At 63.7% G+C, this 115,343-nt stretch carries 96 protein-coding genes, 1 other RNA gene and 1 pseudogene (1 of these 98 cut by a window edge); 47 read left to right on the forward strand and 51 right to left on the reverse strand.

What is annotated here, in order from left to right; genetic code table 11:
* From rpsA to gyrA, 8 genes are all read right to left on the reverse strand, one after another.
* A protein-coding gene (rpsA, locus tag NCR34_RS10295; protein WP_284502950.1) for a 30S ribosomal protein S1 crosses the window boundary here: on the reverse strand, positions 1–908 show its 5' portion. Its footprint begins 808 nt before the window's first position; the window shows 908 of its 1,716 coding nt (coding positions 1–908); it begins with the start codon at positions 906–908; the stop codon falls past the left edge of the window.
* Positions 909–1,078: 170 nt separating this feature from the next.
* The gene (gene cmk / locus NCR34_RS10300) at positions 1,079–1,759 is read right to left on the reverse strand and encodes a (d)CMP kinase (protein WP_175944621.1); all 681 of its coding nucleotides are present in this window, start codon (positions 1,757–1,759) and stop codon (positions 1,079–1,081) included.
* A gap of 58 nt (positions 1,760–1,817) precedes the next feature.
* Complete coding sequence (gene aroA, locus NCR34_RS10305) at positions 1,818–3,122, reverse strand: 3-phosphoshikimate 1-carboxyvinyltransferase (protein ID WP_248320301.1); 1,305 nt, start codon at positions 3,120–3,122, stop codon at positions 1,818–1,820.
* Positions 3,123–3,140: 18 nt separating this feature from the next.
* A complete protein-coding gene (locus NCR34_RS10310; RefSeq protein WP_248320302.1) occupies positions 3,141–4,067 on the reverse strand; it encodes a prephenate dehydrogenase in 927 nt (308 codons plus the stop codon).
* 60 nt (positions 4,068–4,127) lie between these two features.
* Positions 4,128–5,210, reverse strand: coding sequence for a prephenate dehydratase (gene pheA, locus NCR34_RS10315; protein ID WP_248320303.1), 1,083 nt, complete (start codon positions 5,208–5,210; stop codon positions 4,128–4,130).
* Between the two features lie 44 nt (positions 5,211–5,254).
* On the reverse strand, positions 5,255–6,337 hold the full coding sequence (serC, locus tag NCR34_RS10320) for a 3-phosphoserine/phosphohydroxythreonine transaminase (RefSeq protein ID WP_248320304.1): 1,083 nt from the start codon (positions 6,335–6,337) through the stop codon (positions 5,255–5,257).
* Positions 6,338–6,521: 184 nt separating this feature from the next.
* Positions 6,522–7,130 (reverse strand): DUF2059 domain-containing protein, encoded by a 609-nt coding sequence (locus tag NCR34_RS10325; protein WP_159838093.1) that lies wholly within the window; start codon positions 7,128–7,130, stop codon positions 6,522–6,524.
* Positions 7,131–7,307: 177 nt separating this feature from the next.
* On the reverse strand, positions 7,308–9,971 hold the full coding sequence (gyrA, locus tag NCR34_RS10330; protein ID WP_250499789.1) for a DNA gyrase subunit A: 2,664 nt from the start codon (positions 9,969–9,971) through the stop codon (positions 7,308–7,310).
* Positions 9,972–10,633: 662 nt separating this feature from the next.
* Between gyrA and ompA the strand changes: the two genes are divergently transcribed.
* From ompA to NCR34_RS10355, 5 genes are all read left to right on the forward strand, one after another.
* The gene (ompA, locus tag NCR34_RS10335) at positions 10,634–11,299 is read left to right on the forward strand and encodes an outer membrane protein OmpA (protein WP_248320306.1); all 666 of its coding nucleotides are present in this window, start codon (positions 10,634–10,636) and stop codon (positions 11,297–11,299) included.
* A gap of 183 nt (positions 11,300–11,482) precedes the next feature.
* Positions 11,483–12,181 carry a bifunctional 2-polyprenyl-6-hydroxyphenol methylase/3-demethylubiquinol 3-O-methyltransferase UbiG gene (gene ubiG / locus NCR34_RS10340; protein WP_175944635.1) on the forward strand — a complete coding sequence of 233 codons (699 nt, stop codon included), beginning with the start codon at positions 11,483–11,485 and terminating at the stop codon, positions 12,179–12,181.
* Between the two features lie 4 nt (positions 12,182–12,185).
* Positions 12,186–12,950 (forward strand): phosphoglycolate phosphatase, encoded by a 765-nt coding sequence (gene gph, locus NCR34_RS10345; protein ID WP_248320307.1) that lies wholly within the window; start codon positions 12,186–12,188, stop codon positions 12,948–12,950.
* An 87-nt stretch (positions 12,951–13,037) separates the two neighbouring features.
* Positions 13,038–13,395: a transfer-messenger RNA gene (gene ssrA, locus NCR34_RS10350) on the forward strand.
* Positions 13,396–13,954: 559 nt separating this feature from the next.
* The gene (locus NCR34_RS10355; RefSeq protein ID WP_250499790.1) at positions 13,955–16,369 is read left to right on the forward strand and encodes an FG-GAP-like repeat-containing protein; all 2,415 of its coding nucleotides are present in this window, start codon (positions 13,955–13,957) and stop codon (positions 16,367–16,369) included.
* A 780-nt stretch (positions 16,370–17,149) separates the two neighbouring features.
* Here NCR34_RS10355 and NCR34_RS10360 read toward each other — a convergent pair.
* The 3 genes from NCR34_RS10360 to NCR34_RS10370 form a co-directional block, all read right to left on the reverse strand.
* Entirely contained in the window at positions 17,150–18,226 is a 1,077-nt protein-coding gene (locus NCR34_RS10360; RefSeq protein WP_248320309.1) for a glycosyltransferase family 4 protein, read from the reverse strand.
* A 370-nt stretch (positions 18,227–18,596) separates the two neighbouring features.
* Entirely contained in the window at positions 18,597–18,866 is a 270-nt protein-coding gene (locus NCR34_RS10365) for a hypothetical protein (RefSeq protein WP_248320310.1), read from the reverse strand.
* A 148-nt stretch (positions 18,867–19,014) separates the two neighbouring features.
* Entirely contained in the window at positions 19,015–20,085 is a 1,071-nt protein-coding gene (locus tag NCR34_RS10370) for a substrate-binding domain-containing protein (protein ID WP_248320311.1), read from the reverse strand.
* Between the two features lie 126 nt (positions 20,086–20,211).
* Between NCR34_RS10370 and NCR34_RS10375 the strand changes: the two genes are divergently transcribed.
* Genes NCR34_RS10375 through NCR34_RS10390 form a run of 4 tightly spaced genes read left to right on the forward strand, consistent with a single transcriptional unit; the run spans position 20,212 to position 25,446 of the window.
* Entirely contained in the window at positions 20,212–20,697 is a 486-nt protein-coding gene (locus NCR34_RS10375; RefSeq protein WP_248320312.1) for an NAD(P)H-dependent oxidoreductase subunit E, read from the forward strand.
* Positions 20,694–22,250, forward strand: coding sequence for a formate dehydrogenase beta subunit (locus NCR34_RS10380; protein WP_248320313.1), 1,557 nt, complete (start codon positions 20,694–20,696; stop codon positions 22,248–22,250). The genes NCR34_RS10375 and NCR34_RS10380 overlap by 4 nt, the downstream gene beginning before the upstream one ends.
* Before the next feature lie 19 nt (positions 22,251–22,269).
* Positions 22,270–25,197 (forward strand): formate dehydrogenase subunit alpha, encoded by a 2,928-nt coding sequence (gene fdhF / locus NCR34_RS10385; RefSeq protein ID WP_248320314.1) that lies wholly within the window; start codon positions 22,270–22,272, stop codon positions 25,195–25,197.
* A 3-nt stretch (positions 25,198–25,200) separates the two neighbouring features.
* A complete protein-coding gene (locus tag NCR34_RS10390; RefSeq protein ID WP_248320315.1) occupies positions 25,201–25,446 on the forward strand; it encodes a formate dehydrogenase subunit delta in 246 nt (81 codons plus the stop codon).
* Between the two features lie 85 nt (positions 25,447–25,531).
* Here NCR34_RS10390 and NCR34_RS10395 read toward each other — a convergent pair whose 3' ends face one another.
* From NCR34_RS10395 to NCR34_RS10405, 3 genes are all read right to left on the reverse strand, one after another.
* Positions 25,532–27,292: an FAD-dependent monooxygenase gene (locus NCR34_RS10395; protein WP_250499791.1), complete on the reverse strand. Its 1,761-nt coding sequence runs from the start codon at positions 27,290–27,292 to the stop codon at positions 25,532–25,534.
* 87 nt (positions 27,293–27,379) lie between these two features.
* Positions 27,380–28,378, reverse strand: coding sequence for a cation diffusion facilitator family transporter (locus NCR34_RS10400; protein WP_248320317.1), 999 nt, complete (start codon positions 28,376–28,378; stop codon positions 27,380–27,382).
* A 25-nt stretch (positions 28,379–28,403) separates the two neighbouring features.
* Positions 28,404–28,754 carry an ArsR/SmtB family transcription factor gene (locus NCR34_RS10405; protein ID WP_248320318.1) on the reverse strand — a complete coding sequence of 117 codons (351 nt, stop codon included), beginning with the start codon at positions 28,752–28,754 and terminating at the stop codon, positions 28,404–28,406.
* Between the two features lie 116 nt (positions 28,755–28,870).
* On the opposite strand from NCR34_RS10405, the gene NCR34_RS10410 reads away from it, so the two are divergent.
* Entirely contained in the window at positions 28,871–30,721 is a 1,851-nt protein-coding gene (locus tag NCR34_RS10410) for a tetratricopeptide repeat protein (protein WP_248320319.1), read from the forward strand.
* A 75-nt stretch (positions 30,722–30,796) separates the two neighbouring features.
* Here NCR34_RS10410 and NCR34_RS10415 read toward each other — a convergent pair whose 3' ends face one another.
* Positions 30,797–32,092 (reverse strand): MFS transporter, encoded by a 1,296-nt coding sequence (locus NCR34_RS10415; RefSeq protein WP_248320320.1) that lies wholly within the window; start codon positions 32,090–32,092, stop codon positions 30,797–30,799.
* Positions 32,093–32,279: 187 nt separating this feature from the next.
* Between NCR34_RS10415 and NCR34_RS10420 the strand changes: the two genes are divergently transcribed.
* The 3 genes from NCR34_RS10420 (at position 32,280) to NCR34_RS10430 (ending at position 34,783) form a co-directional block, all read left to right on the forward strand.
* The gene (locus NCR34_RS10420) at positions 32,280–32,798 is read left to right on the forward strand and encodes a GNAT family N-acetyltransferase (protein WP_250499792.1); all 519 of its coding nucleotides are present in this window, start codon (positions 32,280–32,282) and stop codon (positions 32,796–32,798) included.
* 233 nt (positions 32,799–33,031) lie between these two features.
* Positions 33,032–34,042: a hypothetical protein gene (locus NCR34_RS10425; RefSeq protein WP_250499793.1), complete on the forward strand. Its 1,011-nt coding sequence runs from the start codon at positions 33,032–33,034 to the stop codon at positions 34,040–34,042.
* Between the two features lie 48 nt (positions 34,043–34,090).
* Complete coding sequence (locus NCR34_RS10430; RefSeq protein WP_248320323.1) at positions 34,091–34,783, forward strand: DUF2968 domain-containing protein; 693 nt, start codon at positions 34,091–34,093, stop codon at positions 34,781–34,783.
* A 72-nt stretch (positions 34,784–34,855) separates the two neighbouring features.
* Here the strand turns inward: NCR34_RS10430 and NCR34_RS10435 are convergent, their stop codons facing one another.
* From NCR34_RS10435 to NCR34_RS10455, 5 genes are all read right to left on the reverse strand, one after another.
* Positions 34,856–36,295, reverse strand: coding sequence for a gamma-glutamyl-gamma-aminobutyrate hydrolase family protein (locus NCR34_RS10435; protein ID WP_248320324.1), 1,440 nt, complete (start codon positions 36,293–36,295; stop codon positions 34,856–34,858).
* A 149-nt stretch (positions 36,296–36,444) separates the two neighbouring features.
* Positions 36,445–38,202 carry a cation:proton antiporter gene (locus tag NCR34_RS10440; protein WP_248320325.1) on the reverse strand — a complete coding sequence of 586 codons (1,758 nt, stop codon included), beginning with the start codon at positions 38,200–38,202 and terminating at the stop codon, positions 36,445–36,447.
* Between the two features lie 116 nt (positions 38,203–38,318).
* Positions 38,319–38,657, reverse strand: coding sequence for a P-II family nitrogen regulator (glnK, locus tag NCR34_RS10445; RefSeq protein WP_008342452.1), 339 nt, complete (start codon positions 38,655–38,657; stop codon positions 38,319–38,321).
* A 130-nt stretch (positions 38,658–38,787) separates the two neighbouring features.
* Entirely contained in the window at positions 38,788–40,842 is a 2,055-nt protein-coding gene (locus NCR34_RS10450; protein ID WP_250499794.1) for an NAD(+) synthase, read from the reverse strand.
* A gap of 70 nt (positions 40,843–40,912) precedes the next feature.
* The gene (locus NCR34_RS10455) at positions 40,913–42,055 is read right to left on the reverse strand and encodes a GNAT family N-acetyltransferase (protein WP_250499795.1); all 1,143 of its coding nucleotides are present in this window, start codon (positions 42,053–42,055) and stop codon (positions 40,913–40,915) included.
* Between the two features lie 148 nt (positions 42,056–42,203).
* Here NCR34_RS10455 and NCR34_RS10460 point away from each other — a divergent pair, with 148 nt between their 5' ends.
* Complete coding sequence (locus NCR34_RS10460; protein ID WP_250499796.1) at positions 42,204–42,503, forward strand: GIY-YIG nuclease family protein; 300 nt, start codon at positions 42,204–42,206, stop codon at positions 42,501–42,503.
* An 87-nt stretch (positions 42,504–42,590) separates the two neighbouring features.
* Here NCR34_RS10460 and ppa read toward each other — a convergent pair whose 3' ends face one another.
* Positions 42,591–43,118, reverse strand: coding sequence for an inorganic diphosphatase (ppa, locus tag NCR34_RS10465; RefSeq protein WP_175944678.1), 528 nt, complete (start codon positions 43,116–43,118; stop codon positions 42,591–42,593).
* Positions 43,119–43,307: 189 nt separating this feature from the next.
* Between ppa and NCR34_RS10470 the strand changes: the two genes are divergently transcribed.
* The 8 genes from NCR34_RS10470 (at position 43,308) to NCR34_RS10505 (ending at position 52,603) form a co-directional block, all read left to right on the forward strand.
* Complete coding sequence (locus tag NCR34_RS10470) at positions 43,308–44,747, forward strand: aldehyde dehydrogenase family protein (protein ID WP_250499838.1); 1,440 nt, start codon at positions 43,308–43,310, stop codon at positions 44,745–44,747.
* Positions 44,748–44,757: 10 nt separating this feature from the next.
* Entirely contained in the window at positions 44,758–45,534 is a 777-nt protein-coding gene (locus tag NCR34_RS10475) for an SDR family oxidoreductase (protein WP_206466777.1), read from the forward strand.
* A 393-nt stretch (positions 45,535–45,927) separates the two neighbouring features.
* On the forward strand, positions 45,928–47,235 hold the full coding sequence (gene urtA / locus NCR34_RS10480; protein ID WP_248320331.1) for an urea ABC transporter substrate-binding protein: 1,308 nt from the start codon (positions 45,928–45,930) through the stop codon (positions 47,233–47,235).
* Between the two features lie 78 nt (positions 47,236–47,313).
* A complete protein-coding gene (gene urtB, locus NCR34_RS10485) occupies positions 47,314–48,930 on the forward strand; it encodes an urea ABC transporter permease subunit UrtB (RefSeq protein ID WP_250499797.1) in 1,617 nt (538 codons plus the stop codon).
* A gap of 3 nt (positions 48,931–48,933) precedes the next feature.
* Positions 48,934–50,124 carry an urea ABC transporter permease subunit UrtC gene (gene urtC, locus NCR34_RS10490; protein ID WP_250499798.1) on the forward strand — a complete coding sequence of 397 codons (1,191 nt, stop codon included), beginning with the start codon at positions 48,934–48,936 and terminating at the stop codon, positions 50,122–50,124.
* Positions 50,121–51,005, forward strand: a complete 885-nt coding sequence (gene urtD / locus NCR34_RS10495; RefSeq protein ID WP_250499799.1) for an urea ABC transporter ATP-binding protein UrtD — start codon at positions 50,121–50,123, stop codon at positions 51,003–51,005. The genes urtC and urtD overlap by 4 nt, the downstream gene beginning before the upstream one ends.
* A 15-nt stretch (positions 51,006–51,020) precedes the next feature.
* Positions 51,021–51,713, forward strand: a complete 693-nt coding sequence (gene urtE, locus NCR34_RS10500) for an urea ABC transporter ATP-binding subunit UrtE (RefSeq protein WP_250499800.1) — start codon at positions 51,021–51,023, stop codon at positions 51,711–51,713.
* A gap of 29 nt (positions 51,714–51,742) precedes the next feature.
* Positions 51,743–52,603, forward strand: a complete 861-nt coding sequence (locus NCR34_RS10505) for an urease accessory protein UreD (protein WP_250499801.1) — start codon at positions 51,743–51,745, stop codon at positions 52,601–52,603.
* A 152-nt stretch (positions 52,604–52,755) separates the two neighbouring features.
* On the opposite strand, the pseudogene NCR34_RS28335 reads toward NCR34_RS10505, so the two are convergent.
* Positions 52,756–52,806 (reverse strand): annotated as a pseudogene (locus NCR34_RS28335) (hypothetical protein); the annotation flags it as partial.
* Between the two features lie 14 nt (positions 52,807–52,820).
* Here NCR34_RS28335 and NCR34_RS10510 point away from each other — a divergent pair.
* The 10 genes from NCR34_RS10510 to ureG all read left to right on the forward strand — a co-directional run bounded on the left by NCR34_RS10510 (position 52,821) and on the right by ureG (position 60,015).
* Positions 52,821–53,576: a transporter substrate-binding domain-containing protein gene (locus NCR34_RS10510; RefSeq protein ID WP_502800069.1), complete on the forward strand. Its 756-nt coding sequence runs from the start codon at positions 52,821–52,823 to the stop codon at positions 53,574–53,576.
* Positions 53,577–53,594: 18 nt separating this feature from the next.
* Positions 53,595–54,284: an amino acid ABC transporter permease gene (locus NCR34_RS10515; protein ID WP_250499803.1), complete on the forward strand. Its 690-nt coding sequence runs from the start codon at positions 53,595–53,597 to the stop codon at positions 54,282–54,284.
* Positions 54,281–54,931, forward strand: a complete 651-nt coding sequence (locus tag NCR34_RS10520) for an amino acid ABC transporter permease (RefSeq protein ID WP_250499804.1) — start codon at positions 54,281–54,283, stop codon at positions 54,929–54,931. Before NCR34_RS10515 ends, NCR34_RS10520 begins: the two co-directional genes overlap by 4 nt.
* Positions 54,918–55,637, forward strand: coding sequence for an amino acid ABC transporter ATP-binding protein (locus NCR34_RS10525; protein ID WP_250472859.1), 720 nt, complete (start codon positions 54,918–54,920; stop codon positions 55,635–55,637). The genes NCR34_RS10520 and NCR34_RS10525 overlap by 14 nt, the downstream gene beginning before the upstream one ends.
* Before the next feature lie 89 nt (positions 55,638–55,726).
* The gene (locus NCR34_RS10530) at positions 55,727–56,029 is read left to right on the forward strand and encodes an urease subunit gamma (RefSeq protein ID WP_008342482.1); all 303 of its coding nucleotides are present in this window, start codon (positions 55,727–55,729) and stop codon (positions 56,027–56,029) included.
* A 10-nt stretch (positions 56,030–56,039) separates the two neighbouring features.
* Positions 56,040–56,345, forward strand: coding sequence for an urease subunit beta (locus tag NCR34_RS10535; RefSeq protein WP_250499805.1), 306 nt, complete (start codon positions 56,040–56,042; stop codon positions 56,343–56,345).
* A gap of 16 nt (positions 56,346–56,361) precedes the next feature.
* Positions 56,362–58,068 (forward strand): urease subunit alpha, encoded by a 1,707-nt coding sequence (ureC, locus tag NCR34_RS10540; protein WP_250499806.1) that lies wholly within the window; start codon positions 56,362–56,364, stop codon positions 58,066–58,068.
* Between the two features lie 7 nt (positions 58,069–58,075).
* Positions 58,076–58,672: an urease accessory protein UreE gene (gene ureE / locus NCR34_RS10545; RefSeq protein WP_248320341.1), complete on the forward strand. Its 597-nt coding sequence runs from the start codon at positions 58,076–58,078 to the stop codon at positions 58,670–58,672.
* Positions 58,659–59,339 (forward strand): urease accessory protein UreF, encoded by a 681-nt coding sequence (locus tag NCR34_RS10550; protein WP_250499839.1) that lies wholly within the window; start codon positions 58,659–58,661, stop codon positions 59,337–59,339. Before ureE ends, NCR34_RS10550 begins: the two co-directional genes overlap by 14 nt.
* A gap of 25 nt (positions 59,340–59,364) precedes the next feature.
* A complete protein-coding gene (ureG, locus tag NCR34_RS10555; RefSeq protein WP_206466787.1) occupies positions 59,365–60,015 on the forward strand; it encodes an urease accessory protein UreG in 651 nt (216 codons plus the stop codon).
* Positions 60,016–60,091: 76 nt separating this feature from the next.
* Here the strand turns inward: ureG and NCR34_RS10560 are convergent, their stop codons facing one another.
* The 4 genes from NCR34_RS10560 to waaC form a co-directional block, all read right to left on the reverse strand.
* Positions 60,092–60,274 carry a hypothetical protein gene (locus NCR34_RS10560; protein ID WP_250499807.1) on the reverse strand — a complete coding sequence of 61 codons (183 nt, stop codon included), beginning with the start codon at positions 60,272–60,274 and terminating at the stop codon, positions 60,092–60,094.
* A 129-nt stretch (positions 60,275–60,403) separates the two neighbouring features.
* A complete protein-coding gene (gene waaA, locus NCR34_RS10565) occupies positions 60,404–61,753 on the reverse strand; it encodes a lipid IV(A) 3-deoxy-D-manno-octulosonic acid transferase (protein WP_250499840.1) in 1,350 nt (449 codons plus the stop codon).
* Between the two features lie 50 nt (positions 61,754–61,803).
* Entirely contained in the window at positions 61,804–62,688 is an 885-nt protein-coding gene (kdoO, locus tag NCR34_RS10570) for a Kdo hydroxylase KdoO (protein ID WP_250499808.1), read from the reverse strand.
* 56 nt (positions 62,689–62,744) lie between these two features.
* A complete protein-coding gene (gene waaC / locus NCR34_RS10575; protein ID WP_250499809.1) occupies positions 62,745–63,740 on the reverse strand; it encodes a lipopolysaccharide heptosyltransferase I in 996 nt (331 codons plus the stop codon).
* Between the two features lie 184 nt (positions 63,741–63,924).
* Between waaC and NCR34_RS10580 the strand changes: the two genes are divergently transcribed.
* Positions 63,925–64,356, forward strand: a complete 432-nt coding sequence (locus tag NCR34_RS10580) for a DUF29 domain-containing protein (protein WP_175945273.1) — start codon at positions 63,925–63,927, stop codon at positions 64,354–64,356.
* A 53-nt stretch (positions 64,357–64,409) separates the two neighbouring features.
* On the opposite strand, the gene NCR34_RS10585 is transcribed toward NCR34_RS10580, so the two are convergent.
* Positions 64,410–65,810, reverse strand: coding sequence for a phosphomannomutase/phosphoglucomutase (locus tag NCR34_RS10585; protein WP_250499810.1), 1,401 nt, complete (start codon positions 65,808–65,810; stop codon positions 64,410–64,412).
* Positions 65,811–66,265: 455 nt separating this feature from the next.
* Between NCR34_RS10585 and NCR34_RS10590 the strand changes: the two genes are divergently transcribed.
* The 5 genes from NCR34_RS10590 (at position 66,266) to NCR34_RS10610 (ending at position 71,764) form a co-directional block, all read left to right on the forward strand.
* Entirely contained in the window at positions 66,266–67,528 is a 1,263-nt protein-coding gene (locus NCR34_RS10590; protein WP_250499811.1) for an oligosaccharide flippase family protein, read from the forward strand.
* Positions 67,525–68,331: a glycosyltransferase gene (locus NCR34_RS10595; RefSeq protein ID WP_250499812.1), complete on the forward strand. Its 807-nt coding sequence runs from the start codon at positions 67,525–67,527 to the stop codon at positions 68,329–68,331. Before NCR34_RS10590 ends, NCR34_RS10595 begins: the two co-directional genes overlap by 4 nt.
* Positions 68,332–68,368: 37 nt before the next feature.
* Positions 68,369–69,508, forward strand: coding sequence for a glycosyltransferase family 4 protein (locus NCR34_RS10600; protein WP_250499813.1), 1,140 nt, complete (start codon positions 68,369–68,371; stop codon positions 69,506–69,508).
* Between the two features lie 21 nt (positions 69,509–69,529).
* Positions 69,530–70,588: a UDP-glucose 4-epimerase GalE gene (gene galE, locus NCR34_RS10605; protein WP_250499814.1), complete on the forward strand. Its 1,059-nt coding sequence runs from the start codon at positions 69,530–69,532 to the stop codon at positions 70,586–70,588.
* 66 nt (positions 70,589–70,654) lie between these two features.
* Positions 70,655–71,764, forward strand: coding sequence for an MraY family glycosyltransferase (locus NCR34_RS10610; RefSeq protein WP_250499815.1), 1,110 nt, complete (start codon positions 70,655–70,657; stop codon positions 71,762–71,764).
* Positions 71,765–71,821: 57 nt separating this feature from the next.
* On the opposite strand, the gene NCR34_RS10615 is transcribed toward NCR34_RS10610, so the two are convergent.
* The 3 genes from NCR34_RS10615 to NCR34_RS10625 all read right to left on the reverse strand — a co-directional run bounded on the left by NCR34_RS10615 (position 71,822) and on the right by NCR34_RS10625 (position 74,965).
* Positions 71,822–72,517 (reverse strand): dienelactone hydrolase family protein, encoded by a 696-nt coding sequence (locus tag NCR34_RS10615; protein WP_250499816.1) that lies wholly within the window; start codon positions 72,515–72,517, stop codon positions 71,822–71,824.
* A gap of 116 nt (positions 72,518–72,633) precedes the next feature.
* Positions 72,634–73,716, reverse strand: coding sequence for a glycosyltransferase (locus NCR34_RS10620; protein ID WP_250499817.1), 1,083 nt, complete (start codon positions 73,714–73,716; stop codon positions 72,634–72,636).
* A gap of 1 nt (position 73,717) precedes the next feature.
* On the reverse strand, positions 73,718–74,965 hold the full coding sequence (locus tag NCR34_RS10625; protein ID WP_248320353.1) for an oligosaccharide flippase family protein: 1,248 nt from the start codon (positions 74,963–74,965) through the stop codon (positions 73,718–73,720).
* Between the two features lie 370 nt (positions 74,966–75,335).
* On the opposite strand from NCR34_RS10625, the gene NCR34_RS10630 reads away from it, so the two are divergent.
* Positions 75,336–76,517 (forward strand): glycosyltransferase, encoded by a 1,182-nt coding sequence (locus NCR34_RS10630; RefSeq protein WP_250499818.1) that lies wholly within the window; start codon positions 75,336–75,338, stop codon positions 76,515–76,517.
* Between the two features lie 57 nt (positions 76,518–76,574).
* Here NCR34_RS10630 and NCR34_RS10635 read toward each other — a convergent pair whose 3' ends face one another.
* Positions 76,575–77,729, reverse strand: a complete 1,155-nt coding sequence (locus tag NCR34_RS10635; protein WP_250499819.1) for an acyltransferase family protein — start codon at positions 77,727–77,729, stop codon at positions 76,575–76,577.
* A 513-nt stretch (positions 77,730–78,242) separates the two neighbouring features.
* Between NCR34_RS10635 and NCR34_RS10640 the strand changes: the two genes are divergently transcribed.
* Both NCR34_RS10640 and NCR34_RS10645 read left to right on the forward strand, forming a co-directional pair.
* Positions 78,243–79,721 carry a hypothetical protein gene (locus NCR34_RS10640; RefSeq protein ID WP_248320356.1) on the forward strand — a complete coding sequence of 493 codons (1,479 nt, stop codon included), beginning with the start codon at positions 78,243–78,245 and terminating at the stop codon, positions 79,719–79,721.
* 55 nt (positions 79,722–79,776) lie between these two features.
* Positions 79,777–80,985 carry a glycosyltransferase gene (locus NCR34_RS10645; RefSeq protein WP_248320357.1) on the forward strand — a complete coding sequence of 403 codons (1,209 nt, stop codon included), beginning with the start codon at positions 79,777–79,779 and terminating at the stop codon, positions 80,983–80,985.
* Here the strand turns inward: NCR34_RS10645 and NCR34_RS10650 are convergent.
* The 3 genes from NCR34_RS10650 to NCR34_RS10660 form a co-directional block, all read right to left on the reverse strand.
* Positions 80,979–81,428 carry a hypothetical protein gene (locus NCR34_RS10650; protein ID WP_248320358.1) on the reverse strand — a complete coding sequence of 150 codons (450 nt, stop codon included), beginning with the start codon at positions 81,426–81,428 and terminating at the stop codon, positions 80,979–80,981. The two genes, NCR34_RS10645 and NCR34_RS10650, sit on opposite strands and share 7 nt — an antisense overlap.
* A 114-nt stretch (positions 81,429–81,542) precedes the next feature.
* Positions 81,543–83,264: an FAD-dependent oxidoreductase gene (locus NCR34_RS10655; protein WP_250499820.1), complete on the reverse strand. Its 1,722-nt coding sequence runs from the start codon at positions 83,262–83,264 to the stop codon at positions 81,543–81,545.
* A 101-nt stretch (positions 83,265–83,365) separates the two neighbouring features.
* Entirely contained in the window at positions 83,366–83,998 is a 633-nt protein-coding gene (locus NCR34_RS10660; protein ID WP_248320360.1) for a DapH/DapD/GlmU-related protein, read from the reverse strand.
* 327 nt (positions 83,999–84,325) lie between these two features.
* Here NCR34_RS10660 and NCR34_RS10665 point away from each other — a divergent pair, with 327 nt between their 5' ends.
* The gene (locus NCR34_RS10665; RefSeq protein ID WP_248320361.1) at positions 84,326–84,796 is read left to right on the forward strand and encodes a hypothetical protein; all 471 of its coding nucleotides are present in this window, start codon (positions 84,326–84,328) and stop codon (positions 84,794–84,796) included.
* A gap of 62 nt (positions 84,797–84,858) precedes the next feature.
* Here the strand turns inward: NCR34_RS10665 and NCR34_RS10670 are convergent, their stop codons facing one another.
* The 9 genes from NCR34_RS10670 to NCR34_RS10710 all read right to left on the reverse strand — a co-directional run bounded on the left by NCR34_RS10670 (position 84,859) and on the right by NCR34_RS10710 (position 97,432).
* Positions 84,859–86,175, reverse strand: coding sequence for a glycosyltransferase WbuB (locus NCR34_RS10670; protein WP_175944729.1), 1,317 nt, complete (start codon positions 86,173–86,175; stop codon positions 84,859–84,861).
* A 171-nt stretch (positions 86,176–86,346) separates the two neighbouring features.
* Positions 86,347–87,486, reverse strand: a complete 1,140-nt coding sequence (locus NCR34_RS10675; protein WP_250499821.1) for a glycosyltransferase family 4 protein — start codon at positions 87,484–87,486, stop codon at positions 86,347–86,349.
* Between the two features lie 33 nt (positions 87,487–87,519).
* Positions 87,520–88,476, reverse strand: a complete 957-nt coding sequence (locus NCR34_RS10680) for a GDP-L-fucose synthase family protein (RefSeq protein ID WP_206466804.1) — start codon at positions 88,474–88,476, stop codon at positions 87,520–87,522.
* Between the two features lie 3 nt (positions 88,477–88,479).
* On the reverse strand, positions 88,480–89,598 hold the full coding sequence (gmd, locus tag NCR34_RS10685) for a GDP-mannose 4,6-dehydratase (protein WP_244847060.1): 1,119 nt from the start codon (positions 89,596–89,598) through the stop codon (positions 88,480–88,482).
* Between the two features lie 76 nt (positions 89,599–89,674).
* Positions 89,675–91,903: a polysaccharide biosynthesis tyrosine autokinase gene (locus NCR34_RS10690; RefSeq protein ID WP_248320363.1), complete on the reverse strand. Its 2,229-nt coding sequence runs from the start codon at positions 91,901–91,903 to the stop codon at positions 89,675–89,677.
* A gap of 102 nt (positions 91,904–92,005) precedes the next feature.
* Positions 92,006–93,160, reverse strand: coding sequence for a polysaccharide biosynthesis/export family protein (locus NCR34_RS10695; protein ID WP_250499841.1), 1,155 nt, complete (start codon positions 93,158–93,160; stop codon positions 92,006–92,008).
* 50 nt (positions 93,161–93,210) lie between these two features.
* A complete protein-coding gene (locus tag NCR34_RS10700; RefSeq protein ID WP_248320364.1) occupies positions 93,211–94,590 on the reverse strand; it encodes an undecaprenyl-phosphate glucose phosphotransferase in 1,380 nt (459 codons plus the stop codon).
* A gap of 119 nt (positions 94,591–94,709) precedes the next feature.
* Complete coding sequence (locus NCR34_RS10705; RefSeq protein ID WP_241269796.1) at positions 94,710–96,170, reverse strand: mannose-1-phosphate guanylyltransferase/mannose-6-phosphate isomerase; 1,461 nt, start codon at positions 96,168–96,170, stop codon at positions 94,710–94,712.
* 263 nt (positions 96,171–96,433) lie between these two features.
* Entirely contained in the window at positions 96,434–97,432 is a 999-nt protein-coding gene (locus tag NCR34_RS10710) for a GlxA family transcriptional regulator (protein ID WP_175944737.1), read from the reverse strand.
* Between the two features lie 1,161 nt (positions 97,433–98,593).
* Between NCR34_RS10710 and NCR34_RS10715 the strand changes: the two genes are divergently transcribed.
* Entirely contained in the window at positions 98,594–100,531 is a 1,938-nt protein-coding gene (locus NCR34_RS10715; RefSeq protein WP_371747417.1) for a hypothetical protein, read from the forward strand.
* Positions 100,532–100,693: 162 nt separating this feature from the next.
* A complete protein-coding gene (locus NCR34_RS10720; protein ID WP_248322336.1) occupies positions 100,694–101,146 on the forward strand; it encodes a GDP-mannose mannosyl hydrolase in 453 nt (150 codons plus the stop codon).
* Positions 101,147–101,236: 90 nt separating this feature from the next.
* Here NCR34_RS10720 and galU read toward each other — a convergent pair whose 3' ends face one another.
* Positions 101,237–102,193 (reverse strand): UTP--glucose-1-phosphate uridylyltransferase GalU, encoded by a 957-nt coding sequence (gene galU / locus NCR34_RS10725; protein WP_248320365.1) that lies wholly within the window; start codon positions 102,191–102,193, stop codon positions 101,237–101,239.
* A 281-nt stretch (positions 102,194–102,474) separates the two neighbouring features.
* Between galU and NCR34_RS10730 the strand changes: the two genes are divergently transcribed.
* From NCR34_RS10730 to NCR34_RS10740, 3 genes are all read left to right on the forward strand, one after another.
* Positions 102,475–103,557, forward strand: coding sequence for a GlxA family transcriptional regulator (locus NCR34_RS10730; RefSeq protein WP_248320366.1), 1,083 nt, complete (start codon positions 102,475–102,477; stop codon positions 103,555–103,557).
* A 39-nt stretch (positions 103,558–103,596) separates the two neighbouring features.
* A complete protein-coding gene (locus NCR34_RS10735; RefSeq protein ID WP_248320367.1) occupies positions 103,597–104,184 on the forward strand; it encodes a phosphatase PAP2 family protein in 588 nt (195 codons plus the stop codon).
* 103 nt (positions 104,185–104,287) lie between these two features.
* Positions 104,288–105,211, forward strand: a complete 924-nt coding sequence (locus NCR34_RS10740; protein WP_248320368.1) for a LysR family transcriptional regulator — start codon at positions 104,288–104,290, stop codon at positions 105,209–105,211.
* A 14-nt stretch (positions 105,212–105,225) separates the two neighbouring features.
* On the opposite strand, the gene NCR34_RS10745 is transcribed toward NCR34_RS10740, so the two are convergent.
* The 7 genes from NCR34_RS10745 to NCR34_RS10775 all read right to left on the reverse strand — a co-directional run bounded on the left by NCR34_RS10745 (position 105,226) and on the right by NCR34_RS10775 (position 114,766).
* The gene (locus tag NCR34_RS10745; RefSeq protein WP_248320369.1) at positions 105,226–107,127 is read right to left on the reverse strand and encodes a polysaccharide biosynthesis protein; all 1,902 of its coding nucleotides are present in this window, start codon (positions 107,125–107,127) and stop codon (positions 105,226–105,228) included.
* Entirely contained in the window at positions 107,124–108,173 is a 1,050-nt protein-coding gene (locus tag NCR34_RS10750; RefSeq protein WP_248320370.1) for an MraY family glycosyltransferase, read from the reverse strand. The genes NCR34_RS10745 and NCR34_RS10750 overlap by 4 nt, the downstream gene beginning before the upstream one ends.
* Positions 108,174–108,296: 123 nt before the next feature.
* A complete protein-coding gene (locus tag NCR34_RS10755; RefSeq protein ID WP_248320371.1) occupies positions 108,297–109,247 on the reverse strand; it encodes a UDP-glucose 4-epimerase family protein in 951 nt (316 codons plus the stop codon).
* Positions 109,244–110,092: a glycosyltransferase family 2 protein gene (locus tag NCR34_RS10760; protein ID WP_248320372.1), complete on the reverse strand. Its 849-nt coding sequence runs from the start codon at positions 110,090–110,092 to the stop codon at positions 109,244–109,246. The genes NCR34_RS10755 and NCR34_RS10760 overlap by 4 nt, the downstream gene beginning before the upstream one ends.
* A 1,121-nt stretch (positions 110,093–111,213) precedes the next feature.
* Positions 111,214–111,954: a hypothetical protein gene (locus NCR34_RS10765; protein ID WP_248320373.1), complete on the reverse strand. Its 741-nt coding sequence runs from the start codon at positions 111,952–111,954 to the stop codon at positions 111,214–111,216.
* 982 nt (positions 111,955–112,936) lie between these two features.
* On the reverse strand, positions 112,937–113,410 hold the full coding sequence (locus NCR34_RS10770; RefSeq protein WP_250499822.1) for a hypothetical protein: 474 nt from the start codon (positions 113,408–113,410) through the stop codon (positions 112,937–112,939).
* Positions 113,411–114,100: 690 nt separating this feature from the next.
* Positions 114,101–114,766 carry a nuclease-related domain-containing protein gene (locus tag NCR34_RS10775; RefSeq protein ID WP_250499823.1) on the reverse strand — a complete coding sequence of 222 codons (666 nt, stop codon included), beginning with the start codon at positions 114,764–114,766 and terminating at the stop codon, positions 114,101–114,103.
* Positions 114,767–115,343 lie beyond the last annotated feature (577 nt).

A 115,343-nucleotide genomic window follows, 5' to 3' on the forward strand; every position in this document is an offset into this window, starting at 1 on the left:
ACGAATGCGCCGTAGTCGGTGATGTTCGTGACCTTACCGAACAGACGCGTGCCCGACGGGTAACGGCGCGAGATGCCTTCCCACGGATCGTCGCCCAGTTGCTTGATACCGAGCGAAACGCGGTTCTTCTCTTGGTCGAACTTGAGGATCTTCGCGGTGACTTCCTGGCCGACCGACAGCACTTCCGACGGGTGACGCACGCGACGCCATGCGATGTCGGTGATGTGCAGCAGGCCGTCGATGCCGCCGAGGTCCACGAACGCGCCGTAGTCGGTGATGTTCTTGACCACGCCTTCCACGATCGCGCCTTCCTTCAGCGTTTCGAGCAGCTTTGCGCGCTCTTCGCCTTGGGTAGCTTCGATCACGGCACGGCGCGACAGCACGACGTTGTTACGCTTGCGGTCGAGCTTGATGACGCGGAATTCGAGCGTCTTGCCTTCGTACGGGGTCGTGTCCTTGACCGGACGCGTGTCCACGAGCGAACCCGGCAGGAACGCGCGGATGCCGTTGACCATCACGGTCATGCCGCCCTTCACCTTGCCGGTGATGGTGCCGGTGACGAGTTCGTTGTTGTCCAGCGCTTTTTCCAGCGACAGCCACGAAGCCAGACGCTTCGCCTTGTCGCGCGACAGGATAGTGTCGCCATAGCCGTTTTCCAGCGCGTCGATCGCGACGGAAACGAAGTCGCCCGCCTGCACTTCCACTTCACCCGCGTCGTTCAGGAACTCTTCGAGCGGAATATAGGCTTCGGACTTCAGACCAGCATTCACGACCACGAAGTTGTGGTCGACACGCACGACTTCGGCGGAGATCACTTCGCCAGCGCGCATGTCCTGCTTGGTCAGCGACTCTTCGAACAGAGCCGCAAAAGATTCGTTATTCGGGGTGGAGGTTTGCAGGTCGGACATAAAAATCAATATTTGCACAGCTTTGCGCTAATGGCCGAAAAGGGCCGACGATGCGCGAAGCCGTACGGGGTTAAGGGGTTTAACACACGCTCGGCCACATGACGGAGCACCCAACTATCCGGCAGCCGACCACAGCGGCGGGCGAACCGGCACATCTACTACGTTTTCAGCTACACGCGCACTTCGCTGTACCAGCCGATGATTTGTTCGACCGCTTGATCGATCGACAAACCGGAGGTGTCCAGCGTCTTCGCGTCCGCCGCGGGCTTGAGCGGCGCGGCTGCCCGGTTCATGTCGCGGGCGTCGCGTTCGCGCAAATCGCGCAGCAAGTCATCCATATTAGCAGAAAAGCCTTTTTGCATCAATTGCTTATGGCGTCTCGCCGCGCGGGCCTCGACGCTCGCGGTCAGAAACACCTTCAGCGTGGCGTCGGGGAAGATGACCGTGCCCATGTCGCGGCCGTCGGCGACGAGCCCCGGGCGCTTGCGAAACGCCCGCTGCCGGGCGACGAGCGCCTGCCGCACTTCGGGATGCACTGCGATCGCGGACGCGCGATTGCCGATTTCCTCGGCGCGGATTTCGGTCGATACATCGACGCCGTCCAGTTGCGCGCACCCTTCGCGAAAGGTGATATGGAGGTCGCCGACGAGGTTTGCAAGCGCGGGGGCGTCGCCCTTGTCGATGCCGTAGCGGACGCTCGCGAGCGCCGCGAGCCGGTACAGCGCGCCGCTGTCGAGCAGGTGAAACCCGAGCGTGGCCGCGACGACCGCCGCGACCGTGCCCTTGCCGGACGCCGTCGGCCCGTCGATGGTGATGACTGGAGTGGGGTCGAATGGACGGCTCGGTTTCATTGCGTATGGCCGTTGCGGCCCGTTGTTGCTGTTTTCGTGATGGAAGGCATGGCGCGGCTCAGGTTCTGACGAGCGTCGCGAAACGGTCGAAATAGTCGGGGAAAGTCTTGTTCACGCACTTCGGATCGTTGATGCGCACGGGCACGCCGCCCAGACTCACGAGCGAGAAGCACATGGCCATGCGGTGATCGTCGTAGGTGTCGATCGCGGCGTTCGCGGTGAGCTTCGCCGGCGGCGTGACGACCAGATAATCCGCGCCCTCCTCGACCGTCGCGCCGACCTTGCGCAATTCGGTCGCCATCGCGGCGATGCGGTCGGTTTCCTTCACGCGCCAGCTTGCGATGTTGCGCAGCGTCGTCGTGCCGTTCGCGAAAAGCGCGGCCACGGCAATGGTCATCGCGGCGTCGGGAATCAGGTTGAAGTCCATGTCGATGGGCGCGAGCTTGCCGTCGTCGGACTCGACGCCGCGCACCTCGATCCAGTCGTCGCCCATCATCACGTTCGCGCCCATGCGATTGAGCGCATCCGCGAAGCCGACGTCGCCCTGAATGCTCGACCGTCCGACGCCTTCCACGCGCACCGGCCCGTGGCCGATGGCGCCCGCCGCCAGAAAATACGACGCGGACGACGCGTCGCCTTCCACCATGATCGCGCCGGGAGACTGGTACGACGCGCCCGCGGGCACGGTGAACCGCGCCCAGCCGTCGCGCTCGACGGTGACGCCGAAGCGTTCCATCAACCGCACCGTGATTTCGATATAGGGCTTCGAAATGAGCTCGCCTTCGACTTCGATCGTCACCGGGCCGCTGCGGCCCTCGATGACCGGCAGGCTCATCAGGAGCGCGGTGAGAAACTGGCTCGACACGTCGCCCCGCACGCGAATGGGCTTGTCCACGGCGATCTTCGACGCGTGAATCCTGAGCGGCGGGAAGCCGTCGTTCTGCTCGTAGTCGATGTTCGCGCCGATCTGACGCAAGCCGTCGACGAGATCGCCGATCGGCCGCTCGTGCATGCGCGGCACGCCGTGCACGCGGTATTCGCCGCCGTTGACCGCGAGCGCCGCCGTCAGCGGACGCACCGCCGTTCCCGCGTTGCCGAGAAAAAGCTCCGCCGACTTGGACGGAAACGCGCCGCCCGTGCCCGTGACGGTCACGCGCTCGCCATCGCGTTGGAGCGATACGCCGAGCGTTTCCAGCGCGGTCAGCATCACGCGCGTGTCGTCGGAATCGAGCAGATTGGTGATCGCCGTTTCGCCGGTCGAAAGCGCGGCGAGCAGCAGCACGCGGTTCGAGATGCTCTTCGAGCCGGGCAGCCGCACCGTGCCGGACGCGCGCGCGAAGGGTCCGAGGTCGAGATGTTCCATGCTGTTTCCTGGTGTGTCTTATTTCGCGGCGGGATCGCCGGAAATCTTCTTGCCGCCGCGTTCCTGCCACTCCGTGCGCGCCACGCGCGAGCGCGCGAACGCGGCTTCGAGCGCGGCGCCGTCCGACGCGTCGATGGCCGCGCGAAACCGCGCCAGCACGTCGGTGTAGGCGTCGAGTTCGGCGAGCAGCGCCGCGCGGTTCGCCAGACAGACGTCGCGCCACATTTCCGGGCTCGACGCCGCAATGCGCGTGAAATCGCGAAAGCCACCCGCAGCGAACGAGAACTTCAGTTGCGCGTCCGGCGCTTCGAGAATCTGCTCGACGAGCGCGAACGAGAGCACATGCGGCAGATGACTCACCGACGCGAACACGCGATCGTGCTGCGCCTCGCTCATCGTGTGCAACGCCGCGCCGGTCGCCCGCCACATCGCGGCAATGCGCTCGACGGCTTCGGGCGCGTTCTCGGCAAGCGGACACAGCACGACATTGCGATCGACATAAAGATCAGGCAACGCGGCATTGACGCCGCTCGACTCGCGCCCGGCAATCGGATGTCCCGGCACGAACTGCGCGACGCGTTCGCCGAGTGCCGCCCGTGCCGCTGCGACAACGTCGCTCTTCGTGCTGCCGGCATCCGTCACGATGGCGTGCGCGTCCAGAAACGGCGCGATGCGCGCGAGCAACGGCTGCGTCTGCGCGACCGGCGCGGCGAGCAGCACGATATCGGCGCCCTGCAAAGCGCGAGCGAGCGCGGCGTCGTCATCCAGCGCGGCGGCTTCGTCGATGACGCCGAGCTCGACCGCGCGCGCCACCGACTGCGCCGAACGCCCGACGCCGACCACGCGCCCGGCGAGCCCGGCGCGTTCGCGCAACGCGCGCGCGAGCGATCCGCCGATCAGGCCGACGCCGAAAATAACCAGTTTATTGAAAGTGAACGCGGCCACGGGACATCGCAAAAAGCGCGTCGAAAGACGCGGAAGACGGAACGGCTGAAAGCGCGAATTTTACCGGGCGCGCGGATACGACCCGAGAATCTTGAGAAACGCGGCCTTCTGCCCGAGTTCTTCCAGCGCGGCGGCCACCGACGCATCGTTGCGATGGCCTTCGAGATCGATATAGAAGTAGTACTCCCACGTCCCGACGCGCGCGGGCCGCGATTCGAAGCGCGTCATCGAGACGCCGTGCTTCGCGAGCGGCTCCAGCAGCTTGAACACCGCGCCCGGCTCGTTCGCGACCGACACGATGAGCGAAGTCTGGTCGTGGCCGCTCGCGTCCGACGGCTGCTTGCCGATGATCACGAAGCGCGTGCGGTTGTGCGGATCGTCCTGGATCAGCGAATACACGACGCCCAGGCCGTAGTGCGTCGCCGCGCGGTCGCCGGCGATTGCAGCCACGGTCGGATCCGCCACGGCCATGCGCGCGGCTTCGGCATTGCTCGACACCGCCTGCCGCTCCAGATGCGGCGCGTTCGCGGAAAGCCACCGCTGGCACTGCGCGAGCGCCTGCGGGTGCGCGCAGACGCGCGTCACGCCTTCCAGCGAGCCGGACGCCGTCAGCAGATTGTGATGAATCGGCAACGCAAGCTCGCCGCCGATCACGAGTTGCGTTTGCAGCAGCAGATCCAGCGTGCGCGACACCGCGCCTTCCGCCGAATTCTCGACGGGCACGACGCCGTACTGCGCCGCGCCGGCTTCGACCGAGCGGAACACTTCGTCGATGGACGGGCACGGCAGGCCTTCGATCGAGTGTCCGAAGTATTCGAACATCGCCTGTTCGCTGTAGGTGCCGACCGGCCCGAGGAACGCGGCGCGCAGCGTCTGTTCGAGCGCGCGGCTCGCGGCCATGATCTCGCGCCAGATCGCGCTGATGTGGTCGGCGGCGAGCGGGCCGTCGCTCATGGCCTGCAAGCGCGCGATGACCTGCATCTCACGCTCCGGACGAAACACCGGCGCGTTGAAGTGCTTCTTCACCTCGCCCACTTCGAGCGCCACGGAAGCGCGCTGGTTCAAGAGCGCGATGAGTTGTGCGTCGAGCGCGTCGATGCGCTCGCGCAGCGGTTTGAGCTTTGAATTGAGATCGTCGTCCATGCGGTGCGTGTTGAGCGAATGCGGTTAGAGGAGCGACGGCGCGTTCACGCGCTCGTCCGCTCGAATTCCTTCATATAGTCGACGAGCGCCCTGACGCCCTCGACCGGCACCGCGTTGTAGATCGATGCCCGCATGCCACCGACGGACTTGTGGCCCTTCAGCTGCAGTAGCCCGCGCGCTTTGGCGCCGGCCAGGAAATCGGTATTGCGCGATTCATCGGCAAGGAAGAACGGCACATTCATGCGCGAACGATTCTGCCGCTCGACCTTGTTGACGTAGAAATCGCTGGCGTCGATGGTGTCGTACAACAGCTTCGCCTTTTCGACGTTGCGCGCTTCCATCGCCTCGAGGCCGCCCTGCTTCTTGAGCCACTTGAAGACGAGACCGGCCATGTAGATGGCGTACGTGGGCGGCGTGTTGAACATCGAGTTGTTCTCGGCGACCGTCTTCCACTCGAACGCGGACGGACAAATGGACAGCGCGCGGTCCAGCAGGTCTTCGCGCACCATCACGACCGTCACGCCCGCCATGCCGATGTTCTTCTGCGCGCCCGCGAAGAGCACGCCGAACTTGGCGACGTCCATCGGACGCGACAGGATGTGCGACGATGCATCCGCGACGAGCGGAATGTCGCCGAGATCGGGAATGTCGAAGGCCTCGACGCCGTCGATGGTTTCGTTCGTGCACAGATGCACGTAGGCGGGATCGTCCGACAGCTTCCATTCGCCGATGGCCGGCACGCGCGTGAAGCCTTGCTCCGTCTTGCCCGTGGCCGCGACGTGCGGCGTACAGTACTTCTGCGCTTCCTTGTAGGACTTCGTCGACCACGAACCCGTCATGACGAAATCCGCAGTCTTCTTCGCGCCGAGCAGATTCATCGGCACGATGGCGTTTTCGCCGATGCCGCCGCCCTGCAAAAACAGGATGCGATGCGAAGCCGGCACCTTCAGCAGTTCACGCAGGTCGGTGAGCGCCGCTTCGTGGATCGACATGAATTCCGCGCCGCGGTGGCTCATTTCCATCACGCTCATGCCGCTGCCGTGCCAGTCGAGCATTTCGTCGGCGGCTTGCCTCAACACTTCTTCTGGCATCGCGGCCGGGCCGGCGGAGAAATTGAACACGCGCATGTGGAATCCCGAATGGCAGGCGCGGCGTTGGGTCGAGTCGCTGAGTTCAGCGGATGACGCGCGCCTAAAAAGGAAATGGCTGCTTGTGCGTTTGCACAAACAGCCATTATCGCACTGTCCTGAAAACCCGCCAACGCGCGGGGCAGCGCGCCTCGCCGCGGGTTTTCCGGTTGTCACGCCGTGCTTACTTGCCCGGCTTGACGCTCGCCACTTCCTGATCCGCTTGCGTGCGGGTTGCCTTGATGGCTTGCGGCATGTACTTCTGCATCAGACCGTTGACGACGTCGCGGCCGACCTGATCTTGCACTTGAATGAACTTGCGACCCGTCGGGCTCTTGTAGAAGTTCGTCAGGTCCTTGATCTCGTCGGTCGAGTAGTACTTCGCGTACGCGTCGTACTGGGCCTTCATGGCGTCCTGGCGGAAGTTATCCGTGGCGAACACCTGGCCTGCCGAGTCCACCAGCTTCGGCACTGCGTTCTTCTGCAGCGTCGGGACAGCAGCCTGCTTCTGCTTGTCGTTCAGCGACTTGTTTTCCGACAGCGCGTCCGACAGGATGGCCGGAACGAGCTGCTTCGCTTGCATCTGTGCGCTGTTGCCGATTGCGCCGACGAGCTTTTGCGCGTCGATTGCGTCGAGCAGATCCTTGATCGCAGCTTGCTTGGCCGGATCAACCGGTGCTGCTGCGGCCGGCGCCGCCGCCTGGTTCGGCGCCTGGTTCTGAAGCGACTGAGCCATCGCGAAAGTCGGCACGAAAGCGGCCAGCAACATCCACTGCTTGAAACGTCCTTGCATCATTACTCCCTGTAAAAAATATTCAGTTCAGCACTCGCGACGAGCCTTGCACGTCCGCACGAGCGGCGCTCGCGTTCTCACTCGAGAAACGCAGCGCCGGCATGAGGCTCACGTCGCGCAGCTTAACCAATTCAGGCTTTCAAAAGCGATAACGAGAAACCGGCGACACAAAAAATATCAGGCGTCTTCGCCCGCGTCGCCATTTTGAGATTCGTCGGGCGGTGCGGCGGAAGCGTCGGCATCCGCGGCGGCATCGGCTACGTCCGCTTCTTCGAGTTCAGCGTCCGCCTCGGCTTCGGCGATATGCTGCAGTCCCGACAACTTCGTGCCCTCGTCAAGGCTGATGAGTGTAACACCTTGGGTTGCGCGGCCCATTTCGCGGATCTCTGACACGCGGGTGCGAATCAGCACGCCCGACGTGGTGATCAGCATGATCTGGCTTTCCGAATCGACGAGCGTCGCGGCGACCACCTTGCCGTTGCGCTCCGATGTCTGGATCGCGATCATGCCCTTCGTGCCGCGGCCGTGGCGCGTGTACTCGTTGATCGGCGTGCGCTTGCCGAAGCCGTTCTGCGTGGCCGTCAGCACCGACTGGTTCTCGCCGCCCGCCACCAGAAGCGCGATGACCTGCTGCCCTTCTTCGAGCTGCATGCCACGCACGCCGCGGGCTTCGCGGCCCATCGCGCGGACGTCGTTTTCGTCGAAACGCACGGCCTTGCCCGAGTCCGAGAACAGCATGACGTCGTGCGCGCCGTCGGTGATGGCCGCGCCGATCAGGTAGTCGCCGTCATCCAGACCGACCGCGATGATGCCCTTCTTCAGCGGACGGCTGAACGCTTCGAGCGGCGTCTTCTTGACGGTGCCGAGCGCGGTGGCCATGAACACGTACTTGTCCGCCGAGAATTCCTTGATCGGCAGAACGACGTTGATCTTCTCGCCGTCCTGCAACGGGAACATGTTGACGATCGGCCGGCCGCGCGAGTTGCGCGAGCCTTGCGGCACTTCGTAGACCTTGACCCAGTAGACGCGGCCGCGGTTCGAGAAGCACAGCATGTGATCGTGCGTGTTCGCGATGAAGAGCGTGTCGATCCAGTCGTCTTCCTTCATCTGCGTGGCCTGCTTGCCGCGCCCGCCGCGCTTCTGCGCGCGGTATTCGGAAAGCGGCTGCGACTTCACGTAGCCGGCATGCGACATGGTCACGACCATTTCCTGCGGCGTGATCAGGTCTTCGGTATTGAGCTCGGTCGCGTTCATTTCGATGCGCGAGCGACGCTCGTCGCCGAATTCCGCGCGCACCTGGCCGAGTTCTTCCACGATCATCTGCCGGATGCGTTCCGGCCGCGCGAGAATGTCGAGCAGGTCGGCGATCTGCGCCATGACCTCGCGATACTCGCCGACGATCTTGTCCTGCTCGAGGCCCGTCAGGCGCTGCAGCCGCATCTGCAGAATTTCCTGCGCCTGCACGTCCGACAGCTTGTACAGGCCGTCTTCCTGCAGACCGTAAGCCGGATTAAGCCCTTCCGGACGATACGCGAGGCGCCCGCCCGAGGCTTCAGTCTCCGCGCGCGTCAGCATTTCGCGCACGAGCGACGAGTCCCACGGACGGTTCATCAGCTCTTGCTTCGCGATAGGCGGCGTGGGCGCAGCCTTGATGATGGCGATGAACTCGTCGATGTTCGCGAGCGCCACGGCGAGACCTTCGAGCACGTGACCGCGGTCGCGCGCCTTGCGCAGTTCGTATACAGTGCGCCGCGTCAGCACTTCCCGTCGATGCGACAGGAAGCACTCCAGCATTTCCTTCAGATTCAGCAGCTTGGGCTGACCGTCGACGAGCGCGACCAGATTCATGCCGAACGTGTCCTGAAGCTGCGTCTGCTTGTACAGGTTGTTCAGGACGACTTCGGGCACTTCCCCGCGCTTGAGCTCGATCACGACGCGCATGCCGCTCTTGTCGGATTCGTCGCGAATGTCGGAGATGCCCTCGATCTTCTTCTCGTTGACGAGTTCCGCGATGCGCTCGAGCAGCGTGCGCTTGTTCACCTGATACGGAATTTCGTCGACGATGATGGCCATGCGCTGGCCGCGGTCGATCTCCTCGAAGTGCGTGGCCGCGCGCATGACGACGCGCCCGCGCCCGGTGCGGTAGCCGTCGCGCACGCCGGCCACGCCATAGATGATGCCGGCGGTCGGGAAGTCCGGCGCGGGCACGATCTCGATGAGCTCGTCGACCGACGATTCGGGATTGTTCAGCAGATGGAGGCAGGCATCGACGATTTCGCGCAGATTGTGCGGCGGAATGTTGGTCGCCATGCCGACCGCGATGCCGGCCGAGCCGTTGATCAGCAGATTCGGGATTCGCGCCGGCAGCACGAGCGGTTCGTTTTCGCTGCCGTCGTAGTTGGGACCGAAGTCGACGGTTTCCTTGTCGATGTCGGCGAGCAGCTCGTGGCCGATCTTCGCCATGCGAATTTCGGTGTAGCGCATGGCCGCGGCGTTGTCGCCGTCGACGGAACCGAAGTTGCCCTGCCCGTCCACGAGCATGTAGCGCAGCGAGAACGGCTGCGCCATGCGGACGATGGTTTCGTACACCGAGGCGTCGCCGTGCGGATGGTACTTACCGATGACGTCCCCGACGATACGCGCCGACTTCTTGTACGCGCGATTCCAGTCGTTGTTCAGTTCATGCATCGAGTACAGCGCCCGGCGATGCACCGGCTTCAGGCCATCGCGGACATCGGGAAGCGCGCGCCCGACGATTACGCTCATCGCGTAATCGAGATACGAACGGCGCATTTCCTCCTCGAGGGAGATAGGCAGAGTCTCTTTGGCGAATTGATCCATTATCCGTGTCTTGAACTGTGCAGCAGCGACACGGCAGCGCGTTCGTGAGTTTCGCGACACCCGCCAGCCGGCCGCGCGACTTGCGCCGGCCAGGCGCGTAGCCGGCGTACGCTGCGGCGCTGCGAACGCAGCGCATCGCGAGATTCTACCATGCGGCACCTTCGCGTCCGGCGAGGTGCGTATACATAGTGTTGGTGCGCCGTCCGTGCGGCGTCGCAGGCATTCTGAACGGCGTCAGGCTGTACCAATTACTTACAAAAACTGGGGAACGATTTCCGTCAATTGGTCATCGAGCCGGGATATCATGCCGCCTCAGCGCTTCGGCAACGGCGAAGCGGCGGCGATAAAAATGCGCGGGAAACGCCGTTTAGGCACGCGATATGCGCAGGTTCGGCGCCTTTGTGGCGCGGGGCCGGCTCCTGTCCCTTTCTTGTTGCGGAGGCACCACATAAGGTTGCGGCCGAACTGGGTGCGGGGATATTTTTATCGTTGCAAGGGAACGATATGGCAAAATGCCAACGCACAAAGTTAGACACTGCTCGAAGTCTATACAAAGCGTTTTGTTCCGCAGGGGAATGTTATACTTCGAGCAATGTATGACCTGTCTTCGTCTACAAGGCTCGCAGTAAACCTGCGGTAATCTCAATTTCGAGAGGAGAAATATGAATAAACTTTCAAAGCTCGCGTTCATTGCAGCTACCGCAGTTATGGCTGCATCGGCCTCGGCGCAATCGGTGCCGGCCTCGCGACAAGCCGTCAATGACAACTGGGTGAATGGCACGGGCGAGTATGTGTGGATGAACGGCACGAACGAACTGTGCTGGCGCGACGCATTCTGGACGCCGGCCACGGCTAACGCGAAGTGCGATGGCGCACTGGTCGCGCAAGCCCCGGCTCCGGCAGTTGCTCCGCCGCCGCCGCCCGCACCGGCTATCACCAGCCAGAAGGTTACGTACCAGGCCGACGCCCTGTTCGACTTCGACAAGGCAGTCCTGAAGCCGGCCGGCAAGACCGCGCTGGACGATCTCGCATCGAAGATCGGCGCGCTGAACCTCGAAGTCGTGGTTGCAACGGGTTACACCGACCGCATCGGTTCGGACAAGTACAACGACCGTCTGTCGCTGCGCCGTGCGCAAGCTGTCAAGGCGTACCTGGTCAGCAAGGGCATCGAAGCCAACCGTATCTACACGGAAGGCAAGGGCAAGCGCGACCCGGTCACGAAGGGTTCGTGCACGCAGCGCAATCGCAAGCAACTCATCGCCTGCCTCGCACCGGATCGTCGCGTGGAAGTCGAAGTTGTCGGCACGACGCGTCAGCCGCAACAGTAAGCTCTGCCGGCTTGCCGCAGACTCGAACCCCCGCCTCGGCGGGGGTTTTTTTATGCCCAACGGCGGCGCATTCACGAAGTTTCTTGCTGCATGCCACCGCGGAACGCGCCGTGCGTTTTGCCCGGTCTGTTGACCGCCTATATACTCGACCCTACCGATTCACGTTTAGCCAAGGTCCTCCTCATGACGAATGTCGATCCCCACGAACTGCAGAAATTCAGCGATCTGGCGCATCGCTGGTGGGACCCGAACGCCGAGTTCAAGCCGCTGCACGAGCTGAATCCGGTGCGGCTCGACTGGATTGACGCGCACGCGCATCTGATGGGCAAGCGTGTCCTCGACATCGGCTGCGGAGGCGGCATCCTGTCGGAGTCGATGGCCACGCGCGGCGCAACGGTGAAAGGCATCGATCTGTCGTCGAACGCGCTCGGCGTCGCGGACCTGCATAGTCTCGAAAGCGGCGTCGAGGTGGCGTACGAGGAAATCTCGGCCGAGGCGCTCGCCGCGCGCGAGCCGGGCTCGTACGACGTCGTGACCTGCATGGAGATGCTCGAGCACGTGCCGAATCCCGCTGGCACCGTCGCCGCGTGCGCCGCGCTCGTCAAACCCGGCGGCTGGGTGTTCTTCTCTACGCTCAACCGGAACGCCAAGGCGTATCTCTTCGCCGTGATCGGCGCCGAGTACATTGCGCGGATGCTGCCGCGCGGCACGCACGATTACGCGCGCTTCATCAAGCCCTCGGAACTGGCGACGTTCGCGCGCACGGCGTCGCTCTTGCCGGTCGACATCAAGGGCATCACGTACCGGCCGATCTCACAGCACTTCGGCCTTTCCAACGACACGAGCATCAACTACATGATGGCTTGCCGTCGGGAAGCGTGACGCCATGACTCCGGAAGAACAAGACGAAACGGGCATCGTCCAGACGAAGCCCCTGCCCGACGATCCCACGCCGCAGCCGCAACGCGCGGCCGATGGCCGCTCGCTCGGGCTCTGCCAGGCGGTGCTGTTCGATCTCGACGGCACTATCGCCGATACCGCGCCGGATCTCGTGGCGGCCGTCAACAAGATGCGCCACGACCGCGGGCTCGAAATGCGTCCGCTGGAGGCGCTGCGGCCGTACGCATCGGCGGGCGCGCGCGGCTTGCTCGGCGGCGCGTTCGAAATCGGGCCGGAGCACCACGAGTTCGCCTCGATGCGCGAGGAGTTCCTCGCCAATTACGAGGCGGACCTCTGCATCGAAACGACGCTGTTCCCGGGCATCAGCGAATTGCTGGACGAGCTCGACGCGCGCGGCGTGCGCTGGGGCATCGTCACGAACAAGGTGACGCGGCTCGCCGCGCCGCTCGTCGGACTGCTCGGGCTCGATACGCGCGCCGGCTGCCTCGTTTGCGGCGACACGACGCCGCATTCGAAGCCGCATCCCGCGCCGCTTTTGCACGCTGCGGATTTGCTCGACGTCGCGCCGGAGCGCATCGTCTACGTCGGCGACGACCTGCGCGACGTTCAGGCCGGCTTCGCCGCCGGCATGATCACGGTCGCCGCCGCGTACGGCTATTGTGGCGACGACATCCCGCCGCATCGCTGGCACGCGGATCACGTCGTCGAATCAACCGAGGAGTTGCAGCTGCTGCTGCGCGAGATCCCCTGACGGCGCGAGCGCGGACGGCGCAGGCTCTTGAAAAAAGCCGCGGTTCGCCTCATACAGTATTTCGTGGGATAATCTCAGTTCCGCTTTGGGGGCGACCTGGTTTCGACAGGGGTTGTGAAGCGGTCAGGGCATACCGAGGACCCGTCACCTCGTTAATCAATGGGAAAAACGTAACTGCAAACGACGATACGTTCGCACTGGCAGCCTAAGGGCCGCCGTCCTCTCACTAATTCGCTGACGGGTTAGGGTAGCAATACCGCGAGAGGTCATATACGTCAGATAAGTCTTGGTGGCGTCACGACGCCAAGATCGAAAATTTAGTGAATCGCCGTAACGCAGCGTGTTCGTCCGCGTCGTTGCGGTTAAATCAAAAGACAGAACTAAGTATGTAGAACTGGTCGTAGAGCGCTTCTGGACGCGGGTTCGATTCCCGCCGCCTCCACCACCCCATTTCGAAACCCGCGATCGCGCAAGCGTCGCGGGTTTTTTGTTTGTGCCTTAGCGTGCGTGCTGCCTCTGTCTCATCGCACAGGCGAAAAAAAGCCCCGCGCGAGGCGGGGCAAACATCCTTGAGAGACATAGCTGCGGCAGAGACGACGCGAGCTACGGGCCACAGAATAGAGGCCGCGGTGCGCGCTTCGTATCGGAGCCGTCCGAATCTATTGCTGCGCGTCAGCCATCTGACAATCAGCGCACGCTTCCCTTTGTTCCGCTTACATGACTGACCTCGGTCAACAATCCTGGCGCGGAGACGGATGCGGAGGTCGTTCTCCGACAAATCCGATTTTTCTCCTAGCGCCGCGACATTAACCTTTTCACGCTTCTCGTTCTCGTGGACGGGAAGCCATTCCAAGTACTTTAGCCTCGCCATTCGGCGAGGCTTTTTTTCGTCGGATTGAACGCGCTTGTATCCGTCAGACGTGTTCGCTCGGCAACCGACCGTGCCGTCCGCGCGAAGGCAATCTTCTGCTTTATCCGGCGAACCGGCGCGTTGCGGGAGAAGCATGTATCGAGAAAGCGGTATCAAGAACATTCGAACGAGCGTGATGGCGCTCGTGTGGGCGATGCTCGCCCTGCTTCTTCCGATGGCCGCGCGGGCTGCGACCGCGACCGCCTCCGCCGATTGCCGCGCAGGCACGCTCGTCACCGTGGTGGCGCATCTGGATGACGACCTGCTCTTCGTCAATCCCGGCATCAGCGACAAACTCGACGCCGGCTGGTGCGTGACCACCGTTCATCTGATCGGCGGCGCGAACGGCGCCAAGTTCGACTACGTGCTGCTACGCGAGACCGGCACCAAGCTCGCCTACGCGCGAATGGCGGGCGTGCCGGACCGGTGGCAGGAATCGACCGTCATGCTTGCCGGCAAGCCCGTGCATCAACTGGTGCTTGCCGGACAGCCGCGCGTCAAGCTGCTCGAACTGCGGCTGCCGGGCGGCGGCGTGCGCGGCGGGAAAGTCCCGCTCGGGCTGCTGTGGGATCGCGGCCAGACGGTGACCACTTATCCGATGCAGTCGGACGGCACGGGGGCGACGACATACGACCGGGCCTCACTGTCCGCGACGCTGCGCGCGATTCTCACGCAGGCCACCGCCATCTACACGCTGAATCCGGACACGGTCGCGTTCATGGAGCACCCGGACCACATCTACGCGGCGCGCGTCACGCGCGTGGTCGCGCAGAGCCTCAAACGCGATCTGCCGATCGGCTATCACGTCACCTACCCAACCGGCGGCCTGCCCAAGAATCTGGACGCCGAAGAGACGCTGCGCAAGCGCGATGTCGTCGGCAGCTACTTTTCCGTCGACGGGAACGACGCCGGCCACGTCTTCGACGAATACATGTGGGACGGCAACTGGGTCGCTCGCCGCTACTGGAGCAGCGCCCGCGCGAACGACGGCGGCCCGGACTTCCAGCTGCGACCGCTGCAGCTCGTCAACGAATATTCGAGCCGATGCCTGCAATCCGGCGGCGCGGGCCAGCCGCCGCGCCTTGGCGCGTGTTCTGGCGATGCCTCGCAGAACTGGTTCTGGCAACAGTTGCCCGCGACGCCCGGCGAAAAGAACGACGCGCTGCTCGTGAACGCCGCCACCCACGCGTGCATCGCCGAACGCGACTCGGGGCTGGTCGAAGAAGCGTGCAACGCGAAGAGCGCGTCGCAGCGCTGGACGCCGTGGGACTTCGGCTTCGTCTACACGCCGCTCAATCACTGTCTGGGCGAGAAAAACGGCGCGGTCACCGCCGGGCGCTGCTCGCTGCTGACGGCGGAATATCGCTGGTCGCCGACGCCGCAGACCGTGTGGACCGATACCCGCCAGGAAGGCGCGCTCTACGGCGACGTGCGCGGCACCGGCCGCGACAGCGCCGTGTACGTGCAGCGTCGCAAGGACGGACCGGGCTTCAACGTCTGGGTCGCGGAAATGTCGCGCATGGATCAGGCCGCGCCGTGGTATCTGAACGCCGTGCCGTTCGATCCGCAGGCGAGCGCGCCGACCTGCGAGGCGGACACGCTCTGCTTCGACAGCGCGCGCTTTCTGCTCGGCGATTTCGACGGCGACGGTCGCGCCGATCTGATGGTGATCACGCCACGGAACGGCGGCACGGCGTTCTGGCTGCTCAAAAGCGCGGGCACGCGCTTCGAAGCGCCGCGACTTTGGTTCCAGACGAGCGCCGAATGGACGCCTGCCAACGCGCAGCAATACATCGCGGGCGATTTCAACGGCGACGGCCGCGCCGACGTCGCGATTGCACAGCAGCGCAAGGACGCAGGGCTGGATCTCTGGGTGCTCGCATCGAATGGAGCGACGGCGAGCCCGCCTGCGCTCTGGCTCAATGCGCCCGCGCTGTCCGCGAGCGCCCGCTTCGTGCCTGCGCGCGTCGCGGGATCGGAGCGCGCGGGACTCATCGCGATGGAGAACGTGAACGGCGCGCTCGCGCTCTCGCAACTGGCGAGCACGGGCGCTGCATTCGAAGCCAGCTACCGCACGAACGTGTACCCGCAACTGCGCGCCGCGTCCGTGAAAGTCGCGGCAGGCGATATCGATGGCGACGGCATCGACGATCTCGCGGTGCTCGCGCCACGAGGCGACTCGGCCAGCACGCGCGTCTTCGGCATCGAGGGCGGCAAGGTGTTCGGCCCGGCCGAGGAAACCGCGACGCTGGCGGGCACGTCGTACGCCGATTCCATGCCGGCGCTGATTCGTCGCAACGATCACGACAACCACGCCACGCTGATCCTGTTCAGCCGCGCGAACGCGATTCTCAAGGAGTTCTATTACACCGGCGGCGCGCCGAGCTTATCCGGCTATGACGTCGACGCATCGTTCAGGCTGGGGCCGGTGCAGATTTGGGGAGACTTGCCGGGGCTGTATTCGGAATCGCTCTGGCTGAAGACGCTCGCTTACTGGGGCGGCAAATAGAACACGCGCCGCGCTTCTGGTTTGGGCGGCGCGTGGCGTCTCTGGTCATTGGCGTTTCGCTTGCGCCCACGCGCAAATTTGGCCGAGTCTGAGCCGTTCGTACTCCGATTCGTCTTGGCTCAAGACGGTCGCTTACTAGGGTGCGAATGAAAGTGCGCCGCCCTTTTTTCATCCGGGTGGCGCGTGACTTTCAAGTCTTGCCGTGCAACTCACGCCAACGCGCACTTCAGGGCGACGTGCCGCAACTGTCTTCAAATCGCTCTGGATCGCGACGCTCGCTTAATAGCGCGGCAAACGAAGAAGCGCCCTTCTTAATTCGGGCGGCGCGTGATCTCCGGAGTCTTACCGTTCAACTGATGCCTACGCGCAGTTCAGTGCGACGTGCCGCAACTGTCTTGGAAATCATCTGGATCGAGACGCTCGCTTAAATAGCGCGGCAAACAAAAATGCGCTCTTCGATCGAGGGCGCGTGTTCTTGAAGTCTTGCCGTCCAACTGACTCCAACGCGAAGTTCAGCGCGACGTGCCGGGATTGAATTGGAATCGCTCTGGATCAAGACGCTCACATACTGCGGCGGCAAACAAAAGCGCGCCGCCCTTTCGATCGGGGCGGCGCGTGATCTTCAAGTGTTGCCGTTCAACGGACGCCAACGCTCAGTTCAGCACGACGTGTCGTAACTGTACTCGGAACGGCGCTGACCCAAGACGCCCGCAGCAAAGAGGTGGAAAAAAAACGCGCCGTCCCGTGCTGCGGTCAGCGCGCTCTTCGCCCCCTCGCCCGTCAACCAAGCCCCACGCGCAAATCCAGCACATCGCGCGCAATCGCAAGATACCGATCCGCCGTGCTTTGCAGCGTCAGTCCTTGCAGCGGGCGCGTGGCGCGCGGCTGCGAGAGCGCATCGAGAAGCGCGCGGCCGTAGGCGGCGATGTCGCTCGTATCGAGCAGTTGCACGCCCGGGAAACCGCCCGCGAACGCGAACGACGCAATGCTGTTGCCCACCACTGGAATGCCCGACGCGAGCGCCTCCAGAAAGCCGATGCTGTGCGCTTCGAAGCTCGACGGCATGGCGAACACGCTCGACGCCCGCAGAATCTGCGCGACGTTTTGCTGCGGTCCCTGAATCGACACGCGATCCTTCAGCCCCAACTGCGCGACGCGCTCGACCACCGCCGCGTGATAGTCGAGGTTTTCGACGACGCCGCATAGCAGGAGCCGCGCATCGCGATCGGCGCAGGCGACGTGCGCGAACGCTTCGACCGTCTGCAGCTGATTCTTCTCGGGAATATAGCGGCCGACCTGCACGATCTGCTTATGCGCGACGGGCACGCGCGGCCCGGCATCGTCGGCGAAGCGCGAGACATCGACGCCGTTCGGCACCACGATCATCGACGGATGCAGGCCGATCTCCTTCACATAGTCGTCGATGTTCTTCTGCGATACGCCGATCACCGCCTTCGCGCGATTCGACAGCAGGCGCTCGGCGCGCATCAGCGCGGCATTGGCGAAGTCGTTCGCGCCCGAGTGCATGACCCAGACGATCGGCACGCGCGTCGGCAACGCGCGCACGTAAAGCGCCGGAATGGTCGCGTGCGCAAAGATGATGTCGGGCTTGAACGACCGGATCGCGCGATGCAGAAAGAGCAGCCGGCCCAGCTTCGTCGGATTCTTCGCCGGGAAGACGCACGAAACGCCGTGCGCGCGCAACTCTGCGCTAATGTGCCTGAAATCGTCGTGCTCGGGCATCAGCGAGGCGATCGAGACGCTATGTCCCGCGCGCTGATGACCGATCGCGACGCCCTTGGCGAGAACTTCCGCCCCCGAAAGGCGAGGCGCCAGTATGACCTGGAGAATTCGCATGCGTGCAGTCCCTCGGTGGTCCGAAGTGCGTTCGGGGCCACGTCTGCCCACGGTTGCGTGGCGTCCGTTGCTGCTTGCCCCACGCTGTCTCGCGTGGTTCGCGCAGCCGCGCACTTCCTGTTTTTATGGTTTTTAGGTCGGAGAAAAAACGGCCGTGCGCATCGAACTATCGCTCGATGACACGTCGATCAAGGTACTCCTCGGCCCGCATGGCACATCGGCCATCTCGTAGTCTTTTTCGGTCGCTGCGGAGTTCAATGGCTGCGGTATGAGGCGGCGCGCACATGGCGCGAAGGGATACAACCGAAAAGCGAAGGAAGGAAAGACACGCTGACGGCGCGCATTGCACGCGCCGCGATTCATCCGGCTTTTAATTGCTGCCGTCTTTCGGGCACTTCAGGTTGCACCCGTCGGGGTCGCCGTTGTCGCCACGGCGGCGCATCGCGGACGTGCCGCGCTGATACTTGTCGGACGGCGCGGAGGCGGCGAACGGCATCTGCGGATGCTCGTTGATGCGGAAGTTCTCCTGCAGCACGCCGCCAGGAATGCCCGGCGAGTTTTGCGCGAATGCTGCGGGAGTGAGATAAACGGCGCCGGCGACGAGCGCGGCGGACAGTGAAGCGAGCAACGTGAATTTCATGGCGATTTCGCGCGTCGAAGGCGCGTCTGGAACGAGAAGAAAACGCTGAAACGAAAAACCGAAGCCGCTAGGTTAACGCAATTCGCCGCGGCGGGCGGTTTCGACGGGAGAGATTCGTCTTACCGTCCGTTTCGCGTCTCGAGCGAATTCAGCCGTGAAGCCCCTCCTCGACTTCCAAGAGCGTCCCGCAGCGTTGCGGATCGTAGCCGCCCAGATGCGCCACGCTATCGCTGAATGCCGCGCTGCGCAGCACGCCGAGGACACTCACGAGCCTCGCTTCGGTGAGCCGCGCACGTTCGCAGGCGAAGAAATAGTCCTCGTCGATGACCGGAATGAAATCAAGTCCGAAGTGCTGCGCCGCGGGTTTCACGCCGAAGCCCAGGTCGGCCATGCCGCTCGCGACGAACGCCGCGATTGCCGAATGCGTGAGCTCCGTCGACGCATAGCCATTGATTTCGTCCGGATCGACGCCCACGCCGCGCAGCGACAGGTCGAGCAGCATGCGCGTGCCGGACCCGGGCTGCCGGTTCACGAAACGCACGTCGTTGCGCGCCAGATCGCGCAAGCCGCTGATCTGCTTCGGGTTGCCCTTCGGCAGAAAGAGTCCCTGCGTGCGCCGCGTCAGGCGAATCAGCTGATGCTTCTTCGGATCGAGATACGGTCGATAGATCTCCGCGCACGTCGAACGGAACTTGCCGATAGGCAAGTGAAATCCGGCGAGCTCGCATTCGCTGCGCGCGAGCGCCCTCACCGCTTCCGCGCTTTCGCGGTACTTGATATCGACCGGCACGCGCCGTTCGCCGAGCGCGCGAACGAGCGTGGCGACCGCGTAGCCGTGCGATGCGTGAATGCGCAGGTTCGATACTTCGCCCGCGAGCCGGCGATTCAGTTCGTCGGCGACATCGGTGGCGACTGCCTGCAACGGCGCTTCGAGGCGATCGCCGCACAGACGCTGCGCGCGCAAAACCGACTCGCCGAGTTCCGACAGCACCGATCCGCGCCCGCGTGATTTCGTGATGAGCGCGCCACCGAGCCGCGCCTCGATTTCACGCAGCAGACCCCATGCATGGCGATAGGACAAACCCTTAGCGCTCGCCGCGTTGGCGATGCTGCCCGTCTGCGCCACGAGCTGCAACAGCGGGACAACCGCGCTGAGACTGGTTTCGCGGCCATCGGGGTCGCGCAGGATCAGTTCGGCGCGGCATTCGACGTCAACCATATGCATTGTCCTTTCCTATTGCCAAGATATATCACGACGCCTATTGTTGCTTCACGGGCTCGGCGCCCCGATTATACGACTGATATATGCACCGATAAAACATATGCCGAGCCCCGGAGGAGCCCCATGACGCAACCGCAGCTGTCCGCCGCCGAAGCAGACGAACTCGTGCGCCGTCACGCCGTGCAAGGCGCGACATTGATGACGATCCTGCACGCCATTCAGGACGAAACCGGCTTCGTGCCGGCCGAAGTCGTCGCGCCGCTCGCTCGCACGTTATCGCTTTCGCGCGCCGAAGTGCATGGCACGATCACCTACTATCATCACTTCCGTTCCGCGCCGCCCGCGCGCGTGACCGTGCAGCTATGCCGCGCGGAAGCGTGCCGCAGCATGGGGACGGAGGCGCTGAAGGATCACATCGAAGGGCACACGGGCTGCCGTTTCGACAGCGGCCATGCAGAGGACACGGAACTCGAATCCGTGTATTGCCTCGGCCAGTGCGCGCTCTCGCCCGCCATCACCATCAACGGCGAGCTTTACGCGAAGGTGACGCCGCACAAATTCGATCGCCTGTACGACGCGGCCAAGCAAAGCAGCGAGGTGACGGCATGACGCGCATCTATGTTCCCTGCGACTCGTCGGCGCTCGCGCTCGGAGCCGATCGCATCGCGAAGGCGATTGCGACCGAAGCAGCGCAACGCGGCATCGACGTGCAGATCGTGCGCAACGGCTCGCGCGGGCTCTTGTATCTGGAACCGCTCGTCGAAGTGGAGACGGCGCAAGGACGCATCGGCTACGCGAACGTCGAAGAAGACGAGATCGCGGCGCTTTTCGATGCGGGCTTCCACGAAGGCGGCGCGCACGAGAAGCACGTCGGCGTCGTCGACGAGATTCCGTATTTGAAGAAACAGCAGCGGCTGACGTTCGCGCGCATCGGCATCACGGACCCGCTCTCTATCGACGACTACGTGTCGCTCGGCGGCCTGCAAGGTCTGCGCAACGTGCTCGAGATGAACGGCGACGCGGTGTGCGAGGCGCTCGTCGATTCCGGACTGCGCGGGCGCGGCGGCGCGGCGTTCCCGGCCGGCATCAAATGGAAGACGGTGCGCGCGGCGCTGGCCGATCAGAAGTACGTCGTCTGCAATGCGGACGAAGGCGACTCCGGCACGTTCTCCGACCGGCTCGTCATGGAAAGCGATCCGTACATGCTGATCGAAGGCATGATCATCGCGGGCGTCGCGACCGGCGCTACCAAAGGTTATATCTACGTCCGCAGCGAGTATCCGCATTCGATCGCGACGCTCAATCGCGCGATCGATAACGCGCGCGAAGCCGGATGGCTCGGCGCGAGCGTGCTCGGCACGTCGCACGCGTTCGAGCTCTACGTGGCCAAAGGCGCGGGCTCGTATGTCTGCGGCGAGGAAACGGCGCTGCTCGAATCGCTCGAAGGCAAGCGCGGCGTCGTGCGCGCGAAGCCGCCGGTGCCGGCGCTCACCGGTTTGTACGGCAAGCCGACCGTCATCAACAACGTGATTACGCTCGCCACCGTGCCGATCATCTTCGCGAAAGGCGCGGCGTTCTATCGCGACTACGGCATGGGCCGCTCGCGCGGCACGCTGCCCTTCCAGCTCGCGGGCAACGTGAAGCAAGGCGGGCTCGTCGAACTCGCGTTCGGCGTGACGCTGCGCGAACTCATCCGCGATTTCGGCGGCGGCACGGCGAGCGGCCGGCCGGCGCGCGCGGTGCAAGTGGGCGGCCCGCTCGGCACGTATCTGCCGGAAAGCCAGTGGGACATTCCGCTCGACTACGAAGAGTATGCGAAGGTCGGCGCGGTGGTCGGCCACGGCGGCCTCGTGATTCACGACGACACCTCGAATCTCGCCGAACTCGCGCAATACGCGATGCGCTTCTGCGCGATCGAATCGTGCGGCAAGTGCACGCCGTGCCGCATCGGTTCGACGCGCGGCGAGGAAGTCATCGCGAAGATCCGCGAAGGCGATACGTCGGTCAAGCAGATCACGCTGTTGCGCGAACTGTGCGACACCATGATCGGCGGCTCGCTCTGCGCGATGGGCGGCATGACGCCGTTCCCGGTGCTCTCCGCGCTCGATCATTTCCCCGAAGACTTCGGCCTGCCCCGCACGCCTGCACGGAAAGCGGCATAAAAGTACGGAGACACAGAACATGTCCAACACCATCAACGGCTGCGGTTCGGGCAACTGCGCGTGCAAGAGCGCGGCATCGGTGCAACGCCGCGATCCGTTCGACGAGACCGACTACGGCACGCCGCTGCGCCACGCCGACATCGACGTGACGCTCGACATCGACGGCCAGTCGGTCACGGTGCCCGCCGGCACGTCCGTGATGCGCGCCGCGATCGAAGCGGGCGTCAACGTGCCGAAGCTCTGCGCCACCGATTCGCTGGAACCGTGGGGCTCGTGCCGGCTGTGCCTCGTCGAGATCGAAGGCAAGCGCGGCTATCCGGCGTCCTGCACGACGCCTGTCGAAGCGGGCATGAAAGTCCGCACGCAAAGCGACAAGCTGCAACTGCTGCGGCGTAACGTGATGGAGCTCTACATCTCCGATCACCCGCTCGATTGCCTCACCTGCCCCGCCAACGGCGACTGCGAATTGCAGGACATGGCGGGCGTGGTCGGCCTGCGCGAAGTGCGCTACGGCTACGAAGGCGCGAACCATCTGAAGGACAAGAAGGACGAGTCGAACCCGTACTTCACCTACGATCCGTCGAAGTGCATCGTCTGCAATCGCTGCGTGCGCGCGTGCGAGGAAACGCAGGGCACGTTCGCGCTGACCATCGCCGGACGCGGTTTCGAATCGCGCGTGGCGGCAAGCGAGAACGTGCCGTTCATGGAATCGGAATGCGTGTCGTGCGGCGCGTGCGTCGCCGCGTGCCCGACCGCGACGCTGCAGGAAAAGAGCGTCATCATGCTCGGCCAGGCGGAGCATTCGGTCGTGACGACCTGCGCGTACTGCGGCGTCGGCTGCTCGCTGAAGGCGGAGATGAAGGGCAACACCGTCGTGCGCATGACGCCGAACAAGAACGGTCAGGCGAACGAAGGCCACGCGTGCGTCAAGGGCCGCTTCGCATGGGGCTATGCGACGCACAAGGACCGCATCACGAAGCCGATGATCCGCGCGAAGATCACCGATCCGTGGCGCGAAGTGTCGTGGGACGAAGCGATCAGCTATGCGGCGAGCGAATTCCGCCGCATTCAGGACAAGTACGGACGCGATTCGATCGGCGGGATCACGTCGTCGCGCTGCACGAACGAAGAAACGTATCTCGTGCAAAAGCTCGTACGCGCCGCGTTCGGCAATAACAACGTCGATACCTGCGCGCGCGTCTGCCATTCGCCAACCGGCTACGGTCTCAAGACGACGCTCGGCGAATCCGCCGGCACGCAGACGTTCGCATCCATCGAGAAGTCGGACGTGATCGTGGTGATGGGCGCGAACCCGACCGACGGCCATCCGGTCTTCGCCTCGCGCCTGAAGCGTCGCGTGCGCGAGGGTGCGACGCTGATCGTGATCGATCCGCGCCGCATCGATATCGTCGATACGCCGCACGTGAAGGCGTCGCATCATCTGGCGCTGCGCCCGGGAACGAACGTCGCGATGGTCAACGCGCTCGCGCATGTGATCGTCACCGACGGCTTGCTCAACGAGGCGTTCATCGCGCAACGCTGCGAGCCGCGCGCGTTCCAGCAATGGCGCGACTTCGTCGCGCTCGAAGAAAACTCGCCCGAGGCGACGGAAGCGGTCACCGGCGTGCCCGCGCAGCAAGTGCGCGAAGCCGCGCGTATCTACGCGACCGGCGGCAACGCGGCGATCTACTACGGGCTCGGCGTGACCGAGCACGCGCAGGGCTCGACCACCGTGATGGGCATCGCGAACCTCGCGATGGCGACGGCCAACGTCGGCCGCGAAGGCGTCGGCGTGAATCCGCTGCGCGGCCAGAACAACGTGCAGGGCTCGTGCGACATGGGCTCGTTCCCGCACGAGTTGCCGGGCTATCGCCATATCGGCGATGCCGCGACGCGCGCGCTCTTCGAAGAAGCATGGAACGTGACGCTGCAACCGGAGCCGGGCCTGCGCATCCCGAACATGTTCGATGCCGCCACGCACGGCACCTTCATGGGGCTCTATTGCCAGGGCGAGGACATCGTTCAGTCGGACCCGAACACGCAGCATGTCGCGGGCGCGCTGTCGGCCATGGAATGCATCGTCGTGCAGGACATCTTCCTGAACGAGACCGCGAAGTACGCGCACGTGCTCTTGCCGGGCTCGACGTTCCTCGAAAAGGACGGCACCTTCACCAACGCGGAGCGTCGCATTTCGCGCGTGCGCAAGGTGATGCCGCCGCTCGCGGGCTACTCGGACTGGGAAGTGACGATTCTGCTTTCCCGCGCGCTCGGCTACGAGATGAACTACACGCATCCGTCCGAAATCATGGACGAGATCGCGCGCCTCACGCCGACCTTCCACGGCGTCTCGTACGAAAAGCTCGACGAGATGGGCAGCATTCAGTGGCCGTGCAACGAAAAAGCGCCCGACGGCACGCCGACGATGCATATCGACGAGTTCGTGCGCGGCAAGGGACGCTTCGTCATCACGAAGTTCGTGCCGACGCCGGAGAAGGTCACGCGCAAGTACCCGCTTTTGCTGACGACGGGGCGCATTCTGTCCCAGTACAACGTCGGCGCGCAGACGCGGCGCACCGAAAATTCGCGCTGGCACGACGAGGACCGTCTGGAGATTCATCCGCACGACGCCGAGGATCGTGGCATCAAGACGGGCGACTGGGTCGGCATCGAGTCCCGCGCCGGGCAGACGGTGCTGCGCGCGAAGATCACCGACCGCATGCAGCCGGGCGTCGTCTATACGACGTTCCACTTCCCGGAATCGGGCGCGAACGTCATCACCACCGAGTCGTCCGACTGGGCGACGAATTGCCCCGAGTACAAGGTCACGGCGGTGCAGGTGATGCCGGTGGAGCAGCCGTCGCAATGGCAGAAGGACTACTCGCGCTTCAACACGCAGCAGCTCGAACTGCTCAACATGCGCAGTCTCGCGACCACTTCAGGGAAATGACACATGGACGTGGATAATCTGATCGAGATGGCGAACCGCATCGGCGAGTTTTTCGACTCGATGCCGGATCACGCCGAAGCCGTCGATGGCGTGGCGGATCATATCCGCCGCTTCTGGGAACCGCGCATGCGCGTGGCGATCCTGACCGCGCTGGATAACCCGGAGGCAAGCGCCTCGATGGAGCCGATCCTGCGCGAGGCGCTCACGCTCCACAAGGCGGATCTTCAGCCGAAGGCGACGACCGCCTGACACCGCGCTTTCAGGATATTCGGGCTCTCTGTAGTGCCCATTGCGCCCCGGCAGCATCGGGGCGTTTTCTTTTGTCGATCACCGCTCAGTCTTCGGCGTACTCGCCCGCCGCGCGCTTGCCGCTTTCCGGACGCTCGGCGCCGAACCACGTTTCGCAATGACGCAGGAGCGCCTGCGTATCCGCCGGCACGCGCCCGCGCGCCGCGATATAGCCGTCCGGCCGCACGAGGTAGAACGCCGGGCGCGTGCGGCCGTAGTGATCGGTGAGCGACTGAGCGTCGTCGCCGCTCGTATCCGTGATGCGCCAGACGCGCACCGCGTCCGAAAAAATCGCCTCGATGGACTGCACGAGGCCGTCCAGATTGCTGTCGCGCATCGCATGCGCCACGGTGATGGTCGCGGGCGCCAGCGCGATGTCGTCCTCGCCCGTCGGATTGACGAGCAGGAAGAGCGAGAAGCAGCCGGGATCGTGCAGATCGTACAGACAGCCGACGCCCGGCAGACGCCCGAGCGGGCCATCGACGACATGCACGCGCGCATCCGGCGCGCGCTCGCCCGCGCGCGGGCCGCCATCCAGCGCCCGTTCGAGCGTGAGCGGGCTCTTGCGATAGTTGATCGACAGTTCGCTCACCGTGCGGCGCATCGCGTCGCGCAGCGGGCCGATAGCCGCGAGCGCGGGCATCACGTGCTCGCGCATCAGCTTCATCGGGCCGTGTCCGGCTTCCGCCAATTGCGTGAGCATGCTGGTCTGACGCAGCACGTCGCGCTCGATCGGATGCCGCTCCGCGTAGTACGTGTCGAGCAGGCGGTCGGACGCGCCGCCCGCGAGCAGCCGCGCGATCTTCCAGCCGATGTTGAACGCTTCCTGAATGCCCGTGTTCATGCCCTGCGCGCCGGCCGGGCTGTGCACGTGCGCGGCATCGCCCGCGAGAAAGATGCGTTGCACGCGCAGCCGGTCGACCATGCGGCTGTTCACGCGGAAATATGACGACCACGCGAGGTCCCACAGCTTCACGCGATGATGCACGCGCCGCTCGACGAGCGCGCGGCATTCGTCGAGATCGGGACCGCTCTTCGGCGCGTCGGCGGCGGGAGCTGGCTCGTGTGTCGCTTGGGTCGCGTGGGTCGCGTGCGTCGCGAGATCGGCGATGAGACGCGCGCGACCGCCGCCCATCGGAAAGAGCGCGGCCAGCCCTTCTTGCGACGCGAAGATGTGGAACTCGTCGTCGGGCCAGTCGTAATCGGCCTGAACGTCGGCGAGCAGGAACGTCTGGTCGAAGGTCTTGCCCTCGAAGCCCACGTCGAGCCTGTGCCGCACGATGCTATGCGCGCCGTCCGCCGCGATCATGTACGACGGGCGCAGCGTTTCTTCGCGTCCGCCGGGATGCCGCAGCGTCGCCTGAATGCCTGCCGAGCCCTGCGTGAAATCGGTCAGCGCCACGCCGCGCTCGACCTTCACGCCCGATTCGGCGAGATGCTCGGCGAGCAGCCGCTCAGTCTCGCATTGCGGCAGAAAGAGCAGATACGGATAGCGCGTTTGCAGCGGATCGAAGTCGAGCCGCGCGAGGCGCTGGCCGTTGGAATAGAGATTGGCGACGCGCGCCCGATGCCCGAGTTCGAGAAACGGCTCCACCGTGCGATGCTGCTCGAAGAGTTCGAGCGTGCGTGCCTGAATGCCGATGGCGCGCGAATACGGCGAAGGCTGCGGCGCCTGGTCGATGAGGCGCACCGGAACGTGGGCGCGCGAGAGGCTCATCGCGGCGGCGAGGCCCGTGGGTCCGGCGCCGACGATCAGCACCGGCGCGACGTCGAGCATGTCGTTCGAATTCGGCTTGCGCGTGAACATGCACGGAATCTCCGGCAGGTTTTTGGCGGGTTTTTGTCTCCGGCTAGTGTACGCCGGCTTGCCTGCGGCGGTTCGCGCTCCGACGGTTCAACGCTGGTGCAGGACGCACTCGGAGGCGCTGTCCGTCACGTCCACCTGCACGGTGGCGTGATGCATCGCGTGATCGCGCCGCAACGTGGCCACGACGCCCTGCATGAAGGCATCGCCCGGATGGCCCTGCGGCATGACGAGGTGCACGGTCAGCGCGTTTTCCGTCGTCGAGAGCGCCCAGACGTGCAGGTCGTGCACGCCGCGCACGCCCGGCAGCCCCGACAGATAGCCGCGAATGCGCGCCGTGTCGACGCCGGGCGGCACGGCCGCGAGCGCGAGACGCATCGCATCCCGGCCGAGTCCCCAGGTGCCGTACAGAATGACCGCCACCACGATGATGCTCATCACCGGGTCGAGCCAGTTCCAGCCCGTGTAGAGGATGACGAGCCCGCTCACCGCGACGGCGGCGGAGATGGCGGCATCGGCGGCCATGTGCATGAACGCGCCCCGCACGTTCAGGTCTTCCTTGCTCCCGCGCATGAAGAGCCACGCAGAAAAGCCGTTCACGACGAGCCCGACCAGCGCGACGATGAACACGTCCAGCCCCGCCACGGGCGCCGGGTTCAGAAGGCGCTGAATGGCTTCGAGGATGATCGCGCCGCACGCGAGCAAGAGCAGCGCGGCATTGGCGAGCGAAGCGAGAATCGACGAGCTGCCGAGCCCGAACGTGTAGCGCGCGCTCGGCCGGCGCGTGCCGAGCCATACCGCGCCCCACGCGAGCAACAGACCGAGCACGTCGGACAGGTTGTGGCCGGCGTCGGCGAGCAGCGCGGTCGAATGCGCGAGCAGACCGTACACCGCCTGCACGACGACGATCAGCAGGTTCAGCCCGACCGCGAGCGCGAACGTGCGCCCCTGCCCGGCCTGCGGCGCGTGATGGTGATGATGATGTCCGCCCGGCCCGTGGCTGTGGCCTTCGTGCGCGGCGTGATGGTCGTGCGCGTGGTGATCGTGGTGATCGTGGTGATCGTGTTCGTGATGCGTATGCGTGCTCATGAGCGTGACGGTGTTCGAGTCGGTGTCAGTTGATGTCGGTTGCGTCGGACTGCGGCTCGGCGACGTGTTCTAGCAGTTCCGCCAGCATGCCGCTGATGTGCCGGTCCGCGGCCACGTAGAACACCTGCTTGCCCTGCCGCTCGGCCCGCACGATCCGCGCCGCGCGCAACAAACGCAAATGGTGACTCACCAGCGACCCCGACAGGCCGAGCGATTCGGCAATGGAGCCGACCGCGCGCTTCTGCTCGACGCACGCCAGCACGATGCGCAGGCGCGTCGGGTCGCCGAGCAGACGGAACAGGTCGGCGAGCGGGACGACGCGATCATCGGAAGTCGCGCCGCCGAGCGCGAATGGAGGCGAGGCCAACGGAGTCATCAACATATGAATAGGTGTTCACATGTTAGTTACCATCGTCGCCACATGTCAACAGAAGAATCCGGAGCGGCGCTTTCCAGTGTGGGAAAATGCGGGGTTTGCAAAAATTCTCCGTCATGGACACCGTATTTGCCCGCGGCTTCGCGGCCCATCGTGACGGCCGCCTGACCGAAGCGGAACGCGACTATCAAGCCGCGCTCGCCGCCGAACCCTCCCACGTCGAAGCGTTGCACTACCTCGGCGTGCTGCGCCATCAACAGGGGCAGCACGAAGAGGCCGCGGCGCTCGTCGCGCGCGCCGTCGATCTGCGCCCGACGGACGCCGCCTTGCAGCTCAATCTCGGCAACGCGCTGAAGGCGCTCGGGCGTCTGGACGACGCCATCGAACGCTTTCGCAACGCGCTCACGCTCGCGCCCGGTTTCGCGCTCGCGCAATACAACCTCGGCAACGCGTACGCGGCGCTCGGCCGCCACGAAGACGCCGCCGATGCCTTCGAAAAAGCGCTGCGCGCGCAACCGAACGATCCGGCGGCGTGGAACAACTTCGGCAACGCGCTGGCGGCGCTGTCGCGCCACGAGGACGCCGCGCGCGCGTTTCGCCGCGCGCTCGCCCTGCGCCCCCGACACGCCGGCGCGCACAACAACCTCGGCATGGCGCTGAACGCGCTCGGCGATCCGCTCGGCGCGATCGCGCACTTTCGCGCGGCCATCGACGCCGAGCCGGACTACGTCGCCGCGCACTTCAATCTCGGCAATCTGCTCGATTCGCGCGGCCATCCCGAAGAAGCGCTGCCCTCGCTAGAGAAGACAGTGCGCTTGCAGCCGCGCTTCGCGCCGGGGCACTTCGGGCTCGGACACGCCCTCGCCAAGCTGAACCGTCACGACGAAGCCGTGCAGTGTTACGAGCGCGCGGTCGGCCTCGATCCGAAATACGCGGTCGCGTGGCTGTGTCTCGGCAATTCGCATCTCGCGCTCGCCGCGCACGCCGCCGCGATCCGCGCGTTCGATCAGGCGTTGCGGCTCGATGCCGAGATGCCCGCCGCGCATCTGAATCGCGGGCTCGCGCTCCTCTCCACCGGCGACTACGAACGCGGCCTGCCCGAATACGAATGGCGTCTGAAGACGCCCGGCAGCGAAAACGCGCCGCCGCTGCCGCGCTGGAAGGGCGAGCCGCTTCCTGGCTGCACGCTGCTCGTGCGCGCGGAGCAAGGCTTCGGCGACACGCTGCAGTTCGTGCGCTTCGCGGCGTATGCGGCGAAGCGCGTCGGCAAGCTGGTGCTGGAAGTGCAGCCCGCGCTCGTGCCGCTTCTGGCACCGGCCGCGCATGCGGCGCGCATCGAACTGAGAAGCCGCGCCGATGCCCCGTTCACATCCGCCGATGCCTTCTGCCCGCTCCTGAGCCTGCCGCTCGCGCTCGGCGTCACGTCGCCGGACGCGCTTCCCGCGCGCACGCCGTATCTCGTCATGCCCGCCGATTACCGCCGCAAATGGCGCGGCTCGCTCGGCGGTCAGGCGAAGCGCAAGATCGGCATCGCGTGGTCCGGGCGGTTGCAGCCCGGCGAGACGCGCTCGGCGCCCGTCGAGGCGCTCGCGCCGCTTTTCGCGCTGGAAGGCATCGACTGGATCGTGCTTCAGCCGTTTCTCACCGAAGACGAACGCGCGGTGCTGCTCGCGCATCCGCAAGCGAAGTCGATTCATCGCTTCGAAGGAAGGCTCGAAAACTTCGCCGATACGGGCGCGATCGTCGACCGGCTCGATGCGGTCGTCAGCGTAGATACATCGGTCGCGCATCTGGCGGGCGCGCTCGGCAAACCGGTATGGGTGATGCTGCCGTTCGCGGCCGACTGGCGCTGGGGCGTCGATGGCGAACGCAGCGCGTGGTATCCGAACGCGCGACTCGTGCGGCAGCGCGCGCCGGGCGACTGGCAAGGCGTGGTCGCGCAAGTCGCGGCCGCATTGCGCGGCTGATTTGCGTCGCGCCAATAAAAAACGCCTCGCGTCAGACGGACGCGAGGCGTTCTACGCAGAAGGTTCCGAACGAAGTCAGGCTGTCTTGTACTGGTTGCGCGCCTCGGACGAGCGATACAGCACGAGCGTCGCGATCAGTCCGCACACGGCGGCAAGCCCCATCCACAGACCCGGCGCGGCCTTGTTGCCGGTCGCGTGAATCAGATACGTCGAGATGGCGGGCGTGAAGCCGCCGATGGTCGTCGCGAGGCTGTAGGCCATCGAGAAGCCGGTGGTGCGTACTTCGACCGGCATGACTTCGGTGAGCGCCACGACCATCGCGCCGTTATAGCTGCCGTACAGGAACGAGAGCCACAGTTCGACCATCAGAAGGCGCGCGAACGACGGGTCCGCGACCAGCCACTGCACCGCCGGATACGACGTGAGAATCGTCGCGATGGTGAAGAAGAGCAGCACCGGACGGCGGCCGATGCGGTCGGACAACGCGCCCATCACCGGCAGCCATACGAGGTTCGAAAGACCGACACACACGGTGACGACGAGAGCATCGATGGCGGACAGCTTCAGCACTTCCTTGCCGAAGGTCGGCGTGTACGCGGTGATCATGTAGAACGACACCGTCGTCATGATGACCATGCCCATGCCGGCGATGACGATCGGCCAGTTCTGCATGATGGAGCGCGCGATCTGGCCCATGTCCGGGCGATGCTTTCTCGCGAGGAACTCGTCCGTCTCACGCAGCGAGCGGCGGATGATGAAGAGGAACGGCACGATCAGGCAGCCGATCAGGAACGGCACGCGCCAGCCCCACGCGCCCATTTGCTCGGGCGGCAGCGCGCGGTTCATGATGACGCCGATGAGCGCCGCGAACACGACCGCCACCTGCTGGCTGCCGGACTGCCACGAGCAATAGAATCCCTTGTTGCCCTTGGTCGCGATTTCGGACAGATACACCGACACGCCGCCCAGTTCCACGCCCGCCGAGAAGCCTTGCAGCAGCCGCCCGCCGAGCACGACGATCGGCGCGAGCGCGCCGATCGTCGCGTAGCCCGGCACGAGCGCGACGCATGCGGTGCCGATCGCCATCAGCGTCAGCGTGAGAATGAGGCCCTTGCGCCGGCCATGATGGTCGATGTACGCGCCGAGCACGATCGCGCCGACGGGGCGCATCAAGAAGCCCGCGCCGAAGACGGACAATGCAAGCATGAGCGAAGCGAAATCGCTGCCGCTCGGAAAGTACGTTTTGGCGATGGCCGAGGCGTAGTAGCCATAAACCATGAAGTCGTACATTTCAAGGAAGTTTCCGCTGACGACGCGAAAGACCGTCTTGAACTTCGATTCATTGGCGGGTGCAACGTGGGTCGTGGACATGAACTTTCTCGAATCTTGGCGAGAGCGCGGCATAAGGCCGCGAATCCCGATTTCTTAGGGTTAACCCGTTACATTATTTGTAAGAGTGGGTCTACCGGAATCTTAACGCCTGCACACGCGTTGCTGCACGAAGTTCGCGTAATTTCCGTCTATTAGCATTAATTTCGCCTTACTGTTTGCCGACTATATGCCTACACCTACTCCATTGAACCTTCGTGAAGCCGGCGTCGACGATACGGAACTGATTGCATCGATTCACACGCGAAGCTGGGCGTCGGCGTATCGCGGCATGCTTCCGGACGCTTACCTCGACGATGCATTGCCTCTCGAACGAGCGAAACAGTGGCAGACGCGAATTAAGGACATCGCGGGCGGCGCGGGATGCGTGCTGATCGCCGAGTCGAATGGCGAGCCTGCCGGCTTCGTATGCGTCGAAACGCCGGACGCAACCGGCAGCGCGCTGATCGACAATCTGCACGCGTTGCCGGCGTTTCGCGGCTGCGGCGTGGGCAGCGTCCTGCTCGATGCCGCCGCCGCGTGGGCGCGAGCGCGCGGCGCGCGTCAAATGCATCTGTCGGTGCTGGAAGCCAACACGGCCGCCATCGGCTTCTATGAATCGCGCGGCTGGACGCGCTCGGGACGCGAGGACGACAAGCTGGGCGGTGTCGATGTCGTCTGTCTTCGATACGTTCGCCCATTTGCCTGACGGCTCGCAACCACAGCCACCCTCATTCGTCAATCAGCGGTCCTATAAAAATTCGTCTTTCGGAGTAATCCTGTCGCATGGCGCGCGGGCGTTTCGTATGATCGCGGGTCATCTTCGGCTTTGCCGCAGGACGCGTCCGAAGCCCGTTCATCGCCGGGCGCGACGCACTCCGGGCCTCAACGCGGCCCGGTCCCGCGTGCTGCCGCATGCGGCCCCATGCTTCTGGAATCTCCATGACCGAACCTCTGATCGCCATCGAAGGCAAGCTGCGCCTGCCGCCGCTGCGCCCCCTCGCCGATCCGTCGCTGACGTTCGGTCGCGAGTGGTCGCCCGTGCCTACGCGTCCCGTTCGATCGGACTCCGAAGTTCCGATCAGCGCGGCGCGCTTCGAGACCGCTTATGTCGAAGCAGCGCGTTTGTCGGACGCGAGCTCGCCGTATCGCGCGGCCACCTTGTGGGGCGTGTTCTCCGAAGGCCAGATTCGCCGGAAGATGCTGCAACTGATGCAGGGTGCGGAACCGTCGGCGGCCCAGGGCAACGAAGCGCCAGCCGGCGCGGCGCCCATTCCGATCGCGGTCAGCGCGCCGGCGGTGGAGCCCAACCGCGCAGCCGCTTCGCATAAGCCGCTTCGCACGGTCATCGCCATTGCGTGCGCCGCGTTGATCGCGTGGCTGCTCTTCGGGTACCAACACCGTCCGGCAAGCGACGAACCGGCGGCGCTCGCATCGGCGGCTCCGGTTCAATCGACGCCGCCCGCAATGGTGGAAACGACGCCCATCGTCGCGCAGGCGGCCTCCGGCGTCGAGGCCAAGGTCGTTGCCGGGGATCCGGTGCCTGCGAGCGCGGTTCAGGCGGCATCGCACGTGGTTATCAGCGCCGCGCAAACCGGCGCGAGCACCATCGGGGTTCGCCACTCGGGCATGAAGTGGCGCAGCGTCGCCCGCGTCGCCTCGCCCTCGCTCTCGCCGGTCAAGGCGTCGCGTCGGCAAGCGCACACGCGCGTGATGGCGTCGGCGGCGCAGGGCAAACGATCGTTCCACGTTGCGACGGCGCAGGGCACACAGACGGTCGCGCGATCCGTTGAGCCGCGCTACGCCGCATCGGCCAGCCGGAAAAGCGTGACAAGCCCGACCAACGCCATGAACGTCGAGGCGCTCTACGCCGTGCTCCAGCACTCGCCGACGCTCGACAGCAACGCCGTGTCGCGAGCGGACCACCGTTCCGCCGACGCCCCCACGAACTAGATCAGGACGGCCCGCGCCGCCCGCCAACCTTATCGGCATCACGCCAACATGAAGCACTCACGTTTTATCCGTACCGCGACGCTCGTTGTCGCTCTGTCTGTCCTCGGCGCCTTTGCCAGCGCATTCGCCGGGTCCATCGCAAAAGCCGCGCAAGCGTCGCCCGCGCCGCTGGCCGCCGAGGACTTGTCGAACGTGAAAGCGGACGGTTCCGCGCCCACCGCCGGCAATCTGGCCGAATTGCAAGAGCTCGTGCAGGCGGGCAGCGTCACGGAATTGCGCGCCACGCGTAACGCGAGCTACGGCGCGAAGCTCTACTTCCTGCCAAAAGACATGGTTTATTACGTCGCGCTTCAGCAGGAAACGCAGTTGTGGCGCGTCGTCAAGACACAGGACGAAAGCCGCGCTGAAGCGCTCTACGCGCAGTTCGCGCGCAAGAGCTACGAACTCGCGGACGGCGAAATTCGCCGCACGCAGTTGCAGGCGCAGACGGCGCTGCTCGAACGCGTGATCGCGGTGTCGTCGAACCGGGCGAGCCGCTTGTCCGCAGACCTCGCGCTCGCGCAACAGCAGGACTCGCAGGTGTCGGAGCGTCAGCAGAAGCTGCAAGCGGAATCGGCCGCACTGCAAACCGACAAGCTCGAAGCGGAACGCAAGCTGCACGCGTTGCAGCAGCAAGTGGAGCAGCTTCAGCGCGCGACCGAGGCCGGTCTGACGTCCGCGCCGCCAACACCGCTGCGCTAATCGCAAGCAAAAAAGCACAAGGCCCGCTCAGACGCAGCGGGCCTTGTGCTTTTTGCACGCGAGAAACCGCGCCTAGAACCGCGTTTCGCGCGCCACGCGCAGGAACGTATCGAGAAGCGGCGTGCAATCGAGCAGTTCGTCGCCGCCCGCGCGATGAAACTCCGGGTGCCACTGCACGCCGACCACGAACGGCGCCTTGCGATAACGCACCGCCTCGATGATCCCGTCCGACGACGACACGGCCTCGATGTTCAGATCGCGGCCGAGCGTTCGCACGGCCTGATGGTGGATCGAATTGACGATTGCTTCGCGCTGATTCGGGAACATGTTGACGAGCGACGATCCGTCCGGAAACCGGATGGAGTGCCGATGCTGGTCGTAATGCTCGTTGACGTGGATGCCCGCGGTCGGGACGTCGGTGGCGATGTCGCCGTAGAGCGTGCCGCCGAACGCCACGTTGATCAGCTGACAGCCACGGCAGACGCCGAGCACCGGCTTGCCCGATTCGACGAACTCGTGCAGCAGTTCCAGTTCGTACATGTCGCGCACGCGGTCGCCGGGCCATTCCGGGCGCGTGGTCACTTCCTCGTACGACTGCGGCGAGACGTCCGCGCCGCCTTGCAGCAGCAAGCCGTCGAGATGTTTCGCGTAGTCACGCAGGCGGATATTGCTCGGATGCAGCATGCCCTGATGACCGACCGTCGGAATCATGAACACCAGCACGTCGCGCGACATGACCCAGTGCGCGATGGATTCCTCGAGATACTGCAACGTCTTGCCGCGCAAGCCCTTCGCGCCCGGCTCAGGATGAAAGATGCGCGCCGAGACGCCGATGCGCAGCGTGCGTTGCGTGATGCGCTGCCCGGCCCGGTCGAAGATCTGGCGCGCCCGCGCCGCGACGATGCGGCCGAACACCGACCACGCCGAATCGGACTGCTTCAAATAGGCGGGCTGAGGCGCCGTCGTCTCCGCGGTGGACTGCGGCGGAATGGGCGGCGGATTGAATTTGCCGAAATCCGGCGCGGCGTTGAATTCCGGGGGCAGGCCGGCGGCGGGCCGCGAAAGCGCGGCTTCGGCCTGGACTTCCGCCTCGGCCTCCAATGCGGCCTCGGCTTGGAGCACGGCTTCGGCCTGCGTGCTTTGCGCCTCGGCTTCGGTGGCGGCTTCGAGGTTCTGCGCGAGGCTCGTCTTGGCGTCGACACGTTCGGCGCGTGCCGGACTTGCCGGACTTGCCGCGCTCGCCGGATTTGCCGCGCGAGCCGCGGCTTCCTGCGCGGCGGTCGCGCTCGCGACGTGGGCGCGCGCATCGCGGGCGGTTTGCTGCGCCTCTTCGCGCCGCGCCGCGTTGCGGTCCACGGGCTCGACGGTGGACGCGCTCGAAGGCGCATCCGTCGATGCCCGCGCGCTCGCCTGCGCAGCGGCGGATGTGTCCGCGCCCCGCGACGCCGCCGCGTTGGAAATGTCGTTGTTGCCGGTGATGCCCGAGTCGTTCGACGTGTTCTTTTCGCTCATCCCGATTTCAGGCGCACAAAAGCGCCACTAGGAGAATGGAGAGGCTTCGATTATCCGCCCATCGAACCGGGCGAAGCAAACCAGCACACATTTGCTCACATTATCGGGAGCGATGTCACGCGCTCAGTAATCGTGCTCAGTGATCGTGCTCAGTGATCGCGCGGCTCCTGCAGCGTCTCGCGCAACGCGATCTGCATGGTCGCGTGGATCTTCACGCACCAGCGCCACAAGACGGTCAAGAGGAGCGCCACGCACAGCAGCACGCCGAGCATCAGGCCGAACGGCGGAAGAATGCCGCCCGACAGCGCGGCGACAAGCAGAAAGACGCCGAACATCGCGACGATCGGAATGAGGCCCGAAACGGCCGAGCGGATGGCGTGCGTGAAGCGCCCGGCTTTCGCCGGCTGCACGCTCACTTCGGCGAGCAGCAGCGCGAGCGATTCCAGCTTGCGATAAACCGCGACCAGAAACGGCAGGGCAATGACGAGCGCCGCGCTCCACAGCACCACGCGCTGCGCGTTGTCCGTTTCGAGCCAGCGCGCGAGATGGCTCGACGCGAACGGCGCCGCATACGATGCACCGAGAAAGATCGCGGCGACGAGCGCTAAATTCACGGCGATTTGCAACACGATGCGCCTCGTCATCGCGACGAGCGTCGCGCCCTCGGAGGCGGGCGCGAGGCTCGCGAGCCATTGCGAGTAAGCGCCGAAGGTCTGCGCGAGCGGCGCGGGCATCGCGCGGGCGAGGCGCAGCGTGAGCGGATCGGCGGCGCGCATCAGATAGGGCGTCAAGAGCGTCGTCAGCGCGGAGACGGCCACCGCGATCGGATAGAGAAAACTGCTCGTCACTTTCAGCGACAGCCCGAGGGACGCGATGATGAACGAGAACTCGCCGATCTGCGCGACGCTCATGCCGACGCGCATCGCCGTGCGTCCGTCCTTGCCCGCGAGAAAGCTGCCGAGCCCGCACGACACGATCTTGCCGAGCACCACCGCCACCGTGATGACGGCGATCGGCCACGCGTAATCGACGAGCACCGACGGATTGAGCAAGAGCCCGATGGTCACGAAGAAGATCGCGGAGAACATGTCGCGCACCGGCGCGATGAGATGCTCGATGCGCGCGAGGTGCTTCGATTCGGCCATGATCGCGCCGATCAAAAACGCGCCGAGCGCAATCGAATAATCGAGCTTGACGACCAGCAGACAGAAGCCGAAGCAGAAGCCCAGCACCGTGACGAGCAGCATCTCGTCGCTTTTCGACCGCGCCACGTAATCGAGCGCGCGCGGCACGACCACGATGCCGACCACGAGCGACACCGTCATGAAGAGCAGCAGCTTGCCGAGCGTCACCGCCGCCATGCCCGCGCTCACCGCGCCGGTCTGGGCGATGCCCGACAGCAGCACGAGCATCGCGATGGCGAGTATGTCCTCGACGATCAGAATGCCGAACACGAGTTGCGCGAAGCCCTCGCCTTTCAAGCCGAGTTCCGAGAGCGCCTTCACGATGATCGTGGTCGACGAAATGGCGAGCATCGCGCCGAGAAAGAGCGAATCCATCGCGCTCCAGCCGAACCAGCGGCCGATTTCATAGCCGATCCAGATCATCAGCACGATCTCGGACAGCGCCGCGACGAACGCCGTGGCGCCGACGCGAAAGAGTTTGCGCAGGCTGAATTCGAGCCCGAGCGAAAACATCAGGAACACGACGCCTAGTTCGCCGAGCGTCTGAATGGTGGCTTCGTCGTTGATGAGCTGAAACGGCGGCGTGTACGGCCCGATGATGACGCCCGCCACGATGTAGCCGAGCACGACCGGCTGCCGCAGGCGATGAAACAGCACCGTCACGACGCCCGCGATGGCCATGAGCACGGCGAGATCCTGAATGAAGCCGATCGCGTGGTGCATCGACTGATCCTTACAAAATGATTATAGGCAGTCGATGTTACAGCAGGAGATGCGCCTCCGTCGAAAACAAACGCCCGCTACGGTGAGCGGGCGTGGGATGCGAGAGTGCCGGACGATCAGACCGCCGCTTCGTTCTCCTCGCCGGTGCGGATGCGGATCACGCGCTCGACGTCGGCCACGAAGATCTTGCCGTCGCCGATCTTGCCGGTGCGCGCCGCGCCGATGATCGCGTCGATGACCTGATCGGTCTGATCGTTCGCGACGACGACTTCGATCTTCACCTTCGGCAGAAAGTCCACCACGTACTCCGCACCACGATAGAGCTCGGTGTGCCCTTTCTGGCGTCCGAAGCCCTTGACTTCCGTGACCGTCAAGCCCGTCAGCCCGACTTCGGCGAGCGCCTCGCGAACTTCGTCGAGCTTGAACGGTTTGATGATGGCGGTGATGCGTTTCATGGCGGACCTCGCTTCGGAAAACAGACGGTTCAGGAAAAGTGTCGTCGCTTGCGCGACCGATGCCTTCGATTCTAGCCGCCTTTCATCGAGTCATCGGCCGGGTTAACTGCGATAAGCGCGAGTTGCGCGCTCACTCGCTCTCCGGAACGCGTTCGAGATCGTTGAGCCAGACCGTTGCCTGCGAATCGCTCGGCGCGCGCCAGTCGCCGCGCGGCGAAAGCGAGCCGCCCGAGCCCACCTTCGGTGCATTCGGTATGCAGGACCGCTTGAACTGACTCGTGCGGAAGAACCGGTCGAGGAAGATGCGCAGATTCTTGCGGATATCCGCGAGCCCATACTGATTGCGCGCGACGTTCGGACCTTCCGGCCACGCGCCCGCCTCGCGGTCGCGCCATGCCGTGAACGCGAGGAACGCGACCTTCGACGGCGCGAAGCCGAAGCGGACCGTGTAGTACAGGTTGAAGTCCTGCAACTCGTACGGGCCGATCACGCTTTCCGTCTTCTGTTCGAGCGCGCCGCTCGCCTTGCCCGGAATGAGCTCGGGGCTGATGTCCGTGGCGAGGACGTTTTCGAGCACGTCGCTGCCCGCGTCGCCGATCTGGCCCGACTCCGCGACCCACCGCACCAGATGCGTGATGAGCGTCTTCGGCACGCTCGCGTTGACGTTGTAGTGCGACATGTGATCGCCGACGCCGTACGTGCACCATCCGAGCGCAAGCTCGCTCAGATCACCCGTTCCGACGACGATCGCGTTATGAAAATTCGCGAGTCTGAAGAGATGGCTCGTGCGTTCCCCAGCCTGCACGTTCTCGTACGTGATGTCGTACTGCTGGTTGTCTTCGCTGTGCGGATGGCCGATATCGGCGAGCATCTGCGTGCAGCTCGGACGAATGTCGATTTCCTCCGCCGTGCAGCCGATCACTTCCATCAACTCGCGCGCCTGCCTGAGCGTGCGCTCGCTCGTCGCGAAGCCCGGCATCGTATAGGCGAGGATGTTCGAGCGCGGCAGCCTGAGGCGGTCCATCGCTTTCGCGCAAACCAGCAGTGCATGCGTCGAGTCGAGTCCGCCGGACACGCCGATGACGACCTTCGAAATGCCCGACGAACGCAGCCGTTGCAGCAGCGCCTGCACCTGGATGTTGTAGACCTCGTTGCATCGCGCGTCGCGGCGGGCGGCATCGGCCGGCACATACGGGAAACGCTGCACGCGCCGTTCGAGCGGCAAGGTGCCGTCCACCGGCGCCGGCAGTTCGAATTCGACCACGCGGAACTGCGCGACTTCATCGGCGTGCCGCTGCGTCGATCGGCCGAACGTGGTTTGCCGCATGCGTTCGCGCGAGAGCCGTTCGAGATCGACATCGGCGAAGATGATGTGCGACTCGCCCGAGAATCGCTCGGATTCCGCGAGCATCTCGCCGTTCTCATAGATCAGGCCCTGCCCGTCCCACGCGAGATCCGTGGTCGATTCGCCCTCGCCCGCCGATGTGTAGAGATACGCGGCGATACAACGCGCGGACTGCTGCCCGACAAGCTGATGCCGATACGCCGACTTGCCCACGACGATATTCGACGCCGACAGATTCACGAGCACCGTCGCGCCCGCGAGCGCCGCGAACGACGACGGCGGAATGGGCACCCACACGTCCTCGCAAATCTCGACGTGGAAGCGGAAAAGCGGCAGGTTTTTGATCTGAAAGAGCAGCGACGCGCCGAAGGGCGCTTCCTGTCCGCACAGCGTGACCGTGTGCGTGGTCGCGGCATCGGCGGGACTGAACTGCCGTGCTTCGTAGAACTCGCCGTAGTTCGGCAGATAGCTCTTCGGCACGACGCCGCGAATGACGCCATCCGCGATCACGACCGCGCAGTTGAAGAGCTTGTGCTCGATGAGCAGCGGCATGCCGACGATCATCGCGACCTTGAGCGACTTCGATGCATCGACGATGCTTTGCAGCGCGTCTTTGCAGGCGTCGAGCAACGCGCGCTGATGAAAGAGATCGTCGCAGCTATAAGCGGACAAGCCCAGTTCGGGGAACGCGACGAGCACCGCGCCCCGCGCCGCCGCCTGCTGCGCCAGTTCGATGGTTCCGGCCGCGTTGAACGCGGGATCGGCGACCTTGCAGTTCGGAATCGCGACCGCGACGCGCGCGAAGTCGTGGCTATACAGATTGAAGAAGTTCTTGCTCATGGTCGTCGTTACCTTCGGCGCGTGGGAGCGTGGTTTGGCGGTGGAAAGAGCCGCAACGATTATCGCAGTTCTAGCCCTTCTTTCTGAACGGCGTGTGCGCTTCGAGTTCTTCGATGTGCTGATCCATCGCTTCCGTTTCGGCGTCGAGGAACTCGGCGATGGCTTCGCGGAACCGCTCGTCCGCGATCCAGTGCGCGGACCACGTCGGCGTCGGCAAAAGCCCGCGCGACATCTTGTGCACGCCTTGCGCGCCGCCTTCGAAGCGCGCGAGCCGGTGCTCGATGCAATATGCGATGCCCTGCATGTAGCACGTCTCGAAGTGCAGCCCCGAGATGAACTCGCGCGTGCCCCAGTAGCGGCCATACATGACATCGCCGCCGATCATGTTCAGCGCGCACGCGAGCCGCTGGCCGTCCGCTTCGGCGATCACGAGCAGCATGCTGTCGGGCGCATCCGCATGAATCCGGCCGAAGAATTCGCGCGAGAGATACGGCGCGTTCCAGTGCTCGCGGTACGTGTTCTCGTAGCAGTCATAGAAGAAGTCGAGCGCGCGCTCGTCGATTTGCGCGCCGCGCAGCCACGTGTACGTGACGCCCGCTTCCATCACGCGGCGGCGATCCTGCTTCACCTTCTTGCGCTTGTCGTGACTCATCGTCGCGAGGAACGCGTCGAAGCTCGCATAACCGTCGCCGGGCAGATTTTCCCAGTGAAACTGCACGCCCTCGCGCAGCATGTAGCCGGCGTCCGTGAGCGCCTCGATGTCCTGCGCATGCGGAAACAAAACGTGCAGCGACGAGATGTCGAGCCGGCGCGTCAGCTCGATCGCGCCGCGCGCCAGCAGCACGCGGTCCTCGTGCTCGGCGGCGATGAGCCGCGGACCCGTCACCGGTGAGAACGGCACCGCCGACAGCGCCTTGGGGTAATAGCGCAGGCCGTGACGCTCGAAGGCATCGGCCCACGCGTGATCGAACACGTATTCGCCGCGTGAATGCGACTTCAGATAGAGCGGCATGGCGCCCGCGAACTGCCCGCCGCGCTCCAGAATCAGATGATGCGCGCGCCAGCCGGTGCGCTTGACCGCGCAGTGCGTCTCTTGCAACGCGGACAAGAAGCCGTGCCGCACGAACGGATTGTCGCCGGCGAGCCGGTTCCAGTCGTCGGCCGGAATGTCGTCGAGCGTATCGACCACATGAATTTCGATCTCGCGATTCAAACAGGCACCCTCGCAGAATGGACCGATGGGCGCGTCTGCGCCCGAAAGCGGCTATTCTCGCGCAAGTCGCGCGAAGGCGTCGGGGCGCTCACGTGGCTGCATCGGCGATAATGCGCGGCATCGAAGTCTGCGAGCCATAAAACACGCGATGCCGTGGTTTCTCTATCTGATCGAATGCGACGACGGCAGTCTCTACACCGGCATCGCGACGGATGTCGAAGCGCGCTTCACCGCGCACGCGAGCGGCAAGGGCGCGCGCTATACGCGGGCGAAGAAACCGCTGCGCGTGGTGGCGTCGTTCGAGGTGGCGGGAAGATCGGAGGCGTCGCGCGCCGAGTATTGGGTCAAGCGCCTGCCGGTGCAGCAAAAGCGCGCGTTGATCGCGGGTGAGCGCACGCTCGATTCAGTGCTGCCGCGCGCGGAACCGGAGAGCGCGGAAAGCGGCTGATCCGCTTCGGGCCGCATCAAAACGAAAACGCCGCGCGCCCGGCGAGCGGACGGCGGCGTCTGATCACAACGCGGAAAAGTTGCGCGCTTACTTCTTGTAATTCGCGATGCCTTCCGTGATTTCCTTGTGTGCGGCGTCAATGCCCGCCCAGCCTTCCACCTTCACCCACTTGCCCTTTTCGAGCGCCTTGTACTGCTCGAAGAAGTGCTTGATCTGGTCCTTCAGGAATTCGGGCACGTCGTCCACGGACTTGAGGTTCGCCGTCATCGGGCAGACCTTGTCGTGCGGCACGGCGATCAGCTTGGCGTCCACGCCCGATTCGTCGGTCATCTGCAGCATGCCGAGCGCGCGCGCGCGCACGACCGAACCCGCGAGCAGCGGATACGGCGTGATGACGAGCACGTCGACCGGATCGCCGTCGCCCGACAGCGTCTGCGGAATGAAGCCGTAGTTGGCCGGATAGCGCATGCCGGTGCCGATGAAACGATCGACGACGAGCAGGCCCATGTCCTTGTCCGCTTCGTATTTGACCGGATCGCTTTGCGCGGGAATTTCGATGATGACGTTGAAATCCTGCGGGAGATCACGGCCGGGAGGTACGTTATTGAAGCTCATGAGCACTCTCTGGAGAAGTTGAGTTCGGAAACCGGGAAAACGGATGCGGCGCTCTGGGACGCGTCACGAATGTAACGCGGGCGCTGCGACGTGAAACACTCAGGCATTATAGCCAAAGGCGCCCCGGGAACCGGGTGCGTGATAATCGATTCGACCACAGTGAGCGAACGAACCGACAAGGAGACGCGCATGGAGGAAGCGAAGCATTTCATCGGCAACCAGTGGATCGCGGCATCGGGCGGAGAGACCATTCCCGTGGTCGATCCATCGGACGGGCAAGTGTTCGCGGAGCTTGCGCGCGGCACGAGCGCCGACATCGACCGCGCCGTGAGCGCGGCGCGCGCCGCATACGACGGCGTCTGGGGCGCGACGAGCGCAGCCGAACGCGGCCGCATTCTCGCGCGGCTCTCGATGCTGATCGCCGCGTGCCACGAGGAGATCGCGCAGATCGAAGCGCGCGACACCGGCAAGCCGCTCAAGCAGGCGCGCGCCGATGCGACCGGCATCGCGCGCTATTTCGAGTTCTACGCGGGCGCCGCCGACAAGCTGCACGGCGAGACGCTGCCGTATCAGTCCGGCTTCACCGTGCTGACCCTCCGCGAGCCGCACGGCGTGACCGGGCACATCGTGCCGTGGAACTATCCGCTGCAGATTTTCGGGCGCAGTGTCGGCGCGGCGCTCGCTGCCGGCAACGCGTGCGTCGTGAAGCCCGCCGAGGACGCGTGCCTCTCGCTGCTGCGCGTCGCCGAGCTCGCCGCCGAAGCGGGCTTGCCCGATGGCGCGCTCAACATCGTCACCGGCTACGGCCACGAAGCGGGCGCGGCGCTCGCGCGTCATCCGGGCATCGATCACATTTCGTTCACGGGCTCGCCCGCGACGGGCGCGGCCGTCACGAAGATGGCCGCCGACAACCACGTGCCCGTCACGCTGGAACTGGGCGGCAAGTCGCCGCAGATCGTTTTCGCCGATGCCGATTTCGACGCCGCCCTGCCCGTGCTCGTCGCGGCCATCGTGCAGAACGCGGGACAGACGTGCTCGGCGGGCAGCCGCGTGCTGATCGAACGCGCGGCTTACGAGCCGCTGATCGACCGGCTCTCGCAGGCGTTCGCGGCGCTGAAGGTCGGCCCGAGCAAGCTGGATCTGGACTGCGGCCCGCTCATCAGCGCGAAGCAGCAGCAACGCGTGTGGGACTTTCTCTCCGATGCGCAACACGACGGCATCGCGATGGCCGCGCATGGCGAAGTCGTCGCGGAAGCGCCCGAAGCGGGCTTCTATCAGGCGCCGACGCTTTTGCGCGACGTGCCGCCGACGCATCGCCTGGCGCGCGAGGAAGTGTTCGGCCCCGTGCTCGCCGCAATGCCCTTCGACGACGAAGCCGACGCGCTCAGGCTCGCGAACGGCACGGACTACGGCCTCGTCGCGGCCATCTGGACACGCGACGGCGCGCGGCAGATGCGTCTTGCGCGCCGCGTGCGCTCGGGGCAAGTGTTCATCAACAACTACGGCGCGGGCGGTGGCATCGAGTTGCCATTCGGCGGCGTGAAGCATTCGGGACACGGCCGCGAGAAAGGCTTCGAGGCGCTGTATGGCTTCACGACGCTCAAGACCATTGCCATCAAACACGGATAAAGGAGACGACATGCGACTGCAAGGCAAAACGGTAATCGTGACGGGCGCGGGCTCGGGTTTCGGCGAAGGCATTGCGAAGACGTTCGCGCGCGAAGGCGCGAACGTGGTGGTCAACGATCTGAACGGCCCGGCGGCCGAGCGCGTGGCGAGCGAGATCGCGCTCGGGTCGTCGTCATCGGCGACGCACGGACGCGCGATCGCGGTGACGGGCGACGTCACGAAGCGCGAGGACTGGCAGGCGCTCTTCGATGCCGCGATTCAGGACTTCGGCAGCGTGCAGGTGGTCGTGAACAACGCGGGCACGACGCACCGTAACAAGCCGGTGCTGGATGTCACCGAGGCCGAATTCGACCGCGTCTATGCGGTGAACGTGAAGAGCATCTACTGGAGCGTCGAGCAGTTCGTGCCGTATTTTCGCGAGCAAGGCGGCGGCGCATTCATCAACATTGCATCGACGGCGGGCGTGCGGCCGCGTCCCGGCCTCGTCTGGTACAACGGCAGCAAGGCGGCGGTGATCGTCGCGAGCAAGGCGCTGGCCGTCGAGCTCGGCCCGGACCGCATTCGCGTGAACTGCATTAATCCGGTGATGGGCGAGACCGGGTTGCTCTCCGAATTCATGGGCATGGAGGACACGCCCGCGAATCGCCAGAAGTTTCTCGCGACCATTCCGCTCGGGAGGTTGTCGACGCCGCAGGACATCGCGAATGCAGCGCTTTATCTGGCTTCGGATGAGGCGGAGTTTATTACGGGGGTCGCGCTGGAGGTGGATGGGGGGAGGTGTGTTTGAGGGTTGGCATGCGCTTTTGCCATCGAAGTTCGCGTCGGTCTGCTCGCGCCCGGTCTTCGGGCGCGGCGGCAGCATAGAAGGACCGGCGCGACGCCACCCAGCACGACAACGTCGCGTCGCTTGAGAAAGCGAGGCGCAAGAAAAATCAGTCCCGCACCGGAACAATGCAAGCCCCGTTGTCCGTGCACCAAACAGGGTCCAGCGAGCTATCACGCTTGCTAGACGAAGCCACCGCATATCCCCCGCAAACCCCCGCCCGCTCTAGCTTCAACCCCCATTGGCATACCCCTTGCAATTCCTTCCCCGCCGGTCAGTCGTCAACCACGTCAAAAGACCCGCCTCATCTCTGCTCCGCACGGAGCAACACAACATATCGGCAAGGGGAACACATCAATGAAACGACGCAGTCTGCTGAAGCTCGGCTCCATGTCGGGCGCGCTCGCCCTCGCAGGCCAGCTTCCCATTTCCAAAGCGCAAGCCGCGGATAACGGCCCGATCAAGGTCGGCGTGCTGCATTCGCTCTCCGGCACCATGGCGATCTCCGAGACATCGCTCAAGGACACCGCGCTCATGACCATCGCCGATATCAACAAGAACGGCGGCGTGATGGGCCGGCAGATCGAGGCCGTCGTCGTCGATCCCGCTTCCAACTGGCCCCTCTTCGCCGAGAAGGCGCGTCAGCTTCTCACGCAGGACAAGGTCGCCTGCGTGTTCGGCTGCTGGACGTCCGTCTCGCGCAAGTCGGTGCTGCCCGTGTTCGAGGAACTCAACGGCCTGCTCTTCTATCCCGTGCAGTACGAAGGCGAGGAGATGTCGCGCAACGTGTTCTATACCGGCGCCGCGCCGAACCAGCAGGCCATTCCCGCCGTCGAGTATCTGATGGGACCGGAAGGCGGCAGCGCGAAGCGCTTCTTCCTGCTCGGCACCGACTACGTGTACCCGCGCACGACCAACAAGATCCTGCGCGCCTTCCTCCACTCGAAAGGAGTCAAGGATGCAGATATTCAGGAGGTCTACACACCGTTCGGACATAGCGACTATCAGACCATCGTCGCGAACATCAAGACCTTCTCGCAAGGGGGAAAGACCACGGTCGTCTCGACGATCAACGGGGATTCGAACGTTCCGTTCTACAAGGAACTCGGCAATCAAGGGCTGAAAGCGACGGACGTGCCCGTGGTCGCATTCTCTGTCGGCGAAGAAGAATTGCGCGGCATTGACACGAAGCCGCTCGTCGGCCATCTCGCCGCATGGAACTACTTCATGTCGGTCAAGAACCCGAGCAACAAGAAGTTCGAAACGCAGTTCGCCGAATGGGTGAAGACGCAAAATCTGCCGGGCGGCGACAAGCGCGTGACGAACGATCCGATGGAAGCGACCTTCGTCGGCATTCACATGTGGAAGCAGGCCGTCGAGAAAGCGAAGAGCACGGACGTCGACAAGGTGCGTACTGCGATGATCGGCCAGACCTTCGCCGCGCCTTCCGGCTTCACGCTCACGATGGACGGCAATCATCATCTGCACAAGCCGGTGATGATCGGCGAAATTCGCGGCGACGGTCAGTTCAATGTCGTATGGAAGACGAAGACGGCAATCCGCGCGCAGCCGTGGAGTCCCTATATCGCGGGCAATCAGGGTAAGCCGGATATCGTCACCTCCATTCCGTCGTTCCTGCGGCGCTCGCGCGTGCGTGTGGCCTGACGCATCGGAAGCATGAAGCAAGGCCGCGCGTGACTCGACGTTGCGCGCGGCCGTTAAAGTCTCGTCAGAAAGGCCCTTATGAAAGGCTCCGTTGTGCTCCCCTTCTTTCGCGCGATGCTCGCGGTCTGCATCGCGCTTGCGCCGTTCGTGGCACACGCGCTGACAGCTGACGAACTCGCGCCGCTCGCGGGCGATGACTATCAGGCCAAGTCCGCCGCCATCGACAAGCTCATTGCAAACGCGGATGCGCCTTCTGTCGCGGTGCTCAACGCGCTCGCGGACGGTTCGCTCGTCGCCACCGATAACGGTCATGTCTATGTGCAGACCGAAGAGGGCAACAAGGACGCCATCACAGGCAAGATCACGGACGCGCCGGATGCGCAAGCGATCACGCTGAACAACCAGTTGCGCACGAAAGTGGCGGGCGCGCTGTCGGGCCTTCAACTCGCATCGCCGGACCTGGGCAAGCGCCGCGAAGCGGTGGCGGCGCTGTTGAAGAACCCCGACGCGTCGATGAAGCCGCTCATCGGTCGCGCCCGCGCCGCCGAGACCGATCCCGAGTTGAAGAAGCGCCTCGACACGCTTTGGGCGATGACCGCGCTGCATGATCCCGATGTGAACAAGCGCCTAGAAGCCGCGCAACTCGTCGCAGCCCGGCATGACCTCGATATGTACGAGTTGCTCCGCCCCATCGTCGCGAAGAAGACCGATGGCAGCTTCAACGAACCCGACGAGCGCGTGCGCGCGGCGGCGCAGGCCGGTATCGAAGCGCTCGACTCGATCCAGCGCCGCAGTGAGATAGCTGGAACGCTGTTCGCCGGTCTCTCGCTCGGCAGCGTGCTGTTGCTGGCCGCATTGGGACTGGCGATCACGTACGGCCTGATCGGCGTCATCAACATGGCGCACGGCGAATTCCTGATGATCGGCGCTTATGCGACCTATGTCGTGCAGAACCTCGTGCAGCATTACGCGCCTGCGGCGTTCAACTGGTATCCGCTCTTCGCGGTACCCGCGTCGTTCGTTGCGGCCGCGCTCGTCGGCATCGTGCTGGAAAGGCTCGTGCTGAAGCATCTTTATGGGCGTCCGCTCGAAACGCTGCTGACGACCTTCGGCATCAGTCTCATCCTCATTCAGGCGACGCGAACGATCTTCGGCGCGCAGAACGTGCAGGTCACCAATCCTTCGTGGATGAGCGGCGGCGTCGCCGTGATGCAGAACCTCATCCTGCCGTATAACCGCCTGACGATCCTCGCGTTCTCGCTCGCCGTGGTGCTGATTGCATGGGGCGTACTCACGCGCACGCGGCTCGGCCTGTTTGTGCGCGCCGTCACGCAGAATCGCCGCATGGCCGCGTGCGTCGGCGTGAAGACCGCGCGCGTCGATTCGTATGCATTCGCGTTCGGCGCGGGCATCGCCGGGCTCGGCGGATGCGCGCTCTCGCAGATCGGCAATGTCGGCCCGGACCTCGGGCAGAGCTACGTCATCGATTCGTTCATGGCCGTGGTGCTCGGCGGTGTCGGTCAGCTCGCGGGCACCGTGATCGGCGGCTTCGGGCTCGGTCTCGTCAACAAGGCGATCGAGCCGTTCTGGGGCGCGGTGCTCGCGAAAATCGCGGTGCTCGTGCTGATCGTGCTGTTCATCCAGAAGCGTCCGCAGGGCATGTTCGCCCTGAAGGGCCGCAGCGCGGAGGCCTGAACCATGACCGCCTCGACCAACATCAGCGCGAATCTGGACGTCGTGCCACAACCCGATGCAAGCGCCGCACGCGCAGGCTTCGCGCTCGGCCTGCCACCGCGCGCCGCGCTGTTGCCGCGCAACGGCTGGATCGCGTTGCTTGCGCTCATCGTTGCAATGGGCATCTGCGTGCCGCTCTCGGCGCTCGTGCTGCCGGAAACGAGCACGTTCCATTTGTCGGCCTACGCGATGACGCTTGTCGGCAAGCTCATGTGCTATGCGATCGGCGCGCTGGCGCTCGATCTCGTGTGGGGTTATTGCGGCATTCTGAGCCTGGGCCACGCACTGTTCTTCGCGCTCGGCGGCTATGCAATGGGCATGTACCTGATGCGCTCCATCGGACGCGAAGGCACGTATCAAAGCGATCTGCCGGACTTCATGGTGTTTCTCGACTGGCACAAGCTGCCGTGGTACTGGCAAGGCACGGAGCATCTCTGGTACGCGCTCTTGCTCGTCGTGCTGGTGCCCGGCGTGCTGGCCTGGGTCTTCGGCTTCTTCACGTTTCGCTCGCGCGTGAAGGGCGTGTATCTGTCGATCATCACGCAGGCCATGACCTTCGCCGCGATGCTGCTCTTCTATCGCAACGAAACGGGCTTCGGCGGCAATAACGGCTTCACGGATTTCAAGCGCATCGCGGGCTTTCCGATCACGCATGCGGGGACACGCACGGTCCTCTTCCTCATCACGTTCGCGGTGCTCGTGCTCGCGTTTCTCGTGGCGCGCTGGATCGTCACGTCGAAGCTCGGGCGCGTGGTGACCGGCGTGCGCGATGGCGAGGCGCGGCTCATGTTTCTCGGCTACAGCCCGCTCGCGTACAAGCTCTTCATCTGGACCGTATCGGCCGTGCTGTGCGGTATCGCGGGCGCGCTGTACGTGCCGCAAGTCGGCATCATCAATCCGAGCGAGATGTCGCCCGCGAACTCGATTGAAATGGCGATCTGGGTAGCGGTCGGTGGACGCGGCACGCTCATCGGGCCGATCATCGGCGCGTTCGCACTCAATGGCGCGAAGAGCTTCTTCACGGCTTATTTCGCGGAGTATTGGCTCTTTTTCCTCGGCCTCATCTTCACGCTCGTGCCGCTCTTGTTGCCGAACGGAATCATGGGTCTCATCGAACTCGCCCGCCGCAAGACGCAAGGAGACGCCGCAGAATGACCGTGCATCATGCATTGATCGTCGACTTGCCGCCGATTCCTCAGGCGCCCGGCGTGAGTGAGCCGGGGCACAAGAACATCAACGTCAACTCCGGGCTCGGCCATGTGCTCAAGCCCGGCGAGATCGACGTATCGCATGGAACGATTCTCTATCTGGAAGACGTGACCGTGAGTTTCGACGGCTTTCGCGCGCTCAACGAGCTCACGCTGTCCATCGACGTGGGCGAGTTGCGCTGCGTGATCGGTCCCAACGGCGCGGGCAAGACCACGATGATGGACGTCATCACCGGCAAGACGCGCCCCGATGACGGCCGCGTGTTTCTCGGGCAGACGTTCGATCTCACGCGCATGTCGGAACCTGTGATCGCGCGCACGGGCATTGGACGCAAGTTTCAGAAGCCGACTGTCTTCGAGAATCATCCCGTGTGGGAGAACCTCGAACTCGCGATGAAAACGGACAAGCGATGGTTCGCGTCGTTGCGCGCGCGGCTGGATCGCGCGGCGCAGGCCCGCATCGAAGAGACGCTCGAACTGATCCGCCTGCAGCATCAGGCTACGCGTCTTGCCGGCGAGTTGTCGCATGGACAAAAGCAGCGTCTCGAAATAGGCATGTTGCTCATGCAGCAGCCCGCCCTGCTTCTGCTCGATGAACCCGCTGCCGGCATGACCGATCGCGAAACCATGGAGCTCGCGGAATTGCTGAACACGCTACGGGGTTCATGTTCGATGATGGTCGTCGAGCACGACATGGAGTTCGTCGCGGCGCTCGCGGGCGACAGCGGCAAGGTGACGGTCATGGCCGAAGGCAGCGTGCTCGCCGAAGGCACGCTCGATAGCGTGAAGCGCGACGAGGCCGTGATCGAATCGTATCTTGGCCGTTGATACCGGAACCACTCAATGCTCGAAGTCGAATCGCTCAATCAGTATTACGGCGGCAGTCACATTCTGCGTGACGTGAAGATGACCGTGCCCGAGGGCAAGCTCACCGTGCTGCTCGGCCGCAACGGCGTGGGCAAGACCACATTGCTGCGCTGTCTCATGGGCGTGGTGCCTTCAAAGAGCGGCAGCATCAAATGGCGCGGCGCGAAGATCTCGTCGATGCCCACGCATGCGCGCGTCGCGAGCGGTCTCGCTTATGTTCCACAAGGCCGCGATATCTTCGGGCGTCTGACGGTGGAGGAGAACCTGCTCGTCGGCGCCGCGAGCCGCAAGGCGCCTTCGAAGATTCCCGATCACATCTACGCGCTTTTCCCCGTGCTGCGCGAGATGAAGCATCGGCGCGGCGGCGATCTGTCGGGTGGTCAGCAGCAGCAGCTCGCCATCGGCCGCGCGTTGATGAGCCAGCCGCAACTGCTCATTCTCGATGAACCGACCGAAGGCATCCAGCCATCCATCATTCGCGATATCGGCCGAACGCTGCGCCAGCTTGTCGATGAAATGGGCACGACAGTGCTGCTCGTGGAGCAGTATTACGACTTCGCACGCGAGCTCGCGGACCACTATTGGGTGATGAGTCGCGGCGAGATCGTCGCGGGCGGCGCGGGATCGGAGATGGAAGCGCATGGAGTGCGCGAGCTGATCGCCGTATGATGGTGGACCGCTCATAACGCACTGTTTCCATGCATCACGAATCTCACGCGGCGCTCGCTCATCCCGATGTCTGGCGCGGCACGCTCGAACTCGGCTTTGCCCGGCAGCATGGCCGCACGGTATGCGCGCATCGCAAGCATGAAGGTCCGCTGCGCGTGCAACGGCCGCTCTATCCTGAAGGCGATATCTGCCACGCGGTGATCGTGCATCCGCCGGGCGGCGTCGCGGGTGGCGATCGCCTATCCGTCGATGTAAAGCTCGGCGAACACACGCATGCGGTCATCACGACACCCGGCGCGACCAAGTGGTACAAGGCGAACGGCAAGCTCGCGACACAGCGTATCGACGTTCATCTCGGGCGACACGCGAAGCTCGACTGGCTTCCGCAAAACAACATCGTGTTCGAATCGTCGAATGTGGAGCTTGCGTTCAACGTCACGCTCGACGAAGGCGCAACCGCCATCGGCTGGGATGCGATGCTGCTCGGCCGCGCCGCCGCCGGCGAACGCTGGACGCAGGGGCACATCAAGGCGGTGTCGCGTATCGCGCATAGCGATGGACGCACGCTGTGGTTCGAGCGCGCGCTGATCGATGCGAACGATCCTTTGCGCGATGCATCACAAGGACTCGCGGGCTATCCCGCCTATGGCACGCTATGGGCCGTCGGGCCCGCATGCGACGACACGTTGGCCGAGGCTCTCACCGCGCAGTTGCCGTTCAAAGACGAAATGCGCGCGGGGGCATCGTGCGTCGCGCCGGGCGTATTGATCGTGCGCGCCATCAGCCGTTCGATGGAGCCGCTGCAACGCGCGTTGACCGATTGCTGGACTCAACTTCGTCCGCTCGTGCATGGCGTCGCTGCGCAACCGCTCAGATTGTGGACCACTTGAGCACGCACCATCGCGGCGCATGAGCGCGCCCCGCGTGTGTGCGCAAGGCCGTGTAACCAGCCAGGCAACGCCGATGGCATAAGGCTTTCGCGTCGATGGCACGGCTCTCGCTTACGAGCATGGCTCCAAGAGCCGCGCATGCAACGCGGCCATCACAAAGCCTGAAGGATCATCCATGCCGAAGCTCTTCTTCCGTGCGCGACGCACCGCGCTCGCCATCCTCGCGGTCACGCCGCTTTTCGCCTTCACGGCTCCGGCAAACGCCGACGCGCTCGATACCATTGCCAAGAGCGGCACCCTGCGCGTGGCCGTGCCGGAGGACTATCCGCCGTTCGGCTCGGTCGGGGCCGACATGCAGCCGCAAGGCTATGACGTGGACATGGCCGCATTGCTCGCCAAGTCGATGAAGGTCAAGCTCCAGCTCGTGCCCGTGAATAGCGCGAACCGCATTCCGTATCTCACGACGAACAAGGTCGATCTGGTGATCTCGTCGCTCGGCAAGACTCCCGAGCGAGAGAAGGTGCTGGACTTCTCGACGCCTTATGCGCCCTATTTTCAAGGGGTTTTCGGTCCCGCCGACATCAAGGTGGGCGGCCCGGCCGATCTCACCGGCAAGACCGTGGGCGCGACGCGCGGCGCGCTGGAAGAGATCGCGCTGTCGCAAATGGCGCCGAACGCCACCATCAAGCGCTTTGAAGACAACAACGCGACCATCTCCGCTTTTCTCTCGGGACAGGTTCAGTTGATCGCGGCGGGCAATATCGTCGCCGCGGCGATCCTCGCGAAGAATCCGCCGCGTCGGCCTGAAGCGAAGTTCATCATCAAGGATTCGCCCTGCTTCGTCGGCATGAACAAGAACGAGCCGCGCTTGATGGCCAAGGTCGACGACACCATCGCGCAGGCTAAAAAAGACGGCACGCTCAACGCCATGTCGAAGAAGTGGTTCGGCCAGCCGCTGCCTGCCAGCCTGTAACGCAAGGCGCTTCATCGCATGGCCTATCAACTTGAATTCGCCGACTTCGCGAATTACGCGGGCATGTTTGCGAGCGGCGCGGCGACGACGCTTGCGTTGACCGCCATCTCGACGGCGCTTGGCGTATCGCTCGGCGTGACCGGCGCGGCCGCTCGCGACAGCGATCGCGCGTGGCTGCGTTCGCTCGTCGGCGGCTATGTCGAAGCGATTCGCAACACGCCCTTCATCGTGCAACTGTTTTTCGTGTTCTTCGGGCTGCCCGCGCTCGGCATTCATCTGAGCGAGTATGTCGCTGCCATTGTCGCCATGACGTTGAACCTCGGCGCGTATTCCATCGAGATCATTCGTGCGGGCATCGCGGCCGTGCCGAAGGGGCATCACGAAGCGGCGGCATCGCTTGCGATGTCGCGCAATGAAGCCTTTCGGCATGTCGTGCTGCCACAGGCGCTCGCCAAGGTCTTTCCCGCGCTCACGAGCCAGATCGTCATCACGATGCTCGGCTCCGCCGTGGTCTCGCAGATTTCCGTGCCCGATCTGACGTATGCCGCGAGCTATATCCAATCGCGCAACTTTCGCGCATTCGAAACGTGCTTTCTGGTCACCGCTTCGTATCTGGCGCTCGCGCTCGTCCTGCGCGTGGCGCTCAATGCTGCAGGCAAGCGTCTTTTCATGCCTGCCGTAAGCGCCAACAGAGGCCACGCGCGATGATCGAATTCACCCTCGCGCAAATCTTCGAGAACCTGCTGCTGGCCGCGCGCTGGACCGTCGTGCTGTCGATCGTATCGTTCGTGCTCGGCGGCATCGTCGGCTTCGCGCTCCTGGTGATGCGCGTATCGAAATACGAAGTCCTGCGCGCGCTGGTGAAGGGCTACATTCAGGTCTTTCAGGGCACGCCGCTCCTGATGCAACTGTTCCTCGTCTTCTTCGGGCTGCCCTTGCTCGGCATCGATGTGTCGCCCTGGGTTGCCGCCACCGTCGGGCTCACGCTATTCACGAGCGCCTATCTCGCGGAAATATGGCGCGGTGCGGTGGAAGCGGTGCCCAAGGGCCAGTGGGAAGCATCGTCCAGTCTGGCCATGAGCTATTTCGAGCAGCTTCGTCATGTGATTCTTCCGCAGGCCACGCGCATCGCCGTGGGGCCGACGGTCGGCTTCGCCGTGCAGGCGGTGAAGGATACGGCGCTCGTCTCCATCATCGGCTTCACGGAACTCACGAAGGCCGGCACGATGATATCGAACGCGACTTTCCGCCCGTTTCTCGTCTATGGACTCGTCGCGATCATCTACTTCGTTCTCTGCTATCCGCTGACGCGCTATGCGCGCACGCTCGAAAGGAAATGGCATGCCGCTCGTTGAAACGCGCAATCTACACAAGCACTTCGGCTCGAATCAGGTTCTGAAGGGCATCGACTTCTCAGTCGAGCGCGGGCAAGTGGTGTCGATCATCGGCAAGAGCGGCTCGGGCAAGAGCACGCTGCTGCGCACGCTCAATGGTCTGGAGAGCATCGACGAAGGCTCGATCGAAATCGACGGCGAGCATATCGACGCGCGCCGCGCCGACTTGCGCGCGCTGCGGCTCAAGGTCGGCATGGTCTTTCAGCAATACAATCTCTTTCCGCATCTCACGGCCGGGCAGAACGTGATGCTCGCGCAAACGGTCGTCAAGAAGATTCATAAGGCGAAGGCGCGCGCGACCGCGCATACGGTGCTGGAACGCGTCGGCCTCGGCGACAAGTTCGATGCCTATCCGGAGCAGTTATCCGGCGGACAACAGCAACGCGTCGCCATTGCGCGCGCGTTGGCGATGAATCCGAGCGTGCTCTTGTGCGATGAAATCACGTCCGCGCTCGATCCCGAACTCGTCGGCGAAGTGCTGGCCGTGGTCGAAGACCTTGCGCGCGATGGCATGACGCTCATCATGGTGACGCACGAGATGCGGTTCGCGCGTAACGTGAGCGACAAGGTCGTCTTCATGCATCAGGGACGCGTGTGGGAATCCGGCGCGCCCGAGCAGATCTTCGAGCGGCCCGCGAGCGTCGAGCTGCAACGCTTCATTCAATGACAAGCCCGCTGAAAGCTCGCTCACAAAGCGGTCCAAAAAAGGAAAGCAAGTGCTAGCATGACGAAGCCCATCGCCTACACAACAAGTTCATGAAACTCACGCCTCGCGAAAAGGACAAGCTTTTGATCTTCACGGCGGCGCTGCTCGCCGAACGGCGCCGCGCGCGCGGCCTCAAGCTCAATCATCCGGAAGCCGTCGCGTTCATCTCCGCCGCTTTGATGGAAGCCGCGCGCGATGGCAAGACCGTCGCTGAAGTCATGCATTACGGCACGACGCTGCTCACGCGCGACGACGTCATGGAAGGCGTGCCCGAGATGATCCCCGACATACAGATCGAAGCCACGTTCCCCGATGGCACGAAGCTCGTGACCGTCCACCATCCCATTCCTTGAGACGCACGCGATGATTCCCGGCGAATATCTGATCGACGACGGCGAGCACGAACTCAATGCAGGCCGCGAGACCGTGTCCGTCGTCGTCGCGAACAGCGGCGACCGGCCGGTGCAGGTTGGCTCGCACTACCACTTCTACGAAGTCAACACGGCGCTCGTCTTCGACCGCGAGAAGACGCGCGGCTTTCGGCTGAACATCGCGGCGGGCACTGCCGTGCGCTTCGAGCCGGGACAGGAACGCACGGTCGAACTCGTCGCGCTCGCGGGCGATCGTCACGTGTACGGCTTCAATGGCCTCGTAATGGGCCCACTCTGATCAGGACATCAACGACATGACGCTACGCATCGGCCGCCGCGCATACGCGGAAATGTTCGGCCCGAGCACCGGCGACCGCGTGCGCCTTGCGGACACCGATCTCATCATCGAAGTCGAACGGGACTTCACCACGTACGGCGAGGAAGTGAAGTTCGGCGGCGGCAAGGTGATTCGCGACGGCATGGGCCAATCGCAACGCACGTCCGCCGATGTGGTCGATACCGTCATCACGAATGCGCTGATTCTCGATCACTGGGGCATCGTGAAGGCCGACATCGGCATCAAGAGCGGACGCATCTTCGCGATCGGCAAGGCGGGCAATCCCGACATCCAGCCGAACGTGACCATCGCGATCGGCGCGGCCACCGAAGTGATCGCGGGCGAAGGCATGATCGTGACCGCGGGCGGCATCGACACGCATATCCACTTCATCAGCCCGCAGCAGATCGACGAAGCGCTCGCGAGCGGCGTCACGACGATGCTCGGCGGCGGCACCGGCCCCGCGACGGGCACGAACGCGACGACCTGCACGCCGGGGCCGTGGCACATGGAACGCATGCTGCAAGCCGCCGATGGCTGGCCGATGAACCTCGGCTTTCTCGGCAAGGGCAACGCGAGCCTGCCCGAGCCGCTCATCGAGCAAGTGAAGGCCGGCGCCATTGGGCTCAAGCTGCACGAAGACTGGGGCACGACGCCCGCGGCCATCGACAACTGTCTCTCCGTCGCGGACGACACCGACACGCAAGTCGCCATCCACACGGACACGCTGAACGAAGCGGGCTTCGTCGAAACGACGGTGGCCGCGTTCAAGGGCCGCACGATCCACACGTATCACACGGAAGGCGCGGGCGGCGGTCATGCGCCGGACATCATCAAGGTGTGCGGCGAGCCGAACGTGCTGCCCTCTTCCACCAATCCGACGCGGCCCTACACCGTCAACACGCTGGACGAGCATCTCGACATGCTGATGGTGTGCCATCATCTGGACCCGTCGATTGCGGAGGACATTGCGTTCGCGGAGTCGCGCATTCGCCGCGAGACCATCGCGGCCGAGGACATTCTTCACGATCTCGGCGCGCTCTCGATGTTGTCGTCCGACTCGCAGGCAATGGGCCGCGTGGGCGAAGTCATCATCCGCACATGGCAGACGGCGCACAAGATGAAAGTGCAGCGCGGCGCGCTACCCGAAGACAACGCGCGCAACGACAACTTCCGCGCGAAACGCTATGTCGCGAAGTACACGATCAACCCTGCGATCACGCATGGCATCGCGCATGAAGTGGGTTCCATCGAGCCGGGCAAGTGGGCCGATCTCGTCTTCTGGGAGCCGGCGTTCTTCGGCGTGAAGCCCGCGATGATCGTCAAGGGCGGCATGATCGCGCTCGCGCAAATGGGCGATCCGAACGCGTCCATTCCGACGCCGCAGCCGGTGCATTACCGCGAGATGTTCGCGACGCGCGGAGGCGCGCTCGGCAAGACATCGCTCACGTTCGTGTCGCAACTGGCGATGGAGTCGCGTATAACCGATCGTTATGGCCTGAAGAAACAGGTCGTCGCCGTGAAAAACTGCCGCAATGTGACGAAGGCCGACATGATTCACAATGCATGGCAGCCGTCCATCAGCGTCGATCCGCAGACCTATCAGGTGATCGCGAACGGACAACTGCTCACTTGCGATCCCGCCACCGTGCTGCCGATGGCGCAACGCTACTTCCTGTTCTGATCGTCTCATGCGTACCATCGACAAACGCCTTACCGCCAAACTGGCATCCGTGCTCATCAAGCGCGCGCCCACGCTGACGCTCGCTTTCGACGCGCGCTGCAAGAGCCGGCTCGCCGCCACGCTCGACAACGGCGAGGAAGTCGCGCTCGTGATGCCGCGCGGCACCGTGCTCGCGAATGACGACGTTCTCGTGGCCGACGACGGCGGCCTCGTGCGCATCATTGCAGCGGCCGAAGACGTTCTCGTCGTGCGCGCGGTAAATCCGCTCACGCTGATGCGCGTGGCCTATCACCTCGGCAATCGGCACACGCCTGTGGAGATCCACGCGGATCATCTGAAGCTCGAAGCCGATGCCGTGCTCGAAGACATGGTCGCGCGGCTCGGCGCCACCGTGACGCGTGAATCGCAGCCGTTCCAGCCGGAAACCGGCGCGTATGGCGGCGGCCATAAGCATGGTCATGACGAAACCTTCAGCGAAGACTATGCGCTCGCGCAGAAGGTTTATCACGAGCATCACGGGCACGACCATTCGTCATGCGGACATGATCATTCGCATGACCACGCGCATGGACACCACCATCACCACGGTCATGCGCACGACTGAGCTCACTGCGCTCCTGCACCTCGCGTCGCCGGCGCTGCCTATCGGCGCGTTCAGTTATTCGCAGGGGCTCGAAGCCGCGATCGAACACGGCTTCATTCGCGATGCCGACACCACGCGCGAATGGATCGCAAGCGGTCTCTCGAACGTGCTTGCGCGCGGCGAACTGCCTTTCATCGCGCATCAAATGGAACGCTGGCGCGCGCACGATGCAGCATCGCTCGCGCATGCGAACGACGAGTACATCGCAAGCCGCGAGTCCGCCGAACTGCGACGCGAGACCGAGCAGATGGGATGGTCCCTCGCGCAATTGTGCGCATCGCTCGAATGGGGCGATGCGGCGCGCCGTGAAACGCTCGCCGCGATGAAGCCCATCGCGCAGCCGACAGCGTTCGCATTCGCCGCATATGCCCACGATGCCGCGCCCGATGCCGCGCTTGCCGCGTATGCGTTCAGCTGGGTCGAGAATCAGGCGGCCGCCGCGTTGAAGGCCGTGCCGCTCGGTCAACTCGCGGGCCAGCGCATCATCGTCGCGTTACGCGGGCCGATAGACGAAGCGGTGGCTCGCGCGCTGGTTACATCGCCCAATGAGATCAACACATTCGCGCCGCAACTCGGCATTCTTTCCGCGCGGCACGAGTCGCAATACTCGCGGCTCTTTCGCTCGTAACTTCTCTGCTTAGAACCGATATCGCATGAATGCTCCCGCTTATTCCGCCGCCGCTCGTCGAACGAAGAAACTGCCGCCGTTGCGCGTGGGCGTCGGCGGGCCGGTCGGCTCCGGCAAGACTACGCTGCTTGAAATGCTCTGCAAGGCGATGCGCGATCGCTACGATCTCGTCGCCATTACGAACGACATTTACACGAAGGAAGATCAGCGGCTCTTGACCGTCGCGGGCGCGCTGCCCGCAGAGCGAATCATGGGCGTGGAGACGGGCGGCTGCCCGCATACCGCGATTCGCGAAGACGCGTCGATTAATCTCGAAGCGGTGGATCGCATGGTGTCGCGCTTTCCGGATGCGGATATCGTGTTCATCGAATCGGGCGGCGACAATCTGGCCGCGACGTTCAGCCCCGAGCTCTCGGACCTGACCATCTACGTAATCGACGTGGCGGGCGGCGAGAAGATTCCGCGCAAGGGCGGGCCGGGCATCACGAAGTCGGATCTGCTCGTCATCAACAAGACGGACCTCGCGCCTCACGTCGGCGCGAATCTGGACGTCATGGCGTCGGATGCGAAAAAAATGCGTGGCGAGCGGCCGTTCGTCATGTGCAATCTGAAGGCGCTCGAAGGGCTCGATAGCGTGATCGCGTTCATCGAAAAGAAGGGCCTGCTCATCGGCTGAATGCCGCGCAGCCACCGGCGAACGGTGTCGCCGGTGGCCGCGCAGTTCCGGCTAACAAACAGTTCAGCGAAACAGTTCAGCGCGGCCCGTGCCGCTGCTTCGCGCCGCCGCCCGCGCCGTGGTCTTTCCCGGCCTTGGTGTGATTCGCCGCATGCTGGCCGCTTGCGGGCTTCCTGCTGCTCGTCGTCGCAGGCTTGCCGGACTGGTTTTCTGCCTTGACGTCCTGCTCGGTCTTGCTGGTGGGCGGAGCTGTCTTCATGCTGGAGTCCTCTTCGTTCGCACAACGTTGAAGGGTCGATCTGCGTCTGCCGGTCGCCTGTTTCCGACCGACCGTGCGCTTTACGCCTGTGCTGCATAGGCGATCGATCCACTCATCGTTTCGCAAGCGTCATTCCACGAACCGCGCAGAGTCGGCCTGACCGAGCCGCCCGCTCTCTTCTTCCAGCATGACGCCGAGAATTTCCACCGTCCGTTCCGTCGCGCCGCGATGCCGCGCCGCGAACGCCGAAGCCGCCGCGCTCATCGCGATGCGACGCGCCTTGTCGTTGAAGAGTTCGCGCAAGCCCTGAGCGAGCGCCTGCGGACTGTCGACGCGCAACGCCGCGCCCGCCGCGATCGCGTCGTTGGTCGCCTGCGTGAAGTTGAACGTATGCGGGCCGATCAGCACCGGCACGCCCGCAGCGCACGCTTCGATCAGATTCTGCCCGCCGAGCGGCAGCAGACTTCCGCCAATGAACGCGAGGTCCGCCGCGGCATAGTACGCGCCGAGCTCGCCCATCGAATCGCCGAGCAAAACCTGCACGCTCGACGGCAACGGCGGCGGGACGTCCGCGCCCGATCCCGCCGCCACGGGCTTGGGCGCCCACACGGAACGGCGCGCGCTCGTCATGCCCGCGGTCGCGATCAGCGCGGAGACTTCGTCGAAACGTTGTGGATGGCGCGGCACGAGAATGAGCAGCGCGTTCGGCACGTTCAAAGCGGCGAACGCGCGCAGCACGAGCGATTCCTCGCCTTCGCGCGTGCTCGCCGCGACCCAGACGGGCCGCTCGCCGATAGCCGCGCGCCATGCCTGCCCGCGCGCCACGAGCTCGGGCGGCGCGGTCATGTCGAACTTGAGATTGCCGAGCACCGCCACGTTGCGCGCGCCGAGCGCGGTGAGCCGTTCGGCGTCCGAAGGCGTCTGCGCGAGCACGCGCGAGAAGCCGCCGAACACTTCGCGTACCGGACGCCCGAAACGCGCCGCCCGCCGATACGACCGCTCCGACATGCGCGCATTCGTCAGCACGAGCGGCACGTCGGCGCGACGGCATTCGTCGATGAGCGTCGGCCAGACTTCCGTCTCCATCACGATGCCGATTGACGGCCGCCACGCGCGCAGAAAACGCCGCACGAGATGCGGCAGATCGTACGGAAGATAGCTGCGCATCACGCGATTGCCGAACAGCTCGACGCCCGTCGCGCGGCCGCTCGGCGTCATGTGCGTGATGAGCAAACGCGCTTCAGGATGCGCCGTCATCAACGCTTCGATAAGCGGCTGCGCGGCGCGCGTCTCGCCGACCGACACTGCATGCACCCAGATGAGCGGCGCGAGATCGTCGGCGCGGCGCGCGGGGCCGCGTCCGAAGCGTTCGCCGATATGCTCGCGATAGCCGCGCTCCTTGCGCGAGCGGATCAGAAGCCGCAGCACCGCGAGCGGGGCGACGATCCACCACATCGCGCGATAGATGGCCCTCAGCACGACAGCCGAGAGCGGCGCAGCGGGCGCGGACGGGGCGGAACGGGCGCCGCTCAAACGAGCGCCCTGCCCTTCAGCCGTTCGAGGATGCCGAGCGGCGCGTGATCGGGCCGCGCCATCGCTTTCACGGGCAGGAAGAAGGTCTGCTCCATCATGAACTGGCCGGACATCACCGCGTGCGAAGTCTGATCGGAGAAACAGACCCACACCGAGCCGGGCGGAAACGGCATGGTTTCCTGCGGCGAGGACTTCTGATAATCGAGGTCGGCCTTCATCGCGTCGTGCAGATGCAGCATCAGATGGTCGTACTCGCTGCGCTTGGTCTTGGTGATGTGCAGCAGATTCATGAGCCACGCCGAACCCGGCGCCTGCGGTTTGATGTCGGGCAAGAAGCGCCGCGCCATCTGCTCGAACGGCTCGCCGACGCGCCACACGCGCGGCGTGCCGTTGGGATTCACGTTGGTGAACACGCGCAGGATGCGCTCGCCGTAGTTGGGGCGCGACGGAAAGGCATCGACGTGCAGGCGGCTGTCGTCCTTGCGCCACGACGTTTCGCGCGTTTCGACCTGATGCAGCCGCAGGCTCGTCGGCGCGACGCGCAGCTTGCCGTCGTATTCGGGAAAGAGGCCGTCGACGAGCGAGCGCGCGTTCGACTGATACCGCGCGATGAGCGAGCGCACCGCCGACTGCATCACGTTGTCGCCGAGCACGCCGTTGAGCGCGCCGCCGTTGGGCGCGAGGCTGATGTTCTTGCGCTTCGGGTCCGCGATTTTCGGGTCGAGCAGCGCGCGCTCGCCACCTTCGATTGCGAAGCGCAGATTGGGAAAATAGAGGACCTTGCCGTCTTCCACGCCGGCAAGCAGCGCCTCGCGCGGCACCGACAGGTTCTTGCCCTGCCAGTCGCACGAAGCCACTTCGATGATTTGAGATTCCGTCATGTGCTCTCGAACTTGAGTTGGCTCGCGCACGGCGCCAAGGCTACTGACCCGACGCGTTACAGCAGGCCGAAACCCGCGAGCGCGGCCTTCACTTCCGAGAGCGTCGGATGCCGGCTCGCGTCGCCCAGGTTGATCACGTTCGGCGACCAGTAACCGCCTGTGCGCCATGCGGTCGAGAAATTGTACAACTCGACGGTCGGCCGCTTCAGCGCTGCGGCAATATGAACGAGGCCCGTGTCGACGCCGACGGTCGCGGCCGCGCCGTCGATCAGGCCGACCACGGCGGGCAGCGAGAGCTTCGGCGGCACGATGGCGGCCGCGCCGAACTCCTTCGCGAGCTTTTCGCTCGTCGCGCGCTCGGCCTCGCTGCCCCACGGCAGAACGATGGACGCGCCGCGCGTCACGAGCGCCTGCCCCAGTTCGATCCACGCGGCTTCGGGCCATTGCTTGTCGGCGCGCGACGTTGCGTGCACGAAGGTGACGTAGGGCACCGGCAGATTCAGCCCGAGCGCGGACACGGCGAGCGCGGCGCGGCGCGTGTCGATGCCGAAGTCGATGTCGTCGGTCGTCTGCGGGCGCGGCAAATCGAGCGCTGCGGCCACGAGCTGGCGCGTACGTTCGACGACATGGGTGCGCGGCTCGATCGGCACGCGCCGGTCATAGAAGAAGCGCACGGGCCATTCGAAGCCTGCGCCGTCCGTGCGATTCGCGAGTCCGACGAGCGGGCCGCGCGCCCAGCTTGCGACCCATGCGGTCTTGATGAGCCCCTGGCAATCAATGACGAGATCGTATTTTTCGGCCGCCAGTTCACGCCGGAATTTGGCGATCTCCCGCCAGTTCCCCGTGGACGCGAAACCCTTGCGCCAGCGTCTGAGCGAGAACGGAATCGCGCGGCGCACGCCACTGACCAGTTCGACGAGGCTCGCGAAACTCTCTTCCACGAGCCAGTCGATTTGCGCATCGGGATAGCGGCGGCGAATGTCGGCGATGGCCGGCATGTTGTGAACGACGTCGCCAAGCGACGACACCCGGACGATCAGGATCTTTTGCACGCTGTGAGAAAGAGGCGCTGGCTCGCGCGACGAAGAGGAAACGGGAGCGGGGATTTTAGCGCGGGTTGGTTGGGAGGCGGGGTGGATCACTAGTCGAGGAAGCTCTTTCGCGGCAAAAAAAGTCGGTAACATGCTGATGACCGGTGAAGCTGAACCGAATATCCGATCAAGAAAGGAGTACGCGATGGGAACGCGTTACGAACAGGACGTCGTGGCATGGGCGCGCGAGCAGGCAGCACTGCTGCGTGCCGGTAACTTCTCGGCCATCGACGTGGAACATATCGCAGAGGAAATCGAGGACGTGGGCAAGAGCGAGCAACGAGAACTGTCGAGCCGCATGGCGGTGCTGTTGGCGCATCTGCTCAAATGGCAGTATCAGCCGGGACGACGTGGTTCGAGCTGGCAACGCACGATCAAGGAACAGCGCCGCGCCGTGGGCGTGGCGCTGCAAAAGACGCCCAGCCTGAATGCTTCATTGCGCGACCCGGATTGGCTCGTGGGTACATGGGCCGATGCCGTGTCCAAAGCGGCTGAAGAAACGGGCTTGGATGTCTTTCCGGAAGAACTTCCGTGGTCGGCTGACCAGATTCTCTCGCCCGCGTTCTACCCCGAATAAGCAAACAAAAAACGGCGCGACCTCCCGATCGCGCCGTCTTCGCAAAGCCTCGATCAGAACGGCAGCTTCGCGTCCGGCTTCTCCGCCAGGATCACGCGGCGGAAGTCTTCCTGAATGCGCTTCAATGCTTCTTCGCTGTCCGCTTCGAAACGCATCACGACTACCGGCGTCGTATTCGACGAACGCGCGAGACCGAAGCCATCCGGGTATTCGACGCGCAAGCCGTCGATCGTCAGCACGTCGCCCGCGCCTTCGAACTTCGCCGATTTCTGCAGGCGCGAAATGAGTTCGAAGTTCTCGCCCTCTTCCAGCTTCAATTGCAGTTCCGGCGTCGACAGCGAGTTCGGCAGGTCGTTGAGCAGCTTGCTCGGATCGTCCACGCGCGACAGGATTTCGAGCATGCGCGCGCCCGTGTACAGGCCGTCGTCGAAGCCGTACCAGCGGTCCTTGAAGAACACGTGGCCGCTCATTTCGCCCGCGAGCGGCGCGCCCGTTTCACGCAGCTTCGCCTTCACGAGCGAGTGGCCCGTCTTCCACATGACCGGCTCGCCGCCCTGATCGCGCACCCACTTCGCGAGATTGCGCGTGCACTTCACGTCATAGATGATCTGGCCGCCCTTGTTGCGCGACAGCACTTCCTGCGCGAACAGCATCAACTGACGATCGGGGTAGATCACCTGGCCGTCCTTCGTCACGACGCCGAGACGGTCGCCGTCGCCATCGAACGCGAAGCCCACTTCGGCGTCCGTTTCCTTCAGCGCGCGAATCACGTCCTGCAGATTCTCGGGATGCGCCGGGTCCGGGTGATGGTTCGGGAAGTTGCCGTCGATGTCCGTGAACAGTTCGACGAGCTCGCAGCCGAGCGCCTTGAAAAGACGCGGCGCGAGACCACCCGCGACGCCATTGCCCGTATCGACGACGATCTTCATCGCGCGCACCGGCTTCACGTCCGACACGATGCGGTCGAGATACATCTGCGATACGTCGAACTCGGTGTAGCTGCCTTCGCCCGACGTGAAGTCGTCATTGACGATGCGCTGATAGAGGCCCTGAATCTGCTCGCCATAGATGGCCGCGCCGCGCAGGACCATCTTGAAGCCGTTGTAATCGGGCGGATTGTGGCTGCCCGTCACGACGATGCACGAATCCACGCGCCGCTCGCCCGTTGGCAAAGGCAGCGGCACGCTCGCCGCGAAGTAGCCGACGGGCGTCGGCACCATGCCGATATCGATCACGTCGACGCCCGCTTCGCGCAGGCCGTTCGCGAGCGCGCCGACGAGTTCGGGACCGGAGAGCCGGCCATCGCGCGCGACGACGACCGAATCGCCGCCCTGCTTGCGGATCTCGCTGCCGAACGCGCGGCCGATGCTCTTCGCGACATCGCTATCGACCGTCTTGCCGACGATCCCGCGAATGTCATAGGCCTTGAAAATGGACTGGGATACTTGGCTCATGAGATGGCTACCTCTTCTGTATTAATTGATGAATTCTCGGCGATGCAGCCATAAGGGCGTGCAGGTCGTGACGATATGAGCGCGCCCGACCACACCAGCATGCGCGCGAACGACTGCGAGGCATGACATGACGAATGCTGCGCATGCGTATTCGAGCATCGCGAAACAGGCAAGCCAGTTTGAAAGCTCGTGCGAAGGAAGCCTTTCCGTTCGCACTTATAATCGCTGTCTTTCAGCGCCTTCGACGTTGCGCGCCGCGGTTCAAGCCTGCGCATTCATTCTAATCCAATGCCTATACGCTCTTTCGCCTTCTGCCCGACGAATGAGGCGCGTTCGCGCGCAAACGCACAAAACTTCACCGACATTCACGGTGATACGCTTCCCCGCACGCCATTGCGCAGCGAACAGGTTCCGATAGCAGGCGGCGTGCCTGATCCTGCAGGCGGACGATAAGCATGAAGATGCTCATGCGCTCGGGCAATCCGGACGTCGCCCGCGCGCTTACCAACATCGTCTGGCTGGGGCTCGAACGGCTCACGCAGATTGCCGTCGCCATCGTGATTTCGGGGCTGCTCGCGCGCTATCTCGGCCCCGATGCGTTCGGCAAATGGCAATACGCGAACACGCTCTTGCTCGTCATCGCGCCGATCACATGGGTATGCGGCGCGGAGATTCTCGTGCCGACCATCGTCGCGAAGCCGCCCGCCGAGACCGGCGCAGTGCTCGGCAGCGCGTTCGTGCTGCGCATGAGCGTGTCCGTCGTCGCGCTTCTGCTGACGTGGGCATGGATCGCGGTGGGCGGCGTGGACCCGCTCGTCGGCGCGATGCTCGCGGGGCTTGCCGTCACCATGCTGTTTCGCGAGCCGTTCATCGGCGTCGTCAATGCGTGGCTGCAAAGCATGACCTACAGCAAGCCGCAATTGATCGCGAGCATGTTCACGGCCATCGCAAAGGCCGCGCTCGTGTATCTGCTCGTACGCATGACCGCGCGCGCGTCGAGTTTCGGCTGGCTATGGGCGCTGGAAGCCGCGGTTATCGGCGCGGCGCTCGTCGTCTATTACATGCGACGTCATGGCGGCACGCTCGGCTGGCGCTTCGATCGCACGCGCTTTCGGCATTTCGCGAGCGCAGGCACCGTGTTTTGGCTCGGCCTCATTTGCATGTATCTGTTCCTTAAGCTCGACCGGTTGATGCTCGCGCATCGCGTGTCGTTCGCGGAACTCGGGCTCTATTCGGCCGCGCAACAGTTGAACGAGAACTGGATCGCGCTCGCGCTGATGCTTTCGCAAACCATCGCGCCGGCGTTCGTGTATCGCGTGCAGGAAACGCCGCGCCTGAAGCGCAACCTGCTGCGTCTCTTCGCCATGACCGCCGCGCTGATGATCGCGGGCGCCGCCGTTCTCGATGCGCTCGCGGGCTTCATCATCGCGCGCGTGTTCGGGCCGAACTATGCGGGCGCGGCGAGCATTTTTCGCTGGGCCGTATGGCTCTCGGTGCCTGCGGGCATCGAGGCGATCGGCAATCTCGTCGTGCTGAAGTTTCAGGCGAGGTACGTGCTGTTGTCGAAGTGGCTGCTTGCGCTCGCCGTCGCGTTCGCGGTGAACGCGTGGGCCATTCCGCGCTTCAACGGCTACGGCGCGCTCGTCGGTCTAGCGGCGGGTTATCTCGCGGCGGCGTCGGTCAACTTCTACTACATTCGATTCCGGCTGCGCGCATGAACGCCCTATCCGATGTCGCCATCCTCATGCCCGCGTTTAACGGCCAGTCCGAAGTGGAACGTACGCTCGCGTCGTTTCGCGAGGCGTCGCCGGTGCGCGTGTTGATCGTCGATGACGGCAGCACGCCGCCGATCGCCGCGCCTGTCATCGACGGACTCGACATCGAGATCCTGCGCATGGCGAAGAACGTCGGCATCGAGCGCGCGTTGCAAGCGGGCATCGACGCGCTCGCTGAACGCGGCATCCGCTACGCCGCGCGCATCGATGCGGGCGATCTCGCGACGCCGGGCCGCCTCGCGAAGCAACGCGCGTATCTGGAGGCGCATCCGCATGTGGCGGTGCTCGGCATGTGGACACATGTCGTCGCGACGAACGGCGCGCCGCTTTTCGACCTCACGCCGCCCACCGATACGGCTGCGATTCGCCGCGCCATGCTCGCGCGCTCGTGCTTCGCGCATCCGTCGCTAATGTTGCGTGTCGATGCGGTGCGCGAAGTCGGCAACTATCGCGCGGACTATCGCGCGGCCGAAGACCTCGATCTGGTGCTGCGTCTCATGGCGCGCTACGACGGCGCGAATCTGCCGGAATTCGGCCTCTTTTACGAACTGAACGAAGCGGGCATCAGCGCGACCAAGCGCCGGACACAAACGCTGTCAACGCTGCGCCTGCAATTGCGTTACTTCCGTGCGGCGAATCCGTTCGACTGGATCGGCGTCGCGAAAAGCATCGCTCACTTGCTGCTGCCCTATCGCGCGCTGCGCGGACTCAAGGCGAAGCTCTTCAAGGCATCGTCGCCGGCTTGAGGCCGGCGGCATCGCGCGACCCAACCATAAGCACCGGATGAACAAAGCCAAGTCCAGCCTACGCATCGCCCTCGTGTGCAACACGGCGTGGGCCATCTACACGTATCGTCGCGGCGTGCTGCGCATGTTGACCGAACGCGGCGCGCAAGTGACGATCATCGCGCCGCGCGACCGCACGTTCGAGCCGCTCATCGAAATGGGCTGCCGTTGCGTGGAATTGCCGGTGGCGTCCAAGGGCACGAACCCGCGTGAAGACCTCAGGACGATGATGGCGCTGTACCGCGAATATCGCGCGACGCGCCCGCATCTCGTGTTTCATTACACGATCAAGCCGAATATCTACGGCTCGCTTGCCGCGATGTTGGGGCGCGTGCCGTCCATCGCGGTGACGACGGGTCTGGGCTACGTGTTCATTCAGAAGAGCCGCACCGCGCAGATCGCCAAGCGTCTTTATCGCTTTGCGTTCCGCTTTCCGCGCGAGGTGTGGTTCCTCAATCGCGACGATCATCAGGCTTTTGTCGATGAGAACCTGCTCGCGCATCCCGACCGAGCGCGTCGTTTGCACGGAGAAGGCGTCGATCTGGACGACTTCTCGCTCGTGCCGTTGCCGCGCCGCGAAGACTTCGTGTTCATACTCATCGGGCGGCTGCTGTGGGATAAGGGCGTCGCCGAATACGTCGAGGCGGCGCGGCGTTTGCGCAGGCGTTATCCGCACGCGCGTTTCCAATTGCTCGGGCCCGTGGGCGTGGATAATCCCAGCGCGATCAGCCGCACGGACGTCGAGGCGTGGGAACGTGAGAATATCGTCGAGTATCTGGGCGAAGCGAACGATGTGCGCCCGCTCGTCGCGGCGGCCGATTGCGTCGTGCTGCCGTCGTATCGCGAAGGCGTGCCGCGCACGCTGATGGAAGCGTCCGCGATGGGCCGCCCGATCGTCGCCACGGACGTTCCCGGCTGCCGCGAAGTGGTCGAACACGGCGTAAACGGCCTGCTGTGCGAGGTCAAAAGCGCGGACAGCCTCGCCGAACAACTCGAACGCATGCTGACGCTGCCGATCGAAGAACGCGAGGCGATGGCCCAACGCGGCCGCGAGAAGGTCGCCCGCGAATTCGACGAGAAGAACGTCGTCGAACGATACAAGAGCACAATACACGCCATTACCGGCATTTCACTCTGATTTGCGCTTCCTGGAGAGCACATGATGAACGGCAACATGTCGCCGAACGACGCTGGACAAGGTACCAAGGGCACGATCCTCGTGACGGGCGGCGCGGGCTTCATCGGTTCGCATACGTGCGTCGAATTGCTCGACGCGGGTTACGACGTCGCGGTGATCGACAACCTCGTCAATAGCCGCGCGGAATCGTTGAACCGCGTGGAGCGCATCACGGGCAAGCGCGTCGCGTTCTATCAGGAAGACGCGCGCGACGAAGCCGCGCTGAACCGCATTTTCGACGCACACGCCATCACCGGCGCGATCCACTTCGCGGCGCTGAAGGCCGTGGGCGAATCGGTCGCGAAGCCGATCGAGTATTACAGCAACAACATCGGCAGCCTGCTAGCCGTGCTCAACGTGATGCGCGAACGGAACGTCCGCAACTTCGTGTTCAGTTCATCTGCAACGGTGTACGGCGTGCCGCAAAGCGTGCCCATTGACGAGAGCTTTCCGCTTTCGGCAACGAACCCGTACGGTCAGTCGAAGCTCATCGCCGAGCAGATCTTGCGCGATCTCGAAGTCTCCGATCCGTCGTGGCGCATCGCGACGCTGCGCTACTTCAACCCGGTCGGCGCGCATGAAAGCGGCTTGATCGGCGAGGACCCGGCAGGCGTTCCGAACAACCTGATGCCGTATGTCGCGCAGGTCGCGGTCGGCAAGCTGGACAAGCTGCGCGTGTTCGGCAGCGATTACGATACGCACGACGGCACCGGCGTGCGCGACTATATTCATGTGGTGGATCTGGCGCGCGGACACATTGCGGCCATCGACGCACTGCGCTCGCTCGATCGCAGTTTCGTCGTCAATCTCGGCACGGGCCACGGTTATAGCGTGCTGGATGTCGTGAAGGCGTTCGAGGCGGCTTCGGGCAAGCGCGTGCCGTATGAACTCGTGCCGCGCCGCCCCGGCGATGTGGCCTCGTGCTACGCCGATCCCGCCGCCGCCGAGAAGCTGCTCGGCTGGCGCGCCGAACACGGCATCGAGCGCATGTGTGCCGATCACTGGCGCTGGCAGTCGCAGAACCCGCAAGGGTTCGCTTAAAGCGGCGAGCCTCGCATCGTCGATTTACGGCGATGGGAGGCGGCTGTCATCAACTGGTCTACTTTCATGCTTAGTTTTGCGCTTGCTTTTCTGGTCTCGCTCTTCGTGACCTTGTTGATCGTGCGCTTTGCGCACTTGCAGGAAGGCGTGCTCGGCGATACCGATCTCGCCGGCGTGCAGAAATTCCACGCGCGGCCTGTTCCGCGCATCGGCGGCGTCGGCATTCTGTGCGGACTCGCCGCCTCCGCCGTGCAATTGCGATGGAGTTATCCGCTCGTGTCGGGCGGCATCCTCGGCATCATCGCGTGCGGCTTGCCTGCGTTTCTCTCCGGGCTGCTCGAAGACTTGACCAAGCGCGTGACGCCGCTCGTGCGTCTCATCTGCACGATGGCCGCTGCCGGTCTCGCGTATGCGCTGCTCGATATCGCGGTGACGCGCATCAGCGTGCCGCCGCTCGATTTTCTGCTTTCCTACGCAATCATTTCTTGCGCGGTGACGGTGCTCGCCGTGGCGGCGCTCGCCAACGCGGTGAACATCATCGACGGCTTCAACGGCCTCGCGTCGATGGTCACGTTCATGATGTTCGCGTCGCTCGCTTACGTCGCGTTCCAGGTTCACGATGCGGTCGTGCTGTCGGGCTCGCTCATCATGATGGGCGCGGTGATGGGCTTCTTCATCTGGAACTTTCCCGCCGGCCTCATCTTTCTCGGCGATGGCGGCGCGTACTTCGTCGGCTTCATGCTCGCCGAACTTGCGATCATGCTCGTCATGCGCAACCGCGATGTCTCCGCGTGGTATCCGGTGCTGCTCTTCATGTACCCGATCTTCGAGACGTGCTTCTCGATCTATCGCAAGAAGTTCATTCGCGGCATGTCGCCCGGCATTCCGGACGGCGTGCATCTGCATATGCTCGTCTATAAGCGGCTGATGCGCTGGGCCGTCGGCGTGCAGAACGCGCGCGAACTCACGCGGCGTAACTCGCTGACCTCACCCTATTTGTGGCTGCTGTGCCTCATTGCAGTGATTCCCGCGACGCTCTTTTGGCGTCATACGGTGCATCTGTTCTGCTTCGTCGTGGTGTTTGCGGCCACTTATGTGTGGCTCTATGTGAGCATCGTACGATTCAAGGTGCCGCGCTGGATGGTGTTTCGCCGGCCGCATCCGGTGAAGAAGTAGTCCATTGCGCACGACCACAACGCCGCCCTCCTTCGGGCGGCGTTGTCGTTTGGTGCCTTATTTCAGGTGCTTTGCAAAGAAATCGGCCGTGCGCGTATTCGCGAGCTTCGCTGCCGCTGCATCGTAGTGCGCGCCATGATGGCGCGCGAAGGCATGGTGACAGCCCGGATACGTGTACGCCTCGATGTTGGCGTGACCTTGAACGGCGGCCAATACGCGATTGCGCGCATCGGCATCGATGAACTCGTCCTGTTCCGCCAGATGAATGAGCAACGGCGCCTTGATCTTCGGCAACTCGCGCAAGTGCTGGTCCGTGCCGCCGCCGTAGTATGAAACGGCGGCGTCGATATCGGTGCGCGCGGCCGTCAGAAACGACAAGAGGCCGCCCAGACAGAAGCCGACCGATCCCACCTTGCCCCGCACTTGTTCCAGACCGCGCGCGAAGCCGATGGTCGCGGCGATATCCTCGACGCCCGTGTTCAGGTCGAATGCGTTGTAGTACTTCATCGCCTGCTGCCACTCGGCCTCGGTGCGGTCCGTCAGATTCACATTCGGCTCGATTCGCCAGAACAGGTCAGGACATAGCGCGACATAGCCTTGTCGTGCGTATTCGTCGGTCGTTTCGCGCATGTCGCCGTTGATGCCGAAGATTTCCTGCAGAACGACGATGGCAGGCGCGGGCGTTTGCGCCGGATACGCGACGTACGCGTCGAAATCACCATCAGGCGTCGAGATGCTGAGCATGTCGGACATGTGTGTCTCCATTGAGCGGCACTACGCTATTTCATAGGCGAAAAAAGAAACGCGCGCCAGCATCGAATGGCTGGCGCGCGCTGCGCATTTTTCCGCGACGCGTAGAACTTGCCGCTTCAGGCCGTCGCAGGACGCGGCAAGCGTTGCGTCACATCCCGCGCGACGGCGAGATAACGCGCGGCGGTATCCGCAAGCGTCAGGCCGTTCAGCGGCCGGTGCGCGCGCGGCTGGCCGAGCGCGACGACGAGCGCATCCGCATAGGCTCTCGTATCGTCGGGATCGCACAGGCGCACGCTCGGAAAGTCCGCCGCGAAGCTGAAAGGACGAATCGTGCTCGCGACCACGGGCACGCCGGACGCGAGCGCTTCCAGAAACGCGATGCTGTGTCCTTCCGACCGCGAAGGCATTGCAAACACATTCGACGAGAACAGCAGTTCCGCCACGTCCGAACGCGGACCTTGCAAGCTCACGTTCTTCGAAAGCCCGAGCTTCTCGATCAGATCGCCCACGGCCGCGTGATACGCCGGATCTTCTATCACGCCGCACAGCAGCAGGCGCGCATCCGGCACGCGCTGCACGACTTGCTCGAACGCGTGCACGGTCGAAAGCTGATTCTTCACCGACGTATAGCGCCCGATCTGCACGATCTGCTGCGATGCGTGACCCGTCGTGCTCGCCGAACGCATCGAGAAGCGGGACATGTCGACGCCGTTCGGAATGAGCGTCATTGAAGGATGACGCCCGACCGCGCCGACGTAATCGTCGATATTCGCGGGCGACACCGCGATCACCGCGCGCGCCCGCCGCGAGAGCATGCGCTCGACACGCCGGAACATGCGGCTCTCGAAGTCGTTGGTCGCCGAGTGCATCACATAGACGACCGGCACCGCGAGCGGCAGCATGCGCGCATAGAACGCGGGAATGGTCGCGTGCGCGAAGAGCACGTCCGCCTGATACGCGCGGATCGTCCGATGCAATTCCAACAGCTTGCCGAAGCGTCCATGCATGCGGTCCGGAAAGAGACACTGCACGCCGTTCGCGACGAGTTCCGCCTGCAGCGCGGTGAAGTCGTCATGTGCCGGCATGAGCGACGCAATGGCCACCGTCTCGCCGCTTCTTTGCTGATGAATCGCCAGGTCTTTCGCCAATACCTCGGCGCCGGAAAGTCGCGGCGCCAGGACGAGATGTACGATGCGCATTTCAAGCCTCTCTGACGATGCGATAAAGCATCCACGCCGTTGCCGATGCAAGTCCCGCGGTCATGGACCACGCGATGCCCGTCACGCCCCACAGATGCGTGGCGATGGGCACCGTCACGCACAGCACGACTGCCTGCACGATGGACGCATGCGTCGCCACCTTCGGCATGCCGCTCGCGCGCAGCCACGACACGAGCACCGCGATCACCGCGCCGATCGCCATGTTGATGACGAAGATACGGAAGAGCGGCACCGCCGACAGCCACGCCGGCCCGAGGACGAGATTGAAGAGCGGCTCGGCCGCGACGCGCAATGCAACGACGAGCACCGTGAGCCCCACCGCCGCGAGCAGCAGATAGCGGCGAAAGAGCTTGCGCGCCCCCGCGACATCGCGCCGATGATGCTCCGAGAAAGTCGGAAACAGATACTGCGACATCGCGATGGCGGCATCGGCAAGCAGCATTTGCGCGAGCTTCGACGACATCTGATAGGCGCCCAATTGCAGCGGACCGAGCAGCTTCGCGACGACGACCTTGTCGAACTGGTTCAGCAGAAGATTGACGACGCTGCCCGCCCAGATCCAGCGGCTGAAGTTCACGTAATGCGAGATTCCCGCGAACGAGAAGCGAATAGGCGGACGCGGCGACATGGCGGTCCACGTGAGCGTCGTCTTCAATAGCTCGCCTGCAACGAGGCCGATCAGGACCGAGTACGCGCCCGCGCCCGACAACGCGCATGCGAGGCCGACTGCGCAGTCGGTGAACGCGGCCGACGTTTCCACGCCCGCGAGCTTCTGAAAGCCGCGCTGTCGCGTCACCGTGAAGTACGCAGGCGATGCGACGCCGCGCACCATGGGCAAGACGGCGGCAAGCAGAATCAACCCGATGGAGCCGCCCAGGTGGAACTGGCTCGTCATGAATGGCGCGAGCGCGGCGATCAAGAGACCGATGACTACGCCGCGCATCGCGAGCGTGGCCCATACCGCGCCGAGCTCGCTTTGCGAGGGCGCATCGCGTCCCTGCACGACGGCCTGCGCAAGCCCGGTATCGGACAACGCTTCCGCGATTGCGACCGCGAGCAGCGCGATGCTGACCGCGCCGATCGCTTCAGGCCCGAGAATGCGGCCGATGGCGAGAAACTTCAGCGCGACGAAGCCGCGCACGACCACTTGTTGAAGGAGCACCCAGAAGGCCGCATCGTGCTCGAACCGCGCGCGTGCTGGCAAGAAGGATAGCCGGACAGATCTCACTCACATTCCCCGTACTGCTGTATTTCGATTCGTGGCGCCGCGATATGTCGGTATCGCGTGCGATCCACCTTGCGCGTCGCGCGCGCGTCCTGTCCGAATGACAGGTACGCGCGAGGCCCGCGCTTCTTTTCAGGCGACTGTGGGAAAAATAGCGTGGCCGTCGGGGTTGCGGACGCCAACGCGTAGCACTATTCGGCAAGGGTGCGCGTTATCGCGGGTTGACGGTTGGCGTTTGGTGCTCTTCACCACATCGCGCGACGCGGATAAGCGCTGAAATATGGCCATTCAATGCGCGGGCGCGGTGTTACGTTCGATCTTCGACGACACACCGTGTCTCATTAGAAAACACCATGACGGATGCCACTTCACGATGAACGATACCGTTCTCATCATCGAGCCTGATTTCAGCGGTCACCGCTGGCGTTACGCGCAATGGGCCGCGAATGCATATATGGAAGCGGGCTTGCGCTGCCTGATCGTCACGGAGCCGCGCAATGCCGGGCATGCGCTCGTGAAGCAGATCCAGGAGCAAGGCAACGACGCGCTTAACATCACGTTCGTTGCGCCGCCGGAGCACGGCACCCGCAAGGGGCTTGGGTCCATCAGCTATATGCGCGCGCATGCGAACTTCAAGCACGCCTATGCGGTAGCGAGTCGCGAACGCAAGGTGGCGCTCGTCGTCGTGCCGTATGTCGACTACTTTCTGCTCGCGCTGCCGTTTCTGCGCTCGCCGTTCGGCAATACGCCGTGGGTCGGCGTCACCATGCGCTCGAACTTCCATCATCATCTCGTCGGCGTGCGCGCGCCGCGCCGGCCGCTCATCAATGCGGTGAAGTCGCGGCTATTCGCGCGTGCCATTCGCGTGGGCGGCATGAAGACGCTTTTGACCATCGACCCGACGCTGCCCGACTGGTGGAAGCGCAACGGCGGGCATGCGCACGGAACAAGCATCGACTATCTCGCCGATCCGTTTCCTGACGCGCATGCTGCCGAGCCATCGGCGGCGAGGCGCAGGCTCGGCCTGTCGAAAGGCATGCATGTGCTCGTCTATGGCGCGATCAACGACCGCAAGGGCATCTTCGAGTTGATCGAAGCATTGGCGCAGCGCAAGGACGGCGTGCACACGCCGAAGCTGGTGATCGCGGGCGCTCAGGACAAGGACGTACGCGCGCTGTTGAGCGAAGCCGCGGCCAAGCTGTTGCCCGCGCCGATCGTGCTGGACCGCTTCATTTCGAGCGAGACGGAGCTCGACCTCTTCTCCGCCTGCGATGTCGTATGGCTCGGCTATAAAGGCCACTACGGCATGAGCGGCGTGCTCGTGCAGGCGTTCCGCTTCGGCAAGCCGGTCATTGCAACGGCCGATGGCCTGATCGGCTGGTTCTGTCGCACGGGCGAGCTGGGACCGGTGATCGACGATCTCACGCCGGGCTCGATCAATCGCGCGCTCGACGATGTTCTCGCGCGCCGCAAGCGCCCTGTCGCCGCCGGACATCTGCTGGAGCGCAATACGCTCGGGCAGTTCAAAGAAACACTGCGCCAGGCGATCGCCTGACGCAGTCAGCATGACGCCGGTTCTGCGATCATCGCAGTAACCGGCTGATTCTTCGCATCAAGCCTGCTTTCCGACCACTTCCACCGCGTCCACCGTCTTCTGCGCCTGCGCTTTCCGCTTCGCCGGGAAGAGCGCATCGCGCATGCGCAGGAACGGGAACTCCACCGCACGCGTCGTCACATATCCAACCACGATCGCAATGGCGAACTGAGCCGCCATGATGACGCCCCACGCGGGTATCGCCGGAAGATGCAGCGCGGCCGCCTTGCGGATGAGGATATCGCCCGGTGCGAGCGCCAACGAATGCCACAGGTAGATGCCATAGGAATACACGCCGATCCACCCGATCAGCCGATAAAGCCGCGACTCGCGAATGCGCCCCGAGTACTCGACCGTCAGCACGATGAGCGCACAGAACCCGATGGCTTGCACGGTATAACCGATGCTTTGATCCAGCTCCACGTTGCGCGTGCCGAACACGAGCCACAGCACGAGCCCCGCGACGGCGGCCAACAACAGGCCTTTTCTCTGCGCGATACCGCGATACACCGCAGGCTTCAGCCAATAGAGCGCGGCGAGCATGACCCCGAACAACAGGCTGTCGATGCGGTATTGCGTATAGAAGAACGTGCCGTCGAGATCGCCGTTATAGACCGCGATGGTCCGGGCAATCAGCACGGCGACGCAGATCGACGCGAGCACGCTGAGAATCGTGTTGATGCGCGTCTGCCACCGCGCGAACACGATCAGCAGCAGCGGCAGGAACAGATAGAAGTGCTCTTCGACCGCGAGACTCCACGTCTGCGCAATCGACGAACCGAAATAGTTCTGCATGTGCGTGAGGTTCTGCACGAGGAACGTATTCGTCGGATGGCGTCCCACCAGCACGTGAAAAAGAATCAGCGCGTAGTACGCGGGCCAGATCTTGAAGAGGCGTCGCACGATGAAGCGCGTCGCGTCGATGCGTCCTTCCTGCGCATACTGCTTGAGCAGCAGGCCGCCGACAAGAAAGCCGCTCAACGTGAAGAACAGGTTCACGCCTTCGTGCCCGAAGCTCTTGAGCGGATACTCGATGGCGGCAATGAACGCGCTGCCGGTTGGGTATGAGTGAAAGTGATACCCCATGACTGCGATGATGGCGAGTCCCCGGATGAAATCGAGCTCGATCGATCGATTGGGTCCTGGCATGCGTGTGGCGCCGAAAAGGCTCATGGCCTTCCCCCCCTTCTGCGATGGTCTTATGTTGCTTATGTTGTATTGGATGCCTCGCCGCCGGGAGTCCTCATATCGGCGCACGCACGCGCATCGCGGATGTCATTTGGTCAATGCCGCCACTGACCCGCGAGGGCCAATTGCCGGCATGACCATAATCGTTCCGGAATAGCGGCGTGATCCGCCAGAATCGCATCGTTGCCGGACAGCCCCGCGCGCGCTATGCGGCATCGACAACATAGCCGTTCCCGCGCGGCGAACGGCGCTTAAGCGAGCGTGGCGCGGCGCACATGGGCAACCGTCGTTTCTCGCCGAACGCTAGTCGCAAAACGCCGCCGCGACGGCGTGCGCTTTTGGCCGCTGATATATTCGACCCGCAAATACGGGGTACCCGGGGACCGTCGCTCAAGCTGATTCAAACACACAACACGCGACTCAAGGCTTCCAGGGCACGAAGCGGATCCAACCGCGAGAAGTAAAGCTCGTCGAGCTTTGCCATCTAAAGAGAACGCCATGCGCAACAAGTTCGCCGTCGTCTGGATCTGGCTATTTCTGCTTCCGCTCGCATTCGACTTCAAGGGCGCGGAAACGGCCAGCAAAGCCATCCAGATTCTCCTCACCGTTCCCGCGATATTCGCAGGCGGCGCGCTTCTGCTGATCGCGCCACGCTTCGCGCAACGCTCGCGGCTTCGCACATGGGTCACGTCGCTCTTCATGCTGACCATCGTCGGCAGTATCGCGACGCAACTGATTCAGGGCAATGATTCGGGCAACTACATGCGCGTGATCCTGCCGTTCGCCCTCATGCTGCTCGGCTATCTCGTCGCGTGCCGTCCGTGGGATTCGCAACGCCTCGAGCAGTTCGAACGCGCGATGTACTGGTCGATGATCGCCTCGCTGATCTTCAGCTTCGTCTATGGCATGGCCACGGGCGGCGGGCTGGAAAACGTGCGTTTTCGCATCGTGTCGGTCACGTTCCTTTGTTTGCAGGGGCTGCTGCTGCATGAGTTCGTCATCGCCAAGCGCATGACCAAGTTCACGGTGCTGCTCTTTCTTGCGACCGTCGTGATCGAGTTGTTGAGCGTGACGCGCAGTCTGCTCGTCGGCACCGTGCTCCTCTTCGCCTATGCGACCTGGCTTGCCGCGCCCTCCGTCAAGCATCTCTTCACGGCGGCGCTGCGCGCGATCATGATCGCCTCGCTGCTCGGCGCAATGGTCGCCGCGTCCGCCGCGTTCTTTCCCGGCGTGGCCGAGCACTGGTCGCAGCGCCTGAACTTCGCGAAAGCCACCGAATCGGGCCGCGATCCGACGACCATCACGCGTCTCGCAGAAATGAAGGACCAGTACGATCAGACCACGTCCGACACGCTCGCGGTACTCGTCGGCAAGGGCTACGGTCACGATTATCGCTATTCGCCGACGTACTTGCCGGACCTCGCGGGCCAGTTCACGAAGAAGGACTTCTACGCGATCAAGGAATGGGCGGCCGGCCATAACTTCTGGGTCTATCAGTTGTTCGCCGGCGGCATTCTCTTCGGCATCGCATTGCCTGCCGCCGTGCTGTGGGCGCTCTACCGCGGGTCGATGGCGTACCGCTCATGGCGCAATCGCGCGCCCGACGCGATGTACCTACCGGTGCTCGGCCGCGCGTTGCTGGTCGTGGCCGCGCTGCCCGCCACCTCCGTCGGCGGCAATCCGCTCGGTAATCGCTTCTCGGGCATCGTATTCGGCGTAGCGCTCGGTCTGCTCGTCGCGGCATTCGCGCGGATTGCTCATGCCATGCGCACGCAGTCGGTGAATCGACGTTCGTTTAGGACGCCATACGGACGCACGCGCGACGATGTTCATGCCGACTGGCGCCCTGAATGGCGTCCGTACGGCCCGCAGCCGGAACTGAAGCCCGCGCAAGCACCGGGACTCGCACACGAGCATCACGGCGAGAGCCGGCACGACGCGCCGCCGGGAGCGAGCAGCTTCGCACCGTCCGCATAAAAGGCTTCGAAAAGCCAGCGGGCAAGTACGCCAACGAATCGGGGATCGTTTCGCCATGAAGATTTTGCATCTGCTTTCCACCGTCGATCCGCGCGCGGGCGGCCCAACCGAAGGCGTGCTGCAAAGCGGCCTCAGCATGCGGTCGATGGGGCATGAAATCGAAGTCGTCTCGCTCGATGCGCCGGATGCGCCGTATCTCGGCGCCTTTCCGCTGCGTCTGCATGCGCTCGGGCCGTCGCGCGGCTTCTATGGCTTCTGCCCGCGGCTCGTGCCGTGGCTGAAAGAGCATGCAGCACGTTTCGATGCCGTGATCGTCAACGGTCTCTGGCAGTACCATAGCTTCGGCGCGTGGAAGGCATTGCGCGACAGCGACGTGCCCTACTACGTATTCCCGCACGGCATGCTCGATCCGTGGTTCAAGCGCACGTATCCGCTCAAGCATCTGAAGAAGTGCCTGTATTGGCCGTGGGCCGAGTATCGCGTATTGCGCGATGCGCGGCGCGTGCTCTTCACGACGCAGGAAGAACGCTTGCTCGCGCGCGAGTCGTTCAGGATGTATCGCGCGAAGGAAGAGGTCGTGGCGTTCGGCACGCGTCAACCGCCCGCCGATTCGACCGCATTGCGTCAGGCGTTTTTGTCGAAGTTCCCGCAGCTCGCCGGCAAGCGTTCCATTCTGTTTCTCGGCCGCATCCATGAAAAGAAGGGTTGCGATCTGCTGCTCAAGGCTTTCGCAGCCGTACGCGATATCGACGCTCGCGCGCATCTCGTGATGGCGGGCCCCGACGATAGCGAATGGGCCGCGCAATTGCGCACGCTATCGAAGGAACTGGGCATCGAGGACCGCGTGACGTGGACGGGCATGCTGAGCGGCGATCTCAAGTGGGGTGCATTCCGCACGAGCGATGCCTTCGCGTTGCCTTCGCATCAGGAGAACTTCGGCATCGCGGTGGCCGAGGCACTCGGCTCCAGGCTGCCGGTGCTGATCTCGGACAAGGTCAACATCTGGCGCGAAGTGCAAGAGGATGGCGCGGGCATCGTCGCGAGCGATACGGTCGAGGGCACCATCGACGCCCTGTCGACATGGTTGCGCATGGACCCACAAGCCGCGGCCGCGATGCGCGAACAGGCGCTCGCCACCTTCATGCAACGCTTTCACGTGGAAGCCATGTCGAAGGACCTCGCACGCGTGCTGCGGGAAACGGCCAACAAGCGCGACGGCGGCCTCACGCGAGGCATGCTGTCCGCGTCCTTCGAACGTTATTGAGCCGAGCGTAGATAAGCGGCGAAGCGGTTTTGCGCCGCGATGATCTTGCTTGCGCAGTCGTCGTAATCCGAACCCCGCGCCCGTTCCGGGCCATACATGCCGCGACATTGCGCATAAAGCGCGATCGTCGCGCCATTGCCTTTCGCCACGCGCGTCGCCGAATAAACGGGCTTGCCCGAACGCGAAGGCACATCCGTCTCGATGGCCACCGCATCCGCGCGAATCACCGGCTGATTCGAATTCTCTTCGATATAACGCTTCGTGAGCGCCCACATCGCATCGCATTGCGCGGCGTCGCGGCACGCGACAGTCGCATTGCGCTGCGCCACATCGAGCGAGCGCTCGGAATACGAGAACCCTTCCGCACGCTGCGCCTCCTTTTCGGCGGACGAGCATGCAGCGAGCAACAACGAAGCGAGCGCGAGAACGGTGAGCTTTTTCACGGCGAATGAGCGATGAGCAAAGACCGAATGCGATTATAGCGACGACCGTTTCGCCAAAAGAAAACGCCGCCGGTCGTTCGACCGGCGGCGTCCCCTTTCCCCAAACGCCGGCTTTTAAGCCAGGTCTCCCCGCATATGCATTGCCGAAGCCGCCATCGGCAGGTCGGCTGGTGTCTCATTACGAAGCGGCGTGCCCGACGACGTGACGAGCGTGCCGATCGTATCGTCGCCCTTGATGACGCGCCCCAGATGCGCCGCAAGCCTCAACGTCAACGCGGCGATCGTGATGGTCGGGAAGTTCGCGCCGACCGTCGGGAACACGGAGCTGCCCGCCACATACAGGTTGCTCATGCCGTGGATCTTGAGGTTGCGGTCCACGACGCCCTGCTTCGGCGAATCGTGCATGCGCGTCGTGCCCATGTGATGCCACGTGCCTTCCAGCTGCGCGGGCCACGGCTTGCCTTCGAGCGGCTCGTCGAGCGTCACGTCGGCCACGCCGCCGCGTTGCAGTTCGGCCGCGAGATGCGCGACGGTACGGTCGAACGTGCGCTTCACCAGTTCCGTCACCTGCCAGTTCACCTTCACGCGATTCATGCCGAGCGAGTCTTTCTGCGCGGACAGCGTCACGCGGCTGTCGCGGTTCGGCTCCGCCTCGACGATCGTCTGAATCTTCACTTCGGTGATGAGCGGGCGCGGCTGCAACAAGCGCGCGAGGCCGAAGCATGCGGTATCGACCGGATGCGCGAGCATGGTCATGACATCGCCTGTCATGCTGTAGCCGGGCTGGTCCTTCTTCAAAAGCGCCTGCTTCGCGCGAATCAGGGCTTCGGAGCCCTTCGTGTTCTCGCCACGGAACACCGAATAGAACCATGCGCGTGCGTTGAGCAGCTTCTCGCGTTCGAGCACTTGCTGCGTGAGCGCGAACTGCGACGAGATGAACGTGCCATGCGCGGACACTGCCTTGTTCTGATAGTGATACTTGATGTCGTAGAGCTTGTTGCGCGCCCATTCCTTCTTGAACCGCACGTTCGCCGACATGATCCGCGGATGGTCCATGAAATAGCGGCCGACGAGGTCATGTTGATTGCCGACGCCCGCCGCCTGCACCTTGTTCGACGACAGCAGGAGGCGCGCATTCTCGATGCCGCCCGTCGCGAGCACGAACACCTTGGCGCGGATCCCGAAGCGGCGGCCGGACAGCGTGCCGACATCGATCTTCGTGACCGAACGCGCATCGCCGTCGGTATCGATGTTCAACGCGTTCGCGAACAGGAACACGCGCACGTTCTTCGCGGCCAGCAGTTGCTTGCGATATACCTTGCCGAAGCGCACGGGCGGGCTGAACTGCGAGATCGTGTCGCGCACGTTGCCGCTCGGGAACGGATGACGCCGCACGTCCGGGCGATGAATCGCCGCTTCCCAGTAGGCCGGGTCGAAGTTGTTTTCGCCGAGCTGCAACAACGCATGCGTGCGCGCGTAGTAAGGACGCAGCTCGTCGAGCCCGAAGGGCCAGCCGCTGTCGGCCACCCAGTCGCGCTTTTCGAAGTCCCACGGGTCGAGCGGCCGGCACCATCCGCCCCAGCAATTGCTGCTGCCGCCGAGAAAACGGCTGCGGCAGCCATCGGCGAATTCGTAAGGAACCCCAACGTTTTCGCCGCGATACAGGTCGCGCGTTTCGTCGTCGGCGCGGTATCCGCCGCTTTCGAGCAGCACCGCGTCGATGCCTTGCTTTTCCAGTTCCAGTGCAAGCGTGATCCCCGCCACGCCCGCGCCGACGATGCAAACCGTGGTCTCTATGACTGCGCCCTGGTCAAGGCTGCGGCTGTCAATGAACATTCCCCGTGCTCCTTCTTGTTTTATGCTTAAGCGGTGTCGCAGGATCGCATCCGGTGTGTGGTCCCGACAAGATCACTGCACTCTCGACTGCCAATATCCATTTACGCCGGGAAGCGTTTCCTGATGAAGCGCACCGGGTTACCGCCGTATACGCCTTCCGCTTCCAGCGAGCGATGCACCACCGACTGCGGCGTAACGAGCGCCGAGCGGCCAATGGTGACGCCCATCTGCACGACGCACCTGGATGTGATCCAGACGCCGTCTTCGATCACGATCGGTGCGACCTGCAAGTCCATGTTGCCGGCGGCATCGTGCGATCCCGTCGTGAGAAACGTCCCCTGCGAAATGCAGACATTCGAGCCGATGCGAATATCGGTCTGGTTATAGATCCATGCGTCGACGCCGAACCAGCAGTTGTCGCCGACGCTCAAATTCCACGGTGCCTTCACCCGGATGGGATGCGGCATCCGACAGTTCCTGCCGATGCGCGCGCCGAACGCGCGCAGAAATGCGACCCGCACGAACGAAACCGGTATGAGCTTGTTATTGATGAAGCATGCTTCGACGAAGAACCACACGAGCTCGATCAAGAAGCTACGCTTCGCCACGAAATTGCCCGGGCCTGCGCGCGACAGGTCGATCACCTTGCCGCGTCTCGCGGATGCCTCGCGCACGCCGTCGAAGCCGTCACTGCCGGCCGCGCCGATGCCTCGCTCGTCGATCGCTCTGTCCATGGTTCCCCACCCGTTTCGCTGTCCGCCTGCTGCACGTTGCGCGCAAGCGACTCTTTATTGGCCTTGTATGTCGGCGCGCCTTGCACGCGCGCATCCGTGTCGTCTCGCTTCTTCGTTCAAGACTGCATACGGTGAACCGATTATCAGTGAACGTTAAAAAGCGCCATGTGCGGTGCGGCACGGTTGGCCGTAACGGCAAGACTTTTGGCGCTGGCGGCTGATGCATCGCTCTATGCTGCATTCGAACGATCAAGCCGCGTGACGTAGCGTACCGATAAGCCGATGCGCGCTCTGTATAACGCTTAACGTAATCAGCCAGGAGAGACCATGAAACACGAGCTACGCGCGGCGCTCATGCCGCTTCTCATCGCTGCATTGGGGCCCTGCGCGCTCGCTGCATCGTCTGTCGCGCATGCGGGCAACTTCGCCGATGCCGCCATCAGCAAGCAGCAGGCGGGCGGCGGCGTGCCGTCGGAAATGGATTTGCTTGGGAGTCCGGATATCTATGCCGATCCGTACGGCGCGCCGACCAACGGGCGGGGCGGCCAGCGCGGGCCGATCACCAATGCGCAGACGGCGCAGGGCATCTCGCCGACGGACAAGCTGCTCGCGCAACAGAACGGATACGTGGGCAATCCGGGCGCCGGCGCGCAGCTGCGGCGCGTGGGACGCCAGGGCGACGCCAAAGCGATGCTGATGCCGCAAGGCGCGGCCGCCACGCTGTATCCGACGCCCAATGGCTTCAAGGCGCCGGCCAAAGCTGCGCGGGCGCGGGACATCTACAAATCGCCTTATTGATGAAACGACGCGCGGTGGATACGGCGCGTTGAGAATAACGCGCCGTATCACCGGCAAGACTGCTACTCGATCTTCTCGACCTGCGGCAGAATGGGCGCGCGCTCCGCGATGCGCGCGATGGACATGTCGACGGCATCGCTCAAGCGGGTGTCGGCCGTATCGCCGATCAGCGACTTCAGACGTTCTTCGAGCCGCGCGAACACCGACTGCGGCGACAAGCGTTCCTGCGCGAACAGACGCCCTTCTTCGCCGTAGCGCGCACGCAGCGCCGGATTGCGAACGAGCATGGTGATGGCGTCCGTCAATGCCTCGACGTTCTCCGGCGGGATCACCACGCCGCGTCCGGCTACAGCCTCATACAACTCGGTGCCCGGCTGCGCCATCGCGACGACCGCGCGCGCGCTAGCGAACATGCCCGTGAGTTTGGAAGGCATCACGAGATCTGCCACGTCGCCGCGTTGCGGCAACACGTGAATGTCCGCGAGGTTCAGCAACTCGTTGAGACGCTCGATAGGCTGCAACGAAAGGAAGCGCGTGTTCGGCAGATCGGCGCAACGTTCCTGCAGCTTCTTCTTGGTCGCGCCGTTGCCGCAGAACACGAACACGATATCGTCGCGCGCGGCGAGCGCGGCGGCGGCCTCGGCCAACACTTCCAGGCCCTGCTTCGCGCCCATGTTGCCCGAATAGAGCACCACCTTCGTGTGCTCGCCGATGCCGAGTTCCTTGCGGAAACTGCTCGGCCCGTCGATCGGGTAGATCGCCGTCGTATCGACCCAGTTCGGGAAGTGGAAGGCGTCGGCAGGCGCGACGCCTTTCTTCACCGCGCGCTCGACCATCTTGTCCGAGATGGACGAAACCACGTCGAACCGCTTCATCAGCCAGCGTTCGAATGCGAGCGCGCTCTTCGCCGCGCGTGCGTTCTTCAAGAGGCCGAGATCGAACGCGGCGTCTACTTCGAAGTCCTGAATGTGCAACCATGACCGCGCGCCGGTCAGACGGGCGAGCGCGAGCGCGCCCGGCGCGTTCATCAGGCTCGGCGCAATCGTCATCACGACATGCGGACGCCACAGCGCATGCGCGATGAGCGCAGGCAGCGACGCCAGCGCGAACGAGCCGAGATGCAGCATGCGCTTCGCGCCGCTCGGCTTTTTCGGCACCCACAACGGCGCGCGCCACAGACGCACGCCCTTGCGCGTTTCGAAGCGATGCCGCCAGCTTGCATAGCCATCGCCGATCTTCCATTCCGGATAGTACGGCGGCGCACAAACGACGCGCACGTCGTGCCCGTTTTGGGCCAACGCTTCCGCCATTTCCGCCGTGTATTTGCCGGTTCCCGTCAACTCGGGCGCATAGTTCAGCCCGTAGATCAGTATTCTCATGTGGTCCCTCGCCCGACAATCGCGCCCTGAGCCCCGAACGTGCCCTTTCGCCCGCAAAGCGCCAGCCATCGGGACGCGAAGACCGCGACCCGACGGCGTTTCACCCTTCCCCTTTCCGTTCGTCCTCCTTGACGTCTTCCCCGTTGGTGATTTCCACCGACTACCGAACCGTCAATTCGTCAGCAACAGCGCGCAACCCCGCGCGATGTTCGCCGCAGCCGAAGGCGGATCGAAACGCTGAATCACATCGGTACAGCGCTTGGCGACGCCTGCCGTATCCGCGAACGCTTCGAGCGACTTGAGCATCGTCCGATGCAGGCTCGCGACATCGCCTGCGGGGAACGAATAGCCCGACACGCCCTCCACCACCAGCTCCGGCACGCAGCCGCAACTCTCGCTCACGATCACCGGGCAACCGTGACTCAATGCCTCATTGGTCACGAGACCCCACGGTTCACGCTTGCTCGGCAGGACCATGCAGGTGGCGCCGAAATATTCACGCGAGAGCGGCTCGTCCTGAAGGCTGCCCAGGAAATGCACGGCGTCCTGCAGACCGGCTTCCGACACCTGCTTCTTCAGATCATCCCCGAGAGGACCGGTGCCGACTATGCGCAACTCCGCATTCGGCACGTTTTTCCTCAACTGCTTGAACGCATCGACGAGCGTATCGATACCTTTTTCCGCCGACAAGCGCCCAACGAACAGAAACACCGGCTTATTGCCCTGCCGATGCGCCAGGCGATCGTCCACCACCGTCTCCGGCGAGAACGACCGCGGCAGCGCGGCGGCCTGGCACGGAATGAAGATCTTCTCCTGCTTCGCGCCGAGCGACATCAGATACTCGCGGCTGCGCGTGCCGAATGCGAAGTAGCCATCGCACAGCGCAAAGAACACGCGCTTCGGAATGGACGTCAACATGCGGCGCGGATTGTCGCGTCCGGTCGAATCGCAGAACACGGCGCGACGCTTTCCGGTCACGATGCACGCTGCCATCATCGCCCAATATTCGGGGCGGTGATAACCGGGAAGAACCACGAGATCCGACTTCGCCTTGAGCACTTCCCACACGAGACGCGCCGTCATGCGCCACGTCGGCACGTCCTCGTAGCAGCCGCTGTACAGCTTGGTCATCGGATAGCGGTGATACGAGTAGTCGACATCGGAGAAGCCGATGCGGTCGTGCTCCGTATCGGCGATCTGCACCATCGAATAGCGAATGGAACCGGACCCCGCGATGTTGTGCAGCGCCGACAGCACCGCCCCCTTGTGCCGCGACCAGACGACGTTATGAAAGATGGTCACTGAAGCCATTTTTATTCTCCCTGGACTGGATGCCACGCGTTTTCAGGCAGCGACGGGCGCCGGCTGCATGGATGCGTAGCGATCGAGGAAGTCGCGATAAGTCGCGCGAATGCCGTCTTCGAGGCCGGTCGACGCCTTCCAGCCCATGCCTTCGAGCTTCGACACGTCGAGCAGCTTGCGCGGCGTGCCGTCCGGCTTGCTCGCATCGAACACGAGCTCGCCTTCAAAGCCGACCACGCGGCATACCGTGTGCGCCAGTTCGCTGATGGTCAGGTCATGGCCGACGCCGACGTTGAACACGCCTTCGTTGACGTCGCTTTCCATCAGGAAGGTCGCTGCATCGGCGAGGTCGTCGACATGCAGGAACTCGCGACGCGGCGAGCCCGTGCCCCACACCGGCAGCGTCGCGTCGCCGCGCAGCTTCGCTTCGTGTGCCTTGCGGATGAGCGCGGGCAGCACGTGGCTACTCTTCAGGTCGTAGTTGTCGTTCGGGCCGTACAGGTTCGTCGGCATGAGCGAGACGAAGTGCGTGCCGTATTGACGGTTGTACGCCTCGCACATCTTGAGACCCGCGATCTTCGCGATGGCATACGCTTCGTTGGTCGGCTCGAGCGCGGATTGCAGGAGATACTCCTCCTTGATCGGCTGCGGGCACGCCTTCGGATAGATGCACGAAGACCCGAAGAACACGAGCTTCGAAACGTTCCAGCGGCAAGCCGCATGGATCACGTTCGTTTCGATGGCGAGGTTCTCGTAGATGAACGAGGCGGGCATCGTCGAATTGGCGAGAATGCCGCCGACGCGCGCCGCCGCCAGGAACACGACGTCGATCTGCTCTTCTTCGAAGAAGAGGTTCACGCCGCCCTGATCCGTCAGATCGAGATGCGCCTTGGTGCGCGTCACGATGTTGTCGTAGCCGGCTGCGCTCAGACGGCGCACGAGCGCCGAGCCGACCATGCCGCGGTGTCCCGCGACGAAGATACGTGCGTGCTTGTTCATGGCTTACTCGTGATGTTCGAGAGCCTTGAAACCGGCGAGCGTCACGAGCGCGTCGCGACGGGCGATCTGATAGTCCGCGCGGACCATCTCCTTCACGAGGGACTCGAAGGAAGTCGACGGCTTCCAGCCGAGCTTGTCGTGCGCCTTCGTGGGGTCGCCCAGCAGCGTTTCCACTTCGGTCGGACGGAAGTAGCGCGGATCGACCTTGACGATCACCTGGCCCGGCTTGAACTTGGTGTCGCGGTTGTCGACGCGATCGACGATACCCACTTCGTTCACGCCCTCGCCTTCGAAGCGGACATGCACGCCGAGTTCTGCTGCCGCGTGCTGCACGAATTCACGCACGCTGTACTGCACGCCCGTCGCGATCACGAAGTCTTCGGCCTGTTCCTGTTGCAGCATCATCCACTGCATCTCGACGTAGTCGCGCGCATGGCCCCAGTCGCGCATGGCGGACAGATTGCCGAGATACAGATCTTCTTGCAGGCCCACCGCCATGCGTGCAATGGCGCGGGTGATCTTGCGGGTCACGAACGTCTCGCCGCGCACCGGCGATTCATGGTTGAACAGAATGCCGTTGCATGCGTACATGCCATACGCTTCGCGGTAGTTCACCGTGATCCAGTAAGCGTAAAGCTTCGCCACGGCATACGGGCTGCGCGGATAGAACGGCGTGGTTTCGCGCTGGGGGATTTCCTGCACGAGACCATACAGCTCCGACGTCGAGGCCTGATAGAAACGCGTCTTCTTTTCGAGGCCGAGAATGCGGATTGCTTCGAGAATGCGCAGTGCGCCGAGACCGTCCGCGTTGGCGGTGTATTCCGGCTCTTCGAACGACACGCCCACGTGCGACTGCGCTGCCAGGTTATAGATTTCGTCGGGCATCACGCGCTGGATGATGCGCACGAGGCTCGTCGAATCGGTCAGGTCGCCGTGATGCAGGAACAAACGCTGGTCCGGATCGTGCGGATCGCGATACAGATGATCGATGCGGTCCGTGTTGAAGAGCGAGCTACGGCGCTTGATGCCGTGAACTTCGTAACCCTTCTCGAGCAGCAGTTCAGCAAGATACGACCCGTCTTGCCCCGTAATACCCGTGATCAAAGCAACTTTGCGGTCCATGTTTAACCTCTTATTCTGCGGTCTGAAGTTGGCGCGCGGCGACGCGCCATCATTGTTATTTCTGTTATTGCTCGCCTTATTCGGCGATGCTTTCGTAGCCGTAGTAGCCGGCGTAGGTGCTGCCCATCAAAATCTTCGATTGCGGAACGTCGGTGAGCAACACGCCCTTCATGCTCACGCCCCCGTGATGCAAGCGCTTCATCGTCTCGCCGATTTCCTGCACCTGATTCTTGCCGTGGCGCACGACGAGCAGGCTCGTTCCCGCGTGCTTGCCGATGACCGTTGCGTCAGTGACAGCCAGCACAGGCGGCGTATCGACGACCACGAGGTCATACATCTGCTTCAGTTGCTCCAGCACTTCGCCCAGGCGATCGCTGGCGAGCAGTTCCGACGGATGCGACGGCAGCGAGCCCTTGGTGATGAGGTCCACGCCCGGCAGCACATCGTGCAGGATCGCGCTCGACACGTCTGCGCCCATCAGCACATCCGAGAGACCCGGCGAATGACGCACGCCGAAGTGCGAGTGGATGTCGCCGCGACGCATGTCGCCATCGATCAGAAGCACGCGCTTTCTCGTGGATGCAACGAGCGTCGCGAGATTCACCGACAGGAACGACTTGCCCGCTTCCGGACGCGAGCCCGTGAGCATCACCACGTTGTTGCGCGCATCGGCCATTTGCAGTTGCAGCGACGTACGCAGGCCGCGAATGCCTTCCACCGCTGCATCTTCCGGCGCTTGCGCGGCCAGAACGTGCAGACCTTCGCGACGCATGCCGACCTTGCGTTGCAGGCGCAGTTGCTGCGTGCTGCGCGGCACGATGGCGAACACACGCACGCCCAGCTGCTTTTCGATCTCTTCCGGACGCTCCACGCCGCCATACAGCGACTTGCGGATGAACGCGACGATCACGCCGAGCACGAGGCCCACGCCAGCCGAAATCAGGATCACGAGCAGGCGCTTCGGGCGGACGGGATCGTCGGCGGCCTGCGCGTAGTCCACCACGCGCACGTTGCCGATCTGCCCTGCCTTCGCGATGCGAAGCTGTTGCGCGCTGTTAAGCAGGTTCGTGTACAGCTCGGTGTTCACGCGGACATCGCGCAGATAACGCAGTGCCGTTTGCTCGGTGTCGGGCAGCGTCGACACGCTCTTGCCAAGACGCGTCTGCGCGCCGGACAGCGAAGCGATCTGCGCATCCAGTGCCTGCACCGACGGATGATTCGGCGTGAAGCGTTGCGACAGTTCAGCGCGTTGCTGTTGCAGGTCCGTGAGCTTGGTCTTGTTATCGACGATCTGTTGCAGCAACAGACGGCTTTCCTCGCTCAAGTCCACCGTGCCCTGGTGATTGCGGAACGTGTTGTAGCGCTGTTCGGCATCGTCGAGCTGCTTCTTCAGGACAGGCAGTTGCTGATCGAGAAAGGCCAGCGTGTGTTCCGCTTCGGCCGAACGCTTGTCGGCATCCTGCTGCACGTAGCGGTTCGCGATGTTGTTAACGATCTGCGCCGCTTCCTTCGGATTGCGCCCTTCGAGGCTCACGCTGATGATGCCCGATTGCAGCGCCGTTTCAGCCACCGTCAGACGCTGCTGAAGGTTGTCGATGGTCGTGAGCGTGGAGAAGCGTTGCAGGTCGAAGTGCACGCCGGGCGCGCCCACCAGCTTGTCCACCTTCAGCTTGACCGGGCCTTGCGCCGTCATGCCGGTGGCTTCCTGGCCGACCTTGCCGGTCAGCACCACGACGCCTTCCGGATCTTGCAGCGCGTAGGCGCCGTCTTCGCCGGCAACCAGCGTGAACTTCTGGTCGTAGAGTTCCTTCGGCGTGTCGAAGAGCGGCACGCTGATCTGTTCGTTGCCCCATGCGAAGCGCGACAGATAGCCCGCGGGCGGCGTCACGTTCAGCATCGAGAACACGTTGCCGATCGCGCTGCCGATCACCGGAATGGAATGGGGCGCGGCGCTGATGTCGAGGTGCAGGCGGCGCACCGTGTCGTCGACGACAAGGCGCGAACGCAGCAGTTCGATCTGCGCGGCGGTGGTCGATTTCGCATCGAACATCTGCGACACGGCTTGCACCGCGTTGACGTTCGCGTTGGCGTTGTTGTTCGCGTTGGTCTCTTCGACCTGAATGAGGGCGTCCGCTTTGTAGGTCGGCGGCGCGATGAATGCGTAGGCCGTCCCCAGCGCGACCACCGCGAGCATGACGACCGTCACGAGTTTCCAGTTGCCGAATACGGCAGCCAGATAGTCGGATAATCGCAACTCGTCGCCGGTCGAGACGTCCGAGTAGCGTGCATCAAAGTTCATGGCCATGGTCTCGCTCGCTTATTTCTTTGAATGTCGCACAAGGTCTCCGGCGCGCCCCTGCGCGCCGGTCATACTGCAAGAATGTAAGACTTGCTATTGCTATTGCTTTTACTTGGTGATGACGGCTGCCGTCAGACCGGCGTTGATGGCCGGCAACAGCAGGTTCAGGACACGGCTGAAGCGGACGAGCCCGTTGTTGTCCACATAGACCACGTCCTTCGGCTGCAGCTCGAAGCTGTTCGCAAGCAGCATGGACACCGGGGAACGCGCATCGAGCTTGTACACCTCGGGGTTGTCCGTCTGGCCATTGCGGATCACGTACAGCTCCTTCGGATCCGACGTCTCGGCGTTGAAGCTGCCGGCCTGCGAGATCGCATCCGAGAGCGTCAGCTTGCCGTTGCGCATCGGGATCACCGTTGCAGGCTTCGTCACTTCGCCCATCACGTACACGCCGTTGTCTTCGCGCGAATCGATGCGCAGTGCATCGCCGCCCTTCAACAGGATGTCCGCCGGGTTGCGGCCCTTCGCGGTCATCCCGGCGATGTTGATGTGATACGTCACACCATCACGGATAAGCGTGACACGACTTTGATCCGCCGTTGGTGCGAAACCGCCCGCACGGCCGATAGCTTCCGTCAGCGTCATCGGAATGTCGTTGATTTGCTGCGAGCCGGGCGTGCGCACTTCGCCGTCGATGTAGACCTGATGCGCACGGAACGATGCGACGCGCACCGTCAGCTGCGGCTTCACGAATACTTTGGACAACTCGTTATACAGCTCGCGCTGCACTTGCGATTCGGTCTTGCCCGCGACATGGATCGCGCGGTTGACGTACGGGAACTGCAGGTTGCCGTCGGCATCCACCACGAAGCCGGGCGCGGCATCCGCGGGACGCGTCTGCTGCGGCGGCTGGCCGACCGCGGCCACGAGTTCCGGGTGATCCCACACGGTGATCTGCAGCACGTCACCCGGCCCGAGCGTGTATGCACGCGCCTTGCCGTAGAGGCTCGCGTTCGGATCGACCGTGCTGGTCGGCTGCGCGGCCTTCAGCTTGCGCACGAGCGTGAGATCGATCGGCGTGATCGGAATGTTCACGGCCGTGGCCGGATCGCCCTGGTCGTTGGACGTTTCGGTGAGTGCGGCGGGCCTGTCCATGTGCATGCCCGGTGCGAGCGCGCAGCCCGCGAAGATGACACAGAGTGAAGCGGCCGCTGCCAGGCTCGAGAGCCGGAAGACGCCCGACACGTTCGTATTGGCGGCCATGGATGTGGTGCCCGGTTGTTGTTGGTTGTGCATGATGGTCGTCCCCTGCATCAATATGCGTTGGTGTGGCGTAGTCCCTTGAAGATCGTAGCGGCGATGATTCTCATATCGAGTCCGAACGACCAGTTACCGAGGTAGTACAAATCGTGAGCGACGCGTCCTTCCATTTTTTCAATCAGATCAGTTTCCCCGCGAAAGCCGTTGACCTGGGCCCAGCCGGTGATGCCCGGCTTGATCCGGTAACGATGGATATACCCCGACACGACCTTCTGATACAGGTCGTCATGCTCCAGTGCGTGCGGACGCGGGCCCACAACGGACATGTCGCCGAGCAGAACGTTGAAGAACTGCGGCAGCTCATCGAGGCTGGTACGGCGCAGAAATGCTCCCACACGGGTCACGCGCGGATCGTTGCGCGTGGCCTGGCGAAGCACGCCGGCCTGTTCCGTATGCACACGCATGGAACGGAACTTGTAGATCTTGAAGACGCGGCCATCCGCGCCCTTGCGACGTTGCGTGAAGAGCACCGGCCCGCGCGACGTGAGCTTGATCGCAATGGCGATGGCGATCAGCAACGGCGACACGGCGATGATCGCAAGCAGTGCGAACAGACGGTCGAAGATTTCCTTTTGCAACAGCGCGCTTTGCGACAGCGGCGAAGCCACGAGATTGATCGCCGTTTCCCCGAGCAGATCGGTCACGCCCGCTTCGAAGAGCGCGAGACTGCGCACATCCGGAAGGAAACGCACGTTGACGAGATCGTCGCGGAACTCGTTCACGAAGCGCAGGATGGTGCGCTCCTCCGACAACGGCAACGCGAGCCACACCTCATGCACGTTCTGCGTGCGCACGAAGTTCACGAACGCGTCGTAGTCTTCGTACACCGGAACGCGCGTGTTGAGCCGGCCGGCTTCCGGCGCCACGTTCAGCGCGGCGGTGACACGAAAGCCTGAGTTCTTCGCGCGGTCCAGCTTCTTCGCGATGGAGTTGCCATGCCTGCCGCAACCCACGATCGCCACCTGGTGCAGGTTCATGCCCGCGTTGCGCATGCGCGCCAGCACGACGTGCATGGCGAGCCGCCCCGCGATCATGAGCCCGCCCGATACCGCCGTCCAATAGGCGAACCAGAGGCGCGACACATAGTCGAGGCGGTGCAGCGAGAACATCAGCGCAAGCGCGCAGCCCTGCACGACCAGCCAGCCGAGCGACACCTGGCAGGCGAGCATCACCTTGCTGCGGCCGCGCCATGATTCATAGACGCCGAAGCCCGGAAACAGCGCAAGCGAAAACGCCGCCGCGAACGCGACGAACGCTGCCGAATGCGCATGTGCCTCTATGTACTCGAACCTGATCTGCGACGCCACCGCCGCGCCGCCGACGATCATGGCGACGTCGAACAGGCGCGCGAGCAACCCTTGTAAATCGCGCATGTCTCTTCCCCGAACGATTCAACTTGCAAAAGAACTACCTGTGTCTCCTCCTCGCATGCCGGTCTTGGTGTGTTGCCTGCCGTTGCAAGAAAGCTGTCTCACTGCCCCCGAAGCGCTACTCAGTTGCGGCCGTACTTGTCGTCGAAACGCACGATGTCGTCCTCGCCGAGATAGCTGCCCGACTGCACTTCGATGATTTCGAGCGGCACCTTGCCCGGGTTCTCCAGACGATGCCGCACGCCGAGCGGAATGAACGTGGATTCGTTCTCGCTCAGGAGGAACTCTTCTTCGCCGCGCGTGACGAGCGCCGTACCGCACACGACGATCCAGTGCTCCGCGCGATGGTGATGCATCTGCAGCGACAGGCGCGCGCCCGGCGCCACGACGATGCGCTTCACCTGGAAGCGGTCGCCATGCTCGATGGAATCGTAGAAACCCCACGGGCGGCGCACCTTGCGATGCGTGTCCGCTTCGGGCGCATGCTGCTCGCGGATGCGGGCGACGAGGCCCTTGATGTCCTGCACGCGCGAACGGTCCGCGACGAGCACGGCGTCATCCGTTTCCACGACGATGATGTTGGTCGTGCCCACGCAAGCGACGAGACGTCCGCCTTCCGAGCGCGCATAGCTGGAGGTCGCGCCTTCGAACACCACGCGGCCGCTCGCCACGTTGCCCGAGTCGTCCTTGTCCATCGCGTCCCACACGGCGTCCCACGAGCCGAGGTCCGACCAGCCCGCGACGAGCGGCACGACCACGCCTTCGAACGGCGCGTTCGCGGTGCCGATGTGCTCCATCACTGCGTAGTCGATCGAATCGGACGGCGCGCGGCCGAACTCGCCCGCGTTCGGACGGAAGAACTTGCCGTCGGCCTTGCCTTCGCTCAGGGCCGCGCAGCAGGCCGCGTGCATGTCGGCGTTGAGCGCTTGCAGCGCCGCCAGCCACACGCTCGCGCGCACCACGAAAATGCCGCTGTTCCACCAGTACGTGCCCGCCGCGACGTATTGCGCGGCCACTTCGGCGGCCGGCTTCTCGACGAAACGCTGGATCTGATGCGCGCCGTCTTCGAGCGCGTCGCCGAGACGGATATAGCCGAAGCCGGTGTCGGGGCGCGTCGGCGGAATGCCGAGCGTCGCGATCATGCCGCGCTCCGCGTAGCCCGCCGCGATCTCGATCGCGCGATGCAGCGCGGGGATGTCCGCGATGGAGTGATCGGCGGGCATCGCCACCATGATCGCGTCGCGGCCGTCCTTGCATGCGGCGAGCGCGGCGAGCGTGAGCGCGGGCGCCGTATCGCGGCGCGCGGGCTCGACGATGATCTGCGCCGTCACGCCGCTTTCGCGCGTCTGCTCTTCCGTCGTGAAGCGATGCTCTTCGCCGCATACGATGATCGGCTCGGCGCTGACATCGAAGCCGCCCTTGAAGCCTTTCATGCGCGAAACGGTCGCTTGCAGAAGCGAGTCGCGGCCGACAATGCCGATCAACTGCTTCGGAAACTGCTCACGGGACATCGGCCACAGGCGCGTGCCCGAGCCGCCGGCGAGAATGACCGGCACGATCCGGCGGCAAGGCTCGGCCGTCATGACCGAGCCTGCCTCCTCACCGCTCCTACCTACCATCACCTCACCTTCCGTGCGTGCCTCATTACTCATCGTAGGACTCCTGCCTGCATGTTCGTGTGCGCGGCGCTGTGTGCCACTGGCCGCCCGAGAATGATTGGCCCGCGGACCAAGATGGTCCGGCCAAATGTTCGACGCTTTGCGCCACCCCTGTCCGCTATCACACACAGTGCGGCGCGCATTCTTGTACCTTCGACCTTCTGTCTCCTGCCATGCCGTGCCGCGCTTTAGCCGTTGGCTTCGCGCCGGCTCTGCATCCGGTATTCGGTGGGCGAGATCAGAAGACGCTTGCGGAAAATCTTGGCGAGCCGGTCGCCGTTGCCCATGCCGCTGCGCCGCGCGATCTTGTCCACCGGCAGTTCCGAGTCGGTGAGCAGCGCGCAGGTGACGGCGAGGCGTGCCTGAAGCAAATAGTCCGATGGCGTGATGCCCATCTCGATCTTGAAGCGGCGCAGGAAGTTGCGCTCGCTCATCGCGGCGACCTGCGCGGCATCGACCACGGAAATGGGCCGCTCGCAGTTGTCCTGGAGCCAGCGCGCCGCCGCGCGAATCTTGTCGCCCGCGGATGCCGCGCCGCTGTCGCCGAGAATCGACACGAGCTTCGCAGCCGAGCCCGGCATCAGGCGTTCGGCGACACTGCGCGATACGTCGAGACCGAGATCGCGCTTCACGAGCATGAGCGCGCCCTTCATCGACTCGTAGCGGTCGCCGCCGTCGGCGGACGCGTCGTCGCGCAGCTGGATCATCGCGTTGCCGTAGCGCGCCTGAGCATCGCCCGCGCCGCCGATGCCTGCTGCTTCGAGCACCTTGCGGCCTTCGGAGATCGCCTTCACGACCGTGGTCTTCGAATTCATGCGGCGCACCCATTCGACGATGCGCTCGTCCTTCGCCGCTTCTTCGGCGCCGCGGCCGCCCGCGACGAAGAGCGCGTCGAAGCCGCCGTAGTGGCGCGCGTCCAGCCCGTCGGTCCAGACGCGTACCGACGAGGCGCATGCGACGTTGCCGCCTTCGACGGACAGGAATCGCACGTCATAGGTGCATTCGGCGCGCGTCTTCAACGACGACAGTTCGTTGGCCATGTGAAACACTTCAGCGACGATTCCCGCGCCCAAAAGCGAGAATCCGTCGAACAGCAAAATCGCGATGCGTTTGACCTCGACCTGCGACGGTCGCGTCGAGGGAGGCGTCCAACCCATCACAGCGGGTTCGAGTGTGGCGTAAGGCATGGTCATCCTCTGCAGCTTTGTTTCCAGGGTGCGGAAGAGTTACTCGGCCATTGCGTTGCATCAAGGCGTTTCCCGAACTTCGCCGGGTTGCCGTGACCGATGGGAACGAGACGTTGGCGGAATCGGTCCGCTGGTGTGAATAATAAGCAGACAGAGATTATTTGTGGGCTGATTTTCGCGCCTGAACCACAAAACCTCTCCGGTTATGAGGGTGAGCGCACATTGATAACCCCTTTGGAATCCGGATGACCGCGCTTATCAAAGCGAATCGGAAAAGATTTGCCGATTCATCATACAAACGGTTACACGATTCTTCGTTGCGCTGTAAATAGCGTTCTGTGCGATGGAACACCGACCCGCCCGCAAACCCTCGCCGGTCGGCCCTGAGCGGCTCCCGGGCTAATTGCGGCGTGTCCGTTGGACGGCGAAACTGATTCATCCGTGAAACATCGAGCGAGAAGGTAAGCAGTCGATGTACAGAGCTAATCGGCAATTCCTGGTTCATACCGGGCGAAGCTGTTCCGCGCCTAATGCAATTTCCGCGCAAGGCAGTTAATGCACTTTCGAAGAGTCGATTAATTCCACTTCGCTTTAATAATCTCACCTGAAACGAAAAGCGATCACTCGTTAAAATACCGGCGGATTAATTATTAAACAACATAATCGACGGTTTCAAATAAGCGCCGATGACGCGGCGCAAACGACGCCGGAAGCCCTGAACGCACCGCACACGCGGGGCTTCGCGCTTCGGACATTTCCGCCATTTGCTAGTTGTTTGCGGCGGCGCACGGAAACTGAATTAGGCACCGCGCCTCATGGTTTGCATGTAATCGTCGGGTGAAACCGGCGAGTTTGTCCGACGGATGGACTCGCCCGAAAGGGACTTGAAGGCGGACATCGCATGAGAAATCGTCGGTCAGCTTTTCCGACTTTTTCGCCACGCGCATTAACGACTTTGCGGACCGTCCTGTTTCACTTCTGATATGTCGCGCGGCAACGGAGCGAACAAGCGTTTCTTCCCGTGACGCATTCATCCGACGAAGGGCATCCGCGCGTGCGTGCGCGCACGGTCGCCCTTGCGCGCGCGCGCCATCGTTGGGCCGACATCGCGCTTGCCGCGTCCATTACCCGAACGTTCGTACTATGAACCGATATCCGCGTATGCGTCGCCTGGCGATAGCGAGCGCCGCCCTTTTGACGATCACTGGCTGCGACAGTGCGACCTCCGACGAAGCCCCGCCACGCGAGCTGCCCGCCGCCGCCGTGCAACGCACCGCGTCCGACACGCCCGCGTTCCGCTGCGAGGCGCCTGCATCGCCGGTCAGCGCGGCTGCCGCCACGAGCGCGAATGCCGCCATCATCGAAGCCGATACGCCCGGCAGCGACGGCACCCGCATGTTCCCGCTCGATGCGCCGCTGCGCATTGCGATCACCACGCGCGCCCCATCCGACGACACGGTGAACTGGCAGATCCGCGACGCATGGAACACGGTGAAGGCAAGCGGCCGCTTCGCCGTCGATGCGCGAGCCGCGACGGTCACGCTCACGTGCAGGTCTCGCGCGTCGGGCTACTTCGCGGTGAGCGCGTCGCTCGAATCGGGCAAGCAGGCGTTGCCGACGCGCGGGACGCGGCCCGCTGGAATCGCCACGTTCGGCGTGTTGCCGGACGTGGCGTCGGCGCTGCCCGCCGTGACGTTCGCGCGGCCGGACGAGCATCGATTCGGCGGCCAGGGCGCGGCGTATCTGAAGCCGGGCGAAGGATGCTGCTCCGGCGACGGCTATCGCCCGCTGTATCCGGATCTCGGCCTCGCGTGGGTCAACGACAACCGCAACTGGTATATGACGGAGGAGAAAGGGCCGAACACGTTCGACGCATCCAAGGACAATCTCGCGCCCTTCTTCAAGCCCGGCGATCTGTTGCGCCTGATTCAACTCGACGGCATTCCCGCCTGGGCGAGCCCGACCAAGACGACCACGCACAGCTACGCGCCCGCATCGCTCGATGCCTACCGCGACTATATGAAGCGCGTCGGCGAAGAATCGAACGCGGTGCAGAAGCGCTGGTTCCCCCGACAGGCGCACAACTATTATCAGGTGACGTGGGAGCCGGATTATGAAGGCGGCCTGCCGTGGCGCGACTCCGATGCGAATCTCGTCGCGATGTACAAGGCCACGCACGAAGCCATTCACGCGGGCGATCCGAACGCGGTCGTGATGGGACTCACGCTTTCGAACCTCGCGTCGAACGCGGCGTGGCTCAGGCGTCTTGCGCCGCTCGGCATCGGCAAGTATCTGGATGGCGTGAGCGCGCATGGCTATTACGACGTGGGCACGTCGCCGTCGCATCCGCCTGAACGCTTCGATGCGAACCCGACAACGGCCGCCAAAGCCATGCCCGCGGCCATGCGCGAATTGCGCCGCACGATGAGCGAGGTCGTGAAGCCAGGCGCGAAGCTGTTCGTCACGGAAACGGGCGTGAGCTACGACATCGGCAGCAAGTACGGGCCGAACACGCCGAACTGGAACGTGCTGTACGCGCAAGGCGCGGTGCTCGCGCGCACGCATCTGATGCTGCTCGGCGAAGGCGCGGATGTGAGCTTTGTCTTCTATGCGGCCGATCCGCCCGAGGTGGGCTACGGCGTGTTCTTCGATCTCGTCAACGCGCAAGGCGGCTATGGCCAGAAGCTCATCAGCCCGAAACCGGCCGCCATGGCCGTGGCCGCGATGACGCGCATCATCGACGGCACGACGACGCTCGGCTATCTCAACGGAACGCCCAAGGGCGTCTATGCGTATGCGTTCCAGCGGCTCGATGGCGGCAAGGTGGTCACGGCGCTCTGGTCGCACAGCAACACCTCGTGGCCCGGCGCGAACGGCTTCGACGCGACGCGTGCGGTGAACTACAGCCTCGCCGTGGATGCGCCGGGCAAGTCCGGAACGGTGACGGTGTTCGACATGATGGGCAACGCATCGACGATGCCGTATAGCGACGGCCGCGTGGCGCTCAAGCTGACCGAAGCGCCGGTCTACGTGGTCTCGACCAACGCCGATGTCATGCGCGCGAACGTCACGAAACCGGTGGGCTATGTCGGCCAATAAGTCGATGGCACGACTAAGCGATCTTTAGTCGTTTAATACCAGTGCTGCGGCGGCCTGCCGCATGCACCCTCACGCTACACTGTTCGCGCCGGGCTGAGACGGTTCAGCGGGGACCGGCAACAACATTCATAACGATTAAAGCAAATGACCAACGCAATGGCGATGTTGAGCGAAGCGGATTTCATGACGGTGGTACGGCTCGCGCCGCTCGTTTCGATCGATCTGATCGTGACGGATGGCAACCGGCGCGTGCTCGTCGGACAGCGGCGTAACCGGCCCGCGCAGGATACGTGGTTCGTTCCGGGCGGACGGATCGGGAAGGACGAATCGCTCGATGCGGCCTTCAGGCGCATCGTGCATAACGAACTGGGTGTGGCGAGCGCGGAGCGATCGTCCGCGCGATTCTATGGCGTCTTCGAGCATCGCTACGACGACAATTTCGCGGGCACGCCGGGGTTCGGCACGCATTACATCGTGCTGGCTTACGCAATGAGCTTGAGTGGTTCGGTGCCGATCGGACGGTTCGATCAGCATAGCGGCTACGAGTGGCTACTCGCGGATGAACTGCTGGCACGCGAGGACGTGCATGAGAACACGAAGGCGTATTTCCGGTAACTTCGTGCGGTAACTGCGTGGGGCAACTGCGCGGCAACTGCATAACCGCTTCGAGGCGCGATCAGCGCCTCGAAGCGTATTCAACACTACTTAGGCATCGACCGGAAGCTCGTCTTCGGCATCACCGGATTCGAGGTCGATCTGCTCGACCGCCGGCTCGATCACCGGCGCCGGCGCCGGTGCGAACTGCGAGCGCAGGTACTCCGAGAATTCGTCGCACACTTCGGGGTGGCGCAGCGCGAATTCGACCGTCGCCTTCAGATAGCCGAGCTTGCTGCCGCAATCGAAGCGCTTGCCGCGATACCGGTACGCCAGCACTTGCTCTTGCGAAAGCAGCGTCTCGATTCCATCGGTCAACTGAATTTCGCCGCCTGCGCCGGGCTTCTGCGAACGCAGGAATTCGAAGATGCGCGGCATCAGCACATAGCGGCCGACCACGCCGAAGTTCGACGGCGCGACTTCCGGGTCCGGCTTCTCCACCACGCGCGAGAGCTTGAAGAGGCCGTCGTCCCACGGCTTGCCTTCGATCACGCCGTACGAGCGCGAATCCTTGCGGTCGATCTCCTCGACGCCGATCACCGACGAATGATAGTGGTCGAACACCTCGACCATCTGCGCGAGCACGGGCGGCTGGCCGTCGAGCAGGTCGTCCGCCAGCACCACGGCGAACGGCTCGTCGCCGACGAGCTTCTCCGCGCACAGCACCGCGTGACCCAGACCGAGCGCTTCGGCCTGACGCACGTACATGCAGGTCACATGGCTCGGCAAAATGCCGCGCACGAGTTCGAGCAGCTTTTCCTTGCCGCGCGCTTCGAGCTCGGCTTCGATTTCGTACGACTTGTCGAAGTGATCTTCGATCGCGCGCTTGCTGCGCCCGGTCACGAAGATCATCTCGGTGATACCCGCGGCCATCGCTTCTTCGACCGCGTATTGAATCAGTGGCTTGTCCACCACCGGAAGCATTTCCTTCGGGCTCGCCTTGGTTGCGGGAAGGAATCGCGTGCCGAGGCCCGCCACCGGAAATACCGCCTTGCGCACTTTTAGCATCGGCTCACCTGTTGAATTGTTGTACGAGGCAGCGCGCCGCCGTGTGAGCATGCGGCCGCCTCTTCGTAGAGTCGCAATCGCCCGATTTCATCAGACGACACGAGTGGCATCAGCTTATTCGCCCGATATCGAAATCATCTGCCAACACATCGTCATTTTCAGACTGGCGACGCGGCGACTGTTCGCTGCCGCGTATAGTGCGTCGCATGTGTGCTTACTTTTCCCGCTTTCGACGTTCTTTCGCGAACAAAGGGGATGAAAGGGAAAAAGGGAGAAAGTCGATGATGTACGCCAGTGGTACGGGCAGGCTCGAAGCGGTGCGCTCGCCCGAACGTCATGCGCCGTCCGCCGACACGGCAAAGCGGATCGGCATTCTGATCTTCGAGGACTTCTCGCTCGTCGAAGTCAGTTCGATCTCCGAGGTCTTCTCGCTCGCGAATGAAGTGCGCCTGCCTTCTGCCGGCGTCGAACGTGGGGAGCCGCACGCTTTCCCGCAGCGCACGCCGAACTATTCGCTGCAGTTCGTGTCAAGCGTGGGGGGCAGCATTGCAAGCAGCTGCTCCATGCGCATCTGGACCGAAAGCATCGAAGCGCGCTGGATGAACGAATGCGATGCGCTTTTCATCGCAGGCGGCGCGGGCGCGCGGCTGGCTCGGCAGGACGCGCTCCTGAGAAAGCAGCTGGGCCGCGTCGCGCCGAAGATCCCGTTCATCAAGGCCATCGGCGAAGGCGCGCATATTCTCGCGGCGGCGAATTTGACGCTGCAGAACCGGTCGCTCGATTTCAACGAAGAGCCGGGCGCGCAGGCATTGTCGTCGGCGCTGTCGCCGGCGTTATCGAATGCGCTGTGCATCGCCGAGCAGACGCTCACGCTCGACGATCCGAAAGGCCCGATCGCCGCGGCGCTCTCGATGGTCAAGCGCGATTACGGCGCGGCCGTGGCGCGCGAAGTTTCGGAGCGGTCCATTCCGGGCGCGTGGCAGAAGCTCGCCATGGTGCTCGACGACAGCGACAGCGTCGGCGTGCGCCAGAAGATCGACGCGGCCGCTCGCTGGATCCGCGAGAACTACGTGAAGCCGATTTCCATCACGGATGCGGCGCGCGTCGCGGCCATGAGCGAACGCAATTTCCTGCGGCGCTTCAAGGCGCAGATCGGGCTCACGCCGTCGGAATACTTGTTGCGCGCGCGTCTGGATGCAAGCTGCATGCTGCTCGCGGCGACGGACTTGCCGGTAGACAAGATCGCGCGGCGCTGTGGCGCGGGCAGCGGCGACGGCCTCGCGAAGATTTTCCGCAAGCGGCTTTCGATTTCGCCGACCGAATATCGGCTCGCCGGCCGCAGAAAGCAGGCGGACAGTTCATAACAACATCGTCACATCGACGGATACCTAAGACGGATACGTATGCAAGAACGGGTACTGTGGATTTTCTCGAATCTCGGGGATGCGGCGCTTTTACTGCCGCTCGCGTTGGTCTGCGCGCTCTGGCTGCGCTCGGTGGACATGCGCCTTGCGCTGCGCTGGGCCGTGCTGCTCGGCATCGGCATGGGCCTCGTCGGACTCTCGAAGATTCTGTATGCGGGCTGCGGGCTGGAACTGGCGGCGGTCAATTTCCGCATGATCAGCGGGCACACCATGCTCGCCGCCTCCATTTACACGGTCGCGGGCGGACTGCTCGCGGGCAGCCTCGGCGGCTGGTGGTATCGGCTGGGCGCGGCGGGCGGCCTCGGCCTCGCGGCGTTAATCGGCGCGAGCCGCATCATTCAGGACGCGCATACGCCGAGTGAAGTCGTCGTGGGCTGGCTGCTCGGCGCGGCCATCGCGACGATGCTGCTCGTGCGCGTGTTCGAGCAGCCGCGCAAGATGCCGCGCGCCGTCGTGGCGGGCGTCGGCCTGCTCGCGGTGTCGTCCATCGCTTACGGACATCACGCGCCGTTTCAGCGGCTGATCGAGCATTACTCGTGGTGGCTGTGCAAGGGGCTCGGCCTCTGACGCGGCTGCGGCGCCCGAGCATCCCTTCTTCGCGCGCGGGAAACGATCCCAAGTATGATCCTCGGTTGATTACAGGCTCATATTCACGATTCGGGATCTCGGGATGGACCGCTTCCTTGCAATGAAAGTGTTCGCGCGCGTGGTCGAGGCGGGCAGCTTTTCGAAAGCCGCCGACGCGCTTCGCCTGCCGCCCGCGAGCGTGTCGCGAACGCTGCAGGCGCTCGAAGCGCATCTCGGCGCGCGGCTGCTCAATCGCACGACGCGCAGCATCAGCATCACCGAAGACGGCGAAGCCTATTACGAGCGATGCGTGCGCGTGCTCGGCGAAGTCGACGACATGGAGGCGTCGCTCTCGCGTTCGAAGCTGAGTCCCAAGGGCAACGTCAAGGTGAGTCTGCCGCAAGTGATGGCGAAGAACACCATCATTCCCGCGCTGCCGGAATTCTTCGCGGCGTATCCCGATATCGGCATCGAACTGGTGCTCACGGACCGGCAGGTGGATCTGGTCGAAGAAGCCGTCGACTGCGTCGTGCGCGTGGGCGCGATCGGCGATGTCGGGCTGGTAGCGAAGCGCATCGGCGCTTATACGCAGATCACGTGCGCGTCGCCGGGTTATATCGAACGATACGGCGAGCCGCAGACGCTCGACGACCTGGACCGGCATCTGGCCGTGGGCTATGTGCTCAACAACTCCGGACGTGTGCGCAACTGGGAGTTTCTCGTGGACGGCGAAACCCGCGCCGTCGCGCTCAAGTACAAGATCGCCGTCAACGACGCCGATTCGTACGTCGCGTGCGGTCTGTCGGGGCTCGGGCTGATCCAGAGTTCGAGCTATACGCTCGATCCGCATCTGAAAAGCGGCGCGTTGCGTCGCGTGCTCGCGGACTATCCGGCGCAACCGCGCGTCGTGTCGGTGCTGTATGCGGCGAACCGGCATCAGCCGCGGCGCGTGCGCGTGTTCATCGACTGGGTCGCGGAACTGTATGCGCGCCTGCCGGCGTTTCAGGAGAGCGAGGCGCGGATCTAGCGGTCCTAGCAGTTCTAGCCGTCGAACGATCGGTTCGCCGCCTTCGCCTTCGTCACCTGCACGCTTTGCAGCACCGGCGCGGCGGCCGTCTGATACTCCGGCACCCATCTGCGCAGATCGCGGCGCACTTCGTCGTCCGACAGCACGCGATGCTGCATGAGCCACGGCAACAGTTCGTCGATGAATCCGTCCGGCACGCCTCGCGCCTGCGCGATGCGCAGTTTCGGATGCGGCGTGCGCGTGGTAGTTTCGTCGTCGGCGAGCAGTTCTTCGTAGAGCTTCTCGCCCGGACGCAAGCCCGTGAACACGATGCGAATCTGCTCTTCGCTATAGCCATAGAGGCGAATCAGGTCGCGCGCCAGATCGACGATGCGCACCGGCTGCCCCATGTCGAGAATGAAGATCTCGCCGCCGCGCCCCATGCTCGACGCCTGCAAGACGAGCTGCGCGGCTTCGGGAATCGTCATGAAGAAGCGCGTGATCTCCGGATGCGTAACCGTCACCGGGCCGCCCTTCGCAATCTGCTGCTGGAACTTCGGGATCACGCTGCCCGCGCTGCCGAGCACGTTGCCGAAGCGCACGGTCTCGAACTGCGTGCGCGGCGCGGTCTGCTGCAACGCCTGACACGTCATCTCGGCGAGGCGCTTGCTCGCGCCCATCACGTTGGTCGGGTTGACGGCCTTGTCGGTGGAAATGAGCACGAAGTGCCGCACGTCATGGCGTATCGCCGAGCGCGCGACGCGCAGCGTGCCGAGCACGTTGTTGCGCACGGCCTGCCATGCGTTCTGCTCTTCCATCAGCGGGACGTGCTTGTAGGCCGCCGCATGGAAGACGATGTGCGGCGTGAACCGCGCCATCGTCTGATCGAGCAGCAGCGAGTCTTTCGCGTCGCCGACCACCGGCACCACGGAGAAGTCCGGAAACTTCTCGTGCAACTCTTCGATCAGGCGGTACATCGCGTATTCGCTCAAGTCATACGCGACGAGTTGCGCCGGCGAGAAACGCAGAATCTGCCGGCACAGCTCCGAACCGATTGAACCGCCCGCGCCCGTCACCATCACGACGCGCCCGTGCAACAGTTGCTCGACGTGCGGCATGTCGATCTTCACCGGCTCGCGGCCGAGCAGGTCTTCGAGGTCGATCTGGCGCACGCGCGAGAGGAAACCGCCCTCGCCTTGCGTCAACTGGTTGAGCGCGGGCAGCACCATCACCTTGACGCCCGCGCGCACGCAAAGCGTCGCGACGCGCCGCTGCTCGTCGACGGAGGAAGACGGAATCGCGATGATCGCGTAGTCGGTCTTGTACTGCTCCGCGACCTTCGACAAGTCGCTGAACGACCCGAGCACCTTGTGGCCGAGCACTTCGCGGCCTTGCTTGGCGGGATCGTCGTCGAGCAGGCCGACGAGACGCCATTCCGACGACCGCGCGAGTTCGCGCGCCAGCATCGCGCCCGCCGTGCCCGCGCCCAGCACGATCACCGGCTTGCCCTGCCCGACGAGGCCGCCGTACAGATAGAACTCCTTGCCCGCGCGATACAGCGCCCGCGCGCCGCCCATCGCGAGGAACAATAGCAGCGGCGCGACGATCAGCACCGAGCGCGGAATGACGGGCGTGGGCTGCGCCATGACAGCGCCGATCATTACGACGAGCGCGCCGACCACCACCGACTTCGAAATGCGCATGAGATCGGGCAGGCTCGCGAACACCCACATGCCGCGATACAGCCCGAAGACGCGGAACATGACGCCGTACACGGGCAGCACCCAGGTCAGCGCGACCAGCGCGCCGTGCCGGAAGTCATGCGGCACCGTGCCGTTGAAGCGGATCAGGTAAGCGGCAAGCCAGGTGCCTGCGACCGCGCAAAGGTCGAACGTGAAGGCGCCTGCGGAAAGCCATGAAGCTTTGAATCGAATCATCCGCGACTACCTCGAGAGTGTTCGGAGGCCAGCGCCGCGTGGCGCCGCCAGCATGTATCGACTGCGAGTCCCGCCACCACCAGAACGATAGCCCAGGCCGCGACCGCGACCCACTGCGCCACCGGCGCAAACGCGAGCGCCAGGTTGGCCAGAACGACGCCCGCCAGCATCAGCGCGTACCACGCGAGCGCGGTGCGGGCGTGGCCGACGCCGAGCCGCACCATGCGCTGATAGTAATGCTCGCGATGCGCCTGCCAGAACTGCTCGCCGCGCGCGAGCCGCCGCAGCAGCGTGACCGATGCATCGCCGATGAATGGCGCAAACACGAGCGCCGGAAACCACACCGGCCACGTGCCTTTCAGCCAGCCCCAATAACCGAGTGCTCCTGCGAAGAATCCTAGAGGAATCGACCCTGAATCGCCTAGAAATATTCGTGCCGGATGGAAGTTGAAGAGCAGAAATCCCGCTGCCGCGCCCGCGATGGCCGCGCTGGCGACGCCCAGATCGATCTGCGGTACGGGCCCGGACAGCGCCGCGACCGCGTAGCCGCCGAAACCGATGAGCGCCATGCCGCCTGCGAGCCCGTCCGAACCGTCCATGAAGTTGTAAAGATTGACGAGCCAGACCATCAGGAAGCCGACCGCGACCAGCGCCCACCACGGCACCGGAGCGGGGTTCAGCGCGATCAGCAATGCCACGGCGGCGACGTGCGCCCCGAACCGCACGCGCGCAGGCAGGCCGCGGCGATCGTCGATCTGCGACACGGCGGCGAGCGCGGCGGCGAGCACTGCGGCGAGCCACATCGACGGCGTGAGCAGCAGCATCGCGATGACGGCGACCGGCACGATGCCCCAGCCGCCGACACGCGGCGTCGGGCGGGTGTGCAGCGAACGATCGTTCGGGATATCGGTGGCGAGCCGCCACGCGAGACCGGTGCGCAGCAGCGCGAAAAGGATCGACGCGCAGACTCCGAGCGACGCAGCCGCAACCCATACGGCTGCTGTCCACGGCGAATGCACGAGGAAAGGAAACAGCGAGGCACTCATTTCCCGATTGGCCTTGTGTACGTTTTTTTAGCTAAGCCGATGATGCCGGTTCCGCGCTGACCCGCGTGTTACCGCCACTTATCGGTTGTTACCGGACGTTAACTCGCCGCGACCCGGCGGGAATTAGCGTCCTTCTGCCGCACGTTGCTGGAGAAACCACGCGGCGGTGGCTGCGAGACCCGCCTCCAGCGAGTACGAGGGGCGCCAGCCTAGCACATCGCGGATATGCGCCGAATCGACACGCAAGCTGCCGGTGAGCCGCTCGACCTGCGCGGTTTTGCCGGTGAGCCGCCCCGCCGCTTGCAACAGCCCGACCGGCACGGGCAGAAGACGCGCCGGACGCTTCAGATGGTGCCCGAGCCGGCGCGCGAGTTCGGCGACGCCGGGATCCTCGCCGTCGGTTACGTGGAAGATCTGGCCGGCCGCGCGGGGATTCGTCGCGCATTCGACGAGCGCGCTCGCCAGGTTATCGACATAGACGAGGCTTCGTTGCGCCGTCACCGCGCCGATGGGCAGCGGCATGCCCTTCGCGATGGCCCGCATCAGCGCCAGGAAGTTGGCGCGCACCTCGGGCCCGTAGACGAGCGGCGGACGCGCGATCACGATTTCGAGCCCGGTGCGCGCGCCGAACTCCTGAAGCCTGACTTCGGCTTCCGCTTTGGAGACGCCATACGCGTCCGGCGGACGGCGCTCGTCGGTTTCCTTCAGCGGCTCGCCGTGGTCGAACTCCGCCAGCGCCTTGATGCTGCTCACGAAGACGAAGCGCGTCGCGCCGGCGCGACGGGCGGCGTCGGCGGTCTGAAGCGCCCCGTCGACATTGACCGCGCGGAACGCGGCGAGCGGATCGGCGGCGGCGTCGCGCATGACGTGCACGCGCGCGGCGAGGTGAATCACCGCATCGCAGCCTTCGAAGACGGCGGGCGTGATGGCATCGAGCGATTCTATTTGAACGGTATGCGGCCCCGCGCTCTGACGAACAATGCCGAGCGGTTCTCTGGCCGCGTCGAGCAAGGCCCGCGTGACCGCGCGGCCGACGAAGCCGTTGGCGCCCGTGACGGCGATGCGCCCGGTCATAGCCATTTCCAGCCGAAGCGGCTGAAGAACTTGTACGCCGACGCCATGAAGAGCTTGATGTGCGTCCAGCCCTTGCCCGCCGCGTCGCCGCCATGATGCAGCACGCGCACGGACGGCACGTACGCCACGCGCGCGACGTCGTGCGTGCGCAGGCTCAGGTCGTAGTCTTCGAAATAGAGGAAGTAGCGCGGATCGAAACCGCCGAGTTTCTTCAGCACTTCGGTGCGAAACAGCATGAAGCAGCCGCTGACGATGGGCGGGTCCCAGACGATGTCCTTGTCTCCGATCACGTCGCGCATTTCGTATCGCGCGAGTCGCGCTTTGAATGGCTTTCTCATGCTCCGTGGAAGGAAGCCGCGAATGAAGAGGTCGAACACTGTCGGGTAGCGGCGGCAGAGGTATTGCCGGCTGCCGTCGTCTTCGATGATCTGCGGCGAGAGCAGACCGACTTCCGGGTGCGCGTCCATGAAAGTCAGCGCGTGCGTGAGCGCGTCGGCGTCGAGTTCGATGTCGGGGTTCAGGATCAAGTGGTAACGGCTCGATGCGCGTTCGATGGCGAGGTTGTGGCCTCGGCCGTAGCCTACGTTGCCTTGGCCTTCGATCACGTGAGTCTGGCGCGCAGCTTCCCGGGCAAACGCGGATAGGTCGAATCCATCGTCTGTGCCGTTGTTTATTAAATACAGTGGTGCAGAGGCGCTTTGATCGGCAAGCGACAGGCGATGCAGCGCGGTATCGAGCGTATGCAGCGTGCGTACGAGGAGTTGCCGATGCGGGCGGTACACAACGAGGGATACGCTTATCAATGGGGCTGAGCCTGCGCTGGCGTATTGGGAGTTCAACTGCATCCTTGGTGACTGAATCCTGGATCTGCGGCATGTTTCGTCGGACGACGCATGCGGCATTTTCCCTGAAATCGGCCGCGCGTAGGAAATAATCGAACGCGGCTAATGCCGGCGGGATCGATGGCCCTGCGCTACTCTAGACGCCTGCGAACCGAGAATTCTCCGAAGGTGCTCGTCTCGGCGCTCTTTCAAACGTTAGTGAATTCATGCGCGAAGCAAATGCTTGAGAGCAATCAGCGTATGAGCGTTGGGCTCTTGCAAGCGCGCGCGCTACTCTCTCTGATTGGCATGACGCGGCCTCCACCGCGTCACCGTCACGTTGAAAGAACGACGTGTGCTTCGAAGTTCCGATAGGGAGGACGGTTGTGAACAGGTGGACCCGCAGTTCAGGAGGCGCCGAAATCGAATTCGACGCAGCAAGTCACTTGACTTACTCGCTGCTTCAATCTCATCTCTATTCCGGAACCATTGGTGTCGATCGCGGAAGAATACACTGGCATATCCGGTCATTTTCTTGGGGTGAGGATTGGATTTCTCAAGACTAGCAAGAGGCCTAGGTTCAACACAGATTAACTCCGTACCGTGACCCCTGCGCCTCGCTTCCCCTTTCACGATGGAATTGCACGCGCAATGACATCACTGATGCGCCACGAGAAACTAATACAAGCAACGACGCGGACAAGCGCCGTTGCTGTCAGCGTTTAACGCTGCGGCCGGCGCGCGCTCTCCGCTCTTCTCTAACAGCGTGCACCGCGAATCGGTTTTATTAATGCGCCTGCGGCTCTGGGACGCTGCTTCCGCGAGGGCCTGCGGAGCCTGAGTGCTGCCGGACGCACGCGTGCTATGACTTGCAGCCCCCAACGAAAAGGAGCAGCGACTGAGGATACGTCCGCGCGGACGCCACGACCAGCTTTGTGTTCACCCAAGTCCAATCACAATCTTTTCAAGCGCTATTGCTAGGACGGGTGCGCAACGGTAAGGCTGCCGCTCCGATTCGCGTGAGCCCGACTGCAGTGAGCAACATACCGGACCTTCGATGGCAAGGATGCGCGCGCTAGATCCGGAACAATCGTTATTCAACAGACGCCACGTAACGATAATACCTATGGCGACCCCATCGCCCACTACCCATCTATCCGCGATATCTGAGACTTAACATGTAGCCAGATTGACAACTGCCGCTCCACGTACTTGCGAAAGATGTTATCGCCATTGCGTGCAAGGGTCGTAACTGTATTGGCTGTCGCATGCCGCCAATGGCCGAAAACGAGCACGGTGTCGTTTCGCTTGAGCGGATGCAACCATTCAGCTTGACTGGTCCATGCCGTAGCGCGCGCGAGTTCTCCCACCGTTGAGTCACGAAAATATGGCTGTGCTGCTGACGGCTTCATATGCAAGGCATACAAAGATCGACCATGTCTTTCAATGGACTCTATGTTGGACACCGTACCCACAAGCGTGACCGGAAAAGAAGTTGCAGTCTTACCGAGCCAACGATAGGCTGCGAGGAACCGCGCTTCGTCGTAATAGAAGTCTTCCCAGGTTACTGACATCCCATTGAAGACGAACTGGAGACGCTCACTCAGATCGGAATCGCTCGCACACAAACTTCGAAGTTCAATAACTCGCTTCGCCGCGTTAATGTAGGCAGACAGAAGATGGCGAGGGTCGCTTGAAAACAACGCACTGCCGTGTCCTGCCATATCGCCATTCGGAGATATTCTCGGACGCTTTGAATCCGTGTCCACGTCGCGTATATCATCAATCGCAAGCAGCCGAAAACGATATTGTCCTCGTGCGATGGCCTGCACGAGACCAAACGAACGACGCGCAATGACTTTTAGTTGCTCGTGGACATCGAACATGCAGCGCTCGTTATGCACCCCCTTCGGAAACAAGCGGAAATAAGCCTTGACCGCGTAGGCTTTGCCCCGACTCTCGCGTGCGTGCTGCGGAACGTAACTGACGGGCGCGCTGCAAGACACACATCTCAACGGCGGAGGCTCTTGGAGACAACCGATCGTCTCGGCGGAGACTTCTTGCCCGTCCATTGTCCTAGCTACCCACATTCTTGCAGCCATCTCTTTCCCTCCTTGTTCATTTGCGAGACACGGTGAAGACCGTGCAATGACGCGATGATTTGATGCCACTTCCTTTTCTTTCAGCGCGCGCGAGTCAACCCTCGCGTCTCTGCGTGCGCTGACCCCAAGACGAAATCGCGGGGCGGATACGAAAGTGCGGGCGACGGCTCGCTTGGTGAAGCCTCGGCTGGCACCTTCCGAAAGCGATCGCGCTAGCCCGGCGCCGATCTTTTTTCGCGCGATGCTGTTTTGACGGTGGGGTTACGTCGCTGCTCTTCGGTTGTGGCAGCGGTGACGGTGATGAGCGTCCCGTTGCCGACGAACGCCGCTCGCCAACGACGACAACTGAGTTCGTGGGCACCGGAGGCACCCTCGCCCTTGCATCTCGCTGTGCGTCGGTCTTCTAACCCCTGCCCTCGTAGGCCGGGCAAAGCAGAGCATCCCGGTTTAAGTACGCCGACGACCGAGGCTAGAAAACGCCTTAGAGATTGACGGTTAGAAGATCCTTTCGCTGGAGCAACGAAGGGCGCACTGCGGCGCAGGGCCCGAGGGCTATGACGACCGGGATGCTCAGCAAGACGTGAGTGCCGGATTGATTGGACCCGTAAGTGGCGCGAGCGGAATCGCCAGTCGGCAATGAGGCAGACCACGCCAAGCGGCGTGGTCTGCACAAACAACCTCGATCGACTTTGAAGTCAACGTCGCGTCGACGAACGGCCGAACCACTGCAAAGAAGAAGCCAATAAGGCAAGCTTCAGCATCATCGTCACGTCGATTCGTTGTTACCCGGAAAGCACATATGTCCGATGATGAACAGAGCCACGGACGTGACGCAAAGCAACGCGGTTTCAACGATGACACCTGCGTCCCAGTCCTTGCTTGACTGAACGAGGTAGCACGCGCCGATCAACGAAAAGGCACTCAGCATATGGGCGAAGCGCCGGTTGAGTCGCCGTTGAGCGCGATTGGGAGTTGCGACACTTTTTAGCGTCGTGACTAGACGCTCACCGAATGGCAGCTTGGCCCCCACCGCAAGTTCGCCGTCGGGGGCGCCTGTTACGCGATAGGTGACGCCGTCTACCGAAACTTGAATCGACGTGCGGCGCTCTGCCTTCTCGAGTTCGGTAAGCATCGCGCTCAAGCGCGGCGGCAGCAAAATGCGGGATGACGCCTGAACGACAACACGGTCGGTCAGGATCAAGCCACCTGCATAGCGGACTTCTAGTACGGCGAGTTTCATAAAGCCTCCTGGCTAACGAAGTAGCGGCCTTCGGCGGTTTGCCGGGCCAGACTACGGTGGTGAAATAAGACAGCGATGGATCCTGCGCGACGCATAACTGATCGCGCAGCGAACCAGCGTCGCGCGCGAGATGCTGAAAACGGATGACGAGCAACGTCCTGCGACCACGCGTGCGCAGGCGCGGCCGTCGAACAGATAACTGTGTTGGTGTGAGACAACGGCTTCGTTCCAGCCGCAAGCGCGCTTGTCTTGCACGCAAACTTGAAGGACGACGCGACTGGGGACCAGGGCTCGGATACAACGATGTGAAACGGTGGCGGGTTGCTCAATGAACTCGCGTGCGAGCCGGGACTGCAATTCCCCCGAGCCGCCAGGTATAAAAGGAGTGGCAAGCGCGCGTCAGCCGTGCGCTTGGCTAAGGTCGATGCGTGAATACGCGGTAGGTGCAACCAATATAGCGCGCCCATTTGACCGTTTCCGCTGGAAAGCTTCGTAAAAACGGCGTCTTTTCGGTCTGCTGGCGGATATCGACGTCACGGAGCGGGTGACTCGAGCGGCGGTTGCGGTTCGAGGGCGATAGAGCTCCGTTGGTCCGACGCCGCGCCACGGGCAACTTTCGAGGGTTGACCCGGGTTTCACGTGGCGGCCGCAGCGCTGCCATACAACGAAACAGCAATTCGGGTGGCGGTATCACGGGCGCGTGCGCCTGCGAGAGCAAGACCAGTCGATACGCGAAGCCAGGTTGTCCGCATCCAAATAGCGCCGGTGCATTGCGCGGAAGCGGTTCAACCTCGTGCGCACGAAGTAGTGCAAGTCTGACAAGACCAAGACGCTCTCGGGCACAGTCGGATGCAGGCTGCAGCCTCTTCCGCCGAAAACGGCGATACTCTCGACCGGACAGTCATGCTGAGACAGCACCAAGCGCAAATGCCGCACGGCCGGCTTCGCTCGGCGCAGCGGCGACGTTTGAATCGTCACGTCGCCGCGGTCATCGACGACGGCAAGTTCATCTTCGTTGGTTCCTGGTTTGACCAGCCCTGTCCAGTGGAAGTGGTTCACGACGAACACGCCAAACGGTGTGATCGCGAGGCAATCAACGTGCGTTGTCGGGTTCTTGGTGCCCGGTGCATGTTCGAGTTCGATTGAATGGCGCACATGCGCCCGGCCATCGCACGCATGCTGAAAGATCGGCGCGATGCGCATTAGCAACGATCGGCTCACGCGTTGACGGCTTTCCGTACCGTTGGTCGCCTCCTTCCTTTTCCTGCGGGAATGGCTGAACGTATCGTCGGCGGCGCGGGCCGTGCCGTTCGGCAGGTCATGTGTCGGCATTCCGTCGTTATTGTCCTTTCTCATTTGGTCCCTGGCTTTCGTTGATGAATGGACTTCCAAGGCAAGTCATCGCTTGCCACTGCGGTCTCGCTTGCAGGTCAGGCTGCCTAGTGCGCGGCGCGCGGCCACGTCTGCTGGGATTGCTCGACCGAGCATCATTGAGCGACGCGAGCGGCAATAGGCGAATAAGAAGATGGGTATGTTGCGCAAACACCGCCGGGGAAACCTACGCGCACCGGCACTCGTGCGGCTCGCTCTCGCGTAGCAACCTTCGCAATGCCGCGATGCGTTGCTGCTGAGTTGGAATGAGGCAAGCATTTCGCTCGATTCGCTCAAGCCGTGCGAGCCAATAAGACTGATCCAGGTACGCAGGTACAGACGGGCTGTGAGCGCCCGTGATGTGACGAATCACCGCTTCAAGATGTCGGATTTCGGCGTCCGCGCACCGCGCGGGCAGACGCACCGTCGGGGACGGTACGCTGACGGCAGAAGGACCTGTTGATCGTGCTAACCCTTGCCGGAAAGAATGCTTGCGCGCTGCACGCACTGGCGTGCGAGTGCGTTTGCGGTCGGACGTGCGTTCAGTCCAACCGCGAACATG

It is taken from the genome of Caballeronia sp. GAWG1-5s-s (genome assembly GCF_023631445.1).
Classification (GTDB): Bacteria; Pseudomonadota; Gammaproteobacteria; order Burkholderiales; family Burkholderiaceae; genus Caballeronia.

Bases quoted from the DNA above. Each gene is read 5' to 3' on its own strand.
- cmk (WP_175944621.1), bottom strand. From the start codon at position 1,759: ATGAAACCGAGCCGTCCATTCGACCCCACTCCAGTCATCACCATCGAC.
- aroA (WP_248320301.1), bottom strand. From the start codon at position 3,122: ATGGAACATCTCGACCTCGGACCCTTCGCGCGCGCGTCCGGCACGGTG.
- pheA (WP_248320303.1), bottom strand. From the start codon at position 5,210: ATGGACGACGATCTCAATTCAAAGCTCAAACCGCTGCGCGAGCGCATC.
- serC (WP_248320304.1), bottom strand. From the start codon at position 6,337: ATGCGCGTGTTCAATTTCTCCGCCGGCCCGGCCGCGATGCCAGAAGAA.
- NCR34_RS10325 (WP_159838093.1), bottom strand. From the start codon at position 7,130: ATGCAAGGACGTTTCAAGCAGTGGATGTTGCTGGCCGCTTTCGTGCCG.
- gyrA (WP_250499789.1), bottom strand. From the start codon at position 9,971: ATGGATCAATTCGCCAAAGAGACTCTGCCTATCTCCCTCGAGGAGGAA.
- ompA (WP_248320306.1), top strand. From the start codon at position 10,634: ATGAATAAACTTTCAAAGCTCGCGTTCATTGCAGCTACCGCAGTTATG.
- ubiG (WP_175944635.1), top strand. From the start codon at position 11,483: ATGACGAATGTCGATCCCCACGAACTGCAGAAATTCAGCGATCTGGCG.
- gph (WP_248320307.1), top strand. From the start codon at position 12,186: ATGACTCCGGAAGAACAAGACGAAACGGGCATCGTCCAGACGAAGCCC.
- NCR34_RS10355 (WP_250499790.1), top strand. From the start codon at position 13,955: ATGTATCGAGAAAGCGGTATCAAGAACATTCGAACGAGCGTGATGGCG.
- NCR34_RS10360 (WP_248320309.1), bottom strand. From the start codon at position 18,226: ATGCGAATTCTCCAGGTCATACTGGCGCCTCGCCTTTCGGGGGCGGAA.
- NCR34_RS10365 (WP_248320310.1), bottom strand. From the start codon at position 18,866: ATGAAATTCACGTTGCTCGCTTCACTGTCCGCCGCGCTCGTCGCCGGC.
- NCR34_RS10370 (WP_248320311.1), bottom strand. From the start codon at position 20,085: ATGGTTGACGTCGAATGCCGCGCCGAACTGATCCTGCGCGACCCCGAT.
- NCR34_RS10375 (WP_248320312.1), top strand. From the start codon at position 20,212: ATGACGCAACCGCAGCTGTCCGCCGCCGAAGCAGACGAACTCGTGCGC.
- NCR34_RS10380 (WP_248320313.1), top strand. From the start codon at position 20,694: ATGACGCGCATCTATGTTCCCTGCGACTCGTCGGCGCTCGCGCTCGGA.
- fdhF (WP_248320314.1), top strand. From the start codon at position 22,270: ATGTCCAACACCATCAACGGCTGCGGTTCGGGCAACTGCGCGTGCAAG.
- NCR34_RS10390 (WP_248320315.1), top strand. From the start codon at position 25,201: ATGGACGTGGATAATCTGATCGAGATGGCGAACCGCATCGGCGAGTTT.
- NCR34_RS10395 (WP_250499791.1), bottom strand. From the start codon at position 27,292: ATGTTCACGCGCAAGCCGAATTCGAACGACATGCTCGACGTCGCGCCG.
- NCR34_RS10400 (WP_248320317.1), bottom strand. From the start codon at position 28,378: ATGAGCACGCATACGCATCACGAACACGATCACCACGATCACCACGAT.
- NCR34_RS10405 (WP_248320318.1), bottom strand. From the start codon at position 28,754: ATGACTCCGTTGGCCTCGCCTCCATTCGCGCTCGGCGGCGCGACTTCC.
- NCR34_RS10410 (WP_248320319.1), top strand. From the start codon at position 28,871: ATGGACACCGTATTTGCCCGCGGCTTCGCGGCCCATCGTGACGGCCGC.
- NCR34_RS10415 (WP_248320320.1), bottom strand. From the start codon at position 32,092: ATGTCCACGACCCACGTTGCACCCGCCAATGAATCGAAGTTCAAGACG.
- NCR34_RS10420 (WP_250499792.1), top strand. From the start codon at position 32,280: ATGCCTACACCTACTCCATTGAACCTTCGTGAAGCCGGCGTCGACGAT.
- NCR34_RS10425 (WP_250499793.1), top strand. From the start codon at position 33,032: ATGACCGAACCTCTGATCGCCATCGAAGGCAAGCTGCGCCTGCCGCCG.
- NCR34_RS10430 (WP_248320323.1), top strand. From the start codon at position 34,091: ATGAAGCACTCACGTTTTATCCGTACCGCGACGCTCGTTGTCGCTCTG.
- NCR34_RS10435 (WP_248320324.1), bottom strand. From the start codon at position 36,295: ATGAGCGAAAAGAACACGTCGAACGACTCGGGCATCACCGGCAACAAC.
- NCR34_RS10440 (WP_248320325.1), bottom strand. From the start codon at position 38,202: ATGCACCACGCGATCGGCTTCATTCAGGATCTCGCCGTGCTCATGGCC.
- glnK (WP_008342452.1), bottom strand. From the start codon at position 38,657: ATGAAACGCATCACCGCCATCATCAAACCGTTCAAGCTCGACGAAGTT.
- NCR34_RS10450 (WP_250499794.1), bottom strand. From the start codon at position 40,842: ATGAGCAAGAACTTCTTCAATCTGTATAGCCACGACTTCGCGCGCGTC.
- NCR34_RS10460 (WP_250499796.1), top strand. From the start codon at position 42,204: ATGCCGTGGTTTCTCTATCTGATCGAATGCGACGACGGCAGTCTCTAC.
- ppa (WP_175944678.1), bottom strand. From the start codon at position 43,118: ATGAGCTTCAATAACGTACCTCCCGGCCGTGATCTCCCGCAGGATTTC.
- NCR34_RS10470 (WP_250499838.1), top strand. From the start codon at position 43,308: ATGGAGGAAGCGAAGCATTTCATCGGCAACCAGTGGATCGCGGCATCG.
- NCR34_RS10475 (WP_206466777.1), top strand. From the start codon at position 44,758: ATGCGACTGCAAGGCAAAACGGTAATCGTGACGGGCGCGGGCTCGGGT.
- urtA (WP_248320331.1), top strand. From the start codon at position 45,928: ATGAAACGACGCAGTCTGCTGAAGCTCGGCTCCATGTCGGGCGCGCTC.
- urtB (WP_250499797.1), top strand. From the start codon at position 47,314: ATGAAAGGCTCCGTTGTGCTCCCCTTCTTTCGCGCGATGCTCGCGGTC.
- urtC (WP_250499798.1), top strand. From the start codon at position 48,934: ATGACCGCCTCGACCAACATCAGCGCGAATCTGGACGTCGTGCCACAA.
- urtD (WP_250499799.1), top strand. From the start codon at position 50,121: ATGACCGTGCATCATGCATTGATCGTCGACTTGCCGCCGATTCCTCAG.
- urtE (WP_250499800.1), top strand. From the start codon at position 51,021: ATGCTCGAAGTCGAATCGCTCAATCAGTATTACGGCGGCAGTCACATT.
- NCR34_RS10505 (WP_250499801.1), top strand. From the start codon at position 51,743: ATGCATCACGAATCTCACGCGGCGCTCGCTCATCCCGATGTCTGGCGC.
- NCR34_RS10515 (WP_250499803.1), top strand. From the start codon at position 53,595: ATGGCCTATCAACTTGAATTCGCCGACTTCGCGAATTACGCGGGCATG.
- NCR34_RS10520 (WP_250499804.1), top strand. From the start codon at position 54,281: ATGATCGAATTCACCCTCGCGCAAATCTTCGAGAACCTGCTGCTGGCC.
- NCR34_RS10525 (WP_250472859.1), top strand. From the start codon at position 54,918: ATGCCGCTCGTTGAAACGCGCAATCTACACAAGCACTTCGGCTCGAAT.
- NCR34_RS10530 (WP_008342482.1), top strand. From the start codon at position 55,727: ATGAAACTCACGCCTCGCGAAAAGGACAAGCTTTTGATCTTCACGGCG.
- NCR34_RS10535 (WP_250499805.1), top strand. From the start codon at position 56,040: ATGATTCCCGGCGAATATCTGATCGACGACGGCGAGCACGAACTCAAT.
- ureC (WP_250499806.1), top strand. From the start codon at position 56,362: ATGACGCTACGCATCGGCCGCCGCGCATACGCGGAAATGTTCGGCCCG.
- ureE (WP_248320341.1), top strand. From the start codon at position 58,076: ATGCGTACCATCGACAAACGCCTTACCGCCAAACTGGCATCCGTGCTC.
- NCR34_RS10550 (WP_250499839.1), top strand. From the start codon at position 58,659: ATGCGCACGACTGAGCTCACTGCGCTCCTGCACCTCGCGTCGCCGGCG.
- ureG (WP_206466787.1), top strand. From the start codon at position 59,365: ATGAATGCTCCCGCTTATTCCGCCGCCGCTCGTCGAACGAAGAAACTG.
- NCR34_RS10560 (WP_250499807.1), bottom strand. From the start codon at position 60,274: ATGAAGACAGCTCCGCCCACCAGCAAGACCGAGCAGGACGTCAAGGCA.
- kdoO (WP_250499808.1), bottom strand. From the start codon at position 62,688: ATGACGGAATCTCAAATCATCGAAGTGGCTTCGTGCGACTGGCAGGGC.
- NCR34_RS10580 (WP_175945273.1), top strand. From the start codon at position 63,925: ATGGGAACGCGTTACGAACAGGACGTCGTGGCATGGGCGCGCGAGCAG.
- NCR34_RS10585 (WP_250499810.1), bottom strand. From the start codon at position 65,810: ATGAGCCAAGTATCCCAGTCCATTTTCAAGGCCTATGACATTCGCGGG.
- NCR34_RS10590 (WP_250499811.1), top strand. From the start codon at position 66,266: ATGAAGATGCTCATGCGCTCGGGCAATCCGGACGTCGCCCGCGCGCTT.
- NCR34_RS10595 (WP_250499812.1), top strand. From the start codon at position 67,525: ATGAACGCCCTATCCGATGTCGCCATCCTCATGCCCGCGTTTAACGGC.
- NCR34_RS10600 (WP_250499813.1), top strand. From the start codon at position 68,369: ATGAACAAAGCCAAGTCCAGCCTACGCATCGCCCTCGTGTGCAACACG.
- galE (WP_250499814.1), top strand. From the start codon at position 69,530: ATGATGAACGGCAACATGTCGCCGAACGACGCTGGACAAGGTACCAAG.
- NCR34_RS10610 (WP_250499815.1), top strand. From the start codon at position 70,655: ATGCTTAGTTTTGCGCTTGCTTTTCTGGTCTCGCTCTTCGTGACCTTG.
- NCR34_RS10615 (WP_250499816.1), bottom strand. From the start codon at position 72,517: ATGTCCGACATGCTCAGCATCTCGACGCCTGATGGTGATTTCGACGCG.
- NCR34_RS10620 (WP_250499817.1), bottom strand. From the start codon at position 73,716: ATGCGCATCGTACATCTCGTCCTGGCGCCGCGACTTTCCGGCGCCGAG.
- NCR34_RS10630 (WP_250499818.1), top strand. From the start codon at position 75,336: ATGAACGATACCGTTCTCATCATCGAGCCTGATTTCAGCGGTCACCGC.
- NCR34_RS10635 (WP_250499819.1), bottom strand. From the start codon at position 77,729: ATGAGCCTTTTCGGCGCCACACGCATGCCAGGACCCAATCGATCGATC.
- NCR34_RS10640 (WP_248320356.1), top strand. From the start codon at position 78,243: ATGCGCAACAAGTTCGCCGTCGTCTGGATCTGGCTATTTCTGCTTCCG.
- NCR34_RS10645 (WP_248320357.1), top strand. From the start codon at position 79,777: ATGAAGATTTTGCATCTGCTTTCCACCGTCGATCCGCGCGCGGGCGGC.
- NCR34_RS10655 (WP_250499820.1), bottom strand. From the start codon at position 83,264: ATGTTCATTGACAGCCGCAGCCTTGACCAGGGCGCAGTCATAGAGACC.
- NCR34_RS10660 (WP_248320360.1), bottom strand. From the start codon at position 83,998: ATGGACAGAGCGATCGACGAGCGAGGCATCGGCGCGGCCGGCAGTGAC.
- NCR34_RS10665 (WP_248320361.1), top strand. From the start codon at position 84,326: ATGAAACACGAGCTACGCGCGGCGCTCATGCCGCTTCTCATCGCTGCA.
- NCR34_RS10670 (WP_175944729.1), bottom strand. From the start codon at position 86,175: ATGAGAATACTGATCTACGGGCTGAACTATGCGCCCGAGTTGACGGGA.
- NCR34_RS10675 (WP_250499821.1), bottom strand. From the start codon at position 87,486: ATGGCTTCAGTGACCATCTTTCATAACGTCGTCTGGTCGCGGCACAAG.
- NCR34_RS10680 (WP_206466804.1), bottom strand. From the start codon at position 88,476: ATGAACAAGCACGCACGTATCTTCGTCGCGGGACACCGCGGCATGGTC.
- gmd (WP_244847060.1), bottom strand. From the start codon at position 89,598: ATGGACCGCAAAGTTGCTTTGATCACGGGTATTACGGGGCAAGACGGG.
- NCR34_RS10690 (WP_248320363.1), bottom strand. From the start codon at position 91,903: ATGGCCATGAACTTTGATGCACGCTACTCGGACGTCTCGACCGGCGAC.
- NCR34_RS10695 (WP_250499841.1), bottom strand. From the start codon at position 93,160: ATGGCCGCCAATACGAACGTGTCGGGCGTCTTCCGGCTCTCGAGCCTG.
- NCR34_RS10700 (WP_248320364.1), bottom strand. From the start codon at position 94,590: ATGCGCGATTTACAAGGGTTGCTCGCGCGCCTGTTCGACGTCGCCATG.
- NCR34_RS10705 (WP_241269796.1), bottom strand. From the start codon at position 96,170: ATGACGGCCGAGCCTTGCCGCCGGATCGTGCCGGTCATTCTCGCCGGC.
- NCR34_RS10710 (WP_175944737.1), bottom strand. From the start codon at position 97,432: ATGCCTTACGCCACACTCGAACCCGCTGTGATGGGTTGGACGCCTCCC.
- NCR34_RS10715 (WP_371747417.1), top strand. From the start codon at position 98,594: ATGCGTCGCCTGGCGATAGCGAGCGCCGCCCTTTTGACGATCACTGGC.
- NCR34_RS10720 (WP_248322336.1), top strand. From the start codon at position 100,694: ATGTTGAGCGAAGCGGATTTCATGACGGTGGTACGGCTCGCGCCGCTC.
- galU (WP_248320365.1), bottom strand. From the start codon at position 102,193: ATGCTAAAAGTGCGCAAGGCGGTATTTCCGGTGGCGGGCCTCGGCACG.
- NCR34_RS10730 (WP_248320366.1), top strand. From the start codon at position 102,475: ATGATGTACGCCAGTGGTACGGGCAGGCTCGAAGCGGTGCGCTCGCCC.
- NCR34_RS10735 (WP_248320367.1), top strand. From the start codon at position 103,597: ATGCAAGAACGGGTACTGTGGATTTTCTCGAATCTCGGGGATGCGGCG.
- NCR34_RS10740 (WP_248320368.1), top strand. From the start codon at position 104,288: ATGGACCGCTTCCTTGCAATGAAAGTGTTCGCGCGCGTGGTCGAGGCG.
- NCR34_RS10745 (WP_248320369.1), bottom strand. From the start codon at position 107,127: ATGATTCGATTCAAAGCTTCATGGCTTTCCGCAGGCGCCTTCACGTTC.
- NCR34_RS10750 (WP_248320370.1), bottom strand. From the start codon at position 108,173: ATGAGTGCCTCGCTGTTTCCTTTCCTCGTGCATTCGCCGTGGACAGCA.
- NCR34_RS10755 (WP_248320371.1), bottom strand. From the start codon at position 109,247: ATGACCGGGCGCATCGCCGTCACGGGCGCCAACGGCTTCGTCGGCCGC.
- NCR34_RS10760 (WP_248320372.1), bottom strand. From the start codon at position 110,092: ATGCAGTTGAACTCCCAATACGCCAGCGCAGGCTCAGCCCCATTGATA.
- NCR34_RS10765 (WP_248320373.1), bottom strand. From the start codon at position 111,954: ATGTTCGATGTCCACGAGCAACTAAAAGTCATTGCGCGTCGTTCGTTT.
- NCR34_RS10770 (WP_250499822.1), bottom strand. From the start codon at position 113,410: ATGAAACTCGCCGTACTAGAAGTCCGCTATGCAGGTGGCTTGATCCTG.
- NCR34_RS10775 (WP_250499823.1), bottom strand. From the start codon at position 114,766: ATGAGAAAGGACAATAACGACGGAATGCCGACACATGACCTGCCGAAC.